Annotated in this window: 96 protein-coding genes, 4 tRNA genes and 2 pseudogenes (2 of these 102 cut by a window edge); 55 read left to right on the forward strand and 47 right to left on the reverse strand. The window is 73.6% G+C overall.

The genetic code is table 11. The annotated features are described in order from the left end of the window. From ACFZBX_RS24240 to ACFZBX_RS24260, 5 genes are all read left to right on the forward strand, one after another. Window positions 1-842, forward strand: partial view of a DUF4097 family beta strand repeat-containing protein gene (locus ACFZBX_RS24240; RefSeq protein ID WP_391535884.1) — the 3' portion only. 37 nt of this gene lie to the left of the window's left edge; the window shows 842 of its 879 coding nt (coding positions 38-879); the start codon falls outside the window, past its left edge; it ends in the stop codon at window positions 840-842. Window positions 843-1106: 264 nt separating this feature from the next. Next, a complete protein-coding gene (dusB, locus tag ACFZBX_RS24245; RefSeq protein WP_391535976.1) occupies window positions 1107-2213 on the forward strand; it encodes a tRNA dihydrouridine synthase DusB in 1107 nt (368 codons plus the stop codon). A gap of 564 nt (window positions 2214-2777) precedes the next feature. Beyond that, window positions 2778-5486 (forward strand): pyruvate, phosphate dikinase, encoded by a 2709-nt coding sequence (gene ppdK, locus ACFZBX_RS24250; protein ID WP_391535885.1) that lies wholly within the window; start codon window positions 2778-2780, stop codon window positions 5484-5486. A gap of 256 nt (window positions 5487-5742) precedes the next feature. Continuing rightward, on the forward strand, window positions 5743-6279 hold the full coding sequence (locus tag ACFZBX_RS24255) for a ribonuclease domain-containing protein (RefSeq protein WP_391535886.1): 537 nt from the start codon (window positions 5743-5745) through the stop codon (window positions 6277-6279). A gap of 84 nt (window positions 6280-6363) precedes the next feature. Then, the gene (locus ACFZBX_RS24260; protein ID WP_391535887.1) at window positions 6364-7275 is read left to right on the forward strand and encodes a hypothetical protein; all 912 of its coding nucleotides are present in this window, start codon (window positions 6364-6366) and stop codon (window positions 7273-7275) included. 24 nt (window positions 7276-7299) lie between these two features. Here the strand turns inward: ACFZBX_RS24260 and ACFZBX_RS24265 are convergent, their stop codons facing one another. Then, a complete protein-coding gene (locus tag ACFZBX_RS24265) occupies window positions 7300-8301 on the reverse strand; it encodes a hypothetical protein (RefSeq protein WP_391535888.1) in 1002 nt (333 codons plus the stop codon). Window positions 8302-8331: 30 nt separating this feature from the next. On the opposite strand from ACFZBX_RS24265, the gene ACFZBX_RS24270 reads away from it, so the two are divergent. Further along, complete coding sequence (locus ACFZBX_RS24270; RefSeq protein WP_391535889.1) at window positions 8332-8643, forward strand: ADP-ribosylglycohydrolase family protein; 312 nt, start codon at window positions 8332-8334, stop codon at window positions 8641-8643. Next, the gene (locus ACFZBX_RS24275; protein WP_391535979.1) at window positions 8595-8864 is read left to right on the forward strand and encodes a hypothetical protein; all 270 of its coding nucleotides are present in this window, start codon (window positions 8595-8597) and stop codon (window positions 8862-8864) included. Before ACFZBX_RS24270 ends, ACFZBX_RS24275 begins: the two co-directional genes overlap by 49 nt. 3 nt (window positions 8865-8867) lie before the next feature. On the opposite strand, the gene ACFZBX_RS24280 is transcribed toward ACFZBX_RS24275, so the two are convergent. Then, entirely contained in the window at window positions 8868-9596 is a 729-nt protein-coding gene (locus tag ACFZBX_RS24280; protein ID WP_391535890.1) for a GNAT family N-acetyltransferase, read from the reverse strand. A gap of 709 nt (window positions 9597-10305) precedes the next feature. Here ACFZBX_RS24280 and ACFZBX_RS24285 point away from each other — a divergent pair. The 5 genes from ACFZBX_RS24285 (at window position 10306) to ACFZBX_RS24305 (ending at window position 17172) form a co-directional block, all read left to right on the forward strand. Further along, a complete protein-coding gene (locus tag ACFZBX_RS24285) occupies window positions 10306-11250 on the forward strand; it encodes a PAC2 family protein (protein ID WP_391535891.1) in 945 nt (314 codons plus the stop codon). Between the two features lie 146 nt (window positions 11251-11396). Further along, window positions 11397-12446 carry an SGNH/GDSL hydrolase family protein gene (locus ACFZBX_RS24290; protein WP_391535892.1) on the forward strand — a complete coding sequence of 350 codons (1050 nt, stop codon included), beginning with the start codon at window positions 11397-11399 and terminating at the stop codon, window positions 12444-12446. A gap of 192 nt (window positions 12447-12638) precedes the next feature. Then, the gene (locus tag ACFZBX_RS24295) at window positions 12639-13955 is read left to right on the forward strand and encodes a deoxyguanosinetriphosphate triphosphohydrolase (protein ID WP_391535893.1); all 1317 of its coding nucleotides are present in this window, start codon (window positions 12639-12641) and stop codon (window positions 13953-13955) included. Window positions 13956-14008: 53 nt separating this feature from the next. Further along, window positions 14009-15916: a DNA primase gene (dnaG, locus tag ACFZBX_RS24300; protein WP_391535894.1), complete on the forward strand. Its 1908-nt coding sequence runs from the start codon at window positions 14009-14011 to the stop codon at window positions 15914-15916. A 110-nt stretch (window positions 15917-16026) separates the two neighbouring features. Beyond that, window positions 16027-17172: an RNA polymerase sigma factor gene (locus tag ACFZBX_RS24305; protein WP_391535895.1), complete on the forward strand. Its 1146-nt coding sequence runs from the start codon at window positions 16027-16029 to the stop codon at window positions 17170-17172. Between the two features lie 32 nt (window positions 17173-17204). Here ACFZBX_RS24305 and ACFZBX_RS24310 read toward each other — a convergent pair whose 3' ends face one another. The 4 genes from ACFZBX_RS24310 to ACFZBX_RS24325 form a co-directional block, all read right to left on the reverse strand. Next, window positions 17205-18320, reverse strand: coding sequence for a DUF2690 domain-containing protein (locus tag ACFZBX_RS24310; protein ID WP_391535896.1), 1116 nt, complete (start codon window positions 18318-18320; stop codon window positions 17205-17207). A gap of 424 nt (window positions 18321-18744) precedes the next feature. Continuing rightward, on the reverse strand, window positions 18745-20151 hold the full coding sequence (locus tag ACFZBX_RS24315; RefSeq protein ID WP_391535897.1) for a glutamate decarboxylase: 1407 nt from the start codon (window positions 20149-20151) through the stop codon (window positions 18745-18747). Window positions 20152-20254: 103 nt separating this feature from the next. Continuing rightward, window positions 20255-21685 carry an FGGY family carbohydrate kinase gene (locus ACFZBX_RS24320; RefSeq protein ID WP_391535898.1) on the reverse strand — a complete coding sequence of 477 codons (1431 nt, stop codon included), beginning with the start codon at window positions 21683-21685 and terminating at the stop codon, window positions 20255-20257. A gap of 167 nt (window positions 21686-21852) precedes the next feature. Continuing rightward, window positions 21853-22146, reverse strand: a complete 294-nt coding sequence (locus ACFZBX_RS24325; RefSeq protein WP_380763802.1) for a hypothetical protein — start codon at window positions 22144-22146, stop codon at window positions 21853-21855. Between the two features lie 248 nt (window positions 22147-22394). On the opposite strand from ACFZBX_RS24325, the gene ACFZBX_RS24330 reads away from it, so the two are divergent. Then, a tRNA-Asn gene (locus ACFZBX_RS24330) sits at window positions 22395-22467 on the forward strand. 61 nt (window positions 22468-22528) lie between these two features. Continuing rightward, window positions 22529-22601, forward strand: a tRNA-Asn gene (locus ACFZBX_RS24335). A 150-nt stretch (window positions 22602-22751) separates the two neighbouring features. Here ACFZBX_RS24335 and ACFZBX_RS24340 read toward each other — a convergent pair. Further along, the gene (locus ACFZBX_RS24340) at window positions 22752-23501 is read right to left on the reverse strand and encodes a trypsin-like serine peptidase (protein WP_391535899.1); all 750 of its coding nucleotides are present in this window, start codon (window positions 23499-23501) and stop codon (window positions 22752-22754) included. Window positions 23502-23738: 237 nt separating this feature from the next. Here ACFZBX_RS24340 and ACFZBX_RS24345 point away from each other — a divergent pair. After that, window positions 23739-23812, forward strand: a tRNA-Ile gene (locus tag ACFZBX_RS24345). Between the two features lie 137 nt (window positions 23813-23949). After that, window positions 23950-24864 carry a 1-aminocyclopropane-1-carboxylate deaminase/D-cysteine desulfhydrase gene (locus ACFZBX_RS24350; RefSeq protein ID WP_391535900.1) on the forward strand — a complete coding sequence of 305 codons (915 nt, stop codon included), beginning with the start codon at window positions 23950-23952 and terminating at the stop codon, window positions 24862-24864. A gap of 25 nt (window positions 24865-24889) precedes the next feature. Here the strand turns inward: ACFZBX_RS24350 and ACFZBX_RS24355 are convergent, their stop codons facing one another. Beyond that, window positions 24890-26431, reverse strand: coding sequence for an LCP family protein (locus tag ACFZBX_RS24355; protein WP_391535901.1), 1542 nt, complete (start codon window positions 26429-26431; stop codon window positions 24890-24892). Between the two features lie 175 nt (window positions 26432-26606). Continuing rightward, window positions 26607-27071 (reverse strand): MarR family winged helix-turn-helix transcriptional regulator, encoded by a 465-nt coding sequence (locus ACFZBX_RS24360; protein ID WP_391535902.1) that lies wholly within the window; start codon window positions 27069-27071, stop codon window positions 26607-26609. Between the two features lie 89 nt (window positions 27072-27160). Between ACFZBX_RS24360 and ACFZBX_RS24365 the strand changes: the two genes are divergently transcribed. Together ACFZBX_RS24365 and ACFZBX_RS24370 are read left to right on the forward strand one after the other, a co-directional pair. Next, window positions 27161-28201 (forward strand): NADP-dependent oxidoreductase, encoded by a 1041-nt coding sequence (locus tag ACFZBX_RS24365; RefSeq protein ID WP_391535903.1) that lies wholly within the window; start codon window positions 27161-27163, stop codon window positions 28199-28201. A 366-nt stretch (window positions 28202-28567) separates the two neighbouring features. Continuing rightward, a complete protein-coding gene (locus ACFZBX_RS24370; RefSeq protein ID WP_350566458.1) occupies window positions 28568-29062 on the forward strand; it encodes a DUF3145 domain-containing protein in 495 nt (164 codons plus the stop codon). A 64-nt stretch (window positions 29063-29126) separates the two neighbouring features. Here the strand turns inward: ACFZBX_RS24370 and fabF are convergent, their stop codons facing one another. The 5 genes from fabF to ACFZBX_RS24395 all read right to left on the reverse strand — a co-directional run bounded on the left by fabF (window position 29127) and on the right by ACFZBX_RS24395 (window position 34134). After that, window positions 29127-30392, reverse strand: a complete 1266-nt coding sequence (gene fabF, locus ACFZBX_RS24375; protein ID WP_391535904.1) for a beta-ketoacyl-ACP synthase II — start codon at window positions 30390-30392, stop codon at window positions 29127-29129. Between the two features lie 151 nt (window positions 30393-30543). Then, window positions 30544-30786: an acyl carrier protein gene (locus ACFZBX_RS24380; RefSeq protein WP_350546381.1), complete on the reverse strand. Its 243-nt coding sequence runs from the start codon at window positions 30784-30786 to the stop codon at window positions 30544-30546. A 79-nt stretch (window positions 30787-30865) separates the two neighbouring features. Beyond that, window positions 30866-31900, reverse strand: coding sequence for a beta-ketoacyl-ACP synthase III (locus ACFZBX_RS24385; RefSeq protein WP_391535905.1), 1035 nt, complete (start codon window positions 31898-31900; stop codon window positions 30866-30868). Next, window positions 31897-32847, reverse strand: coding sequence for an ACP S-malonyltransferase (locus ACFZBX_RS24390; RefSeq protein WP_391535906.1), 951 nt, complete (start codon window positions 32845-32847; stop codon window positions 31897-31899). The genes ACFZBX_RS24385 and ACFZBX_RS24390 overlap by 4 nt, the downstream gene beginning before the upstream one ends. Before the next feature lie 90 nt (window positions 32848-32937). Then, window positions 32938-34134, reverse strand: a complete 1197-nt coding sequence (locus ACFZBX_RS24395; protein ID WP_380295320.1) for a PucR family transcriptional regulator — start codon at window positions 34132-34134, stop codon at window positions 32938-32940. Between the two features lie 220 nt (window positions 34135-34354). Here ACFZBX_RS24395 and ACFZBX_RS24400 point away from each other — a divergent pair, with 220 nt between their 5' ends. Then, window positions 34355-35131, forward strand: coding sequence for a pirin family protein (locus tag ACFZBX_RS24400; RefSeq protein ID WP_391535907.1), 777 nt, complete (start codon window positions 34355-34357; stop codon window positions 35129-35131). A 178-nt stretch (window positions 35132-35309) separates the two neighbouring features. Here the strand turns inward: ACFZBX_RS24400 and ACFZBX_RS24405 are convergent, their stop codons facing one another. Further along, window positions 35310-36140: a serine hydrolase domain-containing protein gene (locus ACFZBX_RS24405; protein ID WP_391535908.1), complete on the reverse strand. Its 831-nt coding sequence runs from the start codon at window positions 36138-36140 to the stop codon at window positions 35310-35312. Between the two features lie 121 nt (window positions 36141-36261). Here ACFZBX_RS24405 and ACFZBX_RS24410 point away from each other — a divergent pair, with 121 nt between their 5' ends. After that, window positions 36262-36723, forward strand: a complete 462-nt coding sequence (locus tag ACFZBX_RS24410; RefSeq protein WP_391535909.1) for a MerR family transcriptional regulator — start codon at window positions 36262-36264, stop codon at window positions 36721-36723. 9 nt (window positions 36724-36732) lie between these two features. Here the strand turns inward: ACFZBX_RS24410 and ACFZBX_RS24415 are convergent, their stop codons facing one another. Further along, window positions 36733-37311: a TIGR03086 family metal-binding protein gene (locus ACFZBX_RS24415; RefSeq protein ID WP_391535910.1), complete on the reverse strand. Its 579-nt coding sequence runs from the start codon at window positions 37309-37311 to the stop codon at window positions 36733-36735. 101 nt (window positions 37312-37412) lie between these two features. Between ACFZBX_RS24415 and ACFZBX_RS24420 the strand changes: the two genes are divergently transcribed. After that, entirely contained in the window at window positions 37413-38390 is a 978-nt protein-coding gene (locus ACFZBX_RS24420; protein ID WP_391535911.1) for a helix-turn-helix transcriptional regulator, read from the forward strand. 8 nt (window positions 38391-38398) lie between these two features. Here ACFZBX_RS24420 and ACFZBX_RS24425 read toward each other — a convergent pair whose 3' ends face one another. From ACFZBX_RS24425 to ACFZBX_RS24460, 8 genes are all read right to left on the reverse strand, one after another. Further along, window positions 38399-39610 (reverse strand): alpha/beta hydrolase, encoded by a 1212-nt coding sequence (locus ACFZBX_RS24425; RefSeq protein WP_391535912.1) that lies wholly within the window; start codon window positions 39608-39610, stop codon window positions 38399-38401. 236 nt (window positions 39611-39846) lie between these two features. Beyond that, complete coding sequence (locus tag ACFZBX_RS24430) at window positions 39847-42204, reverse strand: Dyp-type peroxidase (protein WP_391535913.1); 2358 nt, start codon at window positions 42202-42204, stop codon at window positions 39847-39849. Between the two features lie 33 nt (window positions 42205-42237). Continuing rightward, window positions 42238-44160 (reverse strand): galactose oxidase-like domain-containing protein, encoded by a 1923-nt coding sequence (locus ACFZBX_RS24435; protein ID WP_391535914.1) that lies wholly within the window; start codon window positions 44158-44160, stop codon window positions 42238-42240. Window positions 44161-44410: 250 nt separating this feature from the next. Continuing rightward, window positions 44411-45649 carry an acyltransferase gene (locus ACFZBX_RS24440; protein WP_391535915.1) on the reverse strand — a complete coding sequence of 413 codons (1239 nt, stop codon included), beginning with the start codon at window positions 45647-45649 and terminating at the stop codon, window positions 44411-44413. Window positions 45650-45696: 47 nt separating this feature from the next. After that, a complete protein-coding gene (locus ACFZBX_RS24445; RefSeq protein ID WP_391535916.1) occupies window positions 45697-46833 on the reverse strand; it encodes an alpha/beta hydrolase in 1137 nt (378 codons plus the stop codon). A 166-nt stretch (window positions 46834-46999) separates the two neighbouring features. Next, window positions 47000-47674 (reverse strand): response regulator transcription factor, encoded by a 675-nt coding sequence (locus ACFZBX_RS24450; protein ID WP_344325368.1) that lies wholly within the window; start codon window positions 47672-47674, stop codon window positions 47000-47002. A 21-nt stretch (window positions 47675-47695) separates the two neighbouring features. Beyond that, a complete protein-coding gene (locus ACFZBX_RS24455; RefSeq protein ID WP_391535917.1) occupies window positions 47696-49075 on the reverse strand; it encodes a sensor histidine kinase in 1380 nt (459 codons plus the stop codon). A gap of 71 nt (window positions 49076-49146) precedes the next feature. Further along, window positions 49147-49809 carry a TetR/AcrR family transcriptional regulator gene (locus tag ACFZBX_RS24460; RefSeq protein ID WP_391535918.1) on the reverse strand — a complete coding sequence of 221 codons (663 nt, stop codon included), beginning with the start codon at window positions 49807-49809 and terminating at the stop codon, window positions 49147-49149. Window positions 49810-50024: 215 nt separating this feature from the next. Between ACFZBX_RS24460 and ACFZBX_RS24465 the strand changes: the two genes are divergently transcribed. Continuing rightward, window positions 50025-51629, forward strand: a complete 1605-nt coding sequence (locus ACFZBX_RS24465; protein WP_391535919.1) for an MFS transporter — start codon at window positions 50025-50027, stop codon at window positions 51627-51629. Window positions 51630-51699: 70 nt separating this feature from the next. Here the strand turns inward: ACFZBX_RS24465 and ACFZBX_RS24470 are convergent, their stop codons facing one another. Both ACFZBX_RS24470 and aceE read right to left on the reverse strand, forming a co-directional pair. After that, complete coding sequence (locus ACFZBX_RS24470) at window positions 51700-52440, reverse strand: hypothetical protein (protein WP_391535920.1); 741 nt, start codon at window positions 52438-52440, stop codon at window positions 51700-51702. 299 nt (window positions 52441-52739) lie between these two features. After that, window positions 52740-55490, reverse strand: coding sequence for a pyruvate dehydrogenase (acetyl-transferring), homodimeric type (gene aceE / locus ACFZBX_RS24475; RefSeq protein WP_391535921.1), 2751 nt, complete (start codon window positions 55488-55490; stop codon window positions 52740-52742). Window positions 55491-56007: 517 nt separating this feature from the next. On the opposite strand from aceE, the gene ACFZBX_RS24480 reads away from it, so the two are divergent. The 5 genes from ACFZBX_RS24480 to ACFZBX_RS24500 all read left to right on the forward strand — a co-directional run bounded on the left by ACFZBX_RS24480 (window position 56008) and on the right by ACFZBX_RS24500 (window position 59937). Next, on the forward strand, window positions 56008-56445 hold the full coding sequence (locus tag ACFZBX_RS24480) for a DUF3052 domain-containing protein (RefSeq protein WP_380764308.1): 438 nt from the start codon (window positions 56008-56010) through the stop codon (window positions 56443-56445). A 321-nt stretch (window positions 56446-56766) separates the two neighbouring features. Then, complete coding sequence (locus tag ACFZBX_RS24485; protein ID WP_380764307.1) at window positions 56767-57225, forward strand: peroxiredoxin; 459 nt, start codon at window positions 56767-56769, stop codon at window positions 57223-57225. A 182-nt stretch (window positions 57226-57407) separates the two neighbouring features. Then, on the forward strand, window positions 57408-57983 hold the full coding sequence (locus ACFZBX_RS24490; protein ID WP_391535922.1) for a TerD family protein: 576 nt from the start codon (window positions 57408-57410) through the stop codon (window positions 57981-57983). Between the two features lie 217 nt (window positions 57984-58200). After that, complete coding sequence (locus ACFZBX_RS24495) at window positions 58201-58776, forward strand: TerD family protein (RefSeq protein ID WP_380757073.1); 576 nt, start codon at window positions 58201-58203, stop codon at window positions 58774-58776. Window positions 58777-58830: 54 nt separating this feature from the next. Beyond that, window positions 58831-59937, forward strand: a complete 1107-nt coding sequence (locus tag ACFZBX_RS24500) for a DUF475 domain-containing protein (RefSeq protein WP_391535923.1) — start codon at window positions 58831-58833, stop codon at window positions 59935-59937. Window positions 59938-60021: 84 nt separating this feature from the next. On the opposite strand, the gene ACFZBX_RS24505 is transcribed toward ACFZBX_RS24500, so the two are convergent. Further along, window positions 60022-61134 (reverse strand): DUF2637 domain-containing protein, encoded by a 1113-nt coding sequence (locus tag ACFZBX_RS24505; protein WP_391535924.1) that lies wholly within the window; start codon window positions 61132-61134, stop codon window positions 60022-60024. A 343-nt stretch (window positions 61135-61477) separates the two neighbouring features. Here ACFZBX_RS24505 and ACFZBX_RS24510 point away from each other — a divergent pair, with 343 nt between their 5' ends. After that, window positions 61478-62206, forward strand: a complete 729-nt coding sequence (locus ACFZBX_RS24510) for a Tellurium resistance (RefSeq protein WP_391535925.1) — start codon at window positions 61478-61480, stop codon at window positions 62204-62206. 70 nt (window positions 62207-62276) lie between these two features. Here ACFZBX_RS24510 and ACFZBX_RS24515 read toward each other — a convergent pair whose 3' ends face one another. Next, the gene (locus ACFZBX_RS24515; RefSeq protein WP_391535926.1) at window positions 62277-63350 is read right to left on the reverse strand and encodes a TerD family protein; all 1074 of its coding nucleotides are present in this window, start codon (window positions 63348-63350) and stop codon (window positions 62277-62279) included. A gap of 319 nt (window positions 63351-63669) precedes the next feature. On the opposite strand from ACFZBX_RS24515, the gene ACFZBX_RS24520 reads away from it, so the two are divergent. Genes ACFZBX_RS24520 through ACFZBX_RS24530 form a run of 3 tightly spaced genes read left to right on the forward strand, consistent with a single transcriptional unit; the run spans window position 63670 to window position 68389 of the window. Continuing rightward, on the forward strand, window positions 63670-64881 hold the full coding sequence (locus ACFZBX_RS24520) for an HpcH/HpaI aldolase/citrate lyase family protein (RefSeq protein ID WP_391535927.1): 1212 nt from the start codon (window positions 63670-63672) through the stop codon (window positions 64879-64881). 59 nt (window positions 64882-64940) lie between these two features. Beyond that, the gene (locus ACFZBX_RS24525; protein WP_391535928.1) at window positions 64941-67484 is read left to right on the forward strand and encodes a phosphoribosyltransferase; all 2544 of its coding nucleotides are present in this window, start codon (window positions 64941-64943) and stop codon (window positions 67482-67484) included. A gap of 5 nt (window positions 67485-67489) precedes the next feature. Beyond that, window positions 67490-68389 carry an HAD family hydrolase gene (locus tag ACFZBX_RS24530; protein WP_391535929.1) on the forward strand — a complete coding sequence of 300 codons (900 nt, stop codon included), beginning with the start codon at window positions 67490-67492 and terminating at the stop codon, window positions 68387-68389. An 18-nt stretch (window positions 68390-68407) separates the two neighbouring features. Here ACFZBX_RS24530 and ACFZBX_RS24535 read toward each other — a convergent pair whose 3' ends face one another. Both ACFZBX_RS24535 and ACFZBX_RS24540 read right to left on the reverse strand, forming a co-directional pair. Beyond that, entirely contained in the window at window positions 68408-68635 is a 228-nt protein-coding gene (locus tag ACFZBX_RS24535; RefSeq protein WP_350546499.1) for a zinc ribbon domain-containing protein, read from the reverse strand. 54 nt (window positions 68636-68689) lie between these two features. Beyond that, window positions 68690-70012: a hypothetical protein gene (locus tag ACFZBX_RS24540; protein WP_391535930.1), complete on the reverse strand. Its 1323-nt coding sequence runs from the start codon at window positions 70010-70012 to the stop codon at window positions 68690-68692. 212 nt (window positions 70013-70224) lie between these two features. Between ACFZBX_RS24540 and ACFZBX_RS24545 the strand changes: the two genes are divergently transcribed. Next, a tRNA-Val gene (locus ACFZBX_RS24545) sits at window positions 70225-70296 on the forward strand. Between the two features lie 147 nt (window positions 70297-70443). Here the strand turns inward: ACFZBX_RS24545 and ACFZBX_RS24550 are convergent. Both ACFZBX_RS24550 and ACFZBX_RS24555 read right to left on the reverse strand, forming a co-directional pair. Then, window positions 70444-71427, reverse strand: coding sequence for a helix-turn-helix transcriptional regulator (locus tag ACFZBX_RS24550; protein ID WP_391535931.1), 984 nt, complete (start codon window positions 71425-71427; stop codon window positions 70444-70446). A 46-nt stretch (window positions 71428-71473) separates the two neighbouring features. Beyond that, window positions 71474-71746 carry a hypothetical protein gene (locus ACFZBX_RS24555; RefSeq protein WP_391535932.1) on the reverse strand — a complete coding sequence of 91 codons (273 nt, stop codon included), beginning with the start codon at window positions 71744-71746 and terminating at the stop codon, window positions 71474-71476. Window positions 71747-72316: 570 nt separating this feature from the next. Between ACFZBX_RS24555 and ACFZBX_RS24560 the strand changes: the two genes are divergently transcribed. Continuing rightward, window positions 72317-74767 (forward strand): ATP-dependent Clp protease ATP-binding subunit, encoded by a 2451-nt coding sequence (locus ACFZBX_RS24560; RefSeq protein WP_391535933.1) that lies wholly within the window; start codon window positions 72317-72319, stop codon window positions 74765-74767. Between the two features lie 118 nt (window positions 74768-74885). Here ACFZBX_RS24560 and ACFZBX_RS24565 read toward each other — a convergent pair whose 3' ends face one another. Next, window positions 74886-75758, reverse strand: a complete 873-nt coding sequence (locus tag ACFZBX_RS24565; RefSeq protein ID WP_391535934.1) for a metallophosphoesterase family protein — start codon at window positions 75756-75758, stop codon at window positions 74886-74888. Window positions 75759-75915: 157 nt separating this feature from the next. On the opposite strand from ACFZBX_RS24565, the gene ACFZBX_RS24570 reads away from it, so the two are divergent. The 7 genes and pseudogenes from ACFZBX_RS24570 (at window position 75916) to ACFZBX_RS24600 (ending at window position 83052) form a co-directional block, all read left to right on the forward strand. After that, the gene (locus ACFZBX_RS24570) at window positions 75916-76785 is read left to right on the forward strand and encodes a serine protease (protein ID WP_391535935.1); all 870 of its coding nucleotides are present in this window, start codon (window positions 75916-75918) and stop codon (window positions 76783-76785) included. Between the two features lie 155 nt (window positions 76786-76940). Then, the gene (locus ACFZBX_RS24575) at window positions 76941-78398 is read left to right on the forward strand and encodes a S28 family serine protease (RefSeq protein WP_391535936.1); all 1458 of its coding nucleotides are present in this window, start codon (window positions 76941-76943) and stop codon (window positions 78396-78398) included. A 132-nt stretch (window positions 78399-78530) separates the two neighbouring features. After that, on the forward strand, window positions 78531-79160 hold the full coding sequence (locus ACFZBX_RS24580) for a TetR/AcrR family transcriptional regulator (RefSeq protein ID WP_391535937.1): 630 nt from the start codon (window positions 78531-78533) through the stop codon (window positions 79158-79160). Then, window positions 79144-80784, forward strand: a complete 1641-nt coding sequence (locus tag ACFZBX_RS24585) for an acyl-CoA dehydrogenase family protein (protein ID WP_391535938.1) — start codon at window positions 79144-79146, stop codon at window positions 80782-80784. Before ACFZBX_RS24580 ends, ACFZBX_RS24585 begins: the two co-directional genes overlap by 17 nt. Continuing rightward, a pseudogene (locus ACFZBX_RS24590) lies at window positions 80781-81358 on the forward strand (amidohydrolase family protein). The gene ACFZBX_RS24585 and the pseudogene ACFZBX_RS24590 overlap by 4 nt, the downstream one beginning before the upstream one ends. A gap of 164 nt (window positions 81359-81522) precedes the next feature. Further along, entirely contained in the window at window positions 81523-82527 is a 1005-nt protein-coding gene (locus ACFZBX_RS24595) for an Lrp/AsnC family transcriptional regulator (RefSeq protein ID WP_391535939.1), read from the forward strand. 105 nt (window positions 82528-82632) lie between these two features. Beyond that, window positions 82633-83052, forward strand: a complete 420-nt coding sequence (locus ACFZBX_RS24600) for a hypothetical protein (RefSeq protein WP_391535940.1) — start codon at window positions 82633-82635, stop codon at window positions 83050-83052. 30 nt (window positions 83053-83082) lie between these two features. On the opposite strand, the gene ACFZBX_RS24605 is transcribed toward ACFZBX_RS24600, so the two are convergent. The 3 genes from ACFZBX_RS24605 to ACFZBX_RS24615 form a co-directional block, all read right to left on the reverse strand. After that, on the reverse strand, window positions 83083-83922 hold the full coding sequence (locus ACFZBX_RS24605; RefSeq protein WP_391535941.1) for a helix-turn-helix domain-containing protein: 840 nt from the start codon (window positions 83920-83922) through the stop codon (window positions 83083-83085). A gap of 33 nt (window positions 83923-83955) precedes the next feature. Then, a complete protein-coding gene (locus ACFZBX_RS24610) occupies window positions 83956-84438 on the reverse strand; it encodes a DUF2269 family protein (protein WP_391535942.1) in 483 nt (160 codons plus the stop codon). Window positions 84439-84575: 137 nt separating this feature from the next. Further along, a complete protein-coding gene (locus tag ACFZBX_RS24615; protein WP_391535943.1) occupies window positions 84576-85262 on the reverse strand; it encodes a 4'-phosphopantetheinyl transferase family protein in 687 nt (228 codons plus the stop codon). Between the two features lie 228 nt (window positions 85263-85490). Between ACFZBX_RS24615 and ACFZBX_RS24620 the strand changes: the two genes are divergently transcribed. Beyond that, window positions 85491-87053, forward strand: a complete 1563-nt coding sequence (locus ACFZBX_RS24620) for a choice-of-anchor A family protein (protein WP_391535944.1) — start codon at window positions 85491-85493, stop codon at window positions 87051-87053. An 85-nt stretch (window positions 87054-87138) separates the two neighbouring features. On the opposite strand, the gene ACFZBX_RS24625 is transcribed toward ACFZBX_RS24620, so the two are convergent. Continuing rightward, entirely contained in the window at window positions 87139-87774 is a 636-nt protein-coding gene (locus tag ACFZBX_RS24625) for a TetR/AcrR family transcriptional regulator (RefSeq protein ID WP_391535945.1), read from the reverse strand. 63 nt (window positions 87775-87837) lie between these two features. Between ACFZBX_RS24625 and ACFZBX_RS24630 the strand changes: the two genes are divergently transcribed. Continuing rightward, window positions 87838-88791 carry a hypothetical protein gene (locus ACFZBX_RS24630; RefSeq protein ID WP_391535946.1) on the forward strand — a complete coding sequence of 318 codons (954 nt, stop codon included), beginning with the start codon at window positions 87838-87840 and terminating at the stop codon, window positions 88789-88791. Window positions 88792-88831: 40 nt separating this feature from the next. Here ACFZBX_RS24630 and kynU read toward each other — a convergent pair whose 3' ends face one another. After that, complete coding sequence (gene kynU, locus ACFZBX_RS24635; RefSeq protein ID WP_391535947.1) at window positions 88832-90058, reverse strand: kynureninase; 1227 nt, start codon at window positions 90056-90058, stop codon at window positions 88832-88834. Between the two features lie 98 nt (window positions 90059-90156). Further along, on the reverse strand, window positions 90157-90987 hold the full coding sequence (locus ACFZBX_RS24640; protein ID WP_391535948.1) for a tryptophan 2,3-dioxygenase: 831 nt from the start codon (window positions 90985-90987) through the stop codon (window positions 90157-90159). Window positions 90988-91176: 189 nt separating this feature from the next. Between ACFZBX_RS24640 and ACFZBX_RS24645 the strand changes: the two genes are divergently transcribed. Further along, window positions 91177-91623: an Lrp/AsnC family transcriptional regulator gene (locus ACFZBX_RS24645; protein ID WP_391535949.1), complete on the forward strand. Its 447-nt coding sequence runs from the start codon at window positions 91177-91179 to the stop codon at window positions 91621-91623. 10 nt (window positions 91624-91633) lie between these two features. After that, entirely contained in the window at window positions 91634-92176 is a 543-nt protein-coding gene (locus ACFZBX_RS24650) for an NADPH-dependent FMN reductase (protein WP_391535950.1), read from the forward strand. 55 nt (window positions 92177-92231) lie between these two features. Here the strand turns inward: ACFZBX_RS24650 and ACFZBX_RS24655 are convergent, their stop codons facing one another. Beyond that, window positions 92232-92867, reverse strand: a complete 636-nt coding sequence (locus ACFZBX_RS24655) for a MarC family protein (protein WP_391535951.1) — start codon at window positions 92865-92867, stop codon at window positions 92232-92234. Window positions 92868-93049: 182 nt separating this feature from the next. Here ACFZBX_RS24655 and ACFZBX_RS24660 point away from each other — a divergent pair, with 182 nt between their 5' ends. The 3 genes from ACFZBX_RS24660 to ACFZBX_RS24670 all read left to right on the forward strand — a co-directional run bounded on the left by ACFZBX_RS24660 (window position 93050) and on the right by ACFZBX_RS24670 (window position 96547). Further along, window positions 93050-93610: a DoxX family protein gene (locus ACFZBX_RS24660; RefSeq protein ID WP_391535952.1), complete on the forward strand. Its 561-nt coding sequence runs from the start codon at window positions 93050-93052 to the stop codon at window positions 93608-93610. Window positions 93611-93768: 158 nt separating this feature from the next. Further along, window positions 93769-94398 (forward strand): FxLYD domain-containing protein, encoded by a 630-nt coding sequence (locus ACFZBX_RS24665; RefSeq protein WP_391535953.1) that lies wholly within the window; start codon window positions 93769-93771, stop codon window positions 94396-94398. Window positions 94399-94747: 349 nt separating this feature from the next. Beyond that, window positions 94748-96547 carry a glycosyl hydrolase family 18 protein gene (locus ACFZBX_RS24670; protein ID WP_391535954.1) on the forward strand — a complete coding sequence of 600 codons (1800 nt, stop codon included), beginning with the start codon at window positions 94748-94750 and terminating at the stop codon, window positions 96545-96547. Between the two features lie 112 nt (window positions 96548-96659). On the opposite strand, the gene ACFZBX_RS24675 is transcribed toward ACFZBX_RS24670, so the two are convergent. Further along, complete coding sequence (locus ACFZBX_RS24675; RefSeq protein WP_391535955.1) at window positions 96660-97220, reverse strand: MarR family winged helix-turn-helix transcriptional regulator; 561 nt, start codon at window positions 97218-97220, stop codon at window positions 96660-96662. A 170-nt stretch (window positions 97221-97390) separates the two neighbouring features. Here ACFZBX_RS24675 and ACFZBX_RS24680 point away from each other — a divergent pair, with 170 nt between their 5' ends. The 4 genes from ACFZBX_RS24680 (at window position 97391) to ACFZBX_RS24695 (ending at window position 102177) form a co-directional block, all read left to right on the forward strand. Beyond that, complete coding sequence (locus ACFZBX_RS24680; RefSeq protein ID WP_391535956.1) at window positions 97391-98731, forward strand: MFS transporter; 1341 nt, start codon at window positions 97391-97393, stop codon at window positions 98729-98731. Between the two features lie 221 nt (window positions 98732-98952). Beyond that, a complete protein-coding gene (locus ACFZBX_RS24685; protein WP_391535957.1) occupies window positions 98953-100560 on the forward strand; it encodes a dolichyl-phosphate-mannose--protein mannosyltransferase in 1608 nt (535 codons plus the stop codon). A 3-nt stretch (window positions 100561-100563) separates the two neighbouring features. Then, on the forward strand, window positions 100564-101349 hold the full coding sequence (locus tag ACFZBX_RS24690) for an ABC transporter permease (protein ID WP_391535958.1): 786 nt from the start codon (window positions 100564-100566) through the stop codon (window positions 101347-101349). A gap of 243 nt (window positions 101350-101592) precedes the next feature. Next, window positions 101593-102177 (forward strand): TMEM165/GDT1 family protein, encoded by a 585-nt coding sequence (locus ACFZBX_RS24695; protein WP_391535959.1) that lies wholly within the window; start codon window positions 101593-101595, stop codon window positions 102175-102177. A gap of 30 nt (window positions 102178-102207) precedes the next feature. On the opposite strand, the gene ACFZBX_RS24700 is transcribed toward ACFZBX_RS24695, so the two are convergent. Next, window positions 102208-103419 (reverse strand): peptidoglycan-binding protein, encoded by a 1212-nt coding sequence (locus ACFZBX_RS24700; RefSeq protein WP_391535960.1) that lies wholly within the window; start codon window positions 103417-103419, stop codon window positions 102208-102210. Window positions 103420-103741: 322 nt separating this feature from the next. On the opposite strand from ACFZBX_RS24700, the gene ACFZBX_RS24705 reads away from it, so the two are divergent. Further along, entirely contained in the window at window positions 103742-105814 is a 2073-nt protein-coding gene (locus ACFZBX_RS24705; protein ID WP_391535961.1) for a DHA2 family efflux MFS transporter permease subunit, read from the forward strand. Window positions 105815-105817: 3 nt separating this feature from the next. Here ACFZBX_RS24705 and ACFZBX_RS24710 read toward each other — a convergent pair whose 3' ends face one another. Continuing rightward, window positions 105818-106297 carry a MarR family winged helix-turn-helix transcriptional regulator gene (locus ACFZBX_RS24710; protein WP_391535962.1) on the reverse strand — a complete coding sequence of 160 codons (480 nt, stop codon included), beginning with the start codon at window positions 106295-106297 and terminating at the stop codon, window positions 105818-105820. Window positions 106298-106360: 63 nt separating this feature from the next. On the opposite strand from ACFZBX_RS24710, the gene ACFZBX_RS24715 reads away from it, so the two are divergent. Both ACFZBX_RS24715 and ACFZBX_RS24720 read left to right on the forward strand, forming a co-directional pair. Further along, window positions 106361-106732, forward strand: coding sequence for a cupin domain-containing protein (locus tag ACFZBX_RS24715; RefSeq protein WP_391535963.1), 372 nt, complete (start codon window positions 106361-106363; stop codon window positions 106730-106732). 45 nt (window positions 106733-106777) lie between these two features. Further along, complete coding sequence (locus ACFZBX_RS24720; protein ID WP_391535964.1) at window positions 106778-107104, forward strand: antibiotic biosynthesis monooxygenase family protein; 327 nt, start codon at window positions 106778-106780, stop codon at window positions 107102-107104. Window positions 107105-107251: 147 nt separating this feature from the next. Here ACFZBX_RS24720 and ACFZBX_RS24725 read toward each other — a convergent pair whose 3' ends face one another. Next, window positions 107252-109774 (reverse strand): LPXTG cell wall anchor domain-containing protein, encoded by a 2523-nt coding sequence (locus tag ACFZBX_RS24725; protein WP_391535965.1) that lies wholly within the window; start codon window positions 109772-109774, stop codon window positions 107252-107254. Window positions 109775-110315: 541 nt separating this feature from the next. Between ACFZBX_RS24725 and ACFZBX_RS24730 the strand changes: the two are divergent. Next, a pseudogene (locus tag ACFZBX_RS24730) lies at window positions 110316-110486 on the forward strand (helix-turn-helix domain-containing protein); the annotation flags it as partial. A gap of 317 nt (window positions 110487-110803) precedes the next feature. Here the strand turns inward: ACFZBX_RS24730 and ACFZBX_RS24735 are convergent. The 3 genes in view from ACFZBX_RS24735 to ACFZBX_RS24745 are tightly spaced (each overlapping or abutting the next) and all read right to left on the reverse strand, a layout consistent with a single transcriptional unit that may run on beyond the window. After that, window positions 110804-111067, reverse strand: coding sequence for a hypothetical protein (locus tag ACFZBX_RS24735; protein WP_391535980.1), 264 nt, complete (start codon window positions 111065-111067; stop codon window positions 110804-110806). Further along, a complete protein-coding gene (locus tag ACFZBX_RS24740; protein ID WP_391535966.1) occupies window positions 111043-111933 on the reverse strand; it encodes an ECF transporter S component in 891 nt (296 codons plus the stop codon). Before ACFZBX_RS24740 ends, ACFZBX_RS24735 begins: the two co-directional genes overlap by 25 nt. Then, window positions 111930-113065 carry the 3' portion of an ABC transporter ATP-binding protein gene (locus ACFZBX_RS24745; RefSeq protein ID WP_391535967.1) on the reverse strand. The gene runs 481 nt beyond the window's last position, so only the last 1136 of its 1617 coding nucleotides appear in the window; its start codon lies off the right edge, out of view; it ends in the stop codon at window positions 111930-111932. Before ACFZBX_RS24745 ends, ACFZBX_RS24740 begins: the two co-directional genes overlap by 4 nt.

The following is a 113065-nucleotide window of genomic DNA, read 5'->3' on the forward strand; positions in this document are numbered from 1 at the left end:
CGCCCGGCGCGGGCGAACGGACACCGGGGGAGCGGACACCGGCGGACGCCCGCCGCGGCCACCGGGCCTGGCGGGTGCTCGGCACGCTGGTGCTCGCCGTGACGCTGGTCGTCGGCGCCGTGCAGACCTGGGCGATCGCGGTGCACCAGCGCACGCGCTCGGAGTCGTCCTACCCGGTCGCGGTGACCAGGCTCAGGCTGGACACCGGCAGCGCCGCCGTGCGGATCAGGCCGGGGCGGGAGGGCGAGGTGGTGGTCCGCCAGCGCCTGGACTGGATGGTCCGGATGCCGGTCGTCTCGGCGCTCTTCGACCAGGACCGGCTCGACGTCCGGATGCGCTGCAACCAGGTGCTGCCGGCCACCGAACTCGGCTGCGGCGCGGAGATCGAGCTGGACGTGCCGTCCGGGGTCGCGGTGACCGGCAGGCTCTCCAGCGGGAGCGTCGACGTCTCCGGGGTGGCCGGGGAGATCGATCTGGTCTCCACCTCGGGGGAGGTCGTCCTGTCCGACGTGTCCGGCCCGGTGACCGTGCGCACCACCTCGGGCTCCGTCCGGGGCAGCCGCCTCGGCGCCCCGACCGTGACCGCCGCCGCGACCTCGGGCTCGGTGGAGCTGGGCTTCGCCGCGGTCCCGCGGGCCGTGGACATCGGGGTGACCTCGGGCTCGGTGGTGCTGGGCCTGCCCAGGGGGTCCCGCTACGACTTCGAGGGCGGGGCGTCCCCGCTGGCCCGCGGCAGCATCGACCCGGCGCTGGCCGACCGCTCCAGTCCGAACAAGATCAGGGCCTCGGTCAGCTCCGGCTCGGTGACGGTCTTCGCCAAGGACGTCCCCGCCGCCGGGTGACCCCCGGAGTGCCCCGGGCGGCTCGGCCGGGTGGGGGACAATGAAGAGTCCCCCACCCGCCGTCCCCGAGGTCAGCCGCGCATGACAGTCCCGCCCGCACCCACCGAGCCGAGCACCGCGACCGCCCTCGCGACCGCGACCGGCCCCGCCGACGGCGACGCCACCGCGACGGCGACGGCGACCGCCACCGCGACGGCGACCGCCACCGCGACGGCGACCGCCCCGGCCGCCGCTGCCGAGTTCGCGCCGCTGTCGATCGGCCCGATGCAGGTCTGGCCGCCCGTCGTGCTGGCGCCGATGGCCGGCATCACCAACGCGCCGTTCCGCACCCTGTGCCGCGAGCAGAGCGGCGGCAAGGGCCTCTACGTCTCCGAGATGATCACCACCCGGGCCCTGGTCGAGCGCAACGCCAAGACGATGCAGCTGATCAAGTTCGACCCGAGCGAGAAGCCGCGCTCGATCCAGCTCTACGGCGTGGACCCGGTGACCGTCGGCAAGGCCGCCCGGATGATCGCCGACGAGGGCCTCGCCGACCACATCGACCTCAACTTCGGCTGCCCCGTCCCCAAGGTGACCCGCAAGGGCGGCGGCTCGGCGCTGCCGTACAAGCGCAACCTGCTGCGCGAGATCCTGCGCGAGGCGGTGGCCAACGCCGGCGACCTGCCGGTCACCATGAAGATGCGCAAGGGCATCGACGACGACCACCTCACCTACCTGGACGCCGGCCGGATCGGCGCCGAGGAGGGCGTCTCCGCGATCGCCCTGCACGGCCGCACCGCCGCCCAGCACTACGGCGGCACCGCCGACTGGTCGGCGATCGCCCGGCTGCGCGAGTCCGTCCCGGCGGGGATCCCGGTGCTCGGCAACGGGGACATCTGGTCGGCGGAGGACGCGGTGCGGATGATGCGCGAGACCGGCTGCGACGGCGTGGTGGTCGGCCGCGGCTGCCTGGGCCGCCCGTGGCTGTTCAAGGACCTGGTGGCGGTCTTCGAGGGCGAGGTGGACCACGCCCGCCCGACCTTCGCCGACGTGGCGCGGGCGATGGTCCGGCACGCGCAGCTGCTCGGCGAGTGGCTCGGCGACGAGGCCCGCGGCGTGATCGACTTCCGCAAGCACGTCGCCTGGTACACCAAGGGCTTCTCGGTGGGCTCGGAGCTGCGGGTGAAGCTGGCCAACTCCTCCTCGCTGGCCGAACTGGCCGAAACCCTCGCCCTGGTGGAGCAGTCCCAGGCCTGGCCGGCCGGCGCCGACGGTCCGCGCGGACGGACCAGCGGCAACAACCGGGTCGTTCTGCCGGAAGGCTGGTTGGACGATCCGTACGACTGCGCCCGGCCGGGTGAGGACGCCGAATCGGACACCTCTGGCGGTTGATATATCCGTAGCGGCAAAAAAGGCCCTTCGGGGCCGACTGCCACCACGGCCCAGCCCTCTTTGCCAATCTGGCCAAGAGGGCTCCTTTTCGGCAGCCGACCATCACGGAACGGACTCGTTTCTGGACGCAGTGCGACGATGGACGCAGCGGTCCTACGTCCGGGCGGTGAGATGCGCTCGTGACGCTGGCCACATACCCTGGCGGTCGGAGGTGACCGACAGGACGAAATGAACAAGTCGGGGGCGGATCGCTTCCCGAAGGGGACCGGCGGCGGATCGGCCGCTGAGGGTGCAGGAAATCAAGCCGGTCCGTCAGGCCGGGGCGCAGGTGACTACCGAGCGTTCCGGTTGTGTGATCTTCAGGTTTCCCCGCCTTCAAGACTTGAACACTCGCTAGCGTCAGCCGGACGATTTCACCACCAGAGGTGAACGCCATTCAGTGCATTCGATCTAGCGGGTTACTTGCCGATCCTGACGACGTACGCCCTATTGGCGGCGCGAAAGCGCCTTCGAAATGGGTATGTTCTCCGGCGTCAGGGCAACCGTGTGCGAGGAGACCGACCCGTGGCGTCCCAGCAGAAGTTTGTTTACTCCTTCACTGAAGGAAACAAGGACCTCAAGGATCTTCTTGGCGGTAAGGGCGCGAACCTGGCCGAGATGACCAACCTGGGCCTTCCGGTCCCTCCGGGGTTCACCATCACCACCGAGGCCTGCAAGGTCTTCCTGGAGACCGGTAGCGAGCCCACCTCGCTGCACGAGGAGATCAGCGCCCACCTGGACGCCCTTGAGCAGGAGATGGGCAAGAAGCTCGGCCAGGCCGACGACCCGCTGCTCGTCTCGGTGCGTTCGGGCGCCAAGTTCTCCATGCCCGGCATGATGGACACCGTCCTGAACATCGGCCTCTCCGACACCTCGGTGGCCGGCCTGGCCGCGCAGTCCGGCAACGAGCGCTTCGCCTGGGACTCCTACCGCCGCCTGGTCCAGATGTTCGGCAAGACCGTGCTGGGCGTCGACGGCGAGCTGTTCGAGGAGGCCCTGGACGAGGCCAAGCACGCCAAGGGCACCGCCAACGACCTCGACCTGGACGCCGCGGACCTGAAGCACCTGGTCGAGGTGTTCAAGGGCATCGTCGAGCGCGAGACCGGCCGGGCGTTCCCGCAGGAGCCGCGCGAACAGATGGACCTCGCCATCCACGCCGTCTTCCACTCCTGGAACGGCGACCGGGCCCGGCTCTACCGCCGCCAGGAGCGCATCCCGAACGACCTGGGCACCGCGGTCAACGTCTGCACCATGGTCTTCGGCAACCTCGGCGAGGACTCCGGCACCGGTGTCGCCTTCACCCGCGACCCCTCCACCGGCACCCAGGGCGTCTACGGCGACTACCTGTCCAACGCCCAGGGCGAGGACGTCGTGGCCGGCATCCGCAACACGCTGCCGCTGTCCGAGCTGGAGAAGCTCGACAAGAAGTCGTACGACGAGCTGATGGCGATCATGCAGACGCTCGAGAACCACTACCGCGACCTCTGCGACATCGAGTTCACCATCGAGCGCGGCAAGCTCTGGATGCTCCAGACCCGGGTCGGCAAGCGCACCGCCGCGGCCGCCTTCCGGATCGCCGTCCAGCTGGTCGACCAGGGCCTGATCGACCTGGACGAGGCCCTGATGCGGGTCACCGGCGGCCAGCTCTCCCAGCTGATGTTCCCCCGCTTCGCCCCGAACACCGAGTCCAAGCAGATCGCCTGGGGCCTCGCCGCCTCGCCCGGCGCCGCGATCGGCAAGATCGTCTTCGACTCCTACACCGCCGTGAAGTGGTCGCGCTCCGGCGAGAAGGTCATCCTGGTCCGCCGCGAGACCAACCCGGACGACCTGGACGGCATGATCGCCGCCGAGGGCATCCTCACCTCGCGCGGCGGCAAGACCTCGCACGCCGCCGTCGTCGCCCGCGGCATGGGCAAGACCTGTGTCTGCGGCGCCGAGGAGCTGGAGGTCGACACCAAGCGCCGCCGGATGACCACCGCCGACGGCCTGGTGCTGGAGGAGGGCGACATCGTCTCGATCGACGGTGCGACCGGCAAGGTCTACCTCGGCGAGGTACCCGTGCTGCCCTCCCCGGTGGTCGAGTACTTCGAGGGCACCCTGCACGCCGGCGCCGACGTCCAGGGCGGCCTGGTCCAGGCCGTGCACCGGCTGATGTCGCACGCCGACGGCCGCCGCCGGCTCGCCGTGCGCGCCAACGCCGACAACGCCGAGGACGGCTCGCGCGCCCGCCGCTACGGCGCCCAGGGCATCGGCCTGTGCCGCACCGAGCACATGTTCCTCGGTGAGGAGCGCCGCAAGGAGGTCGAGCACCTGATCCTCGCGGACAACGACAAGGACCGCGAGCAGGCGCTCTCCACCCTGCTGCCGATGCAGAAGGGCGACTTTGTCGAGCTCTTCCAGGCGCTGGACGGCCTGCCCGTCACGGTCCGCCTGCTCGACCCGCCGCTGCACGAGTTCCTGCCGGACATCACCGAGCTGTCGGTGCGCGTCGCCCTCGCCGAGGCCCGCAAGGACCCGAACGAGAACGACCTGCGCCTGCTCCAGGCGGTGCACAAGCTGCACGAGCAGAACCCGATGCTCGGCCTGCGCGGCGTGCGCCTCGGCCTGGTCATCCCCGGCCTGTTCGGCATGCAGGTGCGCGCCATCGCCGAGGCCGCCGCCGAGCGCCGGCTGGCCGGCGGGGACCCGCGCCCCGAGGTGATGATCCCGCTGGTCGGCACCGTCCAGGAGCTGGAGCTGGTCCGCGACGAGTGCGAGCGCGTGCTCGCCGAGGTCGCCAGGTCCACCGGCGTCCAGCTGGACATCAAGCTGGGCACCATGATCGAGCTGCCGCGCGCCGCCGTGACGGCCGGCCAGATCGCCGAGGCCGCCGAGTTCTTCTCCTTCGGCACCAACGACCTCACCCAGACGGTCTGGGGCTTCTCCCGCGACGACGTCGAGGCCTCCTTCTTCACCGCCTACCTGGAGAAGGGCATCTTCGGGGTCTCGCCGTTCGAGACCATCGACCGCGACGGCGTCGGCTCGCTCGTCCGGCACGCCGTCGAGGCCGGCCGGGCCACCCGCCCCGACCTCAAGCTCGGCGTCTGCGGCGAGCACGGCGGCGACCCGGACTCCGTCCACTTCTTCCACGAGGTGGGGCTGGACTACGTCTCCTGCTCCCCCTTCCGGATCCCGGTGGCGCGCCTTGAGGCCGGCCGCGCCGCCATCGAGTCCGCGGGCAGCGACTCGCGCTGAGCGCCGGGGGCTCAGAGCCCCCGGCACGGCGCGACCGCTGACCGTTTCCCCTCCATCGGGGAGGGGCGTACACCGGAGCTCGGCGCAGGAGAACCGGCGTACGTAACGCGGCCGGGGCGGGAACGGACAACGGCGTCCGTACCCGCCCCGGCCGCTCGCACATCCGCGGCCGGGCGCGGCGCGGCCGCCCGGATGTGGCCGCGGCCACGTGTGTGGCTGACCGCGCCCGGGGCCGCGGACTGTCAAGCTGGAGCCCATGACCAGCAAGAACCGCCTGTGGACCGTCCTCGCCGTGCTGTTCTGCGCGATCGCCGCGGTGGCCGGTTACGTCGTGTCCGACGGCACCGGCGACGGCACGCCCAAGGCCGCCGCGAGCTCCACCGGCCCGGCCGCGGCGTCCGGCACCGCGTCGGCCCCGTCGGCCCCGAAGCCCAGCGCGCCCAAGCCGTCCGCCCCGGCCACCCCGCCCGCGGCCACCGCCGCCACCACCTGGGTGCCGGCCGATCCGGCGATGCCCGACGTCTGCCGCACCAGGCTGCCCGGCCAGGCCCTCGACACCCTCGGCCTGATCGCCAAGGGCGGCCCGTACCCCTACCGCTCGGACGGCATCGTCTTCGAGAACCGGGAGAACCGCCTCCCGCGCAAGGCCTCCGGCTACTACCACGAGTTCACCGTCGTCACCCCCGGCTCCGCCGACCGCGGCGCCCGCCGCGTGGTCACCGGCGACTCCGGCGAGCAGTACTGGACCGCCGACCACTACGGCACCTTCCAGGAGATCGACGCCCGCTGCTGAGCGCCGAAGGGGTGCGAACAGCCGCCCCGACGGCGGGGTCTACCGTGAAGCCTCCAGGGCGGGGACGTTCACGGGAGCGGTGGTATGGGATTACGCAGGGTGCACGGGGCGGTCGCGGCGATGGCCCTCACGGGTCTGCTGGCGGGATGCGGCGCCGACGCCGGGGGCGGGCGGGCCGAGGACACCGGGCCCGAGCCGGCGATCGGGCCGGTCATGGCGGAGCCGCTGGACGGCGCCAAGGTCGCGCTGCCGCTGGACGGCTACTCGGTCTCCGCCGAGGAGTCCGCCGCCATCTTCCGGGCGAGGGGCCAGGCCACCCGGACGTGCATGAAGGCCAAGGGGTTCGACTACCAGCCGGGCGAGCCCCCCGTGCCCCCGCCACTGACCCCCATCGATCACGACCACCTCGGGCTGCTCTCGGGCGCCGCCGCCCGGCAGACCGGCTACCACCGTCTGCCCCGGCCGGATGCCAGGAGCGGTACCTCGGCGGACGGCGCGGGGGAGCGGAGCGACGCCTACGAGCTGGCGCTGAACGGCCCCAGGAGCGGGCGGGCCGGCCTCGCGACCCCCGGGACCGACCGGGGCTGCACGGGCGAGATCGAGCAGTGGTTCCAGGCCGAGGGGGTCGGGCGCACCTCCGGCGACCTGATCGGCGAACTCCGGGCGAAGGCCTACGACCGGACCGCCGCCGACAGCCGGGTGAAGGCCGCGCTGGCCGCCTGGCGGTCCTGCATGGAGGGGCTCGGCCACCACTACTCCGGCCCGGCGCAGGCGAGTTCGCAGGCCTGGCCGGACCCGGTCTCGGACCGGGAGCGGGCGACGGCGGTGGCCGACATGGACTGCAAGGCCCGGGTGGGGCTGATCGGCACCTGGTACACCGTCCAGACCGCCTACCAGCAGCAGCTCATCGGCCGGAACGAGGCCGCCCTGAACACGGTCAAGGAGGTCTCGGCGCAGCGCGTCGCGGCGGCCAGGAAGCTGCTCGGCGGGGGCTGAGGACGGGCCGCGGCGCCGCGCCGGTCAGCGGGCGCGGCGCCAGGTGATCCGGGCGTGCGGGCCGTGCGGGCCGCCCGCGAGGAGGACGGCCAGCTCCTGGAGGACGGGTCCGGGGTCGCGGCGCAGCTGGACGGGGGTGGTGCGGACGACCGGCAGGCCGGCGGCGGTCAGCCGGTTGGCCCGGGTGAGGCTCCGCTCGTGGTCGGCCGGGCGCAGGTGCCAGGCCCGGGAGTCGATCTCCAGGGCGACGCAGGCCTGCGGCCAGTAGGCGTCCGGCACGGCCAGGAAGCGCCCGTCCAGGAAGAGCACCGGGTTCCAGAGCGGCTCGGGCAGCCCGGCGCCGCGCACCGCGTCCCGTGCCTCGCCCTCGACCACCGAGCGCACCCCGGCCGTCAGTTCCTCCACCACCCCGGCCAGCCGGGGCAGCTCGCGCACGTCCGGCCGGGCGAGCAACTGGTCGAGCAGCTCGCCGAGTTCGCAGTGGCGGCGCTGGACGGCCTCGGCGCACAGCGCGCGGAACCGCTGCCGTCCGCTCTCGCGGGGCGCGAGGTCGGCCAGCGCCCGGGCGACCGAGGTGCTCCAGAGGCCGTCGTCGCGCTCGAAGCCGCCGGGCATCGGCCCGCTCGCCCGGTGGATCCGTACGAACCCCCGGTCGGCGACCTTGCGCGGGGCGGGGATCAGGACGTCCACCTCGGTGAGGTCGGCCGGGTGCCCGGCCGAGGGGAGCCCGGCGTCGGCCAGCACCGCGACCCCGGTGAGCAGCACCTGCCCGCCGGGCGGCGCGGTCAGCCCCTTGGGCCCCGCGTAGGCGACGGCGGCCCGCAGCCGCTGGTGCGCCGTCAGCCGCCCGGTCTGCAGGCAGATCACCCGGGGCAGCACCCGCTGCCACGGCCCGCCGGGCCGCAGCCGGTGCGCGATGGTGCCGGACGGCACGCCGAGCCCGCGCAGTTGGGCGCGGGTGGCGATGTGCTGCTGGTCGGCGCCGAGCAGCAGCAGCGGGTCGACGAGGGAGCTGGCGCTGGTCATGCCCGGGTGGTTCCCGCCCGGATCGGCGGTATGCGGAACATCGCCCGCCGGGGGACTGCCCGGTCAAACGAGGTTGACGCGAAGGCGCCGGCCGCCGGGCTGTTCGACGGCCGGGGCTCGTGCGGCGACGGCGCCGCGATGCGGGTCGCCCCGCCCGGCGCGGCCTGCGCGCACGACCCGGGCGCGGTGGCCGGGCCGGCCGCCGCGCCCGGGTCGTGCGCGCACACCCACCCGCAGGTCGTGGACGGCGCGACCGCCGTCGCGAATGGCCGCGGCCGCACCCGGTGCCGGGCGTGGGGTGGACGGACGCGCGGTGGCAGGCCCTGCGGACCGGCGCGCTGACGGACCACCGCTGGTCCGTCAGGACCCGGGAGGGCGTCCTTCGGAGCTGCCGTGCCGACGGCCACCCCGTCCGGGAGCCGGCCGTCGCCCCGGGCCGCGCGGGCCGGCGCCCGGTGTCCGCCCTCGTCGAGACCTGCCCGCGCCACGCGCCCGGGGACGACGCCCGCCTGCCCGGCCTGCTGCCGCGGGCCGCCGTCACCGGGGAGCCGCGCCGGTCCTGACGGTCAGGCCGTGATCAGGTGCCCGGCGCCGCCGCCGTGTCTAAGGCACTCCTGGTTGATCGCCGGATCCGGGGCGCTCGGCGAGGTCGCGGCGGCGATCCGCAGCTCGATGATGTCCCGGACGGCCGGCCACTCGTCGTCCAGGATCGAGTAGAACGCGGTCGACCGCACCACCCCGTCCAGCCCGCGCGAGTGCGCCCGGCGGACGCCCTCGGAGGTCGCGCCGAGCCGTTCGATGGCGGTGCGCGAGCGCAGGTTGCGGGCGTCGGCGCGCAGCGAGATCCGCTGCACGCCCCACGCCTCGAAGGCGTGCCGGAGCATCAGCAGCTTGGCCTCGGTGTTGATGCCGGTGCCCTGGGCTCGCGGCGACAGCCAGGTGTTGCCGATCTCGGCGGCGTCCGGGACGGCGGTGTCCGGATCGCCGAACGGCACGCCGGGCACCGGCGGCCAGACCAGCGGCCCCCGCCAGTAGTCGAGTTCCAGGAACCGGGTGGAGCCCACCACCCGGCCATTGGCCTGGTTCACCGTGGCGAACGGCAGCGAACGGCCCGCGGCCTGGTCTGCGAGGGCGCGCGCGATGTACTCGCGGGCCGCTTCCAGGCCGTGCGGGACGGGGGTGAAGGCGTAAGTCGTACGGTCCTCGGCGCCGGCCTCGGCGATGGCCTCGGCGTGGTGCGCGGCGAGGGGCTCCAGCCGCACGGTGCGGCCGGTGAGGATGACAGGTACGGGCACGGAACCTTCGGTCCTTCATCGGTCGGAGGGCGCTGGCCCATGCCGGGGTGCGGCGCGGGCGAGCGATGACTGTTTCCGCCCCGTCCCGGAGTGCGCCCACCGGTGCCCGTGCACGCCGGAGGTCCGGTCGGGCGGGGCGGGGAGCGACGGCCCGGAGACGGGCAGCGCGGTGCCGGAACGGACACGGGTCCACGGACCGGTCCGGCGGGATGAGCGAGGGGACAGTGTGCGTCCGCGAGATGGCCGAGGAGGAAACGAGTGCGCGAAGGGAAGCAGGCGGCCAGGTGAAGGCAAGATGCGTCGTGGGTGGCTGGCCGAACACCGGTCCGGGACGTGGTCGACGGCGTTACGGACGACGTGACGACGACGCGACGATGCGAGGCAGCGAGAGGACGATACCCGTCAGAAGGCGGTGCGTCACTTCGCGGCACACGAATGGCCCCCGCGGCGGCGCCCGGACGGCCCCCGGCGGCCGTTCGCCCCCCTCTGACCAGGGGCTTTCCGGGCGAGTGCGATCATGGTCCGGCCGACCCGCCGGGGCGCGCCGGGGGCGCCCCGGGCGAAACGGGAGCGGCCCGCCGGGAATTCCGGCGGTGCCCCGCGCGCTGGACGAGGAGAGCCGGGCACGAGCCCTCGCGCGCGCCGACGCGCGGGGGAGGGCGGACACGGCGAACCGCGACGAGGAAGAGAAACGGGGTGTGGGTGAGCGGTGCGTGATCCCCAGGCGCTGTACGAGCTGGACCAGCAGGGTGTGGCCGCCGTGGCCGCGGCGAGGGCCGCGCTGGCGGACACCGGTGCCGGCCTGGTGCTGCTCCACCACTTCGAGGGCTTCATGGACGCCGGCGAGGCGGGTGCCCAGGTGGTCGCCCACCTGCTGGAGACGGGTGACCCGCAGGTGGTCGCCCGCTTCGACCACGACCGTCTGGTGGACTACCGGGCCCGCCGCCCCGCGATGGTCTTCGACCGCGAGCACTGGTCGTCCTACGAGCCCCCGGAGATCCTCCTCCAGCTGGTCCACGACACGGCCGGCTCGCCGTTCCTGCTGCTCACCGGCCCCGAGCCGGACGTCGAGTGGGAGCGCTTCACCGCCGCCGTCCGGGAGCTGGTCGAGCGCTTCGGCGTCCGGCTGAGCCTCGACTTCCACGGCATCCCGATGGGCGTGCCGCACACCCGCCCGGTCGGCCTGACGCCGCACGGCAACCGGCTGGACCTCGCGGCCGGCTACCCGCAGTGGTTCGAGCAGGCCCAGGTGCCGGGCAGCGCCCAGGCCCTGCTGGAGTTCCGGCTCGCCGAGGCCGGGCACGACGTGCTGGGCTTCGCCGCGCACGTGCCGCACTACGTGGCGCGCTCGGCGTACCCGGCGGCCGCGGTGATGATCCTGGAGGCGGTGCAGTCCGCGACCGGGCTGGTGCTGCCGGGCACCCTGCTGCGCGAGCGGGTCGACGTGGTGTACGCCGACATCGAGGAGCAGCTGGCACAGGGCGACAGCGAGTTGCGCTCGGCGATCCGCGGCATGGAGGGCCAGTACGACGCGGTGGCCGGCGCCGAGGACCGGGAGAGCCTGCTGGCCGAGCCGGTGGACCTGCCGTCGGCGGACGAGCTGGGCCGGCGCTTCGAGCAGTTCCTGGCCGAGCACGAGCGCGGCCCGGAGTAGCGGGAACGGCGGGCGGGCGCCCGCCGGAGGAAAACCGGTGCCCCCGGGCGGGAGCGATCGGGCGCGCCCGCCCGTTGGCATGGGCGGTGCCCGGGGGACGGGCCGTCGTAGGAAGAACGCCAACGGCTCCTACCCGGGGGGATCCCGTGCCACTGTCCGTACGCCCGCTGTCCGTGCGCCCGCCGTCCGTGCGTCCGCCGTCCGCCCGTCCGGCCGCCGCGCTCACCGGGGCGGTGGGCGCGGGCCTCGCCGCCGTGCTGGTCGCCGGCTGCTCGGGCTCCACCGGCGCCGAGGGCCTGGCCGCCGCGGACGGCTCCGCGCAGCCGCGGGCCGCCGCCGCGGCCAAGGCGACCCCGACGCCCACCCCGGTCGGGCCGTACGTGGCGCTCGGCGACTCCTACACCTCCGGCCTGCGGATCAGCCCGCAGCAGGCCGCGGAGCCCAAGGGCTGCTCCCGGTCGGCGGTCAACTACCCGTCGCTGGTGGCCAAGGCGCTCGGCCTGTCCGGGGAGCGGTTCCGCGACGTCAGCTGCAGCGGCGCCCGTACCGTCGACCTGACCGGCGCCCAGAGCACCGAGGGCGGCAGCAATCCGCCGCAGCTGGACGCGCTCAGCCCGGCCACCCGCCTGGTCACCGTCGGCATCGGCGGCAACGACGCCGGGTTCATGGACGTCGTCGGCCAGTGCGCCAAGGAGAACCTGGTGGACGCGTTCAAGGGCCTGGTCGGCTCGGACCGCGCCGCCGCGCCGTGCCGCGACTCCTACGCCGCGGCGGGCGGCGGCGACCAGGTGCAGCAGAAGGTGGACGCCGCGGGCGAGCGGCTCGGGCAGCAGCTGAAGGAGATCAAGCGCCGCGCCCCGCAGGCCCGGGTCTACGTGGTCGGCTACCCCTCGCTGCTGCCCGCCGACCCGGCGGGCTGCGTCCCGGTGCTGGGCTCGACGGTGGCCGGCGGGGACCTGGGCTTCCTGGTGGAGAAGGAGCAGCAGCTCAACGCCATGCTCAAGCGGCGGGCCGAGGCGGCCGGGGCGGTCTTCGTGGACCTCGCGGCGCCCTCGGCCGGCCACGACATGTGCGCCGGGGAGGACACCCGCTGGGTGGAGCCGCCGTTCCCGGCGCACGGCCTGGCGGCGATCCACCCGAACGCCAAGGGCCAGCAGGGCGCCGCCGAGGCCGTCCTCAAGGCGGTCCGGGGCTGAGACGGGGCTCAAAAGGGGCCGGGACGGGGCTCAAAAGGGCCGGGACGGGACGGGGACGGCCCGTGAGCCGGGGCCGGGCCGGGGCGTGCCCGGGGGCGCGGCGCGCGGGGCCAAGGGTTCACGCTCCGGCTCACGCGCCGTCGCGCGCGGCACACTTCCGGTGTCACAGCCGCGGCGTACCGTGAGGGTCATATGGACGACACCGCGCACCGCCTCACCGCCGCCCCGACCCCGACCCCGTACGACCGCGCCGCCGAGGCCCGCTGGGTGCCCGAACCGGACAAGCGCCCCGGCCGCACGGCGTTCCAGCGCGACCGCGCCCGCGTGCTCCACTCCGCCGCCCTGCGCCGGCTGGCCGGCACCACTCAGGTGGTCGCCCCGATGCGCAGCGACTTCCCGCGCACCCGGCTGACCCACTCGCTGGAGTGCGCCCAGGTCGGCCGCGAACTGGGCGCCGCCCTCGGCTGCGACCCGGACCTCGTCGAGACCGCCTGCCTGGCCCACGACATCGGCCACCCGCCGTTCGGCCACACCGGCGAGGAGGCGCTCGACCAGGCCGCCGAGGCCTGCGGCGGCTTCGAGGGCAACGCCCAGTCGCTGCGCATCCTGACCCGCCTGGAGCCCAAGCGCTTCGCCCCACAGGACGAGACGCCCGCCCGGCTGGCCCCCTGGCCCGGCCGCAGCGTCGGCCTCAACCTGACCCGCGCCGCCCTGGACGCCGCCACCAAGTACCCGTGGACGCACGGCGCCCACCCCGCCGACCCGGCCTCGCCCAAGTACGGCGTCTACGCCGACGACCTGCCGGTCTTCCGCTGGCTGCGGGCCGGCTCCCCGGCCGGGCGCAGGTGCTTCGAGGCCACCGTCATGGACTGGTCCGACGACGTCGCCTACTCCACCCACGACGTCGAGGACGGCCTCCAGGCCGGCCACATCGACCCGGCCGCGCTGCGCGCCCCGGGCGAGCGGGCCGAGCTGTTCAAGGTCGCCGAGCGCTACGCCCCGGACGCCGGCCCCGAGGAGCTGTCCGCCGCCCTGGACCGGCTGCTCGCCCAGGAGTGGTGGCCCGAGTCCTACGACGGCACCGCCCGCGCCCGCGCCGGGCTCAAGGACCTCACCAGCCAGCTGATCGGCCGGTTCTGCCTGGCCGCCGAGCAGGCCACCCGGGCCCGCTACGGCCCCGGCCGGCTCACCCGGTACACGGCCGAGCTGGTGGTGCCGCGCGAGGTCAGGCTGGAGTGCGCGGTGCTCAAGGCGGTCGCCGTGCGGTACGTGATGCAGCGCGACGAGCAGGCCCAGCTGCGGGCCCGGCAGCGGATCGTGATCGCCGAGCTGGCCGAGGCGCTCAGCCGGCGCGCCCCCGAGGTGCTCGACCCGGTGTTCGCCGCGATGTACCGGGAGGCGGAGGACGACCGGGCCGCCCTGCGCACGGTGGTCGACCAGATCGCCACCCTCACCGACGCCTCCGCGCTGGCCCTGCACGCCCGGCTGGTCGGCCCGGACCGCGGCTGACCCGGGCCGGTCGCCCCCGTCGTCCGGCCCGTCCGCCCCAGTAGACTTCCGGGGTGGCCGGGCGGATCAGGGACGAAGACGTACAGGCGGTGCGGAGCGCACTGCCGATCGACGCGGTGGTCGGCGACTACGTACAGCTGACCAACGGTGGCGGCGGCGAGTACAAGGGCGTCTGTCCCTTCCACGACGAGAAGTCCGCCTCCTTCTACGTCAACCCCTCCAAGGGCGTCTTCCACTGCTTCGGCTGCCAGGAGAACGGCGACACCATCGCCTTCCTGATGAAGATCGAGCACTTCACCTTCGCCGAGGCCGTCGAGCGGATGGCCGCCCAGGCCGGCATCACCCTGCGCTACGAGGAGGGCGGCTACAGCCCCCGCCACCAGCAGGGCGAGCGCACCCGGCTGGTCGAGGCGCACAAGGTGGCCGCCGCCTACTACCAGGAGCAGCTGGGCTCGCCCGAGGCTGAGATCGGCCGCCGCTTCCTGGCCGAGCGCGGCTTCGACGAGGAGGCCGCGAAGACCTTCGGCGTCGGCTACGCCCCGGCCGGCTGGGAGCACCTGGTCCGCTACCTGCGCGGCAAGGGGTTCACGGACAAGGAGATCCTGCTCGGCGGCCTGGCCTCGCAGGGCCAGCGCGGCGGTCTGATCGACCGGTTCCGGGGCCGGCTGGTCTGGCCGATCCGCGACATCGCCGGCGAGGTGATCGGCTTCGGCGCCCGGCGGCTGCGCGAGGACGACAACGGGCCGAAGTACCTCAACACCCCCGAGACGCCGATCTACAAGAAGTCGCACGTGCTCTACGGCATCGACCTGGCGAAGAAGGAGATCGCCAAGTCGGGCCGGGCGGTGGTGGTCGAGGGCTACACCGATGTGATGGCCTGCCACCTGGCCGGGGTCACCACCGCGGTGGCCACCTGCGGCACCGCCTTCGCCGAGGACCACATCAAGATCATCCGCCGGCTGCTGATGGACACCTCCCAGTACCGCGGCGAGACCGTCTTCACCTTCGACGGCGACGCCGCCGGCCAGAAGGCCGCGCTGCGCGCCTTCGAGGACGACCAGAAGTTCGCCGCCAAGACCTCCATCGCGGTCAGCCCCGGCGGCATGGACCCGTGCGAGCTGCGGCTGGCCCAGGGCGACCAGGCGGTCCGCGAGCTGATCGACAACCCCGTGCCGCTCTTCGAGTTCGCGCTGAACTCGGCGGTCGCCAAGCACCGGGTGGACACTCCGGAGGGCCGCTCGGCGGCGCTGGAGGAGGCGGCGCCGATCGTCGCCAAGATCAAGGACCGCTCGATCCAGCACGAGTACGCCGTCCGGCTGGCTGGCATGCTCGGCATCCTGGACGAGCCGTTCGTGGTCCGCCGGGTCTCCCAGCTGGCCCGCTGGGACCGCGAGCGCCAGCAGAACCCGCGTGCCAACGGCCGGCAGCACCGCCCCGAGCAGGCGCAGCCGGCCCGCCCGGCCCGGCCCGTCTTCGTGCTCAACCCGCGTGACCCGGCGCAGTTCGTCGAGCGCGAGCTGCTCAAACTGGCACTCCAGCACCCGGACCTGGTCGCCCCGGCCTTCGACAACTACGCCGAGGACGAGTTCCCGACCCCGCCGTACACCGCCGTGCGCCGTGCGATCGGCCAGGCCGGCGGCGCCGCGTACGGGGCCACCCTGGCCGACTTCACCGCCGTGGTGCGCGAGGTCTGCCCGGACGACCGGGTGCGCTCGCTGGTCACCGAGCTGACCGTGGAGCCGGTGCGCTCGCGGCGCAAGGTGGACGCCGTCTACGCGGGGGAGTTCCTGGTCAGGCTGCGGACACTGGCCGTGGAGCGGCGGGTCGACGAGGTCCGCGCCCACCTCCAGCGGCTCGGCAACCGGGCCGCCCCCGAGGAGTTGCACGCGGTGCAGACCGAGCTGTGGCAGCTCCAGCAGTACGGGCAGGCGCTGCGCAGCCGGGGCGCCGCCGCCCTGTAGAAGAAAGTCCGCGCACGAGTCTCGGCCACGGAGTGTGGCGTGCCCCACACTGGAGGACGTCCCACCTCCGTTCAGCGCGGGTCCGCCAGAGTCGCGCCCGCCCCGAGGGGATGCCCGTGGACCGAGGCCTCGCCGCGACCGCCCAGCCCGCCACCGCCCAGCCCGCCGCCGACCCGTCCGCCCCGCCCGAGGACCACGGCCGGGCGGGGGCGCCGCCGCCGGACGGTGCCCGGGTGCCCGCCCAGGGCCTGCCGGCCGGGCACCCGGACGCCGGGGAGGACGCCGGCCGGGACACCGCCGAGGAGGCCGAGGAGGCCCAGGAGCGGCCCGGTGCCGAGCCCGGCGGCCCGGCTGCCGACCTGCTTCGCCAGTACCTCCGCGAGATCGGCCGGATCCGGCTGCTCACCGCCGCCGAGGAGGTCGAACTGGCCCGCCGGATCGAGGCCGGCCTGTTCGCCGGGGAGCGGCTGGACCGCGAACCGCCGCCCGCCGCCGGGCTGGCCGCCGAACTGGACACCCTGGTCACGGTCGGCCGGCTCGCCAAGCGCAGGCTGATCGAGGCCAATCTGCGGCTGGTGGTCTCCGTCGCCAAGCGCTTCGTCGGGCGCGGGCTGACCCTGCTCGACCTGATCCAGGAGGGCAACGTCGGCCTGATCCGGGCCGTGGAGAAGTTCGACTACGCCCGCGGCTACAAGTTCTCCACCTACGCGACCTGGTGGATCCGCCAGGCGATGAGCCGCGCGCTGGCCGACCAGGCCCGCACCATCCGGGTGCCGGTGCACGTGGTCGAGCTGATCAACCGGGTGGTGCGGGTGCAGCGCTCGCTGCTCCAGGAGCGCGGGAGCGAGCCGGTCGCGGCGGACATCGCGGCCGTCCTGGACCTCACCGAGGAGCGGGTGCGCGAACTGCTCCGGCTCGCCCAGGAGCCGATCTCGCTGCACACCCCGGTCGGCGAGGAGGACGACGTCGCGCTCGGCGACCTCATCGAGGACGCCGACGCCGCGTCACCCGCCGAGTCCGCCGCCTTCCTGTTGCTGCGTCAGCACCTGGAGGCGGTGCTGGCCACCCTGGGCGAGCGCGAGCGCCAGGTGGTGCAGCTCCGCTACGGCCTGGACGACGGGCGGACGCGCACCCTGGAGGAGATCGGGGTGCTCTTCGGGGTCACCCGGGAGCGGATCCGGCAGATCGAGTCGAAGACCCTGGTCAAGCTGCGCGACCACGCCTTCGCCGCCCAACTCCGGGGCTACCTCGACTGACCCGGCCGACCCGACTGACCCGGTCGGCTCGACTAGCTCGTCGGGCTCGGCGGGTCCGAGGGCGCGGGCTGGGCCGGGTCGGTGGTGGCCGCCGCCGGCGGGGAGGCCGGGCCGGGCGGGATCGGGGTCGAGGCGACCGTCCGGGCCAGGTCGGAGACCGAGGCCGTGCAGGCGGCGCCCTCCGGGTCCTTGCGCTGCCCGCAGACCTGGAGGGTGACCGCCGGATCCGCCGCGTTCACCATCCACGAGTAGTTGTCGTACCCCCAATGGATCAGCGCCGTCTCCGTCTCGCCGGCGCTGGTGCTGATGGTCGCCTGGTCGCCGGGCTGGCCCTCGGTGATCGCGGCCCAGGCCGCCTGGCACTTCAGGCTGTACCGGAGGTAGACGACGACCTTGCCGATGTTGGTGGTCAGCAGGGTCCGGGCGTCCCCGCCGCAGCCGGTGGCCTTGGGGTCCTTGTGCGCGCAGCCGAGGGCCTGGCAGGCCGGGACCGACGGGGCGGGGTTGGCGGGTACCGCGGCCGACGGGGACACCGGGGCGGTGCCGCTCGCCGGGGCGGAGGCCGGCACGGTGGCGGCGGTCGGCGCGGCGCCGTCCTGGCCGCCGGAGGAGGAGAACAGCCGCACCCCGAGGAGCGCCAGCAGCAGGGCCACCGCCACCGAGGCGGCGACCAGCGCCACCGGGCGGCGCCGTGCGTCGCGGGCGCCCGGCTCAGGAGCCGGCTCCGGGTCCTGGCCCGCCACCGGGTCCGCCTCCTGGCCCGCCTCCGGGTCCGGCGCGGTGTCGGGCACCGGGTCCGGAACGGCCTCCGCAGCCGCCTCCGCATCCCCGGCGGCGACCCCGTCGACGAGAGGCCCGCGGTCCGCGGCCGCATCGCCCGCCGCTCCCGCGGCCGCGGTCCGCTCCCACAGCGCCCGCAGCGCCGGACCGTCGCACTCCACGGCCCCGATCAGCGCGTCCAGCGCCTGCTCGGTGATGATCCGTTTGCCGTTCAGCCAGCGCTCCCAGGAGGCCCGGCTGTAGTGGGTCCGGGCGGCCAGCTCGGAGAGCGAGAGCCCGGTCGCGTCCTTGACGGCGCGCAGTTCCTCCGTCAGGAGCTTGGCGGGGACGGAGAGGTCGTCCGGCAACTGCTTCCAGGCGGAACCCATGCGGTCTCTTCCAAACATACGAGGCGGGCGGGGCGGCGGTGCTGGAACAGGCGGTACCCGGCGGGGCACCGCTCCGGGCCCGGAGGGCGTCTTCGCGTCTCAAGCCTCGGCGACCCGGCGTCCCAAAGCCCAGGTCCTGGCGCTGAGACGGACGGAAGTGTCTCACAACACCGGGAGACGCTCGAACATTCATATGGCCGTCGGGCATTGTTCTTCCGGCCGGAGCGGTTCGCCGCCCCGGTCCTTCGTCCGGGGACCGTTTCTGACGGCCCGGCGCCTGCCGTGCCCTGGCCCCCACCGGTGCGTGACAGCCTCCACGGGGGGAGGCTGCCCCGGACCGCAGGGACGCGCGGCGGGGACGGGTCGCCCAGATGCGCCCGTCCCCGCCGCGAACACTCCCGCCGCGCGTGCGACGGCCGTTCCGTCAGTGGTGGAAGCCCGTCCTGGCCGGCACCCCGAGGTCCTTGAGCGGGACCGGCTGGCGGCGCAGCTCCGGCAGCAGCCGTCCGAGGTCGCCCAGCAGCAGGTCCGCGAGGTCCCGGGAGAAGCCGTTGCGACAGACCACCCGCAGCACCGCGAGGTCCTCCCGGTTCGCCGGGAAGGTGTACGCGGGCACCTGCCAGCCGCGCTCGCGCAGCCGGCGCGACACGTCGAAGACGTCGAACGGCACGTCGTCCGCCGTGGTGAACGCGAACACCGGCAGTTCGTCGCCCCGGGTCAGCAGCCGGAAGCCGCCGAGCGCCTCGACCCCGTCGGCCAGGTATCCGGCGACCTCCCGGCAGGCGCCCTGGACGGCCCGGAAACCGGCCCGGCCGAGCCGCAGGAAGACGTAGTACTGGGCGATCACCTCGGCGCCCGGCCGGGAGAAGTTCAGCGCGAAGGTCGGCATCTCGCCGCCCAGGTAGTTGACCTTGAACACCAGCTCCTCGGGCAGCGCCTCTGGGTCCCGCCACAGCGCCCAGCCGACGCCCGGGTAGACCAGCCCGTACTTGTGGCCGGAGGTGTTGATGGAGGCGACCCTGGGCAGCCGGAAGTCCCAGACCAGGTCCTCGTCCAGGAACGGCGCGACCATGCCGCCGGAGGCGCCGTCCACGTGCACCGGGACGTCCAGGCCGGTGCGCGCCTGGAGGCCGTCGAGCGCGGCGCAGATCTCCGCGACCGGCTCGTAGGAGCCGTCGAAGGTCGAGCCGAGCACGCCGACCACGCCGATGGTGTTCTCGTCGCAGAGCGCCACCGCCTGCTCGGGGCCGAGGTGGAAGCGTTCGCCGTCCATCGGCGCGGTGCGGGCCTCGACCTCCCAGAAGGTGCAGAACTTCTCCCAGCAGACCTGCACATTGACGCCCATCACCAGGTTGGGCCGGGCCCCGGCCGCGTAGCGGTCGGCGTTGCGGCGCATCCAGCGGCGCTTGAGCGCGAGGCCGGCCAGCATGCAGGCCTCGCTGGAGCCGGTGGTGGAGCAGCCGACGGCGGCGTCCGGGTCGGGGGCGTGCCACAGGTGGGCGAGGATGGACACGCAGCGCCGTTCCAGCTCGGCGGTCTGCGGGTACTCGTCCTTGTCGATCATGTTCTTGTCGAGGCACTCGGTCATCAGCCGGGTGGCCTGGACCTCCATCGAGGTGCTGACGAAGGTGGCCAGGTTGAGCCGCGCGTTGCCGTCCAGCAGCAGCTCGTCGTGGATCAGCTGGTACGCGGTGTCGGCCGGGACGGGACCGTCGGCGAGCCGGTGCAGCGGTGGCGCCAGCTCCATCGCGCCGAGCGGGTCGGCGGCGGTGCCGAGGAACGGGCCGACGGTCAGCCGGCGGTCGTCACCGGCTCCCTTGTGCAGTGCCATGGGAATCTGCCGCCCTTCCGTCCGGTGGCCGGGTCCGATCCCACGCTGCCACCGGTCGCCGGGGGACGCATCTTCACCGCCGGGCCGGCCCCCACCGGGCGGATCAGGCCGTCTCCGGGTGGATCTGCTCGCGGGCGGCCCGGTACTGCTGGCGGACCGCCGAGCCGACCGGCAGGTCGTGGTCGGCGTCGGGGGTGGCGGTGACGGCCTCCGGCAGGTCCCACCGCGGCGGTTCGGGCGTCCCGGCCAGCGCCCAGGCCGCCTGCCGGGCCGCGCCGCGCGCCGCGTGCGCGCCAGGCGGCGGGACGACCACCGGTACGCCGAACAGCTGCGGCGCGACGTGCCGCACCGCCTCCAGCCGGCCGGCGGCGCCCAGCAGGAAGACCCGCTTCACCTCGACGCCCCGGGCGCGCAGCACGTCCAGGGCGTCCGCGCTGTTGCAGAGCATGCCCTCGACGGCGGCCCGGGCCAGGTGCTGAGGGGTCATCGACTCCGCGCGCAGCCCGGTCAGGGTGCCGGCCGCGTGCGGCAGCGCGGGCGTCCGCTCGCCGTCCAGGTAGGGGAGCAGCACCAGCCCGTACGCGCCGGGGGAGGACTGCAGGGCGAGGTCGCTGAGGCCCTCCAGATCGCGGCCGAGCAGGGCGGCGGTGGAACGGAGCACCTGGGCGGCGTTCAGGGTGGCGACCATCGGCAAGTGGCGGCCGGTGGCGTCGGCGAAGGAGGAGACCAGGCCGGTGGCGTCCACCACGGCCTGCTCGTGCACCGCGAAGATCGTCCCGGAGCTGCCGAGCGAGACCACCGCGTCGCCGGGACCGAGGCCCAGGCCGAGCGCGGCGGCCATGTTGTCGCCGGTGCCGGCCGAGATCAGCAGGCCCTCGGGGGTGTGGCCGGCGGGTTCGGCGGGGCCGAGGACGTCCGGCAGTCTCAGCTCGTGGCCGAGTGCCAGCTCGACCAGGTCCTGCCGGTACTCGCCGGTGATCGGGGACCAGTAGCCGGTGCCGGAGGCGTCGCCCCGGTCGGTGGTGCGGCGCTTGGGGTGGCCGAGCAGCTGCCAGACCAGCCAGTCGTGCGGCAGCAGCACCTCGGCGATCCGTCGGGCACTGGCCGGTTCGAACTCGGCGAGCCAGCGAAGCTTGGCGATGGTGTACGCGGGGCTGGGGACGGCTCCGATCGCCGCCGTCCAGGCCGCCGGACCGCCCAGCTCGTCCAGCAGGGCCGCGGCGGCGCCGCTGGAGCGCGGGTCGTTCCACAGGATCGCCGGCCGGACCTGCACGCCGCCGGCGTCCAGGCCGATCATGCCGTGCTGCTGCGCGCTGACGCCGATCGCCCGGACGCCCTCCAGCAGGCCGCCGGCCGCGGCGTCGCCGAGGGAGTGCAGCCAGAGCTGCGGGTCGGCCTCGCCGGGGCGGGCGTCGGGGTCGTCGGGGGCGGGGTGCGGGGCCTTGCCGGAGCGCAGGACGGCGCCGGTGGCGGAGTCGCACGCGACGATCCTGGTGCGACCGGTCGAGCTGTCTATCCCCGCGACGATGGCCATAGTCGAGATCATGCCTCAGCGGGCGTCCGGACGCGGCCCGGCCGGGCAAGTGTTGCCCGTTCGGTACCGCGCCCGGAAGCCCGCGTCCGGCAGGCCTTCACCGCGGTGTCACCCGCCCGTCACGGACGGCCGCTACGGGGTGCCGGGGCCCGGGTGCGGGACGGCGGTCAGGGGCGGTAGGTGCCCCAGCTGTCGTCCTCGCTCCTGGCGCGGTTGAAGTACGGCACCCGGTCGGTGACCGAGTTCGGCAGCCGGTCGCCGACCTTGTCGGCGACGGCCCCGGCGGCCTTCCCGGCGACGGCGCCGGCCTGCTGCCGGGCCTTGTCCGCCGCGCCCTGGACCTTGGGGTTCCCGGCGACCTGGCGGGTCACCCTGGCGATCTGCTCGTAGCGCTGGCGCCCTGCCCGCGTGCCCAGGACGTAGCCCGTCGCGAGTCCGACACCGAACGACAGCTTCCACATGGTCGGATTCCACCCTCTCCTGGCGGCCATTGCCGCATTGCCCTACCCGTCTGCCGGGACGGTGAACCGTCGGCGCCCCCAGCATCCACGGACGGCGGCCCGGCCGCGCGGGGAACGCGCCGCGCGGGGCCGCCCGGCGGCGGCCGGGGGAAAGCGATTGGCGGACCACCCCCCCGAGTGCGCTAATGTATGTCCCGCAGCGACCGCCGAGGGGCCCGGGAGACCGGGAGCCGGAGCGGGAAGCTCGGTCCCCCATAGCTCAATTGGCAGAGCAGCCGACTGTTAATCGGCAGGTTATTGGTTCGAGTCCAATTGGGGGAGCTCGGGTGGATGCCCATCTGGTGCTGACACCCACTCGTGGTACAGGAGTTGTGTACCGCGGTCCCGCATAGCTCAATTGGCAGAGCAGCCGGCTGTTAACCGGCAGGTTTTTGGTTCGAGTCCAAATGCGGGAGCTGCGCCGGGCCCGCCCGGTGACTGCTCAGAGCGAAGGCCCCTCGGTAGACCGGGGGGCCTTCGTGTTGCCCCGACCGTTCCCGGCCGCCCCCGGTCGCCCCCGGTCGCCCCCGGTCGCCCCCGGGTCCTCCCGTCCGACGTGAGCCGTCTCACGCCACGGCCTGCTGGAAGAGCCCGGCGACCCGGTCGTCGAAGGTGACGCTGTACGAGGTGCCCGGCGTCTCGCCGCCCTCCTGGTAGCCGCCGATCACGCCGATCACCCGGCCGTTCGTGGTGAGCCAGGGGCTGCCGCTGGTGCCGTCGGTGTAGCCGGCGCAGTCGAAGCGCTCCTGGGTGGGGCTCTGCGAGGCGGTCAGGCCGGAGCAGGTGATCGGCTCGTCGCGCTCGTTGGGGTAGCCGGTGACCGAGACCGCCAGGCCGAAGCCCTGGTCGGTGCCGAGCGGGTTGCCGCCGACCGCGTCCTCGACCTGTCGCCCGCCCGCCGTGCCCACGGTGACGAACGCCACGTCGTACTCGGGGTCGGCGTCGGCGGACCAGCGCGGATCGACGGTGACCGACTTCACCGGCCAACTCCCGTACGGCGAGTAGCCGTTGCGGTAGCCGGGGGTGAACACCAGGCCGTCCAGCAGGCCGATCCGGTGGTTCTCCACGCAGTGCGCGGCGGTCACCAGCAGATTGCGCCGCGGGCTCTGCACCACGCTCGCGGTGCACGCCCGGGGCCCCTGCGCGGTGTGCACCGACAGCGTGCCGATCCGGTCCCAGGCCGGGTTCTGCGGGGCCACCGAGGCCGTCCGCCCGCCGTCCCGGCCGCCGCCGCACGCGATCGCGGCGGCCAGCAGCAGGGCCGCCACCGCGACCGTCCTGGCGGCTCGCGCGGTCGGGACCGGGCGGGAGGGCATCCAAGGCTCCGTATCGTCCTCGGGGCGGTCGCGGCCGTTCACGCGTTCCGCCGTTCGGGACCAAGATCTACCAGTCCGGTCCGCCCCGCGCCACCGTCGCCCCGCCCGCCCCCGCTCGCGCACCCGTGTGCGCCCCCGGCGCGCACCACGGGTGATCGACCGGCTATGCTGCCCGGGACGGCCTTTCGGGGCCGTCTGCTGCTGCCGCGACCGGCCTGCCGTCGCGCGCTGCGAACCGGGGCGGTAGCTCAGCCGGTTAGAGCAGGGGACTCATAATCCCTTGGTCGTGGGTTCGAGTCCCACCCGCCCCACCCTCCGTACCCGCGCGAGCGGCCCCCTGGCTGGGAAAACCCTAGGGGATCGGGCATGCTGCCACGCCGCGACGCGCCAGGATTCACCCGGACGATGACGCCCTCCGGGGCCGTGCGCGGCTCCGTATGCTGGGCGGATGCTTGCCCTCCCGCGTGTGCCGACCCCGGTCGTCGACTGTGCTGACGAGGTGTTCGAGCGGGCCGGTGTCGGCCTGCGGCTGAAGCGGGACGACCTGGTGCATCCGCTGGTGCCGGGGAACAAGTGGCGCAAGCTCGGCCCCAATCTGGAGGCGGCGGTGCGCGAGGGGCACCGGCGGCTGGTGACGTTCGGCGGGGCGTACTCGACGCACCTGCGGGCGGTGGCGCTGGCGGCGGGGGCGCTGGGGCTGGAGAGCGTGGGGCTGGTGCGGGGGGAGGAGTTGGCGGGGGCGCCGCGGAACTGGTCCCTGCGGGCGGCCGAGGAGGCCGGGATGGAGCTGGTGTTCCTGTCCCGGGCCGAGTACCGGGAGGCGGCCGGGCGGGTGGCCGGGGGCGGTGCGGGGGAGGCGGCGCTGCGGCGGCGCTGGGGACCGTGCCTGGTGCTGCCCGAGGGCGGCTCCAACGCGCTCGCGGCCCGCGGGGCGGAGGCGGTCGTGGCGGAGCTGGCGGGGCTCGGGGAAGGGGACGTGGTGTGCTGCCCGGTCGGCACCGGGGGCACGCTGGCCGGGATCGCGGCCGGGCTGCCGCCGGGGGCGCGGGCGCTGGGCGTGGCGGTGCTGCGCGGCGCGGAGGGCTACCTGGAGGGCGAGGTGACGCGGCTGCACCGGGAGGCGTACGGGCGGGAGTTCGACGGCTGGCGGATCGACCACGGGCACCACGGCGGCGGGTACGGGCGGGTGCCGGCCGCGCTGGAGGAGTTCGCGGCCGCCTTCGAGCGGCGGCACGGCATCGCCCTGGAGCGCCGCTACGTGGCGAAGACGCTGGCCGCCCTGTACGCGCTCACGGCGGCCGGCGCCTTCCCGCCCGGGACCAGGCTGACCGCCGTCGTCACCGGGCTGCCCGACCCGGTGTGAACCGGGCCGAAAGGCGCCGGCCGGCTCAGCCGATGAGGTCGGAGCAGGGGTCGGTGTCGGCGCTGCGGGCGTTCTCGGTGATCCCGCTGGGGATGCCGGTGGGCGGCGGGCCGCTGGGGGTGCCGGGGGCGTCCGGGGCGGCGGTGGGGGCGCCCTGCACCCCTGGGGCCCCCGGGGCGGGGCCGACGGCGGAGGCGGGCCGGTAGTCGCGGCCGAGGGTGACGGTGACGCCCTCGGAGCCCGGCTCCTCGGTCATCCGCGAGCCCGGGAAGAGCGGGGCGAGCTGCTCGGCGACGGCCTTGAACGGCGGGTCGTAGGCGATCTCGGTGCTCAGCCGCCCGCCGGTGGTCTGACCGAGCGCGACGTTCTGGAAGCCCTGGGCGCGGATCGCCGTGGAGCCGCGGCCGGCGAGGCCGTCGGTGCCGACGCCGTTGACCACGGTGATCGGGGTGGCCAGCTGCTCGGCGGTGAGCGGGGTGGCGGTCGGGGAGGGCGCGGCCGCGCCGGGGGCGGCGCTCGCGCTCGCGGTCCCGGGGAGCTCGCCGGTGGTCTGGCCGTCCAGGGTGCGGTCCTCGCGCAGCAGCCGCCACAGGGTGTCCACATCGGGGTGGACGAGGTCGATCCGGCCCTTCTGCACGGTGGAGAACCGCCAGGGGGCGGTGACGAAGGTGATGTCGGAGAGCTTGATCTGCTGCAGCGACTGGGCGAAGTCGACCAGCTTCATCGCGGTGCCCAGGCCCTCGTCGACGGTGAGCGAGCTGGTGGCGGCGTCGGCCAGCGGGAGCAGGGTCGGCAGCGAGAAGCCCTGGGACTGGATCTTGCGGATCATCGAGGAGAGGAAGGCCTGCTGACGCTTCATCCGGCCGATGTCGGAGTTGTCGCCGAAGCCGTAGCGGGCGCGCAGGTAGTCGACGGCGGGCTGGCCGGATATCTTCTGCGGGCCCTTCTTGAGCTTGATGTTGTGCGAGTCGACGTCATTGGGGACGCAGACGTCCACGCCGTTGATGGCCTCGGTCATCGCGGCGACGCCCTTGAAGTCGACCACGATGGTGTGGTCCATGCGCAGGCCGGTGAGGGCCTCCACGGTGTTCTGGGTGCAGGCCGGGTTGCCCTGGGGGGACTCGCCGACGGTGAACGCCTCGTTGAACATCTGGTTGGTCCGCGGCTTGGTCCAGTCGCCGCTGGGCAGCCGGCAGGACGGGACGGTGACCAGGGCGTCGCGGGGGATGGAGACGCCGACGGCGTGCTTGTGGTCGGCGTAGATGTGCAGCAGGATCGCGGTGTCGGAGTGGCCGACGCCCTCGTCGCCGCCGCCGAGGTCGGCGTTGCCGTCGTTGCGGGTGTCCGAGCCGAGCAGCAGGACGTTGACCGGCACCGAGGCGCCCGGTGCGGTCGGCACGGGCGCGGGCGGGCGCTCGGTGGCGACGCCGCCGGCGTCGAAGGTGGTGATGTTGGTGTCGAGCCGGTGGTAGAACCAGGCTCCGGCGCCGGCCACGGACAGCACCAGGACGGCGGCGAGTCCTATGACGGTCCGTATGACACGCCGACGGCGCGAGCTGCTGCTCATCCTTCCCGTCCCCCCGCCTTCCGCTCTGATTCCCCACCCGTACCGCCTGGTCGCGGGCGGGTGTCGACCTTCGAACGTTAGACGTTTCGGGGGAGTGTTCGGTTACCTCCGATCGGCGGCCAATTCGCCGGCCGGTGCTGTGACGCTTCTCACGCGCCTTCGCCCGCGCCGCTTCTCAGGCGCCCGGGCCGGAGGCCCCGGCGAGCATCCGCCGCAGCAGGTCGCGCAGTTGGGTCCGCTCGTCCGAGTCGAGTGCGGCCAGCGGCTCGCGGGCGAAGTTCAGCGAATCGCGCAGTTCCTCGGAGGCGGTGCTGCCGGTGTCGGTGGCGGCGACCAGCTTGACCCGGCGGTCCTGCCGGTCGGGCTGGCGGGTGACGAAGCCGCGGGTCTCCAGCCGGTCCACGATGCCGGTGATGTTGGAGGGTTCGCAGCTGAGCGTCTGGGCGATCTGGCGCATGGGCATCGGGCCGCGCCGCAGCAGGGCGAGGACCTTGGCCTGCGCTCCGGTGAGCGAGCGGGCGGCGGCGGCCTCCTCGTACTCGCGGTGGAAGAGCGCGACCAGGTTGGCCATGAGATCGACGACCTCGCGGGTGATCTCGTCACCCGGCGGCGTGCTGTCCCGGTTCGGCTGGGCGTTCATGGTGACCAGTCTACCTGAACATTTGACAACGTGAACTTTTCAGGCGCATGGTTACTTCACTAGCTCAACCTTTCATGTGGAGAATCACCATGGCCGCCGAGCCGACCGCGCCGCAAATGCCCGCCGCCGCCCGTGAGTGGCACCTTGCCGCCCGCCCCCGGGGCTGGCCGGTCCCGACCGACTTCGCCCTCGTCGAGGTGCCGGTCCGCACCCCGGGCCCGGGTGAGGTCCTGGTCCGCAACACCCGTCTGTCGGTCGACCCGTACATGCGCGGCCGGATGAACGACACGAAGTCCTACGTCCCGCCGTTCGCGCTCGGCGCGGCGATGGACGGCGGCGCCGTCGGGTACGTGGTCGCCTCCGGCGCCGAGGGCTTCGCCCCGGGCGACGCGGTGCTGCACGGGCTCGGCTGGCGCGAGTACGCCACCGTGCCGGCGGCGCAGGCCGTCAAGGTGCCGGAGATCGAGGGCGTGCCGCTCTCCGCCTACCTCGGCGTGCTCGGCATGCCCGGCCTGACCGCGTACGCGGGCCTGCTGGCGGTCGGCGGCCTCAAGGAGGGCGACCGGGTGTTCGTCTCCGGCGCGGCCGGCGCGGTCGGTTCGATCGTCGGTCAGATCGCCCGGCTCAAGGGCGCCTCGCTGGTGGTCGGCTCGGCCGGCTCGGCGGACAAGGTGGCCCGGCTGACCGGGGAGTACGGCTTCGACGCCGCCTTCGACTACAAGGACGGCCCGGTCGGCGAGCAGCTCGCCAAGGCCGCCCCGGAGGGCATCGACCTCTACTTCGACAACGTCGGCGGCGAGCACCTGGAGGCCGCGATCGGCGCGCTCGGCGTGCACGGCCGGGCCGTGCTGTGCGGCGCCATCGCCCAGTACAACGACACCTCCGCGGCGCCCGGCCCGCGCAACCTGTTCCAGGCCATCGGCAAGCGGCTGCGCCTGGAGGGCCTGCTGGTCCGCGACCACGACGCGCTGCGGCCGCAGTTCCTCGCCGAGGCGGGCGGCTGGCTGAAGGACGGGAGCCTGCGCTTCGAGGAGACCGTGGTGGACGGCTTCGAGCACACCCCGCAGGCCTTCCTGGACATGCTGCGCGGCGCCAACACCGGCAAGATGGTGGTCCGCCTCGACGGCTGACCCGCCGTCAACCCGGCTCCGCCCCGCACCGCCCCGCACCGGGTCCCGCCGGTGCGGGGCGGTTTGCGTACCCGGCGGAGGGGACCCGGCCGCACTACCGCATTCCGGCCGGATCCGAAAGTGCGTCATCCGTGGTGAGGGGCGGCGCGGTACGGTGGTCGGGCCCGGCGATGGGGCCGTTCGGGGGAGAGATCCGACCGAGGGGTGGACCTCGTTGCGGATTCGACTAGCATTGAGCGAAAGCCTGTCCGTTTTGCTCAATTTAGTGGCTTAATGTCGGCTAGCGTGGGTAACTGCGGATCAACTACGGGCACGAACACGAGGCAGCTGGGGAAGGCGACCCTCGTCCACAGCCTGGAGGTCCCGGTGACGACACGTGGAGTCCTGTACATCCACTCCGCGCCCCGCGCGCTGTGCCCGCACGTCGAGTGGGCCGTCGCGGGGGTGCTCGGCGTGCGGGTGAGCCTGGACTGGATCCGCCAGCCGGCCGCGCCCGGGCACTGGCGTGCCGAGCTCTCCTGGCAGGGCGAGCCCGGTACGGCCTCGAAGCTCGCCTCCGCGCTGCGCGGCTGGCAGCTGATGCGGTACGAGGTCACCAGCGAGCCCTGCGCCGCCGCCGAGGGCGAGCGGTACAGCAGCACGCCCGGGCTCGGCATCTTCCACGCCGTCACCGGCATCCACGGGGACATCCTGATCCCCGAGGACCGGCTGCGGGCCGTCCTGCTGCGCGCCCGCAGCGAGGGGGCGGACCTGGAGGCGGAGATCGCCATGCTGCTCGGCAAGCCCTGGGACGACGAGCTGGAGCCCTTCCGCTACGCCGGGGAGGGCGCGCCGGTGCGCTGGCTGCACCAGGTGGTCTGACCGGACGGGGAGACACCGAGGGGGCCGGCGCTCGCGATGAGCGCCGGCCCCCTCGTCGTGCGGGTCAGCGGGTGCGGAAGGCCAGCACCACGTTGTGGCCGCCGAAGCCGAACGAGTTGTTCAGCGCGGCGATCCGGCCCTCGGGCAGCTTGCGGGCCTCGCCGCGGACGATGTCCGCGTCCACGTCGTCGTCCAGCTCGTCGACGTTGATGGTCGGCGGGGCGACGCGGTGGTACAGCGCCTGCACGGTGGCGACCGTCTCGATGCCGCCGGCGCCGCCCAGCAGGTGACCGGTCATCGACTTGGTGGCCGAGATGGCGATGTGGTCGAGGTCCTCGCCCAGCTCCTTGCGGAGCGCCTTCAGCTCGGCGGTGTCACCCTGCGGGGTCGAGGTGGCGTGCGCGTTGACGTGCACGATCTCGGCCTTGTCCAGCTGGTTGCGGTCGAACAGGTCGGCCAGCGCGCGGGCCACGCCGGCGCCGGTCGGCTCGGGCTGGGCGATGTGGTGGGCGTCCGAGGACAGGCCCTGGCCCACCGCCTCGCAGTAGATCCGGGCGCCGCGGGCCTCGGCGTGCTCCACCGACTCCAGCACGACGACGCCGGCGCCCTCGCCCAGCACGAAGCCGTCCCGGGCCTTGTCGTACGGGCGGGAGGCGCGCTCGGGATCGTCGTTGTTCTTGGACATCGCCATCATGTTGGCGAACGCGGCGATCGGCAGCGGGTGGACCGCCGCCTCGGTGCCGCCCGCCACCACGACGTCGGCACGGCCGCTGCGGATCATCTCGATCGCGTAGCCGATCGCCTCGGCGCCGGAGGCGCAGGCGGAGACGGGGGTGTGCACACCCGCGCGGGCGCCGACCTCCAGGCCGACGTTGGCCGCCGGGGAGTTGGGCATCAGCATCGGGACGGTGTGCGGGGAGACCTTGCGGGCGCCCTTCTCCTTCAGCACGTCGTACTGGTCGAGCAGGGTGGTCACGCCGCCGATGCCGGAGGCGATCACGGCGCCCAGGCGCTCCGGGGCGAGCTTGGACGACTCGTCGGTGGCCGGGGTCTCGTAGCCGGCGTCGGCCCAGGCCTCGCGGGCGGCGATCAGGGCGAACTGGGCCGAGCGGTCCAGCTTGCGCGCCAGCGGGCGGGGCAGGATCTCGCCCGGCTCGACGGCGGTGCGCGCGGCGATCCGCACGGGCAGATCGGCGGCCCACTCCTCGGTCAGGGCAGCCACCCCGGAGCGCCCGGCGACCAGGTTCTCCCAGGTGGTGGCGGCGTCGCCGCCCAGCGGCGTGAAGGCGCCGATACCCGTGACGACCACGGTACGGTTCTCAACAGTCACTGGTTCTTCTTCTCTCACGTTGTGCGGGGGTCGGCGGCGGCCGAAGGTGAGCCCGGCCGGGCGCCCGGTGGGGCGTCCCGGCCGGCGGGCCGGCCGACTCGGAGGGAGCCGGCCGGTGTCAGGCGTCGAACGCGTAGGACGCGTCGACCGCTCAGGCGTGGGTGAGGATGTAGTCCACCGCGTCGCCGACGGTCTTCAGGTTCTTGACCTCGTCGTCCGGGATCTTGACGTCGAAGCGCTCCTCGGCGGCCACGACGACCTCGACCATGGACAGCGAGTCGACGTCCAGGTCATCGGTGAAGGACTTGTCGAGCTCGACGTCCTCGGTCGGGATGCCGGCGATCTCGTTGACGATCTCGGCGAGACCTTCCAGGACCTCGTCCTTGGTAGCCATACTGGCTGCTCCTCTTCGGTGTTGAATGCGGCCGCCCGGCGGACGGACGCAGGTTTGCGGGTGGATCGGGCGAAATCGCCTAGGGGAGCGTAACGACTGCCGCGGCGTACACGAGACCCGCCCCGAACCCGATGATCAGGGCGAGGTCTCCGCTGCGGGCCTCACCGCTCTCCAGCATGCGTTCCATCGCCAGCGGGATGGAGGCCGCCGAGGTGTTCCCGGTCTCCGTGATGTCACGGGCGACCGGCACCGAGGCGGGCAGCTTGAGGGCCTTGATCATGGCGTCGGTGATCCGCATGTTCGCCTGGTGCGGGATGAACGCGCCGAGCTGGTCCGCGGTGATCCCGGCGGCGTCGAGCGCCTGCTGGGCCACCTTGGCCATCTCCCAGACCGCCCAGCGGAAGACCGTCTGGCCCTCCATCCGCAGGGCGGGCCACTTGATCTCCTCGCCGGCGCCGTTGACGGCGTCCTCCTTGGCGAAGGCGGTGTCCCAGGCCTCGGTCTGCGAGATGACGTCCTTCTGCGAGCCGTCCGAGCCCCAGACGACCTTGCCGATGCCGGGGGTGTCGGAGGGGCCGACGATCGCGGCGCCGGCGCCGTCGCCGAAGATGAACGCGGTCGAGCGGTCCGAGGTGTCGGTCAGGTCGCTGAGCCGCTCCACGCCGATCACCAGCACGTACTCGGCGGTGCCGCCGCGGACCATGCCGTCGGCCAGGCCGAGGCCGTAGCCGAAGCCGGCGCAGGCGGCCGAGATGTCGAAGGCCGGGGCGGTGCCGCAGCCGAGCCGCTCGGCGATCTCGGTGGCGACGGCCGGGGTCTGCTTGAGGTGCGAGACGGTGGCGACGATCACGCCGCCGATCCGCGCCGGGTCGATCCCCGCCTGGGCGATCGCCTTGCCGGCGGCCTGCACCGACATCTCGGCGACCGACTCCTGCGGGCCGGCCCAACGGCGCTCGGCGATCCCGCTGCGGGTGCGGATCCACTCGTCCGAGGAGTCGATCCAGGTCAGCACCTCGGCGTTGGGGATCACCCGGATCGGGCGGTAGCCGCCCACGCCGTGGATGCGCGAGTACCGCGCACCGGTCACCGGGCGGATCTGGGGGGTGTCGCTCATGCCTGCTGCTCCTGCTGCTGACCGCCGTGCTCCGCGACGAGCTCGCGGGCCTTGTCCAGGTCGGCGGGGGTCTTGAGGGCAAGCGTCGCCACACCCTTGAGGTTGCGCTTGACCAGTCCGGTGAGGGTGCCCGCCGGGGCGAGCTCGATGACGGCGGTCGCGCCCAGCCGCCGCAGGGTCTCCATGCAGAGGTCCCAGCGGACCGGGTTGGAGACCTGCGACACCAGACGGTCCAGCACCTCGGCGCCGGAGGCGACGACCTCGCCGTCCCGGTTGGAGACGTAGGCGACCTTCGGGTCGGCGACCGGCAGGCTCGGGGCCAGCTTCGCCAGCCGCTCGACACCGGGGGTCATGTGGCTGGTGTGGAACGCACCCGCGACCTTCAGCGAGACCAGCCGGGAGGCGGCCGGCGGGTCCGCCCGCAGCGCCTCCAGCTGCGCCAGGGTGCCGGCCGCGACGATCTGGCCGCCGCCGTTGTTGTTGGCCGCGGTCAGGCCGTGCTCGGCGAGCTTCGCGGCGACCTCCTCGGCGTCGCCGCCGAGCAGGGCGAGCATGCCGGTCTCGGTGGCGGCGGCGGCCTCGGCCATGGCGAGGCTGCGCTCGCGGACGAAGGTCAGCGCGTCGCTCGCGCTCAGCACGCCGGCGCCCGCCGCGGCGGTGATCTCGCCGACGCTGTGGCCGGCGACCGCGCCGACCAGCGCACGGGCCGCGTCCTCGTCCGGGAACAGGGCGCGCGCGGTCACCAGACCGGCCGCCACCAGCAGCGGCTGGGCGACGGCGGTGTCCTTGATCTCCTCGGCGTCCGCCTCCGTTCCGGCGCGCACGAGGTCGAGCCCGGCGACCTCCGACCAGCCGCGCAGGCGGTCGGCGACACCGTCGAGCTCCAGCCAGGGGCTGAGGAAACCGGGGGTCTGGGCACCCTGTCCAGGGGCGACGATTACGAGCACGGTTCAACCCTCTCTCGCCAGGCGCCCGGGGGCGGGTAGGCGACGGTAACGAAGAAAAGCATCCGGGATTGTAAGGTCCCTACAGCCTGGTCAGCTTGACTCTCCGGCGGCCGTGAGCCGCCCCAGCGCCAGTGCGATACGCAGGGTGAACGCCGAACGTACGTCGGAGGGCGCGTAGCCCGTGACGTCGGTCACACGTCGGAGCCGGTAGCGCACCGTGTTGGGGTGGACGAAGAGCATCCTGGCGGCTCCCTCCAGTGAGGAGGCCTGTTCCAGATAGACACTCAAGGTCTCCAGGAGTGCCGAGCCCGCCTCGTCCAGCGGTGTGTAGATCTCCTCCACCAGCTGGCGTCTGGCCGCCTGGTCGCCGGCCAGCGCGCGCTCGGGCAGCAGGTCGTCCGCCAGCACCGGCCGCGGCGCGTCCGGCCAGGCCGCGCAGGCCCGCAGGCCGGCGGCGGCGGCGTGCGCCGAGCGGGTCGCCGAGAGCAGGTCGGGGACGGTCGGGCCGACCACCACCGGGCCCGGCGCGAACTGGCCGATCAGCGCCCGGGCCGCGTGCACCGGCTCCTTGTCGCCGCCCACCACGACCACGAGGCGCTTGCCCAGCACCCCGGTCAGCACGTGCAGCTTGGCGTACCGGGCGGCCCGGCGGATCGCCTCGACCACCAGTTCGCTGTCACCGTCCGGAGCCGAGCCCATCACCACCCGGACCTGGCTCGGCTGGCCCCAGCCGAGTGCGGCGGCCCTGGACAGCACGCCCTCGTCGGCGTCGCCGGAGAGCAGCGAGTTGACCACCAGCGCCTCCAGCCGGGCGTCCCAGGCGCCCCGGGCCTCGGCGGCCTGGGCGTACACCTGGGCGGTGGCGAAGGCGATCTCCCGGGCGTAGACCAGCACCGACTCGCGCATGTCGGCCTCGTCGCCGGGGGCGGCCACCTCCTCGATGGCCTCCTCCATCACCTCGATGGTGGTGCGGATCAGCTCGACCGTCTGGCGCAGGGTGATCGCCCGGGTCAGCTCGCGCGGCGCGGTGCCGAAGACGTCGGTGGAGATCGCCTGCGGGGTGTCCGGCTTGCGGTACCACTCGGTGAACGCGGCGATGCCGGCCTGGGCGACCAGGCCGATCCAGGACCGGTGCTCCGGCGGCATCCGCCGGTACCAGCCGAGCTGGTCGTCCATCCGGGCGATCGCGGCCGAGGCGAGCTTGCCCGAGGACTTCTCCAGCCGCTTGAGGGTTGCGGCCCGGCGCTCGGCGCGCTCGGCGGCGAGCCGGCGCTCCTGGGCGGTCAGGCGCGGGGCCGCCCGGCCGGGCCGGTCTCTCCCGGCGCCCGGCGTCGGGCTCTTCCCGTTCCTGTCGGGATTGGCGGTCGGATCGCTCTTGGAGTTCGCGGAAGCGGCTGGCACATGGACAAGACTGCCTCACCGGAGTGACTGCTCGTGCACAGCCCCCGGTGGACGGGCGGGGTGGCGGCGGTCACACCTGGCCGAGGGGTGCCACTACGGTGGGTCCGTGACCGATGCCGTTGCCCGTCCTCGTACCGATCTGCGCCGCACCGCCGAGCGCTACCGCTCGACGCCCGCCGAGGGCGTCGAGACCCGGCACGCGTTCTCCTTCTCCGGGCACTACGACCCGAAGAACACCCACTTCGGCGCGCTGCTCGCGTGCAACGAGGAACTCCTCGCCCCCGGCGCCGGGTTCGACGAGCACAAGCACCGGGACACCGAGATCCTCACCTGGGTGCTGGAGGGCGCGCTCGCCCACCGGGACTCCCGCGGGCACGGCGGGGTGGTGCGCCCCGGCATGGTGCAGCACCTGAGCGCCGGCTCCGGCGTCACCCACACCGAGCGGAACGTCGGGGGCGCCGACGGCCCGGTGCGCTTCGTCCAGATGTGGCTCCAGCCCGACGTCTTCGACGCGCCCCCCGCGTACGGACTGCGCGGGGTGGAGCGCGCCGCCGACGGGTTGACGCTGCTCGCCTCCGGGATGGAGCGGGACGCCGGCGGCCCGGCGCTGCGGCTGCGGCGCGGGGACGCCGCGCTGTGGCTGGTGACCGCAGGGCCGTGGCAGCCGCTGCCCGCCCTGCCTGCCGCCACCTACCGCTACGCGCACCTGACCGCCGGCTCGCTCGGCTACCGGACGGTACCGGGGCCGCAGGGCGGCGGCCGCTCGATGGTCCCCGGCGACAGCGTGCGGATCACCGGGGACGCCTTCGCGGCGCCGACGGCCGGCGAGAACGGCGCGGAGCTGCTCCTGTGGGAGATGCACTCGCCGGTCTCGTACGGCTGACGGCCTAGGGCCCGTCTTCAAACTCCCGTCGTCCGCCCGGAGGGCGGGCCGGGCGGCGTCTGGGTGCGTGCATCGCAAGGCGGAGGAGGGAGTCCATGCGGAGCATCGGCGACCGACGACAACGCGGCGAGGTGCGTGCCCAGGCGTCGCCAGGCAGGCGGGGGTTTGAAGACGGGCCTTAGGAGATCTCGGCGAGGACGGCGTCGCTCAGGACCGGCCAGACCTCGGCGGCCCACGGGCCGAAGTCCCGGTCGGTGAGCGCGATGCAGGCCGCGCCGGCCTGCGGGTCCACCCAGAGGAAGGTCCCGGACTGGCCGAAGTGGCCGAAGGTGGCCGGGGAGTTGGCGGTGCCGGTCCAGTGCGGTGCCTTGCCGTCGCGGATCTCGAAGCCGAGGCCCCAGTCGTTCGGCCGGCGGTGGCCGAAGCCGGGCAGCACGCCGCTGGTTCCCGGGAAGGCGACCTCGCCGGTGGCGGCGCGCAGCGTGCCCGGGTCGAGCAGCTTGGGCGACTGCAACTCGGCGGCGAACCGGGTGAGGTCGGCGAGGGTGGACAGGCCGCCGGCCCCGGCGGGCGAGCGGTGCGCGGTGTTGATCAGGGTGGCGTGCATGCCGAGCGGCTGGAACACGGCCTCGGCGGCGTACCGGCCGAACTCGATCCCGGCGGCCTGCTCCAGGGTCCGCGCCAGCACGTCGAAGCCGGCGTTGGAGTAGAGCCGGCGGTTGCCGGGCCCGGCCATCACCTTGTGCTCGTCGAAGGCCAGGCCCGAGGTGTGGGCCAGCAGGTGCCGGACGGTCGAGCCCGCGGGTCCGGCCGGGTCGTCCAGCTCGAAGACGCCCTCCTCGACCGCGACCAGCACGGCGTACGAGGTCAGCAGCTTGGTCACCGACGCCAGCGGGAACAGGTGGTCCTGCGGGCCGTGCGCGCCCAGCACCGCGCCGTCCGCGCCCCGTACGACGGCCGCCGCCGCGTGCGGCACCGGCCAGGTCTCGATCTTCCGCAAGCTCTCCATGGGGCCCGACTCTAATCGGGGCGGCGGGCCCGGGGGGATGGCAGGCTTGGCCGGAGCACTTGCTTCGAGTGCACTCCAAGGCGCTAGCGTCGTCGTCACGCTCATCACCGGGGGACCGACCATGACCGCACTCGCATCGATCGAGGCCGGGCTGCGCACCTGCTGCGAGGTGTTCCAGGACCCGGTCGGCGCGCCCGACCGGACGCCGCGGCACACCATCGGCGAGGTGTCGGCGGCCAGCGGGCTGACCGCGCACACCCTGCGCTGGTACGAGCGGATCGGCCTGCTCGACCCGGTGGACCGCTCGGCCTCGGGCCAGCGCCGGTACAGCGACGCCGATCTGCACCGGCTGGCCTTCCTGGGCCGGCTGCGGCTGACCGGGATGCCGGTGGCCGACATGCTGCGGTACGTGGAGCTGGCCCGCGGGGGCGAGCGGACCTCGGCGGACCGCCGCGACCTGCTGCTCGCCCACCGGGAGGCGGTGCGGCAGCAGATCGCGGACCTGCACGCGACCCTGGCCGTGCTCGACCACAAGATCGACGTGTACAACGGGCGGCTCGCGCGGTGCGCACCGAGCCATTAGGGCGGGTCGTCAGACGGTGCGTCCGGAGTGGGCGGCGAGCCGGGTGTAGGCGCCGGCGCCGGCCGGGACGGGCTGGACCGGGCCGAACGGGACGGCTCCGCCGCGCGGCTCGGCCGGCATCATGGCCAGGGCGATCGCCAGCGCCGCCTCGCCCAGCGCCTCGTCCAGCGTGTGGTCGGTGCCGAGCGCGCGGGCGACGTCCCAGGAGTGGATGACGGTCTCCAGGACGTAGCTGCCCACCGCCTCGCGGCCGGACAGCTCGCCCCAGGGCACCGAGGTCGGGCGGTCCAGCTTGGCGTCCTCCGCCCAGGCGGTGGTCACCCGGGCGCGGGCCCGGCCGAGGGCGGCCGGCCAGCCGTCGTCCGGCACCCCGCCGGTCGCGGCGGCGACGTCATTGCTGAGCCCGCCCTCGCCGGTGTAGGCGAGCCGGTGGACGCCGCCGACCACGTGGTCGAGCAGGGCCCGCAGGTCGTACTCGGTGCACGGGGTGGGCCGGTCCAGCTTCTCCGGCCCGGCCTCGGAGAACAGCTTCTCCAACTGGTCGAGGGCGAGCTGGTACAGCGGGCGCGGGTCCTGGGCGGTGTCCATGGGGTGGTTCAACTCCACTGGTGCGGATGGGATTCCGGGCGGGAGGCAATCTCCCGGTAAAACCTGACAACCGCCGTCATGATTTCTGCGATCCTCAGGGGATGAAGGCCGACCGCCTGCTCTCGATCCTGCTGCTGCTCCAGACCCGCGGCCGGGTGCCCGCCACCGAACTGGCCGAACGGCTGGAGGTGTCGGTCCGCACCATCTACCGCGACGTCGAGGCGCTCTCGGTGGCCGGCGTGCCCGTCTACACCGAACGCGGCCGGCACGGCGGCATCAGTCTGCTGCCCGGTTACCGCACCGACGTCAGCGGCCTGACCGCCGACGAGGCGCGCGCCCTGTTCGTCCTCTCCGCCCAGGGCGCGCACAGCGACCTCGGCCTGGACGGCGCGCTCGGCTCGGCGCTGCGCAAGGTGATGGCGGCACTGCCCGCCCCGCACCGGCCGGGCGCCGAGCGGATCAGCGAGCGGGTCCTGGTCGACCCGGCGCGCTGGATGCAGTCGGGCGCGCCGCCGGGGCCGGACCTGGGCGAGTTGCAGTACGCGGTGTTCGCCGACCGCCGGCTGCGGCTGCGCTACCGGCACAGCGGCACGCCCGCGCCGGCGGAGTACACCGTGGACCCGTACGGCCTGGTGAGCAAGGCCTCGGTCTGGTACCTGGTGGCCGATCTGCACGGCGAGCCGCGGCTGTTCCGGGCCGACCGGGTGCTGTGCGCGGACACCTCGGAGGAGCCGGTGCGCAGGCGGCCCGGGGTGGGGCTGGGCGAGGTCTGGGCGATGCTGCGCGAGCAGGTGGAGCGGCTGCCCAAGGAGCTGACGGTGAAGGTGCGGGTGCGGCGCGGACGGCTGGACATGTTCGTCCGGATCCACGGCGGCCGGCTGACCGCCCCGCCGCCGGAGAGTGGGGGCGGGGCGCCCGACGACTGGGTCGAACTCGCGCTGTGGATCCAGTCGTTGTCGGCCGTCCGGGCGCTGCTCGCGTTCGGCGCGGACGCCGAGGTGCTCTCCCCGCCCGCCGCCCGCCGCGAGATGGGCCGCGCCGCCGCCGACGCCGTCCGCCTGTACGGGGAGGCCCGCTAGCCCGCCGGCTACGCCTCGGGGGCCGGGCGGAGGACGTCCTGGTAGGCGCCGAGGGCGACGGCGGCGAAGTTGTGCAGGCTGTCGGTGCCGGTGGCGAAGTAGCCGTTGTGGCCGGAGGAGCGGGCCGAGGAGATCCGCTCGGCGCCGAAGTCCAGGGAGGTCGGGTCGGCGCCGTGGCCGAGCCCGCCGACCTCCAGGTACGGCACGTTGCCGATCCAGTCGGTCTCGTTGCGGGTGGCCCAGACGTGCACCCCGTCGCCGAGTTCCGAGGTGTCCTCCACGCCCATGCCGGGGGAGCCGAAGACCACCAGGTCGGTGATGCCGGTGGTGTCGGCCGGGGAGGCGGCCGCCCGGGGGATGTCCGGCGCGGCGGTGCCGCAGACCACCGAGCCGTAGGAGTGGCAGAACAGCGCGGGCGGCGCCTCGGGCCGGGTGGTCTCCTTGAGTCCCGCGAGCAGCCGGCGCAACCGGGGCGCGCCGACGTCGGCGAGCCGGGAGGTCACCGCGTCGGGGCCGAGGCCGGAGGGGGTGACGTAGCCGGTCCAGGCGACCACCGCGGTACGGGTGCCCGGGGACTGCCGGCGCTCCTCCTGGTACAGCGCCCGGGCCATGCCGGCGGGGGAGCGCAGCGGTTCGACGGCCTGGTCGAAGTGGCCGAGATCGGCGTCGGAGCCGGGGACCAGCACCGCGACCCGGTCGGCGGCGCCGAGGTCGCCCCAGACCTCGGTGAGCAGGCCGCGCCCGCGCGGGTCGAAGGCGAGGATCTGCCGGCCGGGCGCGAGCAGGCTCTGCACGTCGTTGGCCCGGGAGACGGCGAGCGCGCGCTGCTCCGGGGCGAGCGAGTGGTCGCCGGCGCGGGCCCGGGCGTGGTCGCGTTCGGCGGCCAGCGCGATCCGGTTGGCCCGGTAGCGCACGGCGAGCGGGGCGCCGTCGAAGTTGCCGACGACCAGCGGGTAGGCGTCGACCAGCCGGTCCAGTTCGCCGGGGGCGAGTTGGGCGAAGAACTCGGCGGCGGCGGCCGGGGCGGTGGTGGCCGGGTCGGGCAGGTGGTGTCCGTAGGTGTGGTCCTCGACCCAGGCGGCGCTGCCGGCCGGCGGGGTGGAGATGGCCAACTGCTCGGTGGCGGCGGCGGCCTGGGCGGCGGCCGCGCCGGCGTCGGCGAGGACGGCGGCGCCCGCGAAGGCGCCGATCAGGACGTGCTTCCACCGCCGACGGCGCATCGCCTCAACTCCCTGAGAGTCCCGTCACCGTTCCCGGACGGGGCCCGAGGGTGGTACGACTGCCAACTTCCAGCGCAAGCCTAGGGGCCAGGAGGCGCGCTGAGTCCGGCTTAAACTGTGGGATGGATCACATGAACCGGGAGTGTCCCGGACGCGTCCTGGTCGTTCGCGCGAAGACCCGGTCCGCCCCCGCGGCCGGGGGCGCGGGGGCGGCGGTGCGGGGTGCGGGGCGCGGTTCAGTTCAGCGAGTTCCAGCCCGAGCAGGAGCGCGGGCCGCCGACCAGGCGGTCCGGATGGCCGCTGCCGTCGGCCACCGAGATCTTGCGGTAGGTGTCACCGTGGAACACCCAGTACTCGCTCCTGCCGCCGGTCCGCTGGGAGTCGGGGACGGGCAGGAAGCAGTTCACCGCGGTGGTGCCGTTGAGCGAGCCCCACTGGGACAGCTCCCGGTCGGAGCGCTCCAGCACGTCGGCGTGGGCGGCGCCGTCGGCGACCGAGATCAGCCGGTAGCGCTGGCGCCCGCCGGTGGTGTGGAAGACCCAGTACCAGCTCTTGCCGCCGGTCCGCTGCTGGTCGGGCACGGGCAGGAAGCAGTCCACCCGGTCGACGCCGTCCAGCGAGCGCCAGGCGGCGAGGTCGCGGTCCGGGCGCTCCAGGACGCCGGTGTGCTCGTCGCCGCCGGTGATCGAGACCACCCGGTAGCGCTGGCGCCCGCCGGTGCTGTGGAAGACCCAGTACCAGCTCTTGCCCCCGGGGTTCTGCAGGTCGGGCATGGGCAGGACGCAGCCGATCCGGCCGATGCCCTGAAAACAGCGGAGGTCGCTCAGCGGGGCGTCGCCCCCGACCAGCCGGTCGGTGTGCGAGGCGCCGTCGGCCACCGAGATCCTGCGGTACCGGTCGCCGTGGTAGGCCCAGAACTGGCTCTGACCGCCGCGCCGCCACTGGTCCGGGACGGCGAGGAACTCGTCGCACGGGTAGGCCGGGCCGGCCGGGTACGCGCCCTGGCCGCCCTGCTGGGTCTGCGTTTGGCTCTGGCCCTGCCCGCCGCCCTGGGTGGCCTGGCCGCCCGCGGAGGTCCGGTCGGGGCCGACGAGCCGCCCGTCGGCGAGCCCCCGCAGGGTGCTGAGGGAGGGCATGAAGGCGTACACCGAGCCGGTGGTCTGCACGAACTGGGCGAAGGTCAGCGGGGTGTGCTTGATCGTGCCGTCCGAGTCCCGGCTCTCGAAGTCGACGTCGGTGGCCGCGAGGACGACCGGGTCCTTGCCGGGTACCGGGTTGCGGCCGGGCGGGAAGTCCTCCTGGTCCATCCAGTCGGCCTGGATGAACTCGAACTGCCGCTGGATGTCGGCCTGGTAGCAGACGAACAGCAGCCCGCGCGGGTCGTCGGGGCCGCCCGGGCCCTCGGAGGCCGGGTCGAACGGCGCCCCGTACGGCGTGCCGCGGCGCATGATCCGGCGGCCGTCGAGGTCCTTGGCGTCGAACGGCGGGCGGCTGGGGTCCGGCGCCTGGAGGCCGGCGCGCGGGCTGGTCTTGCGCAGATGCGACCAGAGCGGGGTGGTCAGGCCCTCCAGGTCGTCCCGGAAGTCGAAGTCGTTGTCCGCGGCGGCGACCGGGTTGTTCGGGACGTCGTGGTCCTTGAATTTGCAGACCGGGGCGCCGGAGCGCCAGCGGCCGACCAGCCGGGCGGCCAGCCACTCGGTGGTCGCGGAGTCCGGGACGGCCTTGGCGAGCCTGAGCTCCTTCAGCTTGGCCGAGACCTGCGACCACCAGCCGGGGACGTCCTGGGCGAGCCGGCGGACGACCTGGAAGGAGCCGTCGCGGGCCCAGTCGGGGAAGTCCCGGAAGCTGCCCGGGGCGGGCTCCTCGCCGCAGACGAACTCGCCGGCCGGGACGATCCGGGTGCCCGGGTGGCCCTCGACCTCCTCGGGCCGGTTCGGGTCGGGCCGGTCGAAGCCGCGCACGCCCGGCTCGCTGATGCCGTCCTTGAAGCCGAAGTGCTCCTTGCCGCGGCGGGTGCCGAGCAGGGTCTGCGCGTTCTGCTGGTAGACGATCAGCACGCGGCATTCGGCGGCGGCGATCCGCTGGGCCTCGACGGCCGCCTGGAGGTCCTTCTCGGTGTCCGCGGAGAGCTTCAGCACGGCGTGCACCGGCTGGCTCTTGCCGTTGCCGAAGAGCCAGTTCGCCGGGGAGTTGTCGCCGGTGTCGCCGAGCGCTCCGGCCCGTTTGGCGGAGCCCTCCTTGAACGCCTCCAGGCCGCTGCCGGGCGGCGGGGGCTTGGCGAAGGGGTCGGTGGTGGAGAGCATCCGCAGGCCCTCGTAGGTGAAGCTGATGCCCAGCCAGGTCGCCTTGAGGGCCTTGGGGTCGTCGCCCCCGGAGGTCCTGCGGGCCTCGCTGAACGCGTCGTTGAACGCGGCGACCTCACGGGTGGTGGCGATCTGCGGGGTGAGCTGCCGGAGCCAGTCGCGGGCCCGGGAGGCGTCCTCGAACTTGAGGAACAGGACGCTGACGTTGTCCTTCTTGAAGCCGGCCAGGATGTCGCCCTGGATCTCCTCGCTGTCGCGCAGTCGCAGATCCGTGGCCGTTGCCGTTGCCATGGGGGTGGGTGGTCCTTTCGGGCGGGGGTGGGGTCAGGCGGTGAGCTGGATCCACTTGGCGACGGAGGGCACGCCCTGGTCGTTGAGCAGGAAGAGCATGTACCACCCGGGCGGCGCGGCCTTGGCGTCCGGCGGGGTCTGGAACTCCAGCCGGTTGCCGGCCCGGCTGCTGAGCCGCAGGTCGAGGTGGCGCTGGCTGGTGTTGACCGAGTGGGTGGAGGTGGTGGGCGAGAGCAGTACCGCCTTGGAGACCAGGCCCGGGGTCTCGGAGGTGACCTGGAAGTTCTGGTTGTAGCCGAGGGGCGTGGTCGGCGCCCGGTCGAGGGCGGGACGGTCGCCCTGGTGGAGGTAGGCGGGCTCGTAGATCTCGATGGTCCCGTTCATGGTGACCGGGGCCGAGGTGCCGGGGATGTCGGCCACCGTGCCGTTGATGTCCGGGTTGTTGGCGATCTGCTGGAGTTCGTCGCCGGTGACCATGACGCGCCCGTCGGGCAGCACCACGGCGTTGGAGTGGTAGCCGCGCGGCAGCCGCTGGACCGGGCCGAGCTTCCAGTTGCCCTGGTCGTCGCGGAGTTCGACCTGGCGGTACTTGAGGTCGGCGTTCGGGTTGTACGGGCCGTTGCCGTAGTCGCGGATGTCGTAGGCACCGTTGACGGTCATCAGCCGGCCGTTGGGCAGCAGCAGGGTGTCGTCCTGGGTGCGGCCGAAGGCGCGGGACTTCTCGGCGGTCCAGCTGCCGTTGGAGAAGCGCAGGGTGCTGGGGTTGTCCCGGTCGCCGCCGAGGATCAGCGCGGAGTCCGGGCCGTTGATCCCGCCGGGCAGCGGCACGGCCGAGCCGTAGTTGCGCTTGCGGCCGTCCGGACGGGCGGCCAGGTCGCTGCGGGTCTCCGCGACCGGGTCGAACCTCCACTGCTCGGAGGCCTGCCGGCCGAAGCCGTAGATGTTGCCGTCGTTGAGCGAGAACAGGTGCGGGTAGTCCAGGGAGAACGGGGCGTCGACCCCGAACCGGTCGACGGGGGTGTTCGTCGGGGTGTCGGTCTTGAGCGAGGGCACCGGGTAGTTCTTGGCGGGGAAGCGCTCGACCACCGGGGTGGGGGTGCCCCAGCCGATCTCGGACTGGCCGGACATGATCAGCTGCCGGCCGTCCGGGCCGGTCACCACCGAGGGGTACCAGCGGCCGACGGACATGTCGGGGTTGCGGGTCCAGGTCTCGGTCCACGGGTCGAAGATCAGCGAGAGCTTGGCGCCGCTGCCGCCGTTGCCGCCGAGGTTGCCGCCGAAGACGCCGAGCATGCCGTTGGGCAGGAAGGAGTGGCCGGCGCAGAAGAACGGCGCCGGGCGGGGCTGGTCCAGGCCGTCGGGCATGTTCACCACGGGCGGGGTGACCTGCTTGTACGCGTCCTTGCCGTAGCCCTTGGCCGGGTCCCAGAGGAACGCCCGGCCGGCGTTCTCCTCGCCGGTGGTCTGGGTGGGGGCGGGCTCCTTCTCCGGGTTGGTCTCGATCCGCTCGAAGGAGAACAGCAGCACCTTGCCGGTGGGCAGCAGTGCGATGTGGTCGCCGAAGTCGGGGGAGGGGAAGTACTGGTTGAACGCCCCGAAGGTCTCGGGGGCGAAGCCCCTGTTCTGGGCGGCCTGGGAATCCGTCAGCGCCTTCAGCCGGTTGGTGCGGGTGGTCTGCGGGTAGTCGCCGATCCCGCGGACGGCTGCGCGCATCCGGGCGTGTTCCTCGGCGTGCTCCTGGCCGAGCGCGGCGACCTCGTCGTCGCGCAGTTCGGCGAGGACCCGGGGGTCGGGGACCTTGGGGGCGGTGGCGGCCGCGCCCTCGTCGTGGCCGCCGGGGCCGTGGGCGGCGGCGGGGACGACGGCGGACAGGACGGTGCCGGTGGTCAGCGCACAGACCACGGCGGTGGCGAACACGGTCGGAAGACGCCGGCCGGGCCGCGGGGACAGGGACATGGGACTCCTCGAACAGGGGGGCCGTCCGGCTCGGAACTCCGGGCGGGGGAAGGGGGAACGGCCGACGGGGGCAGTGCCGGTCGCCGACAGCCAACAGGCCATCACGGTGGGTTGCGGTTCGCATGCGGAGGCACTGCGTTCGGCGGGGGCGGGGCCCGCAAGCGGGTGAGCGGGGGAGGGCGCGGGAACGCGGAAGCGGGCGCGGACCTTCCGGTCCGCGCCCGCCCTGTGCTCCGAGTGCCCGCGCGCGTCAGACGACGCCCAGCGCGTACGCGGCGAAGAATGCCGCCCCCGCGCCGGCCACCGTCCTGGCCGGCCGGGAGAACCCCGTCCACGGACCGTCGAAGCGCCGGGTGAACCACCCGATCGCCACCAGCGCGGCGCCGAACAGCGGCAGCAGCGCCAGCCGGAGCGCGACCCAGCCGAGCGAGTCCGGCGCCACCGTCAGCCCCGGCACCTCGCCGATGACGGCCGCACCGGGCACCGCGACCGCGAGCATCGCGCTCTGGTGCCAGCAGAAGATCGTCATCGCCGAGAGGTTCACCGCCACCACCGGCAGCCAGAGCAGCGGACGGCGGGTCAGCAGCCGGCCGAGCCGCTCGCGCAGCAGCACCGCCGCGCCGCACTGCACCGCGGCCAGCGCGAGAACCAGCAGGGACGGCGGGTGCGAGTTGGTGCGCTCGGCGCCCGGCACCCCGACCATCGACGCCGGGTAGTGGAAGACCAGCAGCAGCACCGCGAACAGCGCCGCGCCGCCGGCCAGCAGCAGCCGCGCGGCCGGACGGCCCAGCCGGCCCGCGGCCCAGAGCACGCCCAGCTGGTAGCCGAACAGCCAGCCCGGAAGGATGTTCAGCAGGGCGACCCAGGACGGCACCGACTCCGCCCACGGCCCGTACCGCAGCAGGTCGACGACGGCGACGGCGGCGAGCAGCACGCCCGCCGACCAGCCGCCCAGCCGGCGGGCGGCGGCCGCGCAGAGCGGGGTGAGCGCGGTCAGGCCCAGGTAGACGGCGATGTACCAGAGCGGCTGCACCACCAGCGTCGAGCCGGTCCGCACGGTGTCGGCGGGAACGCCGAGGCGGGGCAGCAGCGGGATCAGCAACGCCCAGACGGCGGTCACCCCGAGCACCGGCCGGAGCAGCCGCACCGCCCGGCCGCGCAGCCAGCCCGCGTAACCGACACCCCTTTCCCCGGCCCGTTCCCGGGAGCGGACCGCGGAGTGGCCGCCGACCAGGAAGAACACGCCCAGCAGTTGGAGCCCCCAGCTGACCGGGGCGAAGAAACCGAGGTCGGGGGAGGAGAGCGGGCTGGCGTTGTGCAGGGCGCCGTCGGCGGAGCGGGTGAAGCCGCCGAGCATCCAGTGGCCGACCGGGACGGCGAGCAGGGCGAGGGCGCGCAGGCCGTCCAGGGCGCGGTCACGGCTCCCGGGGGTGCGGGCGTCCACCTGGCGGGCGGCCCGGTGCAGCGGGGCGAGCAGGGTGCTGGGCATGGCGGGGTCTCCGTTCGAGGGGAGGCGTGCAGGGGGAAGCGGCGGGGTCAGCGGCCGAGCGCGACGTCGGCGAAGGCGGCCAGCGAGGCGGTGCCCGGGGCGAAGTAGCCGGTGTGGCCGTGCGAGCCGGTGGACGGCAGCGGGCGGGCGCCGAAGGCCGGGCCGGTCGGGTCGGCGCCGTGGCCGAGGCCGAACAGCCGCACGTTCGGCACGTTGCCGATCCAGTCGGAGCCGTTGCGGGCGGTGGCCCAGAGCGGGACGCCCGGGTCGAGGTCGCCGGCCGAGCCGACGCCCAGGCCCGGCGAGCCGAGCACCACCACGCCGGAGGACTGCCGCGGGGTCGGCCGGGCCAGCCCGCAGACCACCGAGCCGTAGCTGTGGCAGAACACCGTGGCCGGGGCGTCCGGCCGGGTGCTGACGGCCAGTCCGTCCAGCAGCCGGGCCAGCCGCTCGGCGCCGGCCTCGGCGAGGGTCTCGGTGGCGGCGTCCGGGCCGAGGCCGACCGGGGTGGTGTAGCCCGCCCAGGCGACCACGGCGGCGCCCCCGCCGGTCGCCTCGTACAGCGCCCGGGCCATGCCGACGGGTGTGCCGTACGGGTCGCCGGCGCGGTCGAAGGTGCGCAGGTCGATGTCGGAGCCGGGGACGACGACCGCGGTGCGCCGGGCGGTGGCGAGGTCGCCGAACACCTCGGCGACCTGGCCGCGGCCGCGCGGGTCGAAGGCCAGGAAGCGGCGCGGTCCGTCCGGCGCGGCGCCGTCGAGCAGGGTGCGGTAGCGCTCGGCGCGCTCCCGGGCGGCGGCGCGGTCGCGTGCGGGGAGCGCCGGGTCGGCGGCCCGGGCCAGGGCGCGCTCGCGCTCCTCGGCGACGGCCCGGGCGTTGGCCCGGTGGCGCAGCTCGACGGGCGCGCCGTCCAGGTTGCCGACCACCAGCGGGTGACGGACGGCCAGGTCCTCCCGGGCGGCGGGCGGCAGGGCGGCGAAGAACGCGGCCACCTCGGCGGGGGTGGCGGTGGCGGGGTCGGGCAGCGGGACGCCGGGGGCGGTGTCGGCGACCCAGGCGGCGGTCCCGGGCGGCGGACCGGTCACCGGGCGCTCGCCGCCGGCGGCCCAGCCGCCCGCCCCCAGCACCGCGGCCAGCGCCAGTGCGACGGCGGCCGCCGTCCGGGCCATCCGGTTCCTCGTCATGTCCGTTCCCTCCGTGGCCTGTTCGGCTTCGACGGACAGGAAGGTAGGAACGGGACGGCCCCGCGGACGTCACACCGCGGGGCCAACTGCCGGGTGCTACCCGGGTATCAGGGGGTTTTCCCCCGGGGGACAGCCCCACCGGGGTCTCGCCGCCCCGGGGCCGGGCTCACTGGCCGGGGGTCACCAGGCCGGACTCGTAGGCGAGCACCACCGCCTGGGCGCGGTCGCGCAGGTCGAGCTTGGCCAGGATCCGGCCGATGTGGGTCTTCACGGTCTGCTCGGCGAGGACCAGGCGGGCGGCGATCTCCTGGTTGGACAGGCCCCGGGCGATGAGCTCCAGGACCTCGGTCTCGCGCGGGGTCAGCCCGTTGAGCCGCAGCCCGGGGTCGCGGCGCCTGGCCGGCCTGGTCCGGGCGAAGTCCTCGATCAGCCGCCGGGTGACCGAGGGGGCGAGCAGCGCCTCGCCGGCCGCGACCACCCGGACGGCGGCGATGAGGTCGTCCGGGGGCGCGTCCTTGAGCAGGAAGCCGCTGGCGCCGGCCCGCAGCGCGTCGTAGACGTAGTCGTCCACGTCGAAGGTGGTGAGCATCAGCACCTTGGGGCGGTGCGCGCCGGGCACGGCCGGGTCCAGCAGCCGGCGGGCCGCCTCCAGGCCGTCCATGACGGGCATCCGGACGTCCATCAGCACCACGTCCGGATGGGTGCGGCCGCTCACCTCCAGGGCCTGGGCGCCGTCCGCGGCGTCCCCCACCACGTCGATGTCGCTCTGCGCGTTCAGCAGGGCGGCGAATCCGGCCCGCACCATCGCCTGGTCGTCGACGATGATCACGCGGATGGTCATACGGTGCTCTCCCGGGGTGTTCTACGGTGCGGCCGTCATCCCGTCCGGCTCCTGCGGTACGGGGCCGCCCGGCCGGCGGTCGTCCGACCGAGTATCCGCCAGTCCGTCGAGCGGCAGGACGGCGGCCACCTTGAACCCGCCGTCGGGCAACGGCCCGGTGTCCAGCCGGCCGTCCAGCAGCCGCACCCGCTCGCGCATGCCGACCAGGCCCTGGCCGGTGCCCTCGGCCGAGGCCTCCAGCGACTCGGCCCGCACCGGCGGGGCCGCGTTGACCACGGTGACCAGCAGGGACCCGTCGGCGACGGCCAGCGAGACCCAGGCCGCGGCGCCGGGGGCGTGCCGGACCACGTTGGCCAGCGCCTCCTGGACGATCCGGTAGACCGAGAGGCCGACGGCCGGCGGCAGCGGGTCGCCGGCCAGCTCGGGGGCGACCGTGAGCTCGGCGGACACGCCCGCCCGGCGGACCGTGTCGACCAGTTGGGCGAGCTGTCCGACGCCGGGCTGCGGCGCCTTCTCGGCGCCCGACTCCTCGCTGCGCAGCACCCCCAGCAGCCGTCGCATCTCGGCCAGCGACTCGCGCGCGGTGCCCGCGATCGCGGTGAACTCCTCGGCGGCCTCGGCCGGGACGCCGGTGATCCGGTACGGCGCGCTGGCCGCCTGCACGGCGATCACCGACATGTGGTGGGCGACCACGTCGTGCAGTTCGCGGGCGATCCGGGCGCGCTCCTCCAGCAGGGTGCGCCGCTCGCGCTCGGCCTCGCTGATGTGCTCCTGCTCGGCGAGCAGCCGGCGGGCCTCGGCCCGCTCGCGCAGTGCCCCGCCGAGCACCAGGACGACGCCGGCCAGGGCGGTGGCGAGCAGGCTGTTGCCGCCGCCGGACCTTCCGGTGACGCCGATGACGGAGAGCGCCAGGCTCGCCGCGGCGGTGACCGTCCAGACCGCGACCAGGGTGCGCCGGCTCTCGCGCAGGGAGAGCGTCAGCATCAGCAGCAGGTAGCCGACGATGCCGGGCGGGGGCCACGGCCAGGGGCCGTCGACCCCGTCGGGGCCGGCGCCGTCGCCGGTGGCGAGGACCAGCAGCGAGGTCAGCAGGGCGCCGCCGCCGGTGATCCACCAGGCGGGCAGCGGCCGGGTGACGGCGAGCAGCAGCGGCACCGTCTGGACGACCGCGAGGGCGGCGGCCAGGCCCCCGTCCACCCCGTAGTCGTTGACCAGCACGAGGATGCCGGTCGGCAGCAGTGAGGCGATCGCGCCCGTGGCGAGGATGTACGGGAGGAGGCGGACCCAGGGGCGGGAGGCCTGGGCGAGCAGCGGGGTGTGGTCGGTGGACGGGCGGGTGAGCGGGGCGAGCAGCGCGCGCACCGGACCGCCCGGGGCGGGCCCGGTGAGTGGCGTGGTCATCCGGTCAGCGTAGGGCGGCCCGGCGGGCCCCGCGTCACCCCGGGGTCCGGTCCCGGTGTCATACCCGGGTATCAGGACCGCCAGTGGCCGGCCAGGGCCGGGACGAGCTGGTCGAAGTGGCGGTCGATCAGCGCGATCATGCCCTCCGGGCCGGTGTCCTCCTGGTCGGCGCTCCAGGAGAGGTGGGCGGCGCGCAGCACGCCGGCGAAGACCGCCGCGAGCACGGCGGGCCGCAGGTCCTCGGCCGGGTCGACGCCCTCGCGCTCGGCGATGATCCCGATCAGCAGCCGCTCCAGCTCGGTCACCCGGCGCAGGTGGGCGGCGAGCAGGGTGGGGGTGTCCTCGATCATCCGGATCAGCTCCAGCGCGGCCGTCACCGAGCAGGGGCCGGCGTCCCGCCCGCCGCGGTCGCGCCAGGAGTCGACGATCGCGGCGCGCAGCGCCTGGATCGGGGTCTCCTCGGCGGGCCGGGTCCGCAGCTGCTGGATGAAGTGGTCCTCGGCCTCGGCGAGGACGGCGAGGGCGACCTCGTCCTTGTTGGCGAAGTAGCGGAAGAAGGTGCGCTGCGAGACGTCGACGGCGGCGGCGATCTCGTCGACGGTGGTGCGGGCGAAGCCCTGGCCGAGGAAGAGCCGGTGGGCCGCCTCGATGAGCGCGTCCCGGGTGCGCTGCTTCTTCCGGGCGCGCAGTCCGGGCTCCTGGACGGGGGCGGGGGAGGCGGGCTGAGCGGCCATGGTGCGGGCCTTCCGGAGGGAGATCGGGCTGGTGGTGTGGAGGCTACTGTAGCGATCTGCCAAATGGCAGTCAGGCGCACAAGTCAGCGTTTGCCGTATGTCAGCGACTGACATAATCTGCACCGGGTGGCGCCCCAGGGCCGGGCACTCGTGGGGACGGGTGGGCCGGGGCGCCACCTCCACGTCCGACCGCAGCCAGCCCCCGGAGGGCCCAGATGAGTCAGTCCCTCACCAAGAGCGCGACGGCGGACACCCCGCCGCCGGGCACGTCACCGGGTGGGAGGAGCCTCCAGGGACACCCCTGGCTGACCCTGCTCACCGTCGCCGTGGGCGTGATGATGGTCGCCCTGGACGGCACGATCGTCGCGATCGCCAACCCGGTCATCCAGGCCGACCTCAACGCCGCTCCCTCCGAGATCCAGTGGGTGACCAGCGGCTACCTGCTGGCGCTGGCGGTCTTCCTGATCACCGCCGGCAAGATCGGCGACCGGTTCGGCCACAAGAACACCTTCCTGGTCGGCGCGGTCGGCTTCGCCGTCACCTCGGCGGCGATCGGCTTCGCCGGGAACATCCAGACGGTGATCGCCTTCCGCGTCCTCCAGGGCCTGTTCGGCGCACTGCTCCAGCCGGCCGCGCTCGGCCTGCTGCGCGGGGCCTTCCCGGCCGAGAAGCTCAACATGGCGATCGGCATCTGGGGCGGTGTCATCGGCGCCTCCACCGCGGCCGGCCCGATCGTCGGCGGCCTGCTGGTCGAGCACGTCAACTGGGAGTCGGTGTTCTTCATCAACATCCCGGTCGGCCTGATCGCGCTGGCCCTCGGCCTGTGGATCCTCAAGGACGTGCGGGCCGAGAACGCCGCCAAGTCCTTCGACGTCCCGGGCATCGTGCTGCTCTCGGTGGCGATGTTCGCGCTGGTCTTCGGCATCATCAAGGCCCCCGAGTGGGGCTGGGGCGACGTCTCCACGCTGCTCTTCCTGGGCGGCGCGGTCGTGCTGATGACCGCCTTCGCGTTCTGGCAGCGGGCGGCCAGGGAGCCGCTGATCCCGCTCAGCCTGTTCCGCTCGCTGCCGCTGTCGGCCGGCACCCTGCTGATGGTGCTGATGGCCTTCTCGTTCTTCGGCGCGATCTTCTTCGTCACCTTCTACCTGCAGAACGTGCACGGGATGTCGCCGGTGCAGGCGGGCGTCCACCTGCTGCCGATGACCGGCATGATGATCATCGGATCGCCGGTCGCGGGGATGGCGATCGGCAAGCTGGGCCCGCGGATCCCGATCGTGGCCGGCATGCTGATCACCACCACCGCGATGTTCGGCATGTCCACCCTGGACGCCGGGTCCGGCAACGGCGTGATGGCGCTCTGGTTCGTGCTGATGGGCCTGGGCATCAGCCCGGTCATGGTCGGCGCCACCGAGGTCATCGTCGGCAACGCGCCGCTGGAGCTCTCCGGCGTCGCCGGCGGCCTCCAGCAGTCCGCGATGCAGGTCGGCGGCAGCCTCGGCACCGCCGTGCTCGGCGCGCTGATGGCCGCCCGGGTCACCGACACGCTGCCCGGCGAGTGGGCCGACGCGGGCCTGCCGCCGGTGGACCCGGCGCAGGCCGAGGGCCTCAACCAGGCCGCCCAGCTCGGCATCGCCCCGCCGGCCCCGGCCGGCACCCCGCAGCAGGTGGTCGACGCGATGGCCGGAGCCGTGCACGACTCCTTCGTCAGCGGCATGTCGCTGGCCTTCGCGGTCGCCTCGGTGGTCGCCTTCGCCGCCGCCCTGCTCGGACTGCTGACCCGCCGCGGCACCACCGACGCCGGGCCGGCCGTCCACATCTGACGCCCCGCCGCCCCACCCGTGCGCGGGCCCCGGACCATCGCGATGGTCCGGGGCCCGCGGGCTTCCGCTCTCAGGAGGTGGGGCAGTCCAGGGTCGGGTCGGTCTCGGCGGCGGCCCAGCACTGCTCGGCCCGCTGCCAGTACTCCTGGTCGGTGAGCGTCGCCGACGGGCTCGGTGCGGGCTCCGGGAGCACCTGGGTCGGGCCGAAGTGGTCGTTGCCGCCGGACGTCGGGGCCGGCGTCGGGGCGGGCGTCGTCCAGGTGGGCCCGGGCGCCGGGGCGACCGGGGCGACCGGAGTCCCGGTGGCCGCCGTCGAGCCGCCGGCCGGTCCGGCCCCGGGCGGGGCGGTCGCCGGGGGCGGTGCGAGCGGGGCCAGTGGCGTGGTGGGGGCCGGCGGCCGGGTGGGTGCGGCGGGGCCGGCGCTCGGCGCCGCGGACGTCGGCACCTCGGCGGAGACCAGCCCCAGCGCCGGTCCCCGGCCGGGCACGGTGGCCCCGTTGCGGGGGACGGCGGGTGCCGGCGGCTCGCGGTCGGGCGCCGCCGGGGCGTCCGGGGGCGCGGACGGCCCGGCCCCCGCGTCCGGGGGCGCGGCGCCGGGGTCGGTGGCGGCGGGCGGCGCATCCGGTGCGGGTGCGGGCGCGGGTGCAGGCGCGGGCAGCAGGTCGGCCAGACCCCGGTCCGGGGCGGCCGGCAGGGCCACCGCGGGTCCGCCCAGTTCCTCCGGGGCGGGCAGCAGTTGGGACAGCAGGGCACCGGTCGTCACCCCGACCAGCAATGCCAGGGGGAAGGCCCCCGTCCTCGGTGCGCGCACGATAGCGGCCCCCTCCCTCACTCCCCTGGAAAGACACCTTAAGCGTGACTCTCGGGAAGGTTAAGAGGCAGCCGTGAGGCGTCCTGGACCAGTCCGCCGGCCGGAGCCCCGCCGATGGGACGGACCGGGTGGTTCGGGCGCGGAATTCGGCGGACCGCGGCTGCACCGCGGTCCGCCCGGCCCGGAGGGCATGCGCGCCGGTGTGACCGGAGTCACATCGGGAAAAGCCCGAGGGGCCCGGTCCGCCCGCACTCGGCGGGAGGACCGGGCCCCTCGGGGCCGTGCTAACGGCTTGCGGCTCAGGCGTCGCCGCCCGCGGCGCCCGGGTCGGCCGCCGCCACGTCGAGCAGCTGGTAGCGGTCGATCGCGTCCTTCAGCACGCTGCGCTCGACCTTGCCCTGCTTGGCCAGCTCGGTGAGCACGGCCAGCACGACGGACTGCGCGTCGATGTGGAAGAAGCGGCGGGCCGCACCACGGGTGTCGGCGAAGCCGAATCCGTCGGCGCCCAGCGACTGCCACTGGCCCGGCACCCAGCGGGCGATCTGGTCCGGCACCGCGCGCATCCAGTCGGACACCGCGACGAACGGACCCTCGGCGCCCTGGAGCTTGGCGGTCACGTACGGGACGCGCTGCTGCTCCTCGGGGTGCAGCAGGTTGAACTCCTCGGCCTCCACCGCGTCGCGGCGCAGCTCGTTCCAGGAGGTCGCGGACCAGACGTCGGCCTTGACGTTCCACTCCTCGGCCAGGATCCGCTGGGCCTCCAGGGCCCACGGCACGGCCACGCCGGAGGCGAGGATCTGCGCCGGGATCTGGCCGGCGGTGCCGGCCGCGTACTTGTACAGGCCCTTGAGGATGCCGTCGACGTCCACGTTCTCGGGCTCGGCCGGCATCTTGATCGGCTCGTTGTAGACGGTGAGGTAGTAGAACACGTCCTCGCCCGTCGGGTGCTCCTCGCTGGAGCCGTACATCCGGCGCAGACCGTCCTGGACGATGTGCGCGATCTCGAAGCCGTACGCGGGGTCGTACGCGACGACGCCCGGGTTGGTCGAGGCCAGCAGGTGCGAGTGGCCGTCGGCGTGCTGGAGGCCCTCGCCGGTCAGCGTGGTGCGGCCGGCGGTGGCGCCGAGCACGAAGCCGCGGGCCAGCTGGTCGGCCATCTGCCAGAACTGGTCGCCGGTGCGCTGGAACCCGAACATCGAGTAGAAGACGTACACCGGGATCAGCGGCTCGCCGTGGGTGGCGTAGGCCGAGCCGGCGGCGATCAGCGAGGCGGTGCAGCCGGCCTCGGAGATGCCGTCGTGCAGCATCTGACCGGTGGGCGACTCCTTGTACGCCAGCAGCAGCTCGCGGTCGACCGACTCGTAGGTCTGGCCGAGCGGGTTGTAGATCTTCGCCGACGGGAACAGCGAGTCCATGCCGAAGGTGCGGTACTCGTCGGGCGCGATCGGCACGAAGCGGTTGCCGATGCCCTTGTCCCGCATGAGGTCCTTGAGCAGCCGGACGAACGCCATGGTGGTGGCGATGGTCTGGTTGCCGGAACCCTTCTTGACCGCCTTGTAGGCGTCGTCGCCCGGCAGCTCCAGCTTGCGCGGCCGCACCTTGCGGGTCGGCACGTAGCCGCCCAGCTCCTGGCGGCGGTCGTGCATGTACTGGATTTCCTCCGAGTTGCGGCCCGGGTGGTAGTAGGGCGGGTAGCCCTCCTCCAGCTGCTTGTCGGTGATCGGCAGGTGCAGCCGGTCGCGGAAGCGCTTCAGGTCCTCGACCGTCAGCTTCTTCATCTGGTGGGTGGCGTTGCGGCCCTCGAAGTTGGGGCCCAGCGTCCAGCCCTTGACGGTCTGCGCCAGGATGACGGTCGGCTGGCCCTTGTGCTCGCGGGCGGCCTTGAACGCCGCGTAGATCTTGCGGTGGTCGTGGCCGCCGCGGCCCAGGTGCTGGACCTGCTGGTCGGTCATCGACTCGACCATCTTGCGCAGCCGCAGGTCGCCGCCGAAGAAGTTCTCGCGGATGTACGCGCCGGACTCGGTGGCGTAGGTCTGGAACTGGCCGTCCACCGTGGTGTTCAGCTTGTTCACCAGGACGCCGTCGCGGTCCTGCGCGAGCAGCGGGTCCCAGCTGCGGTCCCAGACCAGCTTGATGACGTTCCAGCCGGCGCCGCGGAACTGCGACTCCAGCTCCTGGATGATCTTGCCGTTGCCGCGGACCGGGCCGTCGAGGCGCTGGAGGTTGCAGTTGACCACGAAGGTCAGGTTGTCCAGGCCCTCGCGGGCGGCCAGGGACAGCTGGCCGAGCGACTCGGGCTCGTCCATCTCGCCGTCGCCGAGGAAGGCGTAGACGTGCGAGTCGGAGGTGTCCTTGATGCCGCGGTGCTCCAGGTAGCGGTTCATCCGGGCCTGGTAGATCGCGCCGAGCGGGCCGAGGCCCATCGAGACGGTCGGGAACTCCCAGAAGTCCGGCATCAGCCGCGGGTGCGGGTAGCTGGAGAGGCCGTACGGGGCCTTCGACTTCTCCTGGCGGAAGGCGTCGAGCTGCTGCTCGCTGAGCCGGTCCAGCAGGAAGGCGCGGGCGTAGATGCCGGGGGAGGCGTGACCCTGGAAGAAGATCTGGTCGCCGGACTCGCCCTCGGCGTCCTTGCCGCGGAAGAAGTAGTTGAAGCCGACGTCGTAGAGCGACGCGGAGGAGGCGAAGGTGGCGATGTGGCCACCCACGCCGATGCCCGGGCGCTGCGCCCGGGAGACCATCACCGCGGCGTTCCAGCGGGTCGCGTTCAGGATCTTGCGCTCGATCTCCTCGTTGCCGGGGAAGAACGGCTCGTCCTTGGTGGCGATGGTGTTGACGTAGTCCGTGCTGCGCATCTCGGGCACGGCGACACGCTTCTCGCGGGCGCGCTCGATCAGCCGCAGCATCAGGTAACGGGCACGCTCACGCCCCCGCTCGTCGATGGCCGCATCGAGCGACTCCAGCCATTCCGCGGTCTCCTCGGGATCGAAGTCCGGGACCTGACTCGGAAGGCCGCCAATGATGATCGGGTTGCGATCGGATCCGGAAGCCACGCTGTTCCTTCACTGTCGGTCGAAACTAGAGGTGTGTCGCGCCGCCTCCATCGTGCTACCGCGCTCGGAGATCCGTCATCTCTACCGATCGGTAACCGCTCTCCCTGACAGAAGGAGCGGTCTGGTGATGTGCGGTTCGGACAGCGTCGTCCGGGCCGCGCACCCCCGGGTGTTACGAACAGAGGTGGTCCGACCTGGTTTCCCGCCCGTCCGATGGCGGACGGCCGGGCTGAGGGCCATCAGGAGACTCTACGCCCGCGCACGCGCGGACCCGAATGCCGTTCGCATCTCGGGCGTGCGTACGGCCTGTGGACCAGGACCACCCGAAGCATCCTTGTCCCATGCAGAGAAGGGCAAATCGGTGTGATTCCCGACACGTCGCCCGGCGTGTCCCGGCGCGACACGTCAACCTTTGGAGGGGATCGGGGGTCGGGTACTTGCGCGAACCGCCGCGCCCGTGTGGACTACGGCCACAGCCTCGGCATGGACGCCGAGCCGAATACTGGAGGTTATTCCCGTGAGCGCGACCGCGGACCCCGCGGACAAGTCCAACCCGGCAGCTCGTCTCGGCTTCGAAGAAGGCCAGATCATCCAGGAGCTGGGGTTCGACGAAGACACTGACCAGGACCTCCGCGAGGGCATCGAGGAGATCACCGGGACGGATCTCGTCGACGAGGACTACGACGACGTCGCCGACGCCGTCCTGCTGTGGCACCGCGACGACGACGGGGACCTCACCGACGCCCTCGTCGACGCCCTGGAATACCTGGCCGAGGGCGGCCTGATCTGGCTGCTGACGCCCAAGACCGGCCGGGACGGCCACATCGAGGCCTCGGACATCGCCGACGCGTCCCGCACCGCCGGCCTCTCCCAGACCAGCTCGATCGCGATCGCCAAGGACTGGGCCGCGACCCGCCTGGCGACCAAGTCGACCGCCAAGCCGGGCAAGCGCTGAGCGCCGCCTGACAGGCCTCACCGGGCCCCGCCGGAGCACCCCTCCGGCGGGGCCCGGTCGTTTTCCGGCCCGGCCGTCCTCCGGGGCCGACGGAGGCGGGCGGGGGACGGCGCCCCGGACGGCGGCGGCGGGGACGGCGCCCCGGACGGCGGCGGCGGGGACGGCGCCCCGGACGGCCGAACTGTTCGCCCAGGGCGAAAGCGGTGGCCCCGGACGGTGCGGTGCTCACCCGTCCGGCCCAGTCGCTCCCGGCGAATGCGAGGATGACGCTCGTCGCGCCACCCGCGCGGCCCAGTCGCGTCGAGTGGGAAAGGTCCCCGCATGGCCATCGAGATCGGCACCGAGGCTCCGGACTTCGAGCTCAGGAACCAGCACGGCGAGCCGGTCAGGCTCTCCGACTTCCGGGGCGGGAAGAACGTCGTCGTGGTGTTCTACCCGTTCGCGTTCACCGGTGTCTGCACCGGCGAGGTCTGCGCGATCCAGAAGGAGCTGCCGCGGCTGCAGAACGACGAGGTGCAGGTGCTCGGCGTGTCCAACGACTCGCCCTTCAGCCAGCGGATCTTCGCCGAGCAGGAGGGCCTGGAGTTCCCGCTGCTCTCCGACTTCTGGCCGCACGGCGAGGTCTCCCGCGCCTACGGCGTCTTCGACGAGGAGAAGGGCTGCGCCGTCCGTGGCACCTTCGTGATCGACAAGGCCGGCGTGGTCCGCTGGAGCGTCGTGAACGGCCTGCCGGACGCCCGTGACGAGCAGGAGTACCTGGCGGCCGTCGGCGCCCTCTAGAGCCGGTCGCCCGGCCCCTCGCGGGCTTCGCCCCGCCCGCGTTGGGCCGGTTCCCCGGCGCGGACGGGAACCCCGCACTACGATCGGCTCGTTGGCTGGTCAGAGGCCCGGACGGTTCGCTTCGGAGTCTCGGACCGCACCACGGGGGCACCGAGGAGTGCCTCCCGAATCTTGGAGGACAAGTGGGTGTCAGCCTGAGCAAGGGCGGCAATGTCTCGCTCACCAAGGAGGCCCCGGGCCTGACCGCGGTGGTGGTCGGTCTCGGCTGGGACGTCCGCACCACCACGGGCACGGATTTCGACCTGGACGCCAGCGCCCTGCTCTGCAACGACCAGGGCAAGGTCGGCTCGGACGGCAACTTCGTCTTCTTCAACAACCTCACGAGCCCCGAGGGCTCGGTCGAGCACACCGGTGACAACCTCACCGGTGAGGGCGAGGGCGACGACGAGCAGATCAAGGTCAACCTGGCCACCGTGCCGGCCGACGTTCAGAAGATCGTCTTCCCGGTGTCCATCTACGACGCCGAGAACCGGTCGCAGAACTTCGGCCAGGTCCGCAACGCGTTCATCCGCGTGGTGAACCAGTCGGACAACAAGGAGCTGGCCCGCTACGACCTCTCCGAGGACGCCTCCACCGAGACGGCGATGGTCTTCGGCGAGCTGTACCGCAGCGGCGTCGAGTGGAAGTTCCGCGCGATCGGCCAGGGCTACGCCTCCGGTCTGCGCGGCATCGCCCAGGACTTCGGCGTCAACGTCTGAGTCGGGCGGGGCCGGTGACGGCCCGGTGCAGGGATGCGAACGGCCGGGGCGGCCGCGGACGCGATGGCGTCGGCGGCCGCCCCGGCCGTTCCGTCGTTCCCGTCGCACTGGAAGGATGGGAGTTCAGGAAAGTTCAGCCGGCTCGAAGGGGCCGGACGGGGTCGCGGGGGAATAGACCTGAGATGCGCCCCGGGAGGCAAGGGAGGAAGGACAGCCCATGAGTGTCACGCTCGCCAAGGGCGGCAACGTCTCGCTCACGAAGGCCGCGCCGAACCTGACGCAGGTGCAGGTCGGTCTCGGCTGGGACGCCCGGTCCACGACCGGCGCGCCCTTCGACCTCGACGCGAGCGCCCTGCTCTGCTCGAACAACCGGGTGCTGGGCGACGAGTACTTCGTCTTCTACAACAACCTCAAGAGCCCCGAGGGCTCGGTCGAGCACACCGGTGACAACCTCACCGGTGACGGCGACGGCGACGACGAGGTGGTCCTGGTCAACCTGGACCTGGTGCCGGCGCAGGTCGACAAGATCGCCTTCCCGGTGTCCATCTACGACGCCGAGAACCGGTCGCAGAACTTCGGCCAGGTCCGCAACGCCTACATCCGGGTGGTCAACTCGGTGGACGGCCAGGAGATCGCCCGCTACGACCTCTCCGAGGACGCGTCCAGCGAGACCGCGATGATCTTCGGCGAGCTGTACCGGTACGCGGGCGAGTGGAAGTTCCGCGCGGTGGGCCAGGGCTACGCGTCGGGCCTGCGGGGCATTGCTCTCGATTTCGGCGTAAACGTACAGTAAAGGCCGCGATCGTCATGATCGTCCCGCCATGAACCCGAAAGGTAACCAAGTCCCGTGTTCCTCCGCACATTCGGCTGGTCATTCGCGATCACCATTCTCGGACTGATCGCCGCCGGCCTGCTCTGGGGAGCCGAGGGATTCGGCGTCGTGCTGATCCTCTCCATCCTGGAGATCTCCCTCTCGTTCGACAACGCGGTGGTCAATGCCACGGTGTTGAAGCGGATGAACCCGTACTGGCAGAAGATCTTCCTGACCATCGGCGTGCTGATCGCCGTGTTCGGTATGCGGCTGATCTTCCCGCTGCTGGTCGTCGGCCTCACCGCGCACCTCAACCCGGCGACGGTCATCGACCTCGCGCTGCACAGTGACAAGACGTACGAGGGCCTGACCTACGGTCAGTACCTGGAGGAGGCCAACCCGGCCATCGCCGCCTTCGGTGGCGTCTTCCTGCTGATGATCTTCCTCGACTTCATCTTCGAGGAGAAGGACTACAACTGGCTGGCCTGGATCGAGCGCCCGCTGGAGAAGGTCGGCAAGCTGGAGGCCTTCTCCACCGTCGTCGCCCTGGTCACCCTGCTGCTCGCGTCCAACTTCTTCGCCGACGGGCACGCCGAGACGGTGCTCCTCGCCGGTGTGCTCGGCCTCGTCACCTACCTCAGCGTCAACGGCCTCGCCTCGGTCTTCGAGTCGGGCCTGGAGGCGGAGACCGAGAAGGAGGAGGCGGCCGAGAAGGCCGGCAAGTCGATCGTCCAGGTCGGCGGCAAGGCCGCGTTCTTCCTCTTCATGTACCTGGAGGTGCTGGACGCGTCGTTCTCCTTCGACGGCGTGGTCAGCGCGTTCGCCATCTCCAGCGACATCTTCCAGATCACCCTGGGCCTCGGCATCGGCGCGATGTACATCCGCTCGCTGACCGTCTTCCTGGTCCGCAAGGGCACCCTGGACGACTACGTCTACCTGGAGCACGGCGCGCACTACGCGATCGGCGCGCTCGCGGTGATCCTGATGGTCGGCATCGAGTACCACATCCCGGAGATCGTCACCGGCCTGATCGGCGTCGCCTTCATCGCGCTCGCCCTCGGCTCGTCGATCCTGCGCAACCGGCGCGAGGGCGCCGGCGGCGGGGGAGACGGGGAGAAGGAACTGGTGGGCAGCGCCCAGTAGTCCCGCGGCACCCTCCGCGACAACGCCGAACGGCCGTTCCTCCCGAGTGGGGAACGGCCGTTCGGCGTTGCACGGGGCGGATGCTCAGCCGAGCTGCTGCTCGATGGCGCGCAGCTTGCGCTCCAGCGAGTCCAGCTTGGGCATCGACAGGGTGTCGTCGTCCGGCGTCAGGTCGATGGCCGAGCTGCTGCGGTAGGACGAGGAGGACGAGGAGGACGAGGAGACCGAGGAGGAGGTTGCGGTGGTGCCGCGGGTCCGGCGGCCGGTCTCCAGGGAGCCCAGCGCGGAGGCGCCGGCGGTGGTGGAGAGAGCGTCGGTCCCGGCGGCTAGGGCAGGCTCCGTAGCGCTCGGGCCGTCTCCGGCGGCGGCGAGGGCGGGCACCTGGCGGCCACCGCGGTTGCGCGAGAGCATGCCGCCCGACTGGCGCGAGATGGCCTTCAGCTCGGCGCGCTCGCGGCGGTCGGCGCTGCGGGCCCGGATCTTGGCGTCCAGCTTGGCCTGGCGCTCCTCGCGCACCTCCTCGACCGCCTCGTCCAGGCTGCGGACGTTCTCCAGCAGCATCAGCGACCAGGCGGCGTAGGTCTCCCGGGGCGCGCGCAGCCAGCGGACGATGCGGATCTGCGGCAGCGGGCGGGGGACGAGGCCCTGCTCGCGCAGCGCGGCCTTGCGGGTCTGCTTCAGCGCGCGGTCGAAGAGGATCGCGGCCGAGATCGACATGCCGGAGAAGAACTCCGGGGCACCGTCGTGCGAGATGCCGCGCGGGGCGTGCACCCAGTTGAACCAGGCCGAGGCGATCGCGAACACCCAGACCAGCAGGCGCGAGCCGAGCGCCGCGTCACCGTGGCTGGCCTCGCGGACGGCGAGCACCGAGCAGAACATCGCCGCGCCGTCCAGGCCGAACGGCACCAGGTACTCCCAGCCGTTCGACAGGCCGAGGTTCTCCTTGCCGAAGCCGACCAGGCCGTGGAAGGAGAGCGCGGCCGCGACGCCGGCGCAGCAGAACAGCAGGACGTAGGAGGAGATCCCGTAGATCATCTCCTTGCGCCGGCGGCGCTCCTCGCTGCGCTCCCAGGAGTCGCCGGAGTCCTGCTTCCGGTTGTTGTTCTTGAAGCGCAGCGTCGCCACCAGGATGGCGGTGAACAGCAGGGCTGCGCCGCCGATGACGGTCCAGACCAGCTGTATGGAGGTCAGGTTCATTGCGGGTCGGGCCTCGGGTTTCCGCAGGGGACAGGTCACAGTGCGACACGGTGGTCAGGGCTCGTCCCCGGGACCGGGCCTGACGATGCGTCGTGGTCGGACGGGTGGCCCGGCGCACCCGGAAAGGGGCGGGCGGGACACCTGTGCGGCTAGACGATATCGCGTCCGAAGGGGCCGCATGGTACGGGAGGTGGCCTTCGCCCCGCCAATCGACCCGCCGGTGGCCGGGCGGTGTCCGCGCAGCGGCGGTGGGTAGGGGAGTTCGGGTACCCGCGGGCGGGTTGATGCCCGATCATGGAGCGGCGGACCGTCAGAGCGACTGACGGGGCTGGGGGAGGACGGCATGGCCTCGATTTGGGAGTACCTGCGCGGGGAACGGAACACCCTCGACACGGGCGGCCAGTTCAAGGTCACCCTGACCAAGTCCTCGCCGCAGCACGCGATCACCGGTGCGGCGGCGACCACCGGCTACCTCTACGTCAACCTGCACTGGACCACCCGGACGGGGCCGCCGCGGGCGTCCACCCGGGACGCCGTGCGACGGCTCCTCAACCCGCGCATCCTCAGGCCGATGGAGCCGGACTCCGGCCAGAGCGCCCAGCACAACGTCGACCTCGACCTGGCCTGCATGTACGAGTTGACGGACGGCAGGCGGGGCGTGGTGCAGCCGCTGGGCGGCCTCCTCGGGGACCTCCAGAGCCCGCCGTACGTCAAGCTCAGCGGCGACGACCAGTACGGTGCGCCGTCCGGCGAGACGATGTACATCAACCTGGAGAAGAAGGACCAGTTCAAGCGGCTGCTGGTGTTCGTGTACATCTACGACGGCACGCCCGCGTTCGAGCAGGCCAACGCGGTGGTGACGATCGTGCCGCAGTCCGGGCCGCGGATCGAGGTCAAGCTGGAGGAGCGGGCCCCGGCGGCACGGTCCTGCGCGGTGGTGCTGATCGAGAACTCCGGGGACAACACGCTCACGGTGCGGCGCGAGGTGCGCTACGTGAACGGGTTCCAGGCGGACCTCGACCGGCTGTACGGCTTCGGGATGCAGTGGCAGCGCGGGTACAAGCCGGAGTGAGCCCCGGCCCGGTGGCCCCGGGTCCTCCGGGCGAGGCTTCGGCGACGGTCCTGGTGGGGCCCGGCGCGGACTAGCGCGGCTGGAACTGCGGGCCCTGCGGGGGCAGCGCGAACTCCTCGGCGGGGGGCGCCGGCTGCGGCGCGGTGTTCGGCGGCGGGTAGCCGTAGCCGCCCTGCTGAGGGGCCTGCTGCTGAGGGGCCTGCTGCCGCGGGTGGTCGTACGCCGGGGCCGGGGGCTGGGGGTAGCCGTAGGCGGCCTGCGGCGGGTAGCCGTAGCCGCCCTGCTGCGGCGCGGGGGGCGCGGTGTTCGGCGGCGGGTAGCCGTAACCGGGCCGCCCGGCCGGCGGCGCGTTCGGGGCCGGCGGGACGTTCGGCGGCACCGTGGGCGGGTTGGGCGGCGGCGGGGGCGTGTTGGCCGGGACGCCGACCGGCGCCGGCGCGCCCTGGGCGGCGGCCTGCGGCTGCGGGACGGCCGGGGCCAGGGTGAAGGTGCCGGGCTCGGGCCGGCCGGCCGGCCGGGGGTCGGGCAGCGCGGTCCGCGGGTCCGTGGCCGGGGCGGCGGGCGGCCCGGCCTGGGTCTGGGCGGACGCGGCGCCCTCGTCCTCGACGGTGATGCCGAAGTCGGTGGCCAGGCCGATCAGCCCGGAGGCGTACCCCTGGCCGACGGCGCGGAACTTCCAGGCGCCCGCCCGGCGGTAGAGCTCGCCCGCGACCAGCGCGGTGACCTCGTCACCGTCGGCCATCGCGAACTCGGCCAGGGCCGGTGCCCCGTCGCCGGCCGCGGCGTCGAACAGTTGCAGGCGCAGCCCGCCCACCGCGCGGAACGATCCGCCCTCGGAGGACCCGGCCAGCACCACCCGGTCGACGTCGGCCGGCAGCTTGGCGAGTTCGGCCTCGACGGTGTCGGTGATCTCGCCGCCGTCGGCCGACTGTTGCTTGGGCAGGTGGCGCACCAGGCCGGACGGATGGCGCGGCTGGTTGTAGAAGACGAAGTCGGCATCCGAACGGACCTTGCCGCCCGGGCCGAGCAGCAGTGCGGAGGCGTCCACGTCCGGCGCACCGGGCGTGGCGCTCCAGCGCAGCACGGCGCGGACCGCCGCCACCGGCAGTGCGATGTTGGCGCCCTTGGCCATCACGTGCGTCATAGCCGACCATCCTGCCTGTTCGCCACCCCTTCGGACAACGTGACCGGGGGAGGCGTCGTGGTGGGACTTTGCCAACGCTTGCGGTTTGTGAAGTGGAGGGTAACCTTCCGAGAATTCGCCATTGCGGAACCGGCGCGCGCCCGGAGCCGTCCGTACGATGGGCGGACGGGGGCCTCGCGGGCCGGTCGACGGTGACCGGCGGGAACCGGGCCGGGAACCACCAGGGCCGTCGAGCCGGTTGAACCGGGTGCAGCACGGGGCTCCTCGCGCCCCTCCCCGCCTCCGCCGGACCGGCGGCCGAACTCCTGAGGAGAGCACCTTGCGCCACTTCGGCCACCTCGCGGACGACGTCCGCGACCGGCTCTTTCTCGCGGCGCCGGGCGAGTTCGCCCCGGACGGCGACCCGGCCGTGCTGGCCACCGCGCTGGGCGCCACGCTCTACAGCCCCGCCACCCGGCCGACCCTGCGCGCCGACATCCGCAAGCAGGCCGCCCAGGGCGTCGTCTCGATGGTCCTCTGCCTGGAGGACGCCATCGCCGACCACGAGGTCCCGGATGCCGAGGCCAATCTGGTGGCCCGGCTCGGCGAGCTGTGGACGGAGGTCACGGAGGGTGCTGACACGACCGGGACCTCCACTGGTTGCGCACAGGATCTTCCCCTCCTCTTCATCAGAGTGCGGACCGCCGCCCAGCTCACCGACCTCGCCGAGCGGCTCGGACCGGCGATCGGCGTGCTCACCGGCTTCGTGCTGCCCAAGTTCACCGAGGAGACCGGCGGGGACTTCCTGGAGGCGCTCGCCGCGGCCGAGACGGCCGGCGGGCACCGGCTGTTCGCCATGCCGGTCCTGGAGTCCCCCGAGCTCGCCCACCTGGAGACCCGCCGCGAGCAGCTGTTCGGGATAGCCCGGCTGCTCGACAAGCACCGCGAGCGCGTCCTCGCCGTCCGCCTCGGCGTCACCGACCTCTGCTCCGCCTACGGCCTGCGCCGCTCGCCCGACCTGACCGCGTACGACGTCGCCCTGGTCGCCTCGGTGATCGGCGACGTGGTCAACGTGCTCGGCCGTGCCGACGGCACCGGGTTCACCGTCACCGGACCGGTCTGGGAGTACTTCCCGGTCCAGGAGCGGATGTTCAAGCCGCAGCTGCGCCGCACCCCGTTCGCCGAGGCCGAGCCCTCGCGCGAGGCGGTCCGCCGGCGGATCATCGAGCACGACCTCGACGGGCTGATCCGCGAGATCGAACTCGACCGCGCCAACGGCCTGTTGGGCAAGACCTGCATCCACCCCAGCCATGTGCCCGCGGTGCACGCGCTCTCCGTCGTCACGCACGAGGAGTACAGCGACGCCCGCGACATCCTCCAGCAGGAGCGCGGCGGGGGCGGGGTGCTGCGCTCGGCTTACACCAACAAGATGAACGAGGCCAAGCCGCACCGGGCCTGGGCGGAGCGGGTGATGCTGCGCGCCGAGGTGTTCGGGGTGGCCCGCGAGGACGTCAGCTTCGCGGAGCTGCTGGCGGCCTGCCTCTGCCGCTGAGCCGGCCCACCTCCGACCGTTTGCCCACCGCACCGCACCACCGAAAGCAGGACCCCTTCGTGACAGCAGCAGAGCAGGAGCGCACCGGAGCGCAGGAGCGCGCCGACGGGCAGGAGTGGACCGGCCGTTGGGTGGCCGAGCGGGCCGGCGTCACGCTGACCGGCTCCGAGCGCCTCCCCGAACTGGTCGGCCTCGCCCTGCGGGAGAACCGCAAGCGCGCCCACCTGCTGGTCTCCACCGTGCTCGGCAAGCACGTCCCGCAGCGTCCCGCCGTGGTGCACGGCGCCGGCCTCGAACTCGGCCGCCGGGTCCGCGAGCTGCTCGGCCCGCTCGGCGGGCAGGCCCTCGACCGCGCCGTCGTGCTCGGCTACGCGGAGACCGCCACCGGCCTCGGCCACAGCGTCGCCGACGGGCTGGACGCCCCCTATCTGCACTCCACCCGCCGCCCGGTGCCCGGGATCGCCCCGCTCGGCGGGTTCGAGGAGGAGCACTCGCACGCCACCTCCCACCTGCTGCTGCCCGCCGACCCCGGGCTGCTGGCCGGCGACGGGCCGCTCGTCCTGGTGGACGACGAGTTCTCCACCGGCACCACCGTGCTCAACACCATCCGCACCCTGCACGCCCGCCACCCGCGCGAGCACTACGTGGTGGTCGCGCTGGTCGACCTGCGCGGCGCCGCGGACCGGAAGCGGCTCGCCGACACCGCCGCCGAACTCGGGGTCCGGCTGGACCTGGTGGCGCTGGCCGGCGGCGGCGTCGACCTGCCCGCGGACATCCTGGACCGGGCCGAGCGGCTGATCGCCGAGGCCGGGTCGCCGGCTGCCTCGTCCGCCCCGACTACTTTGTCTGCCTCATCTACTTTGTCCGTTCCGGTGGCCCCGGCGGCGCCGTTGGTGCGGGTCGACCTGGCCTGGCCGGCGGGGCTGCCCGACGGCGGGCGGCACGGCTTCACGCCGGAGCACCGGGCCCGGCTGGAGGAGGCGCTGCCCGCGCTGGCGGAGCAACTGGCGGAGGCCGTCGGCGAGGGTGACGGGGGCGACGGCGGGCGGGTGCTGGTGCTCGGCTTCGAGGAGCTGATGTACGCCCCGCTGCGCCTCGCCGGCGCCCTCGCCGAGCGGCTGCCCGGCGGCACCGACCGCGTCCACAGCTCGACCACCACCCGCTCGCCCGTCCTCGCCGTCGACGACCCCGGCTACGCCATCCGCACCCGGCTGGCCTTCCCCGCCCACGACGACCCGGCCGACGACTCCTCGCGCGAGCGCTACGCCTACAACGTCGCCCCCGGCGCCGACCCGGCCCGCCGCTTCGGCACCGTGGTCCTGGTCGTCGACGACGTCGCCGACACCCCCGCCCTGCACCGGGGCGAGCGCGCCCTGCTCGGCCAGCTGCGACAGGTCACCGACCGGGTGGTGCTCGCCGTGCTGCCGTCCCACCGGCCCGCCGCCGCGCTGCCGGGGCCGCTGTACGGCCCGGAGTTCTCCTCCTACCGCGCCGACGAGGTGGGCTGGCTGCTCAAGGACCTCTCCGGCGTCGCCCTGGAGGCGCCCACCGAGGAGCGCGAGGAGGCCGTGCAGAGCGGCGGCGCCCACTACGCCGAGTCGCTGCCGGTCGAGTACCAGCCGAGCCCCGAGTACCAGGAGCTGTTCCACCAGGCCCTGCGGGCCTCCGCCCGGCGGATCGCGCTCGCCGTCGGCACCGTCGCCGAGACCCTGCTGCGCGAACGCGGCCCCGGCCTGGTGCTCGCCTCGCTGGCCCGCGCCGGCACGCCGGTCGGCATCCTGATCCGCCGCTGGCTCGCCGCCGGACACGGCGTCGACGCACCGCACTACGCCGTCTCCATCGTCCGCGGCCGCGGCATCGACCCGGTCGCCCTGCGCTACCTGGACGCCCACCACCGGGCCGCCGACGTGGTGTTCGTCGACGGCTGGACCGGCAAGGGCGCGATCACCCGGGAACTCGGTGAGGCGCTCGCCGGGACCGGCTTCGACCCCGGCCTCGCCGTTCTCGCCGACCCCGGCCGCTGCGTGGCCACCTTCGGCACCCGGGACGACTTCCTGATCCCCTCCGCCTGCCTCAACTCGACCGTCTCCGGCCTGGTCTCGCGCACCGTGCTGCGCGCGGACCTGATCGGCCCGGACGACTTCCACGGCGCCAAGCACTACACCGAACTGGCCGGCGCCGACGTCTCCGGCGCCTTCCTGGACACCGTCGCCGACCACTTCGCGGACGTCCGGGCCGAGGCCGTCGCGGCCGCCGGGCGCTTCCTCGCCCCCGAGCACGCCGCCGAGCGCGCCCCCGACTGGGCCGGCTGGGCCGCCGTCGAGCGGATCAGCGCCGAGTTCGGCATCGACAACGTCAACCTGGTCAAGCCCGGCGTCGGTGAGACCACCCGGGTCATGCTGCGCCGCGTCCCCTGGCGGGTGCTGGCCCGGCGCGGCGCGGGCGCCGACCTCGACCACGTCCGGCTGCTCGCCGCCCAGCGGGGGGTCCCGGTCGAGGAGGTGGACGACCTGCCGTACTCCTGCGTCGGCCTCATCCACCCCCGCTACACCCGTGGGGCGACCGGCGCCTCCGGCACGGCCGTCCTGGTGAAGGAGTCCTGAGCCCGATGACTGGTTACCTGAGCGGTGGCATGAACGGTGGCTCCGCGGGGCGCTTCGTCGTCGCGAGCGACCTCGACCGCACCCTGATCTACTCCAACCGCGCCCTCGCCCTCGACGTGCCGGACCGGCTCGCGCCGCGGCTGCTCTCGGTCGAGGTGCACGACGGCAAGGCGCTCTCCTTCATGACCGAGGAGGCCGCCGGACTGCTCGTCGAACTCGCCCGCGAGGCGGTGCTCGTCCCCGCCACCACCCGCACGCGGGCCCAGTACGAGCGGGTCAACCTGCCGGGCCCGACGCCCGGCTGGGTCCCGCCGTACGCCATCTGCGCCAACGGCGGGCGGCTGCTCGTCGACGGCGTGCCGGACACCGACTGGCAGGACGAGATGGCCGCCCGGCTGGCCGGCGGGGCGGCGCCGCTGGCCGAGGTGGTCGAGCACCTGGCGCTCTGCGCCGACCCCGAGTGGACGCACAAGCGGAGGGTCGCCGACGAGCTGTTCGCCTACCTGGTCGTCGAGCGCGCCGAGCTGCCGCAGGGCTGGCTCGCGGAGCTCACCGGCTGGTGCGCGGAGCGCGGGTGGACCGTCTCGCTCCAGGGGCGCAAGGTGTACGCGGTGCCGGCGCCGCTCAGCAAGAGCGCCGCGCTCGCCGAGGTCGTGCGGCGGGTCGGCGGGGCCACGGTGCTCTCCGCCGGGGACTCGCTGCTCGACGCCGACCTGCTGCGCGCCGCCGACGCCGCCTGGCGGCCCGGCCACGGCGAACTGGCCGACACCGGGTGGACGGCGCCCGGCGTCACCGCGCTGGACGAGGTGGGCGTGGCGGCGGGCGAGGAGATCGCCCGCCGCTTCCTGGCCCGGGTGCGCGGCGAGGCCGTCGAGCCCGCCGCCGAGGCCGTCCCGGTGTCCTAGCGCCGTCCCGGCGCTCTCCTAGCCGCAGCAGCCGCCACCGCAGCAGCCCCCGCCGCCACCGGCCGACGGGGCCTGCTGCGGGGCGCCGCCGGCGGAGGCCGCGCCGGTGACGGCGACGGTCGACAGCAGCTTCACGGTGTCCGGGTGGCCCTGCGGGCAGACGGCGGGGTCGTTGGCCTGCGCCATCGGACGGCGCAGCTCGAAGGTGGCGCCACAGGCGCGGCAACGGAAGTCGTAACGAGGCATGCCCGCCAGCGTATCCGCGCGGCCGCCCGCTGTCCGGTGGTGCTGTCCCGCCCGCTACCTCGTCGCGCCGCCCAGCTCGCCGCGGATCAGCTCCACCACCTCGGCCGCCGTCTCCCGCACCGCCGCCAGCTCGGTCAGGAACCGCCAGTAGTCCGGGTGCCGTCCGGCCGACTCCAGCTCCGCCACCGCGCGGTCCAGCCGGGCCACCGCCGCGTCCAGCGGCCCCGCGTGCCGCGGATCCGGCGCGTGCCGCCCGGCCATCGCGAGCCGCTGGGCGTCCCGCAGGGCGAACCGGGCCCGCTCGACCTCCCTGTTGGGGTCGATCTGCACCTCGTTCAGCTGTCGCAGCCGCTCGTTCACCGCGACCACCGACCCGTCCGCCGTCTCCAGCAGCGCCCGCACCGTCCCCAGCGCGCCGGTGGCGTCCGCCCAGCGCTGCTCGTCCCGGGCCCGGGCGGCCTCGGCGAGCTTGCCCTCGGCGGCCCGCCGGGTCTCCGCGACCTGGTCCGGAACCCGCTGGAGGTCCTGCCAGCACGCGATGGTGAACCGCCGGCGCAGCTCGCTCAGCGCCGGCTCCACCGTCGCGGCCTTGGTCTCCAACGCCTGGATCCTGGTCCGCAGGCTGGCCACCCGGCGGTCGATCTCCCGGGCCCGCTCCGGCAGTTGCCCGGCCTCCGCGGCGATCGCCTCCGCGCGCTCGCGCACCCGGTCCGCGCGCTCCAGCGTCCCCGGCACACCGTGCTGCGCCACGCCCTCGTTCAGCCGCCCCAGCTCCGGCGCCAGCTCGGCCAGCCGCACCGCCAGCTCGTCCGCCCGCAGCCCGGCGCCGCGCGCGCCGTCCAGCGCGTTGCTGGCGGCCAGCAGCGCCCGCTTGGCCTGGTCGATCGCCGGGGTCACCCGCATCAGCTGCTGCTCGGCCCGCTCCAGGGTGGGCTGCAGCTTGCGCAGGAAGTCGTTCAGCTCCGCGAGCGCCGACCCGAGCTGCCCCTTCACGTCGTCCAGCTGGTGCTTGGCGCGGGCGGCCGTCCCGGACTCCAGGTCCTCCGCGTCCAGGTCGTGCGCGTCGAGGGCGGTCAGGTAGTTCACGGTCACCTGGTCGACCCGGCCGGAGATCGCCTCGAAGTCCGCCACCGCCCGCCGCGCCGTCGCGCCGTCCCCGGCGGAGCGCACCGTCTCCACCGCCAGCCGCGCCTCGCGCTGGGTGGAGTCCACGTCGTAGAACGCCTGCTGCGCCGCGTCCCGCGCCGCCCGGGCGTCCGCCCGCATGCCGTCCCCGCCGCGCCGCCCGAACCAGCCCCCGCCGGCCCCGAACGACGCCGCCCCCGCAGCCCCCAGCGCACCCGCGACGACCAGCGGCAGCACCAGCGCCTTGGCCACCCCACTCCCCGGCCACCGCCGCCCGCCTCCGCCGGCCACCCTCACTGCGCGCTCCCTGGTTCGCGACCGTTGATCCACCACCCATTCTTCCCGATCACCCCGCCCCACCGGCACCCCACCCACCCCACCCCCCGACCACCTGCACCACATCACCCCCCGGACCAGGTACCCTAAGCATTCGTCGTGCGCCCGAACCGGGCCCACACGACCGGGGGCGCGTAGCTCAGCGGTAGAGCGCTGCTCTTACAAAGCAGATGTCGGCGGTTCGAAACCGTCCGCGCCCACCGACACGAAGGGCCAGTTCGGGAGGATCGCTCCTCCCGAACTGGCCCTTGATCGTTCCCGGGGTAGTCCCAGTCCGGTCGTGTCACTTGCGTGTCAAGTGCCGGCAGTGCCGGCTCAGTGCGCAGAGCGGTGCGAAGCCGGCACTGCTACGCGGCTGCCGTCAGAACGACTCCGCGGCGTGTTGCGGTCTGCTTCGAAGAGGGCACGGCGCTGGACGCGACAAAGAGGCAGTTCGGGTGCTTCTGCATGAGAATCAGCCACTCGCGCAGAGTTGCATTGAGGCCCACGGGCACGACTTCGGTCGGTTTCTCGGGGACCGCCTGGGACATGACCATGGCAATGACCTGCGATTCGTGTTCGGTCATCAGGATGACATCGTGTTCGTGATGGCCCATTCGTTCCATGACGAGCCGTGCCGGCTCCTCGGGCGCGGCGATCACCACGACATGACGTCCGTGCTCGTCGGTGGTCGCTGTGCTCTCGACGAGGTACTGCAGCAGGCCGGGGTGGAACGCTTCGTCGCCGCGCTCGCGGATCGCTGTGCGGTGCTCCGTGAATTCGTCGTCGGGTAGATCGTCGCTGATGAGTTTGACCATGGGGGATGCGAGGAGGTGATCGATGACATTCATCTCGGCCCGGGTCGGGTAGGTGAATCCATCGTCGAGTCCGAGGTGCCGGAGCCACTCGTTCACCTCGCTCCACAACCACGCTCGTGATCGACCTGCTGTTCCCTCGGGAAGCGGGAACGACTCCGCGGTTGCCTGGCGCTCCCCGTTCGCCCACTGCGTGACGTTCTGGCGGGATCGCCCACTGCGCTCGGCGATCTCCGGAACACCCACCAGGCCTCTGTCCAGTCGCTCCAGCCGGAGTCCAGGGACGGCTTGGGCGATCTCGTTGGCAATGCGCATCGCCGCGTCCACCGCGCCGGCTCCGTCGGCCGCGACGGTCAGGAGATTGACGCCGGCGCCGAGGAACAGCATGGCGTCGAACTGGTCTTCAAGGGCGTCGACGATGTGTACGTCATCGACCGTCGCCCCTGAGACGACGAAGGTGAGCTCGTACGTGCTGAGTGGCCCCATGCCCGCCATGCTCGCACCCCTGTTGACAAGCGTCAACAGGAAAACCGGCATAAACTAGGACATTCTGGCAAAGTGGCACTTGCCGATTCAGCAGGTGTCAGTCTCGGTTCATTCCGGTCAGATTGCGCTGTGGAGAGTCTGCCGGGAGCGGGCAGCGCGATGCTTCGCGCTTGATCCGCTTGGCGGCGTTGCCGGCGTCGCGCGGAGTCCCCGGGATGGGGAGTGTCGTGCAGCGATTGTCGCAGGGGCACCGAAGTCGCGCCTTGTGTCCCTCCTTGAAGATCCGCCAGCCATCCGCGATCAGTGGCGCGATGGCGTCGCGGATCTCCTTCGACTGGATGTCGCGGAGCCCCAGTTCCTTACCCACCATTGATCGCACCTGCCCCTCCATCGACCACCAGGGGTCGACTGGAGGCCGGGGTTGCCCCTGACGTGGCGGCTCGGGGGGCCGATCCGACGTGCCCGTCGAACATGTCGACGCGAGCGATCTGCAACGCGCAAGGCCTGGAAACGATCAAGGAGTTGCTTCTCCTTCGAGGGTGTCAATCATGAGATAACTCACCCGATCAGCTTACGCCCAACTGCCTGCCCGAGTTGGCCTGTGGGGCGTTGGCCGGTGAGTGAGCGTCACTTCACGGCGCTTGATGGATGCCTGTCGCGGGGTCGACTGCCCAGGGGGGTGAATGACCCAGATCGTCAATGGGTCGGCGCCCACTCTGCGAACGATGGAACGACGGCTGCGGCCCGGGCCGGGACACAAGTCCCGGGCCGGGCCGCAGTGGTGTGTGGGGGCGGGTCCGGGTGGCGGCGCTTGGGGGGCGGGGGGTGGTGGGGTGTGTTTGTGTGGGCGCTAACCGTTTGGGAGAGGTGAGCCTCCGTGTCCGTGCCGCCGTTCGGTTCCAATGACCCTTTCTCCGATCTGCTCAGCCGGTTCTTCGGGATGAGCCCGCTGGCGTCGCCGCCCGCCGTGCAGCGGGTGCCGATCGGGCGGCTGTTGAGTGAGTCGGCGCAGGAGCTGCTCGCCACGGCCGCTCAGCGGGCCGCCGGGGACGGGAGCAGTGATCTCGACACCGCGCACCTGGCGTGGGCGGCCACCCGGGTGGAGCCGTCGCGGCGGATGCTGGAGCGGGCGGGGGTCGATCCGGACCGGTTGGCGGAGGACCTGGGGAAGGTCCTGCCGGCCGGGGGTGAGGACGGGGTGCCGGTGGTGGACGGGCGGCCCGCGTTGACGCCGGCCGCGAAGCGGGCGCTGCTGGCCGCGCACGCCCGGTCGCAGGGGGCCGGGGCCTCGTACATCGGGCCGGAGCACATCCTCGGCGCGCTGCTGGAGGAGGAGCGGTCGGGCGCGGGGGCGGCGTTGCGCAATGTCGCGCCCTCGCAGGAGGCGCTGCGCAGTGTCCTCGGCGGCGAGCGCGGCGAGCACGGCCAGCGGGGCGAGCGGGGTCAGCGGGGCCAGGGCGGGGAGCGGCAGAGCTCGACGCCGACGCTGGACGAGTACGGCCGCGACCTCACCGAGGAGGCCAGGGCGGGCCGGCTGGACCCGGTGGTCGGCCGGGCCGAGGAGATCGAGCAGACCGTCGAGATCCTCTCCCGCCGCACCAAGAACAACCCGGTGCTGATCGGCGAGCCGGGGGTCGGCAAGACGGCGATCGTGGAGGGGCTGGCGCAGCGGATCGTCTCCGGGGACGTCCCGCAGAGCCTCAAGGAGAAGCGGGTCGTCACGCTGGACCTCACCGCGCTGGTGGCCGGGTCCAAGTACCGGGGCGAGTTCGAGGAGCGGCTGAAGAGTGTGATCGACGAGGTCACGGCGGCCGAGCAGAGCGTGATCCTGTTCCTCGACGAGCTGCACACCGTGGTCGGCGCCGGCAGCGGCGGCGAGGGGTCGATGGACGCGGGCAACATCCTCAAGCCGGCGCTGGCCCGCGGTGAGCTGAGCGTGGTCGGCGCGACCACCCTGGACGAGTACCGCAGGCACATCGAGAAGGACGCCGCGCTGGAGCGCCGCTTCCAGCCGGTGCTGGTGCCGGAGCCGAGCGTGGAGGAGACGGTCGAGATCCTCCAGGGCCTGCGCGACGCCTACGAGGCGCACCACCAGGTGCGGTTCACCGACGAGGCGCTGGACGCGGCCGCCGCGCTCTCCGACCGCTACGTCAGCGACCGCTTCCTGCCGGACAAGGCGATCGACCTGCTGGACCAGGCCGGCGCCCGGGTGCGGCTGCGCAGCCTGAGCGGTTCCACGCTCGCGATGCCGGTCCAGGACCGGATCACCAAGCTGCGCCGCGAGTTGGAGGAGGCGGTGGCGGACGAGGAGTTCGTCCGGGCGGCCAATCTGAAGACCGAGCTGCGGCAGACCGAGGACGAGCTGGCCGCGATCGCCGAGTCCCGCGAGGAGGTCGTGGCGGTCACCGCGGAGGACATCGCCCAGGTGCTCTCCAGCCGCACCGGCATCCCGGTCGCCGAGCTGAACGCGACCGAGCGCGAGCGGCTGCTGCGGCTGGAGGAGCACCTGCACGAGAAGGTGATCGGCCAGGACCAGGCCGTCACGGCGGTGGCCCAGGCGGTGCGCCGCGGCCGGGCGGGGATGGGGGACCCGGACCGGCCGACCGGCTCGTTCCTCTTCCTCGGCCCGACCGGGGTCGGCAAGACCGAACTCGCCAAGGCGCTGGCCGCGCTGCTGTTCGGCGACCCGGACCGGATGATCCGCTTCGACATGAGCGAGTTCCAGGAGAAGCACACCGTCTCCCGGCTGGTCGGCTCCCCGCCCGGGTACGTCGGCTACGACGAGGCGGGCCAGCTCACCGAGGCGGTGCGCCGCAAGCCGTACAGCGTGCTGCTCTTCGACGAGGTGGAGAAGGCCCACCCGGACGTCTTCAACCTGCTGCTCCAGGTGCTGGACGACGGGCGGCTGACGGACGCGCAGGGCCGTACGGTCGACTTCCGCAACACCGTGGTGATCATGACGAGCAACATCGGCTCGCAGCGGATCCTCGACCATGCGGGCGAGGTCGAGGAGATCCGGGACGAGCTGATGCGGGACCTGCGCGGGCGGTTCCGGCCGGAGTTCCTCAACCGGATCGACGAGGTGATCGTCTTCCACGCGCTCACCCGCAAGGACCTGCTCCAGGTGGTGGACCTGCTGCTGGACCGCTCCCGGCGCCGGCTCAAGGCGCAGGACATCGGGCTCGAGGTGACGGAGGGGGCGAAAGAGTGGCTGGTGAACCGCGGTTACCAGCCGGAGTTCGGGGCCCGGCCGCTGCGGCGGACGATCCAGCAGGAGCTGGACAACCGGATCTCCAACCTGCTGCTGGACGGCACCGTGCGGGAGGGGGACACCCTCGTCGCGGAGGTGTCGGACGGGGCGCTGACGGTGGCGCCCGCCCGCCCCGCGTAGCGCCCGCCCCGAGTGGCCCCCGAGTAGCGCTCCCCGATCAGCCCCGCCCCGACCGGCGGAGAGACGGTGGGCGGCGCGCCCGGGGAGCCCCCGGCGCGCCGTCCGCGTCCGCGCCGGGTCAGGCGCCCGGGAAGACCTCGCGCAGCAGCGGGTCCGGCAGGCCGCGCTTGCCCCACTCGCGCGGGTAGCCGAGCGAGACCTCCTCGAACGGGACGCCGTCGTAGCTGGTGCGCCGGGGGATGTGCAGGTGCCCGTAGATCATCGTGGCGGTGTTGAACCGGCGGTGCCAGTCCGCGGTCAGCTCGGTGCCGCACCACTGGGCGAACTCGGGGTACCAGAGGACCTCGGTGGGCTGCCGGACCAGCGGGTAGTGGTTGACCAGCACCAGCGGCAGTCCGGGGTCGTGCTCGGTGAGCCGCTTCTCGGTCAGCCGGACGCGCTCGCGGCACCAGGAGTCGCGGTCCGGGAACGGGTCCGGGTGCAGGAAGCGCTCGTCCGCGCAGACGATGCCGGAGGCGTAGGCGGCGGCCAGCGACTCCTCCTTGGTGGTGGTGCCGGGTGCCCGGAAGGAGTAGTCGTACAGCAGGAACAGCGGGGCGACGGCGACCGGTCCGCCCGCGCCGGTCCACACCGGGTACGGGTCCTCGGGGGTCACCACGCCGAGCTCGGCGCAGATGCCCAGCAGGTGCTCGTAGCGCTCGACGCCGCGCAGCTGGACCGGGTCGTTGGGGTGGGTCCACAGCTCGTGGTTGCCGGGGGCCCAGATGACCTTGGCGAACCGTTCGGCGAGCAGGCCGAGGGCCCAGCGGATGGTGGTGGTGGACTCGGCCACGTCGCCGGCCACGATCAGCCAGTCGTCCGGCGAGCCGGGTCGCAACTGTTCGACCAGGTCGCGATTCTGCTGGTACGAGACGTGCAGGTCGCTGACGGCGAGCAGCCGCCCCCCGGCCCCGCCCCCTCGCGTGCCGTCCGTGTGGTTGTCGCCCGCCATGTCAGCCCCCCAGGTGGTCGTCCCTGCCGTTCGGGCCACAGTACCGGGGTCCGGCGGCCGGAACACGGTGTCCGGATCTCCGTTCGGCGTTCGATCCCTTGACAGGGCGTCATGTCCGCGCCAGCTTTGGGGCACCCCCCACACCGAGAGGTCTCTCATGAAGAAGCCGCTCATAGGCGCGCTGGCCGCGCTCCTCACCGCCGGGGCGACCGCCCTCGCCGGAGCCCCGGCCGCGACCGCCACCACGACCGCCACGGCCGGCGCCGCCGAATCGGCGCAGGCCGGCAAGGTCGCCGCCGTCACCTTCGCCGGCACCGTGGCCCTCAGCAACTGTTCCGGCTCGCTCGTCCGGTTCCCCGCCTCCACCGCCAACGACCCGGCGCTGGTGCTCTCCAACGGCCACTGCCTGGAGGCCGGTATGCCCGGCCCCGGCCAGGTGGTCGTCAACCAGGCCTCCAGCCGCAGCTTCACCCTGCTGAACGCGAGCGGCGGATCGCTCGGCACGCTGCGCGCCAACAAGCTGGTCTACGGCACCATGACCGACACCGACGTGTCGATCTACCAGTTGAACACCACCTACGCCGCGATCCAGTCGCGCTACGGCATCGCCCCGCTGACGGTCGCGGCCACCCACCCCGTCCAGGGCACCTCGATCAAGGTCGTCTCCGGTTACTGGAAGCGGATCTACTCCTGCTCGGCCGACGGCTTCGCCTACCGGCTCAAGGAGGCGGACTGGACCTTCAAGGACTCCCTCCGCTACACCTCCACCTGCAACGTCATCGGGGGCACCTCCGGCTCGCCGGTCGTGGACGCCACCAGCGGCCAGGTCGTCGCGGTGAACAACACGATCAACGAGAGCGGCCAGCGCTGCACCCTGAACAACCCGTGCGAGGTGGACCAGAACGGTGTGGTGACCGTCCGTCCGGGCATCGGGTACGCCCAGCAGACGTACACCATCCCCGCGTGCTTCAGCACCGGGAACAGGCTCGACCTGACGAAGGCCGGCTGCACCCTGCCGCGCCCCTGACCAGCACTTTCGTCCCTGATGGGCCATTCGCGACCGGCGGGTGGCCCATTCGGCCGTCTACCGGACGGCCGGTCCGCCCGGCGGCCGCGTGCCGGCTGCCGGAGAGTGGTACGGACCACGGTACCGCCCAGTTCCGTTGAACCGATGGAGAGTTGATGACCACCACGATCAGAAGACTGCTGGTCGCCGTTCTGCTGATACCGCTGCTCGGCCTCGGCCTCGCCCCGACGGCCCTCGCCGCCGGGACGCAGGCGCCCGCAGCCGCCTCGGCCGCCGACGACCCGTCGGCCGACATCAAGGACCGCCTGGCGGCGATCCGCGGCCTGACCGTCACCGAGGAGCAGCCCACCACCACCGGCCACCGCTTCTTCCTGCTCACCTACACCCAGCCGGTCGACCACAACCGGCCCTGGCTGGGCAGCTTCCAGCAGCGGCTGAGCGTGCTGCACCGCGGCTACGACCGGCCGACCGTCTTCTTCACCAACGGCTACACGCTGCGCACCGCGCCCACCCGCACCGAGCCGGCCCGGCTGGTCGACGGCAACCAGGTCTCCATCGAGTACCGCTTCTTCACACCGTCCCGGCCCGAGCCCGCCGACTGGTCCAAGGCCGGCATCAAGCAGGCGGCCACCGACGCGCACCGGCTGATCACCGCGCTGAAGCGGATCTACCAGCAGGAGTGGCTCTCCACCGGCGGCTCCAAGGGCGGCATGTCCTCCACCTACCACCGCCGCTTCTTCCCGGACGACGTGGACGGCACCATCGCCTACGTCGCGCCGAACGACGTCGACGACCGCGAGGACTCCGCGTACAGCCGGTTCTTCCAGAACGTCGGCACCCCCGAGTGCCGCGCCGCGCTGACCGGCACCCAGCGTGAGCTGCTGGCCCGCCGCGACCGGCTGGGGGCCCGCTACGCCGCCGACAACGCCGCCGCCGGCTCCGCGTTCACCACCATCGGCAGTGCCGACCGGGCCTACGAGCTCGCCGTGCTGGACTCGGTCTGGGCGTTCTGGCAGTACAGCCTGGAGGCCGACTGCGCGAACGTCCCGGGCGCCGCCGGCACCGACGACGCGCTGTACGCCTGGCTGGACGCGCAGGTCGGCATCACCGGCAACAGCGACCAGGCGCTCGCCGGGTACACCGCGTACTACTACCAGGCCGGCACCGAGCTGGGCTCGCCCGCGTTCGACGTCTCGCACCTCAAGGGCCTGCTGCGCTACGACTACAAGGAGCTCTACGCGCCGCGCAGCTACGTGCCGCGCAGCATCCCGATGCGGTTCGACCCGTCCGCCATGCGCGACATCGACCGCTGGGTGCGCCACTCCGCCGAGCGGATCATCTACGTCTACGGGCAGAACGACCCGTGGGGCGCCGAGCCGTTCCGCCTCGGCCGGGGCAGCGAGGACAGCTACGTCTACACCGTGCCCGGCGGCAACCACGGCGCGAACATCTCCCGGCTGCCGGCCGCCGAGTCCACGGCGGCCACCGCCAAGGTGCTGGAGTGGGCCGGCCTCGGCGACGCCGCCGCCAACGCGCTGACCGGCCGGTACCAGGTGCCGCCGATCGGTCCGCTGGACGAGGCCGGGCTGAAGCTGGACCGCGTCCGGCTGTAGTCCGCTCCACCGGTACGACCACGAGAAGGGCCGCCCGCCTGCCGGGCGGCCCTTCGCCGTGCGCGGGCCCTTCGCCGTGCGGGGGGCCGCGCACCCTTTCCCGAAGCAGTGAATCAGTGCTTCAATTCTTCCATGGCCTACCGACGCACCCCCGCCGTGCAAGCCCGCCTGGACGCCCAGCGCGAGGCGGTGCTCCAGGCCGCGGTCGGCCTGCTCGCCGAGCGCGGCTACGGCGGCTGCAGCATGGCCGCGGTCGCCGAGCGGGCCGGGATCGCCACCGGCTCGATGTACCGGCACTTCGCGAACAAGGCCGACCTCTCCGTGGAGCTTTTCCGCCGGGTGGTCACCCGGGAGGTCGCCGCCGTGCACGAGGCCGTCGCCCGCCACGACACCCCCCGGGAGCGGATCGCGGCCGTCGTCGAGACCTTCGCCGCCCGCGCCCTGCGCGCCCCCCGGCTCGCCCATGCCCTGCTGGTCGAACCGGCCGACACCGTGGTGGACGCCGAACGCCTGGTCTTCCGCCGCACCTTCCGCGACGTGCTGGCCGCCGAGATCGCCGCCGCCCTCGCCGCCGGTCAGCTGCCGCCCCAGGACTCGCAGCTGACCGCCGCCGCGATCGTCGGCGCGACCGCCGAGGCGCTCACCGGCCCGCTCGCCGCCGTCCCCCCGCCTGCCCCGCGGACCACCCCCGACGCGGTGGTCCCCGCCCTGGTCTCCTTCACCCTTCGTGCCCTTGGAGGACGCGATGACAGCGACGCATGAGGTCACCAACCAGGTCCCGCTCCCGTACGGGCACGACACCGCCGCCGACCCCGCGCTGCTCGCCGCCCTGCACCGGGCCGGCGCCGGCTGGGCCGAACCCGAACTGCGCGAGCTCGGCCGGCTGGCCGGCTCCGAGCAGGCCGCCGAGTGGGGCCGGCTGGCCAACGAGAACCCGCCGGTGCTGCGCACCCACGACCGCTTCGGCCACCGGATCGACGAGGTCGAGTTCCACCCGTACTGGCACGAGCTGATGCGCACCGCCGTCGGCCACGGCCTGCACGCCGCGCCCTGGCGGGACGACCGCCCCGGCGCGCACACCGCCCGCGCCGCCAAGTTCTTCGTCTGGGGCCAGGTCGAGGCCGGCCACACCTGCCCCGTCTCGATGACCTACGCCGCCGTCCCCGCGCTGCGCGCCACCCCCGGGCTGGCCGCCGAGTTCGAGCCGCTGCTCGCCGCCACCGAGTACGACTTCGGGCTGCGCGAGCCGCACGGCAAGCGCGGGCTGATCGCCGGCATGTCGATGACCGAGAAGCAGGGCGGCTCCGACGTCCGCACCAACACCACCACCGCCGTTCCGCGGCCGGACGGCGGCGGCTACCTGCTGACCGGGCACAAGTGGTTCACCTCGGCGCCGATGTCCGACCTCTTCCTCACCCTCGCCCAGGCGCCCGGCGGCCTCAGCTGCTTCCTGCTGCCGCGCGTCCTGCCGGACGGCACCCGCAACCGGCTCCGGCTGCAGCGGCTCAAGGACAAGCTGGGCAACAAGTCGAACGCCTCCGCCGAGATCGAGTACGACGAGGCGTACGGCCTCCTGGTCGGCGAGGAGGGCCGGGGCGTGCGGACCATCATCGAGATGGTCAACATGACCCGGCTGGACTGCACCATCGGCGCCGCCTCGGGCATGCGGCTCGGCGCCACCCGGGCCGTCCAGCACGCCCTGCACCGCCGCGCCTTCGGCAAGGCGCTGGTCGACCAGCCGCTGATGCGCAATGTGCTCGCCGACCTGGTCGTCGAGTCCGAGGCGGCCACCACGGTGGCGATGCGCCTGGCCCAGGCCACCGACGCCGCGCTCGCCGGGGACGCGCAGGAGGCCCTGGTGCGCCGGCTCGGCCTGGCCGTCGCCAAGTACTGGGTCTGCAAGCGCGGCCCGGCGCACGCCGCCGAGGCCCTGGAGTGCCTGGGCGGCAACGGCTACGTCGAGGAGTCCGGCATGCCCCGGCTCTACCGCGAGGCGCCGCTGGTCTCCATCTGGGAGGGCTCCGGCAACGTCGCCGCCCTGGACGCGCTGCGGGCGATGGCCAAGCACCCGGAGACCGTCGAGGCCTTCCTCGGGGAACTGGACGCCGCGGCGGGCGCCGACCGCCGGCTGGACGCGGCCGTCGCGGGCCTGCGCAAGCAGCTCACCGACCTCGACCAGCTGGAGTACCGCACCCGCCGGCTGGTGGAGGCGATGGCGCTGGCCTTCCAGGGCTCGCTGCTCGTCCGCCACGGCGACCCGGCGGTGGCCGACGCGTTCTGCGCCTCCCGGCTCGGCGGCGACCACGGCGCGGCCTTCGGCACCCTGCCGCCGGGCCCGGACGCCGCGGCGATCATCGACCGCGCCCGGCCGGTGCCCGCCGTGTGAGCACCCCGGGCCCGGCGGCCGAGGCGGCCGGGGTGCGGGCCTTCCGGCAGCACCTCGGCCTGCCCGGCCTGATCGACGACCACACCCTCCCTCCTTGCCCGCCATCGGGCAGGAGGGGCCCACATGCCGCGGAACGTCCTCGACAAGGTGTGGGCGTACTTCGACGCGGCCGGTCCGCTGACCGGCCGCCCCCGGCCGATCACCTGCCGCGAGGCGGAGGATCAACGCGTCGCCCGGCTGCGGGAGTTCGGCGTCCGGGCGTTCACCGCGATGCTGTACCCGCACAAGCCCGGCATGGCCGAGTGGCTCAACGCGTGGGCCGCCGGCTTCGCCGCCCGCACCCCCGGCTGCCTGCCCACCGCCACCTTCCACCCCGAGCCCGCCACCCCCGGCTGGTCCGGGGTAGTGCCCCGGCTGCGGGCGCTGGGCGAACCGGGTCCTGCTCGGCAGCGACTTCCCCAACATCCCCTACCCGTACGGGCATCAGCTGGAGGCGCTGGAACGGCTGGGGCTGGGGGAGGACTGGCTGCGCGCCGTCTTCCACGACAACGCGGCGTCGCCGTTCGGCATATGACGGTTGATCAAGTCCCTTGAAAGAAAGGGGTGTCCGCGCACATTCGGCACGTCATCGTCGCTCGTCGTCCCTCCTCCGTTCGTCCCGGTCGCATGCTCCAGGAGTACCGTCGGTGCGGCCGGACGGGGCGCCGAGCGGCGACGGAGCGACGGAGATCGGACATCATGGACGTCACAGCAGCTGATCCGGACACCGTGCTGGACACCCTGGACCGCCGGCTGGTCTGCGCGCTCCAGGTGAACGGCCGGGCCGGGGCCGGGCGGATCGCCGAGGTGCTCGGCATCTCCGCGCGCACCGTCACCCGTCGGCTCGCCCGGCTCCAGCGGGCCGGCCTGGTCCGGGTGGTCCGGATGCCCGGCACCGAGGACGCCGCGGTCGGCGCGCTGCTGCTGCGGGTCCGGGTGCTGCACGGCGAGGCCGACACCGTCGCCCGGGCCCTCGCCGACCGGCCGGACGTGCCGTTCGTCGACGTCATGCTCGGCGGCCGGGAGATCGGCGCGGTGGTGCTCGGCGACGCCGGCGCCCACGACCGCCTGTCGGACGGGCGGCCGCCCGAGACCGCCTCTGCCGCCGTCGTCGCCGAGACCGCTGTGCACGCCGTGCTGCACGCCTTCCCGGACGCCGGCCAGTGGCGCTCCGGCCACCTGGGCGAGGCCGAGGCCGCCGCGCTCGCCGAACCGCCGGCCGCCAGGCCCGCCCCGGGGAGCGTGCCGCCGGACGAGCTGGACCGGGTGCTGCTGGCCCGGCTCGGCGAGGACGCCCGGCAGTCCCACGCGGCGCTCGCGGCGGCCGTCGGCACCCCGGAGTCGACCGTCCGGCGCCGGCTGAACCGGCTGGACGGGGCCGGGCTGGTGCGCACCCACGTCACCGTCGACCCGCGGCTGCTCGGCCTCGCCGTGGACGCCAGGCTGTGGCTGGACGTGCCGCCCGGCCGGCTCGCGGCGGTCGGCGCGGCGCTGGCCCGGCACCCGCAGGTGCACGGCGTCTTCGCGACCAGCGGGCCGGCCAACCTGATGGCCGCGGTGTTCTGCGCGGACCACGGCGGGCTCTACCGGTTCGTCACCGACACCCTGGGCCCGCTCGGCGTCGGCCGCGCCGAGACCACGATCGTGGCTCGGGCCGTGAAACGGGAGGGCGCGCCGCTGCCGGGGCCGCGCGCCCGGGCATGACGTCCGAGGTAATCGACGCCCGCTCCGCACCCCGGCACAGTGGTGCCCACCCGGCGGCGCCACCGCCGACCGGGATCCCACCCCACCCCCGGAGGCCGATCCGCCGTGTCCGCGCACACCCTGACCACCGCCACCCGCACCGCCCCCGCCCCCTTCAAGGCGCTGCGCGGCCTCCTCGCCCTCGACGCCGTCGTCAGCGGCGGCAACGGCCTCGCCTACCTGGCCTTCCCCGGACCGCTCGGCGAACTGCTGGGCGTCGGCCGCTCGACGCTGCTCGAACTCGGCGCCCTACTCGCGGTGTTCGGCCTCGCGGTCGGCCTGCTGGCGGCCCGCCCGCAGCCGCCGGGGCTCGCGGTGCGGGCGGTGATCGACGTCAACCTGGCCTGGGCGGTGCTCAGCGTGGTGGCGATGGAGCTGTGGTTCGAGCCGACCACCGCCGGCTACGTCTGGATCCCGCTCCAGGCCGCCACCGTGGTCCTGTTCGCCGTCCTCCAGTTCACCGCCCTGCGCCGTCCGCGGGCGTGAGCGCTGCCGGCGGGACGGCCACGCGGGTGACTACCGCGCCGTCCCCACGGCGGCCTGGAGGAACGCGACCGTCTCCTCGTCGGCCGGGAGGAAGGTCTCCATGGCCAGCTCGGAGACGGTCACGTCCATCGGCGTGTTGAAGGTCGCGATCGTCGACAGAAACGACAGCACCCGGCCCTCGTAGGAGATCCGCAGCGGCAGCGCGAACGGGAACAGCTCGGTGATGTCCTCCTCCTCGCCGCCGTCCGCCGCCGTGCCGGGCGGCTCGGGGTAGGCCCGGACCTCCTCCAGCAGCGCCCGCAGCGGCTCCGAGCGGACCAGCCCGACCTGCAGCTCCATCCGCTCCAGCAGGTGCCGCCGCCACTGCCGCAGGTTGAGGATCCGCGGTGCGACGCCCTCCGGGTGGAGGGTGATCCGCATCGCGTTGAGCGGCGGTTCCAGCAGGTGCGGGGCGACCCCGGAGAGCAGCAGCCCCAGGGCGCGATTGGCCGCGAGGACCTGGAAGGTCCCGTCGACGACCAGCGCGGGGTAGGGGTCGTGAGAGGCCAGCAGCCGCTCCATCCCGGAGCGCAGCGCGGTCATCGCCGGGTCGTCCAGCCGCTTCTCCGGGTAGTGCGGCGCGTACCCGGCGGCCAGCAGCAGCGCGTTGCGCTCGCGGACCGGGACGTCGAGGTGCTCGGCGAGCCTGAGCACCATCTCCTGGCTGGGCCGCGAGCGGCCGTTCTCGATGAAGCTGATGTGCCGGGCCGAGGAGTCGGCCAGCAGGGCCAGCTGGAGCTGGCTGAGCCGGCGCCGCTCCCGCCAGCCGCGCAGCAGCACGCCCACGCCCGTTCCGGCCGTCTCCGGTCCCATCCCCACCATGATCGTCATGGCCGGGACAGTACTACCGCGTCCGCCGGTGCGTCAGGCGCCGGTGGTCGATCCCGGCCGGATGATCATCAGCACCACGACGACCGCCCAGAGCAGGTTGAAGACACCCGCCGTCATCGGCAGCAGCGTGAGCCCCTTGACCGCCTTGCCGTGGTCCTCCGAGCCGGACTCCGCGGCGAGCGCGTCCACCGCGGCCTGCTGCGCGGGCAGCACGAACAGCAGCAGCGCCAGGGCCGCGACCGCGGTCAGCACCATGGAGACGATCAGCCAGGACTGGCCGAGGACGTCCATCACCTGGGCCACGCCGATGCCGAGGACCGGCACGGCGACCCCCAGCAGCGCGTAGACCTGGGTGATCCGGTGCAGCAGCCGCAGCATGCCGGCGTCGGCGGCCTGCTCGGGGCCGCCCGCCAGGGCGGCCTTCGCCCGGCGCGGGAACATGCTGACGGCCACGGCCACCGGGCCGATGAACAGCACCGAGGCGAGGACGTGCAGGCTCAGCAGGAACTTGGCCATGGCGGGGCACCCTTGCGACTCAACGGGGGCGGCCCGTCGGCGGGTCGCGGCGCGGGCAGCCGGGGCGGCCGGTTCTCCCCGCCCCGCCCAGGACGCTAACACCGCTTATCCGACCGGGCCCCACCCAGGTGGGCGTCTCAGAGGTCGCCCAACTCCACCACCCGCGGGGCCAGCTCGCTGACCGCCGCGACGGCGGTGCCGTGCGCCTCGTCCGCCCAGTCGAGCAGTTGGAGGCCCTCGAAGGGGCTGAGCAGCGGCCGGCCGCCGGGCAGGTCGAGCGGGAGTCCGGAGAGGTCGACGGCGGCGAGCCCGTCCAGGGTGGTCCGGCCGATCTTGATCAGCGCCTCCTTGCGGACCCAGAGCCGCAGGAAGGCCCGCGCCGGGTCGGCGTGCTCCCGCACCTGCCGCAGTTCCGCCTCGGCGAGCACCCGGGGCGCGACGTCGAGCAGGGTGCCGCCGCGGTCGGTCAGCTCGACGTCGACGCCGATCGGCCGGTGCCCGGCCGCCGCCGCGACCACGCCCTTGGTGTGCGAGAGGCTGACCTCGATCCCGGGGTGGTCGGGCAGGTAGGGCTTGCCGTGGTCGCCCTTGCCGCAGTCGGGGCAGTGCTGGGCGAGGGTCAGCCCGGCGGCCGGGAGGCCGAGCAGGCCGGCGGCGCAGAGCCGGACCAGGAGGTGTGCGGCGATGAAGTCGGCGCGCCCGGACTCGTACCGGAACCGGGCGGCGCGCTCCCGCTCCAGGGCGGTGAGCAGGTGCTCGCCGGCCCCGGGTTGGCGCAGCACGTCGGCGCTGGTGGCGACGGTGGCGATCGCGTCGGAGGTCATGTCCCCAACCTAGCGGGGCCGGGGTCTCCCGGGGCGACATGGTCGGCTCATCAGGTCTCAGGATTTTCGGATCAACCTTGATGGTCTGTAGGGTATGGAAAGTCCGATTTAGTATCTGATATCACAAATCTCTGGATTCTCTGGGAATCGGCCGGGATGATCCAGGATCAACTGGAACGCGGCAGGCGTGCTCTCCCGCCTGCCCTCTCTGCGCGGAGGAATGTGTCGATGACTCAGGGAACCGGTACGCCCGGTCACAGAAGAACGACGGTTGAGCGGACCCCCGTCCCCCGCCGTCGTAGGAACGCCCGGATCGCGGTGGCGACCGCCGCCGCCGTCCTGCCGCTCGCGGCGGTGCTGACGGTCGGTACGGCCGCCCCGCTGGCCCCGCCGCTGGGGGCGTGCAGCGGGCCGGACTGCCCGGCCACCTGGCCTCCGGTGAACAACGGTGACTTCGCCGGCCGGGACGCCGCCGTCAACGTCTTCACCGGCGGCGACTACACCGTCAACGGCCGCGCGGCCGAGGCCGAGGGCAGGATCGTCACCCTCGGGGACTTCACCGTCGACAAGAGCCAGGGCGGCGGCGCGTTCAACGCGGGCGTGGTCGGCGTCGGTTCGCGGGTCGTCCCGCCGAACGGCAGCGACTTCCTCACCGTCGGCGGCAACGTCACCGTCCAGGCCGGGAACTCGCTGCTGATCGGCGGCAGCGACTCCCAGGGGCAGGCCTTCGGCAACCTGCGGCACGCGGGCACGGTCACCGGCACGGTCTCCATCGACCCGACCGGCCAGGCGATCCAGGACCCGGACGCCGCCGCGCCGTACCGCTCGGTGCTCACCCAGATCGAGGACGTCTCGGCCTGTGTCGGCAAGGCCGCCGCCACCGGCACCGTCGAGCTCACCGCCAGCGAGGCGACCTTCACCGGCGACGGGACCAGCATGAAGCAGGTCTTCAACGTCACCGGGAACCTCGCCTCGCCGTCCGGCGGGCAGATCGGCCTGGTGTTCGCGGGCATCCCGGCCGGTGCGACCGTCGTGGTCAACATGCTGTCGGCCGACCCGGTCATCAACACCTACACCGGCACCGGCCTGCCGGGCGACCAGATCACCGACATGCGCTCCAAGCTGCTGTGGAACTTCCCGACCTCCACCGGGGCGCAGATCAAGGGCAGCGCCCAGTTCCAGGGCGCGGTGATGGCGGGCAACCCGGGCGGCACCACGACCATCGACATGCCGGGCATGAACGGCCGGGTGTACCTGGCGGGCAACCTGATCCAGACCGGCAACGGCGGCTACGAGATCCACAGCTACCCGTTCGACGGCGACCTGCCGGACTGCGAGGTCACGCCGAGCCCGACGCCCACCGCGCCGTCGCCCACGCCGACGTCCCCGACGCCCACCCCGACGCAGACCGCCACCACCCCGGCGCCGACCAGCCCCACGGCGACGCCGACGTCCCCGACGCCCACCCCGACGCAGACCGCCACCACCCCGGCGCCGACGTCCCCGACCCCGACCGGGACCGCCACCTCGGCGGCGCCGACCAGCCCGAGCGCCACGTCGAGCTCGTCCAGCGCCGCGCCGACCAGCGGCGGCCCGACCACCGGCGGTCCGTCCACCAGCGGTCCGGCCACCGGTCATCCGGCTCCCACCGACGGCGGGGGCGGCGGCCAGCTGCCGTCCACCGGCGCGGGCAACTCCACGACGGTCCTCGGCATCGCCGGCGCCGCCCTGCTCGCCGTCGGCGGCGGTCTCGCCTTCCTGGCCGCCCGCCGTCGCGGCCGCCACGGCTAAGGAGCCTCCGCGGTAGCCGCCGCACGACAGAGGGCCGCCCGGCCACCCCACGACCGGGCGGTCCTTCGCGTTCGCCGGCCCCGGGTCACCCGGCCGCGCGCTCCGGCCACCCCGCGAGCCCGGCCGCCAGCAGGCCGAAGCCCGCCGTCACGGCCGCCGCGACCCGCTCCCGGACGGCGTCCACCGGCTCGCCGGCCACCATGCCCCGCCGGACCTCCGCCAGCGCCGCCCGGTGCGCCCCGGCCATCGCGCCCGCCAGCACCCGGGGGAGCGGGTCCTGCGCCGCGCCGCCCGCCTCGTCGGCGAGGGCCGCCGCCAGCGCCTCCTCGGCCCGCTCGCCGAGGTCGAGCAGCCGGGCCCGCAGCGCCGGGCTGTCCGTGACCGTCCGCCAGAACGCCGCGGCCTGCGGGTGCAGCCCGTACGTCGGCTCGCCCGCGTCCAGCCCGGCGAGCAGCTCCGCCCGGACGGCGTCGACGGGGGAGCTGCCGGCCGGCCGCTCCCGCACCACCAGGGCGAGCCGGTTCACCACCTCGTCCTGCCGGTCGAAGAAGAGGTCCTCCTTGGTCGGGAAGTAGTTGAACACCGTGTTGACGGCAACCCCGGCGGCCCTGGCCACCTCGGCCACCGTGACCCGCTCGAACCCGTGCTCGGCGAACAGCGCCGTCGCGGTGTCGGCCAGCAGGGTCCGGGTCTGCCGCTTCTTCTCCTCGCGAAGTCCCATGGGGAAATCCTAGCGCCGCACCAAATTTGCAGTGACACCAAAAATCTCCGCTACGGTGGGGCCATGACCTTCACCTTCGGCATCTACCCCGGCGGCCTGCTCGGCGACGAGAGCCGTGTGATCACCCCCGTCCGCCCCGACGACCCGGAGCGGATCACCGCCGCGCTGCGCGGACTCCAGGGCGCGGCGCCCACCCTGCTGGTCCGCGCCTACCGCTCGTTCCCCGGGGGCCCGGCCACCCCGCCCACCCCGGTCGCCCCCGAGCGCTACGCCCGCGAGGGGCGCCGGCTCGACCTGGTCCTCCAGTTCCGGGCGCCGGACGGGCGGCTGGACGGCTGGACGGACTTCGTGCGGCGGACCGTGCGCGCCGAAGGGGCTCGGATCGGCACGCTGCAGATCTGCGAGGAGCCCAACGCCGACTCCCCGGTGCTCGACGGCTCCGTGCCGAACGTCCGGCGGGCCCTGGTCGAGGGGGTGGTCGCGGCCAAGGAGGAGGCGCTGGCGCTCGGCCTCGACCTCGCGGTGGGGTTCAACGCGGCGTTCAGCCCGGACCCGGCGGACCCGTTCTGGCCCGCCCTCGGAGAACTCGCCGACGAGCGCTTCCACCGCGCGCTCGACTACGTCGGCCTGGACTTCTTCCCCGACGTCTTCCGCCCGATCCCGGCCGCGACGCTCGGCGCGGCGGTCGCCGCGGTGCTCACCGGCTTCCGGCGCGAGGTCGTCACCAGGGCCGGCCTCGGGCCGGCGGTGCCGGTCCGGGTCTGCGAGCACGGCTGGCCCACCGGCCCCGGGCGGTCGGAGCAGCGGCAGGCCGAGGTGGTCGAGGAGGTGGTCCGGACGGTCGCGGGTCTGGCCGGCGAGCTCAACCTCACCGGCTACGGCCACTTCGGCCTGCGCGACGCGGACAGCGCCGGCCCGGGCCCGTTCCACCGCTTCGGCCTGCTCCGGGACGACTACTCGCCCAAGCCGGCCTTCGCGGTGTACGGGAAGCTGGTCGAGGAGCTGACGGCGCTCTGAGGGCGGCGCCCCGGCGGCGCCGCCGGCCCCGGCCCGGCGCTCAGGTCACCTCGCCGCGCCGGGAGAAGCGCTCGTCCTTCCACTCGCCGCTCTCCAGGACCTGCGCCAGGTGCCGCGCCGCCTCCCACACCTCGGTGTGCGAGAGGTAGAGCGGGGTGAAGCCGAAGCGCATCAGGTCCGGTGCCCGGAAGTCCCCGATCACCCCGCGGGCGATCAGCGCCTGCACGACCGGGTAGCCGTCGGCGTGCCGCAGCGCCACCTGGCTGCCGCGCCGGGCGTGCTCGCGCGGGGTCACCACCTCGATGCCGTCCAGGTCCTCGACCAGGCCGATGAACAGATCGGTCAGCGCCAGGCTCTTGGTCCGGACGGCGGCCGGGTCGGCCCGCTCCCAGACGTCCAGCGAGGCCTCCAGCGCGGCCTGGCCGAGCAGCGAGGGCGAGCTGGTGAGGAAGCGGCCGATGCCGTCCTTCGGTGCGTACCCGGGCTCGAAGGCGAACGGCCGGGCGTGCCCGAACCAGCCGCTCAGCGGCTGCGCAGGACCAGCCGCCAGGTGCCGCTCGGCGACGTAGAGGAAGGCCGGCGAGCCGGGGCCGCCGTTGAGGTACTTGTAGGTGCAGCCGACCGCGAAGTCGGCGCCGCTCGCCGAGAGCTCCACCGGCAGCGCGCCCACCGAGTGGCAGACGTCCCAGATCATCAGCGCCCCGGCGGCCCGCACCCGGGCGGTGATCCCGGGCATGTCCAGCAGCTCGCCGGTGCGGTAGTCGACGTGCGAGAGGACGACCGCGGCGACATCGCCGTCCAGGTGCGCGTCCAGCCCGGCCGGGTCGATCAGCACGCTGCGGGCGCCCGGGACCAGTCCGGTGACGCCCTCGGCGATGTAGAGGTCGGTGGGGAAGGCCGCGCGGTCGCCCAGGACGGCGGAGCGGCCCGGGCGCAGCCGCAGTGCCGCCGCCAGCACCTTGAACAGGTTCACCGAGGTGGTGTCGCAGACCACCACCTCCTGCGGGGCGGCCCCGACCAGCGGGGCGATCCGCCGGCCGAGCCGGTACGGCTGCTCGAACCAGCCGGCGTCGTTCCAGCTGCGGATCAGCTCCCGGCCCCACTCCCGTTCGACCACCGTCCGCACCCGCTCCGGGGTGCGGACGGGCAGCGCGCCGAGCGAGTTGCCGTCCAGGTAGATCACCCCCGGCGGCAGGGCGAACTCCCCGCGGAACGCCGCCAGCGGGTCGGCGGCGTCCAGCGCCGCGCACTCCTCGCGCGTGATCATGCCCAGCCTTTCCCGTGCCTCGTCGTGCTCACTGCCCGCTGCCCACCACTCATCGGCCACTGCTCACCGCCCGCTCGTGCCCGCCGAACGCGGGATCGTCACAGCCCGTCCCGGATCGACCACAGCTCGGGGAAGACGTCCTGCTCGGCGGAGCGGCGCAGCCAGGTCAGGCCGCTGGAGCCGCCGGACCCGGGCTTGCCGCCCATCGCCCGCTTGACCGCCGCCAGGTGGCGCTGGCGCCAGCGGGTCACCCGTTCGGCGACGTCCAGCAGCGCCTCCGCCAGCGGCAGCAGTCCGGCGTGCTCCGGCTCGCCGTAGACCCGCCGCCAGGCGGCCGCGACCGCCTCGTTGGCCCGGTGCCGCTGCTCGGAGACGGTGTCCGGCACGGCCAGGCCGCGGCGGGCCAGCAGCGCGAGCGCGTCGTCGTACAGGCCGGGGGAGCGCAGCGCTTCGGTCAGCTCGGCGAGCGTCCCCGGGCTGTCCCGGTACATGTTCAGCAGCGCGGGGTTCTTGTTGCCGAGCAGGAACTCCAGGTGCAGGAAGGCCGCGGACTGGAAGCCCGAGGCCTCGCCGAACAGCGGGCGGAAGGAGTTGAACTCCTGCGGCGTGAGCGTGGCCAGCAGGTCCCAGGACTCCACCAGCACGTCCTGGACGTGGGTGCCCCGGCGCAGCGCGGCCAGCGCGCCCGGCAGGTCGTCCGCGCGCAGCGCGTGCTGGGCGAGCGTCCACTCGTGCCGCAGCAGGCCGAACAGCAGTTCCATCACCTGGGTGGTGACGATGAACGACAGTTCGGCGGGCGTCTCGCTGAGCGGGTGCTGGAGGCTGTGCAGCTCGTCGAGCCGGACGTAGCGCGCGTACGGGGTGCCCCGCTCCGGCTCGTCGGTCCGGCCGAACGACAGGTTGGGCCTCTCCACCGTGTCGTGCCCCATGCCCGATCCCTCCAGACGTCATCGGCGAGTACCGGGGCCCCATTGTGCGGCGGCCCGGCGCGCATTTGAATGGGCGGCGGGCACGGCAACCGCGGCCGTGCCTGTCGTTCGAGAGGTGTTTTCCCGATCCTCTTCACGATCGCAAAGCAGCGGTATCCAGCCAACCGGACCACACCCTCGGGAGCCGTCGTGGACGCCGTCGACCGCCGCCTGCTGGCCGAACTCCAGGCCGACGCTCGGCTCTCCTACAACGAACTCTCGCGCCGGGTGAGCCTGTCCGCACCCGCCGTGGCCGAACGGGTCCGCCGCCTGGAGGCCGACGGGGTGATCACCGGTTACCACGCCCACGTCGACCTCACCCGCTCCGGCCTGCCGATCACCGCGCTGGTGCAGCTCCAGTGCTACGGCCCGCGCTGCGTGCTGCGCGACCCCGCGGTGGCCGGCTGGCCGGAGGTGCTCCAGTTGCACCGGGTCACCGGCGGTGCCTGCTGCGTGCTGCTGGTCGCCGTTCCGGGAATGGCCGATTTCGAGGCCCTCATCGACCGCCTCGGCGGCTACGGGCAGCCGGCCAGCTCGATGATCCTCTCCAGCCCCGTTCCCTGGCGGCCGGTGGTCGCGCCCGGAGCCGGCCGATAGGTTCCTGCCCATGCCGATCGACCGTCACATCCTGTTGCTCCCGGGCAGTCTGCGCGCCGGGTCCGTCAACGAGACCGTGCTGCGCACCGCCGCCGCCGTGGCCCTGGCCACCGAGGGCGTCGCGGTGACCTACTACACCGGGCTGGCGGAGCTGCCGCACTTCAACCCGGACCTCGACACCGACCCGCTGCCGGAGCCGGCCGCCGCGCTGCGGGCGGCGGTCGAGGCCGCCGACGCCCTGCTGATCTGTACACCCGAGTACGCCGGGACCCTGCCGGGCGCCTTCAAGAACCTGCTGGACTGGACGGTCGGCGGCATGGAGATCGCGGACAAGCCGGCCGCCTGGATCAACGCCGCCGGGACCGGCCGGGGCCTGGGCGCCGAGGCGGCGCTGGGCACGGTGCTGCGCTACGCGGGGGCGGCGGTGGTCGAGGCGGCCTGCGTCCGGGTGCCGCTGGCGCGCGGGGACGTCGGCGCGGACGGGCTGGTCGCCGACCCGCTGGTGCGCGACCGGATCGGCGAGGCGCTGCTCCGGCTGGCCGCGGCCGCCTGAGCCGCACCCGGGCGTCCGCCGCCCGCCCCGCTGCGCCGCGCGCCCGCCGACCGGTTCAGTGCGCCGCGAGCAGGTCCACGCCGAGCCCGGCCAGCCCCTTCAGGAACAGCTCGACGCCGACCGCCGCGAGCAGCAGGCCGAGCAGCCGGGCGACCACCTCCAGCGAGGTCCGGTGGGTGCGCTGCATCAGCGGGGCGAGCGCGGCGACGCACACGTAGTTGACCACCACCACGGCGACGTACGCGCCGGCCACGGTGGCGTGCCAGCTCCAGTCGTCCTTGGTGAGCGAACCGACCAGGACCGCGGTGACCGCGAGCGGGCTGGCCAGGTACGGCAGCAGCAGTTCGCGGATGCCGTCCGCCAGCGGGCTGGCCAGGTGCTCGTCGGTCTCGTCGGCGCCGGCGCCGAGGTGGACGCCGAAGACCAGCGCGACCGCGTAGACGAAGAAGATCAGCCCGCCGGCCAGCTGCAGGGACTGGTCGCTGATGTGGAACAGGGAGGTGACGAAGTCGGCGCTGAAGGCGAGGGCGACGCCGATCACCGCCGAGATGAGCGAGCTCCAGGCCGCCAGGCGCCGCAGTTCCCCGGTGGTCCGGGTGGGGGCCAGCCGGGCGAAGGACAGCAGGACCTTCGGCGGGCCGACCACGGCGAAGAGGGCGATGAAGGCACTGCTCAGGTCGAAGACGAACATGCGCCAAGCATCGCCGTGACGATCACCGCCGTCCGGCTGCCACGCTTGGGTCCGGATTATTCCCGTCCGCATCGTTATTCGCCCGAACGGCCGCCCCGGGTCGATCCTTCCGGCGGTTTCGGCTGCGATGGAAGCCGGACCACCCCTCCGCGCCGCGGAGGGCTCCCGAAGGGGACTAGGACATGGCTCTGAACCGTAGTGACCTGGGCCTGCTCGCCCTGCGCGGTGCCGTCGGCGGGGTGCTGATCGCCCACGGCACCCAGAAGCTGTTCGGCTGGTTCGGCGGTGGCGGCCTGGACGGCACCGCCAAGGCGATGGAGGCGATGGGTTTCCACCCGCCGCGGCGCAGCGCCCTGGCCGCGGGCCTCGGCGAGGCGGGCGGCGGCGCGCTGCTGGTGGCCGGGCTGGCCACGCCGGTGGCGGGCGCGGTGGTGGCGGGGACGATGGCGGGCGCGGTCGCGGTGCACGCGCCGTCCGGGTTCTTCGCGATGTCCGGCGGCTACGAGTACCCGGCGTTCCTGGGTGCCACCGGTCTGGCGCTGGGCCTGGCCGGACCGGGCCGGTACTCGCTGGACCACCTGACCGGGCACGCCTTCAACCGGTCGTCGACCGGCCTGCTGGCCTTCGTGGCGAGCGCGGCCTCGGCCTACGGGGTGGTGGCCCGCCGCCGGCACGCCGTCCGGCTGGCGGAGGAGCGCGCGGCGGTGGAGGCGCAGACGCAGGAGGGCTCCGGGCTCTCCTGAGGGCGGGGGCCGGGGCGGCGCGGGGTCACCCGAACGTCCCGGCCCTGGTGGCGGACGCCTCCCCGGCCCCGGAACGTGGGCGGGGAGGCGTGCCGGGCGGACCGGCACCGGCCGGCCCCTGGAGCGGGCCGCCCCCACGGCCAGAATCGAGGACCCCGATGGACCGCCACCCGACCCGCCGCGCCGCGGCTCCGCCCCGGCCGACCGCCGCCGACCCGCACGCCCCCGCAGTCCGCCGCCCGCGCCGGGCCCTGGCCGCGGCGGTGGCCGCCGCCCTGCTCGGCGGGGCCGCGCTGGCCGGCTGCTCCGACGACGGGGACGGCGGCGTCACCGGCAGCGCGGCCTCCTCGGCCGCCGCGCAGGCGGGTTCGGCGATCGCCGGTGCCGCCTCCGCCGCGGCCTCGGCGGCGAGCGAGGCGCTGGGCACGGCGGCGGGCGGGCTCACCTCGTCGGCGGCCTCCGCGGTCGCGTCGGCGCAGGCGGCGGCCTCCTCGGCGATCGCCGGCATCAAGGGCGGCCTGGACGCGAAGGGGGACGTCGCGGCCGGCCCGGTGACCATCGTGGACGGCAAGGCCGAGACCACGCTGACGGTCACCAACCACGGGCAGAACACCAGCAAGTACGTGATCCAGGTCAATTTCACCGACGACAGCGGCAATGTGCTGGACGTGGCGGCGGTGACCGTGCCGGACCTGGCGGCGGGTCAGAGCACCGAGGTGGAGGCCCGCAGCAACCGGGATCTCACGGGTTCGGTGAAGGTCGCCGTCGCCAACGCCGTGCGGTACTGAGCGCCGCCGGCCCGCTCCGGGCGGACCGCCGAACCCCGGGCGCCCCTGCTGACCCGCAGGTCAGCGGGGGCGTCGGGGTTCCCGGGGAACCTTAACGGCGGCTCAAGCCTCAACATCACCCCTTGACGGGGTAGTTGGTCTAGTCCATTTTAGTGCCCAGGTGCAGGGAGCCCCTGAACCGGCGTCAGCGGTCCGCCGCGGGCGCCGGTTCGGCTTATCCCGGCGTCCGTCAAGGCATGTTCCGCTCGATTCCCCCATCCCGTTCTGTCATGTCCCGGTCGTGCGGCCCCACCCCGCACCTGCGTCCCGGGACGCGGCGGAATCCCCCACACCCAGGAGTCACGCACCCATGCTCCGTTCACGCATCGAAAGGGCCGGGGCGCCGGTTCAGGAGGACGGCCGTCGCAAGCGGTCCAAGAGCCTGACCGCGATCGCCGCCGGCACCACGGCCTCCCTGCTGCTCGGCGCGGGCCTCGCCCTCACCGGCGGCGCCACCGCCAACGCCGCCGTCGGCAACAGCACCGGCGCGCCCGCCACCAGCGGTGGCATCAAGGTCGCCTACTTCGACCAGTGGTCGATCTACGCCAACGCGTACTACCCCAAGACGATCCAGGACACCGGCGTCGCCGGGCAGCTGGACTACATGATCTACTCGTTCGCCAACATCCACCCCACCAACCTCACCTGTTTCCAGGCCACCAAGGCCTCGAGCCCGGACGAGAACAACCCGAACGCGGGTGACGGTGCGGGTGACGCGTTCGCGGACTACCAGAAGAGCTTCGGCCCGGACATCTCGGTCGACGGCGTCGGCGACGTCTGGGGCCAGCCGATCGCGGGCAACTTCAACCAGCTGAAGAAGCTGAAGGCGAAGAACCCGAACCTCAAGATCCTGATCTCGATGGGCGGTTGGACGTACTCCAAGTACTTCTCCGCGGCGGCCGCCACTGACGCCTCGCGCAAGAAGCTGGTCTCGTCCTGCATCGACATGTTCATCAAGGGCAACCTGCCGGTCGACGCCGGCTACGGCGGCCCGGGCTCGGCGGCCGGCGTCTTCGACGGCATCGACATCGACTGGGAGTACCCGGGCGGTGGCGGCCACACCGGCAACCTGTCGAGCCCGAACGACAAGCAGAACTTCACCCTGCTGCTGAAGGAGCTGCGTGAGCAGCTCGACGCGCAGGGCAAGGCCGACGGCAAGCAGTACTACACCGCGGCCGCGGTGGGTGCCGGTCAGGACAAGATCAAGAACGTCGAGACCGACAAGATCGGTCAGTACTTGAACTTCCTCGACCTGATGACGTACGACATGCACGGCGGCTGGGACGCGAAGGGCCCGACCAACCACCAGGCCCCGATCTACTCCGGTCCGAACGACCCGATGACCCCGATCCCCGGTGGCACCGGCAAGTACTCGATCGACGACGCCGTCAAGGCGTACACCGTGGGCGACCCGCAGTACGGCATCGCGGGCGGCTTCCCGGCCAAGAAGATCAACGTCGGCGTGCCGTTCTACTACCGCGGCTGGACCGGCGTCCAGAACAACGGCAAGAACGGCCTGTTCCAGCCCGCCACCGCCCCGGCCCCGGGCGCGGCCCTGTCGGGCAACGTCCCCGGCATCCAGATGTACAAGGAGCTGGCCGGCTTCGTCGACAACCCGGCGAAGACCTTCTGGGACGAGGACGCCAAGGCCTCCTACTTCTACGACGGCAACGTCTTCTGGTCCGGTGAGGACGCCCGCTCGATCCAGGCCAAGCTGGACTACGCGCACTGCAACGGCCTCGGCGGCTCCTTCGCCTTCTCGCTGTACGACCTGGGCAACAAGCCGGCGCTGTTCAACAAGATGGTCGAGGCGACCAACGGTTCGGCCGCGGGCTGCCCGGCCCCGCCGGTGACCCCGACGCCGACCACCACGCCCACCACGACGCCGACCACGACGCCGACCACCACCCCGACCACGACGCCCACCACCACGCCGACCACCCCGGCCGGCTGCGCGGGCGCCCCGAGCTGGGACTCGGCCGCCACCTACGCGACCCCGACCAAGGTCTCCTGGAAGGGTCACTACTACACCAACAAGTGGTGGACCAAGGGCGACGACCCGAGCGCCAGCGGCGCCTGGGGCGTGTGGACCGACAACGGCCCCTGCTGACCCGGCACTGATCGGATGAGGGCCTGACGGACCCTCGCACCGCTGCACGAAGAGTCCGGCCCGCCGGGGGAGATCCCCGGCGGGCCGGACTTTCGTCGTTCCCGCGGCCGCCTCAGGCCGGGCCGGCGGTGCGTCCGAGGGCGTCCGGCTGGCTCTCCTCGATCCGGCGCATCATCCGGGCCAGCATCCCGGACAGCACGGTGCGGTCCTCGCCGACGATGTCCTGGAGCAGCTCCTCCTCGAAGACCGCGGCCATCCGCATCGACTCCAGCCACTTGTCCCGGCCGAGCTCGGTCAGCTCGATGATCACCCGGACCCGGTTGGCCTCGTCCCGCTCCCGGGTGACCAGCTCCTCGGTGACCATCCGGTCGATCCGGTGGGTCATCGCGGCCGGGGTGAGCCCCAGACGCTTGGCCAGCTCCCCGGGCCCGAGCCGGTACGGGCTGCCGGAGACCACCAGGGCCTTGAGCACCTCCCACTCGGCGGAGGTGATTCCGAGCACAGTCAGCTGCCGGTCGTAGGCGACGGTCATCCGCCGGGCGACCCGGGAGAGCGTCTGCACGATGGTCTCCACCTGCGGGTCGACGGTGGGGAATTCCCGCTGGTAGAGGGCCACCTGCTCGGCGATGCCCAGCTCGCGGGGGGTGGCCGGCGCGGGCTTCTCTGCAGTCATGCGGACCAGTGTCCCATGTGTGATGCACTCCTTAAGCCTTTGACTCAGCACTCTTCTGGTGCTAAGACTTTAGAGTCAAACTTTAGCTCTTAAGTCTTCTTCCCTTAAGAGTACGCAACGAAAACTGACGGAGCCCTGACGCCTCCGTCCGCAATGAAGGGGTGTGCACGGTGACCGGCACGGTGAAGCAGCAGAGGCAGCAGCGACGCGGGGCGGGCGGCCCGCTGCGCCGCGTCCAGATCGGAAACGCGCTCAGCGCGTTCGGCAGCGGATTCACGATGCCGTACATGTTCGTGTACGTGGACCAGGTGCGCGGGCTGGGCCCGCTCGCCGCCGGGATGGTGTTCACCGTCTTCGCGCTGGCCGCGCTCGCCGTCCTGCCGTTCACCGGCCGCGGCATCGACCGCTACGGGCCGCGCCCGGTGCTGCTGGCCGGCGCCGCGCTGGCCGCCGCCGGCGCGTTCGCCTTCGGGCACGCCACCGGCACCCCGGCGCTGCTGGTCTCCTCGTTCCTGTTCGGCGCGGGCGTCACCACCTGCCAGCCGGCGCTCGCCACGATGATCGTCCGCTGCTCCACCGCGGCGACCCGCTCGCACGCCTTCGCGCTCCAGTTCACCCTGATCAACCTGGGCATGGGCATCGGCGCGCTGGTCGGCGGGCAGATCGTGGACGTCGCCGACCCGGCCAGCCTGACCCGGCTGTTCACCATCGAGGCCGCGACCTTCCTCGGCCTCGCCCTGGTGACCGGCACCGCCCGGATCCCGAAGGCCGCGCCGCTGCTGGTCCAGGAGAAGACCGACGGCCCGCAGGGCCTGCGCGCCCTGCTCGCCGACAAGGCCATGCTCCGGCTCAGCATCCTCGCCGGGCTGATCTTCTTCACCTGCTACGGCCAGTTCGAGTCCGGCGTCGCCGCCTTCGCCACCGACACCGTCGGCACCGCCCCGTCCACCCTGGGCATCGCCATCGGCGCCAACGCGCTGACCATCGTGGTGCTCCAGATGTTCGTGGTGCGGATCACCGCCCGCCGCCGGCGCACCACCGCGATGGCCGCAGCTGCCGTGGTCTGGCTCGGCGCCTGGACGATGGCCCTGGTGGCCGGCCTGGTCCGGACCGAGGCGGTGGCCGCCACGGTCGCGATCGTCTCGATCTACGCCCTCTTCGGCGTCGGCGAGTCCCTGCTCGCCCCCACCATGGGCCCGATGGTCGCCGAGCTCGCCCCGGCCCGGCTGCTCGGCACCTACAACGCCGGGTACGCCCTGGTGAAGCAGGTCGCGATCGCCGTCGGCCCGGCGGTGGGCGTGCTGCTGGTCGGCTCCGGCACCTGGCCGCTCTACCTGGCCGCGATGGCCGGCTGCACCGTGCTGATCGTCGTCCTGGCGCTGCGCCTGCGGCCGTACCTCACCGCGGCCCAGGACAACGCGGCCGACGGTCCGGCCGGGGACGAGGAGGCCCCCGCGGCCCCGGTCCGCGCCCCGGCCCGGCCGGTCCGCGAACTGCAGACCGCGGCGTAGCAAGGCGCCGACGGGCGCCGGACAGGTCACCTGTCCGGCGCCCGTCGCGCTTGGTTTCGCGCCCCCCGGCACATAGTGTCGGTGGCTGTCGGCCGTCCGGCCGCGGTCACACGGGCCCGTGCAGGCCGCCCCCGGCCGACGCGGGCCGGCCGCGGCCACCGGCGCAACCCGTCGGCGGCCGGCACAGGCGAGACAGGCGAACCGGCGAGGCAACCGACACCATGACCCAAGCGGCGCTTAACCACCCCCCGGCGGCAGCGGCCCCGGCCGACCCGGCACCGGAACGGCGGGGGCTGCTGCGCCGGGCGGCGGACCGCTCCGACTGGCTCGGACCGATCGCCGTGGCGCTCTTCGCCGGGCTGCTGCGGTTCTGGAACCTCGGCTACCCCAACGCCTTCGTCTTCGACGAGACCTACTACCCCAAGGACGCCTGGTCCCTGCTCCGGCAGGGATACGAGGGCAACTGGCCGGAGCACGCGAACGAGCAGGTCCTGGCCGTCCCGCAGCAGATCCCGCTCACCTCGGCGCCCGAGTTCATCGCCCACCCGCCGCTCGGCAAATGGGTGATCTCGCTCGGCGAGTGGGCCTTCGGCCTGAACCCCTTCGGCTGGCGGTTCATGACCGCGCTGCTCGGCACCCTCACCGTGCTGATGCTCGCCCGGATCGGCCGCCGGCTCTTCGGCTCCACCCTGATCGGCTGCACCGCCGCCCTGCTGATGGCCGTCGACGGCCTCCAACTGGTGATGAGCCGGGTCGGCCTGCTCGACGGCGTCCAGATGTTCTTCGTGCTGGCCGCCTTCGGCGCGCTGCTGATCGACCGCGACCGCACCCGGGCCCGGCTCGCCGCCGTGCTGCCCGACCGCGGCGGGGACACCGTCCGGCTCGGCTGGCGGCCCTGGCGGATCACCGCCGGGCTCTGCCTGGGCGCCGCCGCCGGGGTCAAGTGGAACGGCGCCATGGTGCTCGCCGCCTTCGGCCTGCTCACCGTGCTGTGGGACCGGTCCGGCCGCCGCTGGGCCGGCGCCCGCCGCCCCTGGCGCTCGATGCTGCGCCTCGACGCGCTGCCCGCCTTCCTCGCCATGGTCGGCTCCGCGTTCACCGTCTACGTCGCCGGCTGGGCCGGCTGGCTGTTCACCGGCGGCGGCTTCGACCGTCACTGGGCCGACGACCGGGCCGGGCTCTCCCCGGACAGCGTGCTCGGCGTCGGACTGCCGCAGGTGTCGATGAGCTGGGTGCCCGCGCCGCTGCGCAGCCTCTGGCACTACCACTCCCAGATGTACGACTTCAACACCGGCCTGAGCAGCCCGCACACCTACCAGTCCAACCCGTTCAGCTGGCTGGTCCAGGGCCGCCCGGTCTCCATGTACTGGGAGCAGGTGCCGGCCGGCGAGCGCGGCTGCACCGCGTCCGGCGGCTGCGCGGCGCAGATCCTCGGCCTGGGCACCCCGCTGCTCTGGTGGACCGCCTGCTTCGCCCTGCTCTACCTGCTCTGGCGCTGGTTCTTCCGCCGGGACTGGCGCTCCGGCGCGGTGCTGTGCGGCGTGGCCGGCGTCTACCTGCCCTGGTTCCAGTACCAGGAGCGGACGGTCTTCTCCTTCTACATGGTGGTGCTCGTCCCCTTCCTCTGCCTGGCCGTGGCGCAGATGCTGGGTGCGATGCTCGGGCCGGAGGGCTGTCCGCCCGAACGGCGCCGGATCGGCGCGGTCGGCGCCGGGCTGATCGTGCTGGCGATCATGGCCTGCTTCGCCTTCTTCTACCCGCTGTACACGGCGGAGGTGATCCCGATGACGTCCTGGCAGGACCGGATGTGGTTCACCGGCTGGATCTGAGCGGTGCTCCGGCTCGCCGACGGGGAGCGGCTGCTGCCGGTCACCCCGGGGCTGGGCGCGGCCACCGCCGTGCTGCTGCTGGCGGCCGTCGCGGTCGCCGGGTGGGGGCGGCTCGGCCACGGCCGCGCCGTCCTGCGGGCCGGGCTGCGAGCGGTGGTGCAGCTGGCCGTCGTCGCGCTGGTGATCACCTGGGTGGTCGGTTCGCGCTGGTGGTCCGCGCTCTTCGTGCTGCTGATGTTCTCGGTCGCGGTGCGCACCGCCGGGCGGCGGATGGTGCCGGCCCCCGGGCGCGGCTGGCCGTGGGCGGCCGTGCCGATCGGGGCCGGGGTGCTGCCGGTGCTCGTCCTGCTGCTCGGCAGCGGACTGCTGCCGCCGAAGGGCCTGTCGGTGATCCCGGTCGCCGGCATCCTGATCGGCGGTGCGCTCACCGCCACCTCGCTGTCCGGACGGCGGGCAATGGACGAGCTGCGCCAGCGGCACGGCGAGGTCGAGGCGGCGCTGGCGCTCGGCTTCGAGGAGCGGGACGCCCGGATGGAGATCTGCCGCACCGCCGCCGCCACCTCGCTCGTCCCGGCGCTCGACCAGACCCGGACGGTGGGCCTGGTCACCCTGCCGGGCGCCTTCGTCGGGATGCTGCTCGGCGGGGCCTCGCCGGTCCAGGCGGGCGCGGTGCAGCTGTTCGTCCTGGTCGGGCTGCTGGCGGTGGAGTCGGTGGCGGTCGTGGTCGTGCTGGAGCTGGTGGGGCGGGGTTTGGTCGACGCCCGGCGGCCGGGAGAGGTGATCGGGTAGGCTGACGGCGTTGAAGGGGAGTAGCCCTCCACCGGACCGTCGACATACTGGCCCCCTCGGGGCCCGGCGCCCGGGGCACCGCGATCGTGTGACGGTGCCGGCGAGACCTTCGGCCGCAGTGCTGTGTGTACGGGCGCGCGTCGTGCGCGTTCCGTGGATTGCCAACCAGCGCTGTCGGGCCGGAGCGACCCCTGACGGAGCTGCTGCGGGCCGGCAGCCCCAACCCGAGGGACACCACCCCCGATGAGTCTGACCGTCGCCGCGATCACCTTCGGCATCATCTTCCTGTCGGAACTGCCCGACAAGACCGCGCTGGCCAGCCTGATGCTCGGCGCCAAGTACCGGGCGAGCTACGTCTTCGCCGGGATCGCCGCCGCCTTCGCCCTCCAGGTGGGCATCGCCCTGGTCGCCGGAAAGCTGCTCTCGCTGCTGCCGCACCGCTGGGTGGAGGGTGTCACCGGCGTGCTGTTCCTGGCCGGCGCGGCGATGCTGCTGTTCCACGGCGGGGACGACGAGGACGGGCACGCCGCCAAGGAGCCGTCCGCCAACAGCTTCTGGAAGGTGGCCGGGGCCAGCTTCGTGGTCGTGGCGGTCGCCGAGTTCGGCGACCTGACCCAGATCATGACCGCCAACCTGGCCGCCAAGTACGCCGACCCGCTCGCCGTGGGCCTGGGCGCCTGGCTGGCGCTGTGCGCGGTGGCCGGGATCGCGATCCTGGGCGGGCAGAAGCTGCTGAAGCACGTTCCGATGAAGATGATCATCCGGGTCGCGGCGAGCGTGATGATCCTGATGGCCGGGTTCAGCATCTTCCAGGCGATCACGGGCTGACGCGGGCGGCCCCCGCACCCCGCCGTCCGTTCAGCAGCCGGTGCGGTTGTCCAGGGCGGTGCGGGTGCTGGGGCCGTAGACGCCCCGTGTGTCGCCCCGGATGCCGTTGATGTCCTGGAAGTACGTGACCATGAGCTCGGTGCGGTCGTCGTACTTGCCGGTCGGGGGCAGCTTCTGCCAGCAGATCACGATGCCGAGTTTGCGCTGGAGCGCCAGGACGTCGGGCCCCTCCATGCCGCGCTCCAGGGTGCGGACCGTCGGGGTGGGGTCCGGGGTCGGGGTGGCGGTCGGGACCGGCGGCGCGGTGGTGGGCGCCGGGGGAGCCGGGGTGGGGGCCGGGGCCGGGGGCGTGGTCACCGGGTCGGGTGCCGGGGCCGGGACCGGGGCCGGGGGAGCGGCGGCCTCCGTGGTGGCGGGTGCGGCCGGCGGCGGGGTGGCGGCGGTCGTCCGGGGCGGGGAGGGTTTGGCGCTCGTGCGGGCCGGGGTCGGCGTCGGCGCCGCGGTGGGGGTCTCCTCGGCGGGCGGCGGTGCGCTCGGGCTCGGTTCGGCCGGGGTGGTCGGGTCCACCGGTGCGAGGCCGAGCGTGGCGGTCGGCGCGGGGGCGGCCCGGTCGTCCGGCTCGGAGGAGGGCGTGATCGCGTAGGCGAGGCCCACGGTGACCGCCAGCAGGCCCGCGCCGGCCGCGATCAGCAGGCCCTTGCGGCGCGCCAGCGGGCCGCGGGCCTGCTGTTGCTCCGCCGCGCGCCGGGCGGCCCGGCCGCCGCCGGGAGCGGCGGCCGCGGGGGCGGTGGCGAACGGGAAGACGCCCAGCTCGTCCTCGGCCTCGCCGTCGGCGGGTGGGGTCTCGGCGGGGGAGCTCTCAGCCGTGGCGGGGGCGGGCGGCTGCGGCGGGAACGCCGGGGCGGAGGCGACGGGCGGCAGCACGGTGGTCGCGTAGGCGTCGGCGTCCGGGCCCAGCGGGGGAGCGGCGGGGGGCGCCACCGGCGGTCCGGCCGGCGGCGGGCCGGGTGTCGGCGGGCTGGGTGTCGGCAGCACGGTGGTGGCGAACGGGTCGGTGGCCCGCGGCCCCGGCGGCGGGTTCTCCACGATCGGGCCGACGGCCTGCGGCACGTACGGGCGGACCAGCGGCGGGCCCTCCAGGTGCGGCAGGACGGCGGTCTCGTCGAGGCTGCCGTCCGGGACGAGGCAGTGGCACCCTGCGGAGCGTGCGGTGCCGCACGTCGGGCAGTGCTGGTCCGGCATCGGCCGGCCCTCCTCGGTGTCTCGGTCGGTAGCGGTCGCGGTCTCGGACCCGGGCTGCGGTCGGACTGGGGTTCAGGCGGTGGACGGGCCTGATTATGCAGGACGTGCCTGAGAGGGGACAGGGCGGTCCGGCCCGTCGCGGGGGCCTTGTGCCGGTTGGTGGGGGTTGGGGATCGATGAACGGTCGATGCGCCGATGTGAACGTCCTGATATCGGACGGTTTTACGTTCGGCTCAACTGAAAAAGCGCAAAATGGTGCATTTCTGACAGCATGGTGAGTCGGAACTGATCACCGCCGAACCGCTACGGATACGGAGGCGCCATGACGGATCCGATCGCCGCGTCCGACCGGGTCCCGGCGGGCGAGCCGGGCCCGCCCCGGGCCGCCGGGGGCAATCTGTGGGTGCCGATCGGCGCCCTGCTCCTGGCGATGCTGCTCGCGGCGCTCGACCAGACCATCGTCTCCACCGCCCTGCCCACCATCGTCAGCGACCTCGGCGGCCTGGAGCACCTCTCCTGGGTGGTCACCGCCTATCTGCTGGCCTCCACCGCGGCCACCCCGCTCTGGGGCAAGCTCGGCGACATGTACGGCCGGAAGGTGTTCTTCCAGGCGTCCATCGTGATCTTCCTGCTGGGCTCGGTGCTCTGCGGCATCGCCCAGAACATGGGCGAGCTGATCGCCTTCCGCGCCCTCCAGGGCCTGGGTGGCGGCGGCCTGATCGTGCTCTCCCAGGCCATCGTCGGCGACCTCGTGCCACCCCGGGACCGCGGCAAGTACCAGGGCGTCTTCGGCGCCGTCTTCGGTGTCACCAGCGTGCTCGGGCCGCTGCTCGGCGGGCTGTTCGTCGACAACCTCAGCTGGCGCTGGGTGTTCTACGTCAACCTGCCGGTCGGCGTGGTCGCGCTCGCCGTGATCGCGGCCGTGCTGCACGGGTCGGAGACCCGGCACCGGCACCGGATCGACTACCCCGGCACCGTGCTGATCGCCGCCGTCGCCACCTGCCTGGTGCTGGTGACCTCGCTCGGCGGTACGACCTGGGCGTGGGACTCCTGGCAGATCATCGGCCTGGGCGTGCTCGGGCTGGTCCTGCTGCTGGCCTTCGTCCTGGTGGAGCGGACCGCCGTCGAACCCGTCCTGCCGCTGCGGCTGTTCCGCTCCCGGACGTTCAGCCTGGTGGCCGTCATCTCCTTCGTGGTCGGCTTCGCGATGTTCGGCGCGCTGACCTATCTGCCGACCTTCCTCCAGGTCGTCATGGGCGTCTCGCCGACCATGTCCGGCATCCACATGCTGCCGATGGTGATCGGCATGCTGATCACCTCGATCGGATCCGGTCAGATCGTGGCCCGCACCGGTCACTACCGAGTCTTCCCGATCGCCGGCACGGCCGTCACCGTCGTCGGCCTGCTGCTGCTCTCGCTGCTCGACGAGCACACCAGCACATTTGTGATGAGCTGCTACTTCCTGGTGTTCGGCCTCGGCCTCGGCCTGGTGATGCAGGTGCTGGTGCTGATCGTGCAGAACTCGGTCGGCTACCAGGACCTCGGCGTCGCCACCGCCGGCGCCACCTTCTTCCGCTCCATCGGCGCCTCCGTCGGCGTCTCGGTCTTCGGCACGGTCTTCGCCTCCGGCCTCAACAGCCGGCTGATGGACGTCCTGGCCGGCGTCCCGCTGCCGCCCGGGTTCGGTCTCGACGCGATCAGCTCCGACCCGCGCATCATCGACCAGTTGCCCGCCGCCGTCCAGGACGGGATCCACCACGCCTACTCCGAGTCGATCACCCGGGTCTTCCTGTACGCGATGCCGGTGGCCGCGGTCGCCTTCGTCCTCTCGCTGTTCCTGCGGGAGCAGAAGCTGCGCAGCACCGTGACCGCCCCCGACCTGAGCGAGTCGATCGGCGTCAACCCGGTGGAGCGCTCCTCGCTGGACGAGATCAGCCGGGCCCTGTCGGTGCTGAGCACCCGGGAGGCGCGGCGCGACCTCTACAAGCGGATCACCGCCGCCGCCGGACTCGACCTCAAGCCCGCCTCCAGTTGGATGCTGCTCCAGATGCACCATCACGGGTCCGTGGAGCCCGCCGAACTGGCGGAGCGTCGGATCGTCCCGTTCGCGGTGGTGGAGGAGGCGGTGCGCGAGGTCGAGGGCCGCGGCCTGGCCGCCCGCACCGGCGGACTGCCGCTGCGGCTGACCGAGCCGGGGGAGGCGGCGGCGCTGCAACTGGTCGCCGCCCGGCGCGCGCAGTTGTCGGCGCTCCTAGGCGACTGGGACGAGAAGCAGTTCGACGACCTCGCCGCGCTGCTCACCCGGCTGGCCTCCACGCTCGGCTCCGACCCCCGCGACCGCCCCGACCCGACCGGCCACGAACCCCCGTACCACGGCGAGGGCCGCTCTTTTTGACGGTCAGGCGCTGCCGAGCCACCGGGGGGTGTCCAACTGGAACGGGTCCCCGGGCGCGAGCGTCCGCAGCGCGTCCTCCAGCCCGCGCAGCCGCTCCTCGCCGCCGAACTGCCCGGCCCACTCCTCCCGGAGCTCGTCGAAGATCCGGGCCGAGCGGGCCAGGCCGTCGACCCCGTGCGCCGTCAGCCGGACCACCTTGCGCCGGGCGTCCGCCGGATCGCCGCCGCGCTCGACGTACCCGAGCCGTTCGAGCTGCTCGACGGTCTTGCCGGCCGCCTGCTTGGACACCCCGAGCCGCCGGCCCAGCTCGACGGCGGTGGTGCCGTCCGGCCCGACCGCCTGGAAGACGAACCCGTGCATCGGCCGCATGTCCGGGTGCCCCTCGCGGGCGAGCCGCTCGTGCAGCTCGTCGATGATCACCCGGAACGCGAACAGCAGCCGCAGCGGCAGCTCAAAACCCGGCCTGGCCTGCTCACTTGACACGATAGACAACCTCATTGACCATATAGACAATCAGGTTGTCCATTCTAGAGGAGTCACCCGGCCTTGTCCGTCATCCGCCTCGCCGACGCCCGCCGCACCGAGACCCCCAACGCCACCATGACCACCTGCGCCTCGCCCACCCAGGGCGGCACCGGCCTCTCGGTGTGGCGCGTCGACATGCCGCCGGCCCGTGTGGGCCCCCGGCACGCCATGGACACCGAGCAGGTGTGGACCCTCCTCACCGGCTCCGCCACCGTCGAACTGGCCGCCGGGGAACTCTCCCTCGGCGCCGGCGACACCCTCGTCCTCCCGGCCGACGCCCCCCGCCGGATCCGCACCGACGACGGCTTCACCGCCGTCGTCGCCTCCCCGGCGCCGTCCCTCGCCGTGAACCTGGAGACCGGGGACCGGGTGGCCCCGTCGTGGATCGTGTGAGGTGTAGCAGACTGCCTTCTCAGAACAACCCCGAGGAGGTACGGCGTGTCCGTCGTCAAGATCAATGTCCTGACCGTCCCCGCTGAGCAGCGGGAGGAACTGGAGAAGCGCTTCGCCGCCCGCGCCGGCGCGGTGGAGAACTCCGACGGCTTCGAGTACTTCGAGCTGCTCCGACCCGTCGAGGGCACCGACCAGTACCTGGTCTACACCCGCTGGCGCGACGAGGAGTCCTTCCAGGCCTGGCTCAACGGCCCCATGCGCGCCGCCCACCGCCCGGCCCCCAAGGACGGCGAGGCCCCCCAGCGCCCCGCCGCCACCGACTCCACCCTCTGGTCCTTCGACGTCGTCCAGGCCACCGGTCCCAAGGCCTGAGCCCGGTCCCACGCGGCCCCGGACCGTCCACGGACGGTCCGGGGCCGCGGCACGTCCGACACGGCGCGGCAAGCACGGAGCCGCGCCCACGCGGGGTGCGTGGACGCGGCCGTGGTGCGCGCCGCCGCGGTGTCGTTCCTACGGAACTCAGCGGGTGCGGCGGCTCCGGATCATCAGGAACACGCCCGTCGCGACGGCACCGAGCGCGGCGAGTCCGACGAGGGGCAGCAGCGTGGCGGCGTTGCTACCGGTCTCGGGGAGGTGGCCGCCGTGGTGCGGAGGGGTGGGCGGGGGCACGTGGGTCGGGTGCGGGCCCGGGGTGTGGCTGTGGGTCGGGTGCGGGCCCGGGGTGTGGCTCGGGCTCGGGCTCTGGGTCGGGCTCGGGCTCTGGGTCGGGCTCGGGCTCTGGGTCGGGCTCGGAGTCGGGGTGGGGCTCGGGCTCTGGGTGGGGCTCGGCGAGGACGTGGGGCTCGGGCTTGGGCTGGGGCTCGGGCTGGGGCTCGGGCTTGGGCTGGGACTCGGGCTCGGGCTCGGGCTGGGACTCGGGCTCGGGCTCGGGCTGGGACTCGGGCTGGGACTCGGGCTCGGGCTCGGGCTGGGACTCGGCACGGTGACCGGGACCTCGGTGCGGCAGCGCGGATCGGTCGAGCCCGACTGGCAGTTGTTCGTGAAGGTGCCGGAGGCGACGGTGTTGCGCAGCACCGCGTTGGCGGCCAACGGGGAGCGCACGGTGACGGAGTAGTCGATCGTCGCGCTGGCGCCGACCGGCAGGTCGCCGGTCCAGCTCAGCGTGGTGCCGGCGACCTGGACGATGCCGCGGTCCGCGGTGGCGTCGTTGTTGTACGTGGCCGAGTTCAGCACGCCGGACAGGTCGTCGGTCAGGGTGATGCCGGGGGCGTTCACCTGGCTGGTGTTGGTGACCTGGATCCGGTAGCGGACGGTGTCGCCGGGCTGGGCGGCGGCAGGGGTGGCCGTCTTGACGATGGTGTAGCCGGGGACCTCGGCGACGGTGTTGCGCACGGTGTTGCTGGTGCGCTCCTGGGGCCGCTGGGTCTGGATGCCCCGGAACTGGAGCGTGGCCGTGTCGTCGAGGTGGGTGCCGACGGCGGTCCCGTCGTCCACGGTGACCTGGAAGGCGACCGTCGCCTCGGCACCCGGGGCCAGGTCGGCGACCGTGCAGGTGACGGTCTGTCCGGCGGCCTGGCAGGCGGGGTTGGACCCGGCGACGAAGGTGGTGCCGGCCGGGATCTGGTCGGTCAGCGTGATGCCGGTGGCGGTGTCGAGGTCGGCGGTGGTGCCGTCCTGGTGCCGGTTGGCCACCGTGAAGGAGTAGGTGATGGTCTGTCCCGGGCCGACGAGTCCGGGCGGGTTGTCATCAGGGCTGCCGGGCGGGTTGTTGGCCTTGGTGATCCGGAGGTCCGGTTCGAGCGCGTCCACGGCGAGCCAGACGGCCTGGGGGTGCAGCGCGTCGCCCGCGCCGTTGATCTGCAGGACGGCCTGGGTGCTGTTGGCGGGGATCTTGCCGGTGACGTCGATCATCCGGGCGTCGTAGCCGTAGTTGTTGACCGGCGCGGGGTCGCGAGTGGTGATGTTGGTGCCGGTCCCGTCCGTCGCGACGTGGTCGATCCGGCCGGTGAAGGCGTTCTCGGTGGAGGTGCCGGTGGGGACGGGCATCGCCAGCAGCGTCAGGTTGTCGATCGCGGAGCCGACCAGCAGTTGGTCACCCTGGATCGGCACATCGCCGTCGCCGACGGTGACACCCATCAGGGCCGGCGGGGCCGTGGCGGGCGTGCGGATGCCGGAGAGGGTGAGCGTGGCCAGGTTGTCGGGGCTGCGCAGGAGCTGGTAGCCGTCCCAGACCTGGAGGTAGCGCAGCGGCTCCGCCTGGTCCTCGTAGGCGACCACCAGGGACCAGCCGCCCCAGCAGCCCACGTTGTTGCCGCCGAAGTTCTGGGCGGAGGAGCGTCCGGCGCAGGCCTGGATGTCCGCGACGGTGTAGCTGCCGGGGCCGGCGGCGCTGACCTCCGCGGTCACGTCCTTGACCGCGCCGGCGGCGAGCAGCGGCTCCGGCGGGGTGCCGCCGACCATCTGGTCGAACCAGTCGTAGGTGTCGGCGGTGATCTGCTCGTAGGAGGCGCTGCCGGGGACCTTCCAGGAGACCTGGTTGCCGGTGTTGATGTCCCCGGGCGTGCCGCTGGTGCTGGTGTTGGTCGGGTTGAACTGCCAGTACAGGCGGGCCGACAGCACCTGGGCCCCGGCCGGGATCACCAGTTGTGCGGAGGACGCGTTGTTGCCGGGCGCGTTCGGGTCGACCTTCACGTACTGGGTGCGGTTGTTGTTGGTGCCCTCGGTGTCGTTGCAGACCGAGCCGTCGCTGTCGTCACAGGTCAGGACCGAGTTCGACGCCATGGTGAGGTTGCCGTGCGCCAGCAGGTCCACCACCGGGTCCGGACCGATCGGCCGCTGCGTCCCGGCCCCTCGGTGCTTCGGCTTCGCAGCCGGGTGGACGGCCCGGTCGGCGGCGGCTCCGCCCGCCGCCGGGGCGTGCTTGGCGGGCGGTGCCGCCGCGAGCGGTGGAGCCAGGGCGGCGGCGCCGGCGCCGAGTGCCACGGCGAGCAGGGCCGAGAGCACGTGCGGCGGGCGCGGCCGCAGGTGTCGGACAGGGGACACGGGAACCTCGATGTCGGGAGGCGACGCGGACAGCAGAACCACGTACCTACGCCGACCGGCGTCCAATCGTGTCCGCCGGAACGTTCACACGGCTGGGGCACAAGATGATGACGGGCCGTCCGCCGGCGACGAGGAGCGCCGCCCCAGCCGGGCCCGGGCCGCACCACCGCCCCGGGCCCGCGGTGGCGGGGCGGGGGTCGGATCCAGTTCGGGGACGCACTGCTCGCGGCCTGCCGTGAGATCTACCCGCCTGAGAAGGAAGCGCTCGGGGTCCTTACGATCCGCCTGCATCTGCACCGAGAGGCCTGAGCCGTGGTGCGCCGTCTTGGGGCGCGCCGGGGTGTGCGTCTGCGCGCCCCCAGATCGGGTGATCCGGAGGGGTGATCCGCTGATTCGGGCTTGGGGGGTTGTTGATCGTGCTTACCGTGATGACGACATGAAAAGCCCCGGCGGTGCGCCAACACCCCGGGGACTGGCACCAGGAGAGAAGAGCTCCACGATGCGGATTCATCGTATCCCCAAGCACGTTCCCGGGTACACGATGCTGGACAACGGGCATGTCGTGCGGAAGCACTCGCTGTCGTGGGCGGCGCGGGGGTTGCTCGGGTATCTGCTCAGCCTGCCCGACGGCGCGCGTGAGGACGTGCGGACGCTGGCGGCGAAGAGTGTTGAGGGGCGGGCGACGGTCGCCCGGGCGTTGCGTGAGCTGGAGGCGGCCGGGCACTACGTGCGGCGGACGGTGCGTGACCCCGTGACCGGGCGGGTCAGGACGGTGGTCTCGGTGCACGAGGTGCCCGTCGCGGACAAGGCGGTTCACACGCTGCCGCCGGTTCCCGTGACCCCGGCCGCCGGGGCGCCCGGTGCCGGGAAGGCGGGAGGCCCCTCCTTGAGGGTAAGGACGGTGGGGTGCAAGGAACCTTCCGTCCTTCCGGTGGCGGTGGCGCCCCGGATGACGGAGGGGATGGGCCTGCTGATCGAACTCGGGCGGCGTGACCCGCGGTTGGCGTTGGCCGGCAAGCCCCTGGTGGATCAGGCGGTGCGGGTGGAGGGCCTGCTGGCGGGCGGGTGGTCGGCGGAGGCGCTGCTGGGCGTCCTGGCCGCGCCGTTGCCGGGGAGGGTGACGCACAGCGTTGCGGCGGTCCTCGGCGGGCGGTTGCTGAAGGTGCCGCCCGTTCCGGCGGGCAGGGGCGCCGAGGTGATGCCGGTGGTGGTGCCGCGTCCGAGGCGGCACGAGTGTCCGGGGCGGGAGGGGTTGTGCGGCCGTCCCGTCAGTGGGGTGGGGGAGTTGTGCACCGGCTGTCGTCCGGGCCGGACGGCGGATGGAAGGCGGCCGGGGCGGTGAAGGCGGCCCGGCGGGTGGCGCGGCGCAGGGCGCGCAGGACGGGGGTGCCGAGGGTGAGGCAGAGGACGACGGTGAGGGCGGCGCGGGGGAGGTCCCAGCCGAGGGAGGTGGTGAGGCAGTAGGCGGCGAAGCGGACCAGGTTGTCGGCGAGCGGGTCGCCGGGGATGAAGGAGATCGAGCTCGCCAGGCCCGCGATGTACGGCCAGCCCTGGAGGTTCATGATCACGCCGTAGAGGAGCGAGGCCACGGCTCCGTAGGCGGCGAGGAGGTGGAGCTCGCGGCGGCCGCGCAGCCGGGCGGGGCCGGGGAGCAGGCCGGCGCCGAGGCTGACCCAGCCCATGGCGAGCATCTGGAACGGCAGCCACGGCCCGACGCCGCCGGTCAGCAGCGCCGAGGCGAACATCGACAGCGCGCCGAGCACGAAGCCGAAGCCGGGACCGAGCACCCGGCCGGACAGCACCATCAGGAAGAACATCGGCTCCAGCCCGGCGGTGCCCGCGCCGAGCGGGCGCAGGGCGGCGCCGGCGGCGGCCAGTACGCCGAGCAGGGCCACCGACTTGGCGTCCAGCCCGGGTGCGCCGCCGCCCGCCGTACGGCCCTCGGAGATCTGGGCGACGACGACGGCGAGCAGCAGCGGGAGGAGGAGGGCGAACAGCCAGGGGGCGTCGGCGGAGTGGCCCACCAGGGCGGACCGGGTGGAGGCGAGCAGCGGCCAGCCGAAGCCCGCCACGCCGACCAGGGAGGTCAGGGCGAGGGCGGCCACCGAGCGGCGGCCGAGTGGGACGGGGCGGGCGAGCGGAGCCAGGGGCGGGTTCACTCGGCGGCCTCCGCGAGGGCGCCCGCGACCTGGTGGACGGTGAGCCACGGGCCCGGCGCCAGGATCTTGGCGACCTGCGGCGCGAACGCCGGCGAGCCGAGCACCACCTCGGGCGTCGGCCCGTCCGCGACGATCTCGCCGTCGGCCAGGACGGCCGTGCGGTGGGAGAGTTCGGCCGCCAGTTCGACGTCATGGGTGGCGAGCAGCACGGCGTGGCCCTCGGCGGCGAGGCCGCGCAGGATCTCCACCAGCCGGGCCTTGGCCGCGTAGTCGAGGCCCCGGGTGGGCTCGTCGAGCAGGATCAGCGGCGGGCGGGCGGTGAGCACCACCGCCAGGGCGAGGGTGAGGCGCTGGCCCTCGGAGAGGTCGCGCGGGTGGGCGTCGTCGTCGAGGCCGGGCAGCAGCCGTTCGACCAGGGCGCGGCAGGTGCCGGGCGCGGCGCCCGCGTCACGGTCGGCGGACGCGCACTCGGCGGCGACGCTCTCGCCGTACAGCAGGTCGCGCGGGTCCTGCGGGACGAGGCCGACCTGGCGGATCAGCTCGGCGGGCCGGGTGCGGTGCGGGGTGCGGCCGCCGACGGTGACCGAGCCGGAGGCGGGCGGGTGCAGGCCGACCAGGGTGCCGAGCAGGGTGGACTTGCCGGCGCCGTTGCGGCCCATCAGGGCGGTGACCTCGCCCGGGTGGAGGGTGAGGTCGACCCCGCGCAGGGCGGGGACGGGGCCGCGTCGCACCACCAGGCGGGAGGCGGTGGCGAGCGGCGCGCCGCGCTCCGCGGCGGCGGGCGGTACGGGCGGTCGCCGGCCGTCCAACCGGGTGCGCAGGGCGGCGGCCCGGCGGCGGGCGTCGCGGACGGTGAGCGGCAGCGGGCGCCAGCCGGCCAGCCGGCCGAGCCCGACCACCGGCGGGTGCACCGGCGAGTGCGCCATCACCTCGGCGGGCTCGCCCAGCACGGGCGGTTCGCCGGGGGTGAGCAGCAGCACCTGGTCGGCGTACTGGACCACCCGCTCCAGCCGGTGCTCCGCCATCAGCACGGTGGTGCCGAGGTCGTGGACCAGCCGCTGGAGCACGGCCAGCACCTCCTCGGCGGCGCCCGGGTCCAGCGCGGAGGTGGGCTCGTCCAGCACCAGCACGC

The organism is Kitasatospora sp. NPDC008115 (genome assembly GCF_042957205.1).
Classification (GTDB): Bacteria; Actinomycetota; Actinomycetes; order Streptomycetales; family Streptomycetaceae; genus Kitasatospora.

What these genes read in the sequence shown, in the direction of transcription:
- dusB (WP_391535976.1), top strand. Translation starts at nt 1,107, where the DNA reads ATGCAGGTCTGGCCGCCCGTCGTGCTGGCGCCGATGGCCGGCATCACC.
- ACFZBX_RS24255 (WP_391535886.1), top strand. Translation starts at nt 5,743, where the DNA reads ATGACCAGCAAGAACCGCCTGTGGACCGTCCTCGCCGTGCTGTTCTGC.
- ACFZBX_RS24260 (WP_391535887.1), top strand. Translation starts at nt 6,364, where the DNA reads ATGGGATTACGCAGGGTGCACGGGGCGGTCGCGGCGATGGCCCTCACG.
- ACFZBX_RS24265 (WP_391535888.1), bottom strand. Translation starts at nt 8,301, where the DNA reads ATGACCAGCGCCAGCTCCCTCGTCGACCCGCTGCTGCTGCTCGGCGCC.
- ACFZBX_RS24270 (WP_391535889.1), top strand. Translation starts at nt 8,332, where the DNA reads ATGCGGAACATCGCCCGCCGGGGGACTGCCCGGTCAAACGAGGTTGAC.
- ACFZBX_RS24295 (WP_391535893.1), top strand. Translation starts at nt 12,639, where the DNA reads ATGGACGACACCGCGCACCGCCTCACCGCCGCCCCGACCCCGACCCCG.
- ACFZBX_RS24305 (WP_391535895.1), top strand. Translation starts at nt 16,027, where the DNA reads ATGCCCGTGGACCGAGGCCTCGCCGCGACCGCCCAGCCCGCCACCGCC.
- ACFZBX_RS24310 (WP_391535896.1), bottom strand. Translation starts at nt 18,320, where the DNA reads ATGGGTTCCGCCTGGAAGCAGTTGCCGGACGACCTCTCCGTCCCCGCC.
- ACFZBX_RS24315 (WP_391535897.1), bottom strand. Translation starts at nt 20,151, where the DNA reads ATGGCACTGCACAAGGGAGCCGGTGACGACCGCCGGCTGACCGTCGGC.
- ACFZBX_RS24320 (WP_391535898.1), bottom strand. Translation starts at nt 21,685, where the DNA reads ATGGCCATCGTCGCGGGGATAGACAGCTCGACCGGTCGCACCAGGATC.
- ACFZBX_RS24325 (WP_380763802.1), bottom strand. Translation starts at nt 22,146, where the DNA reads ATGTGGAAGCTGTCGTTCGGTGTCGGACTCGCGACGGGCTACGTCCTG.
- ACFZBX_RS24340 (WP_391535899.1), bottom strand. Translation starts at nt 23,501, where the DNA reads ATGCCCTCCCGCCCGGTCCCGACCGCGCGAGCCGCCAGGACGGTCGCG.
- ACFZBX_RS24350 (WP_391535900.1), top strand. Translation starts at nt 23,950, where the DNA reads ATGCTTGCCCTCCCGCGTGTGCCGACCCCGGTCGTCGACTGTGCTGAC.
- ACFZBX_RS24355 (WP_391535901.1), bottom strand. Translation starts at nt 26,431, where the DNA reads ATGAGCAGCAGCTCGCGCCGTCGGCGTGTCATACGGACCGTCATAGGA.
- ACFZBX_RS24360 (WP_391535902.1), bottom strand. Translation starts at nt 27,071, where the DNA reads ATGAACGCCCAGCCGAACCGGGACAGCACGCCGCCGGGTGACGAGATC.
- ACFZBX_RS24365 (WP_391535903.1), top strand. Translation starts at nt 27,161, where the DNA reads ATGGCCGCCGAGCCGACCGCGCCGCAAATGCCCGCCGCCGCCCGTGAG.
- ACFZBX_RS24380 (WP_350546381.1), bottom strand. Translation starts at nt 30,786, where the DNA reads ATGGCTACCAAGGACGAGGTCCTGGAAGGTCTCGCCGAGATCGTCAAC.
- ACFZBX_RS24385 (WP_391535905.1), bottom strand. Translation starts at nt 31,900, where the DNA reads ATGAGCGACACCCCCCAGATCCGCCCGGTGACCGGTGCGCGGTACTCG.
- ACFZBX_RS24405 (WP_391535908.1), bottom strand. Translation starts at nt 36,140, where the DNA reads ATGGAGAGCTTGCGGAAGATCGAGACCTGGCCGGTGCCGCACGCGGCG.
- ACFZBX_RS24410 (WP_391535909.1), top strand. Translation starts at nt 36,262, where the DNA reads ATGACCGCACTCGCATCGATCGAGGCCGGGCTGCGCACCTGCTGCGAG.
- ACFZBX_RS24415 (WP_391535910.1), bottom strand. Translation starts at nt 37,311, where the DNA reads ATGGACACCGCCCAGGACCCGCGCCCGCTGTACCAGCTCGCCCTCGAC.
- ACFZBX_RS24420 (WP_391535911.1), top strand. Translation starts at nt 37,413, where the DNA reads ATGAAGGCCGACCGCCTGCTCTCGATCCTGCTGCTGCTCCAGACCCGC.
- ACFZBX_RS24425 (WP_391535912.1), bottom strand. Translation starts at nt 39,610, where the DNA reads ATGCGCCGTCGGCGGTGGAAGCACGTCCTGATCGGCGCCTTCGCGGGC.
- ACFZBX_RS24430 (WP_391535913.1), bottom strand. Translation starts at nt 42,204, where the DNA reads ATGGCAACGGCAACGGCCACGGATCTGCGACTGCGCGACAGCGAGGAG.
- ACFZBX_RS24435 (WP_391535914.1), bottom strand. Translation starts at nt 44,160, where the DNA reads ATGTCCCTGTCCCCGCGGCCCGGCCGGCGTCTTCCGACCGTGTTCGCC.
- ACFZBX_RS24440 (WP_391535915.1), bottom strand. Translation starts at nt 45,649, where the DNA reads ATGCCCAGCACCCTGCTCGCCCCGCTGCACCGGGCCGCCCGCCAGGTG.
- ACFZBX_RS24445 (WP_391535916.1), bottom strand. Translation starts at nt 46,833, where the DNA reads ATGACGAGGAACCGGATGGCCCGGACGGCGGCCGCCGTCGCACTGGCG.
- ACFZBX_RS24450 (WP_344325368.1), bottom strand. Translation starts at nt 47,674, where the DNA reads ATGACCATCCGCGTGATCATCGTCGACGACCAGGCGATGGTGCGGGCC.
- ACFZBX_RS24455 (WP_391535917.1), bottom strand. Translation starts at nt 49,075, where the DNA reads ATGACCACGCCACTCACCGGGCCCGCCCCGGGCGGTCCGGTGCGCGCG.
- ACFZBX_RS24460 (WP_391535918.1), bottom strand. Translation starts at nt 49,809, where the DNA reads ATGGCCGCTCAGCCCGCCTCCCCCGCCCCCGTCCAGGAGCCCGGACTG.
- ACFZBX_RS24465 (WP_391535919.1), top strand. Translation starts at nt 50,025, where the DNA reads ATGAGTCAGTCCCTCACCAAGAGCGCGACGGCGGACACCCCGCCGCCG.
- ACFZBX_RS24485 (WP_380764307.1), top strand. Translation starts at nt 56,767, where the DNA reads ATGGCCATCGAGATCGGCACCGAGGCTCCGGACTTCGAGCTCAGGAAC.
- ACFZBX_RS24495 (WP_380757073.1), top strand. Translation starts at nt 58,201, where the DNA reads ATGAGTGTCACGCTCGCCAAGGGCGGCAACGTCTCGCTCACGAAGGCC.
- ACFZBX_RS24505 (WP_391535924.1), bottom strand. Translation starts at nt 61,134, where the DNA reads ATGAACCTGACCTCCATACAGCTGGTCTGGACCGTCATCGGCGGCGCA.
- ACFZBX_RS24510 (WP_391535925.1), top strand. Translation starts at nt 61,478, where the DNA reads ATGGCCTCGATTTGGGAGTACCTGCGCGGGGAACGGAACACCCTCGAC.
- ACFZBX_RS24515 (WP_391535926.1), bottom strand. Translation starts at nt 63,350, where the DNA reads ATGACGCACGTGATGGCCAAGGGCGCCAACATCGCACTGCCGGTGGCG.
- ACFZBX_RS24530 (WP_391535929.1), top strand. Translation starts at nt 67,490, where the DNA reads ATGACTGGTTACCTGAGCGGTGGCATGAACGGTGGCTCCGCGGGGCGC.
- ACFZBX_RS24535 (WP_350546499.1), bottom strand. Translation starts at nt 68,635, where the DNA reads ATGCCTCGTTACGACTTCCGTTGCCGCGCCTGTGGCGCCACCTTCGAG.
- ACFZBX_RS24550 (WP_391535931.1), bottom strand. Translation starts at nt 71,427, where the DNA reads ATGCCGGTTTTCCTGTTGACGCTTGTCAACAGGGGTGCGAGCATGGCG.
- ACFZBX_RS24555 (WP_391535932.1), bottom strand. Translation starts at nt 71,746, where the DNA reads ATGGTGGGTAAGGAACTGGGGCTCCGCGACATCCAGTCGAAGGAGATC.
- ACFZBX_RS24560 (WP_391535933.1), top strand. Translation starts at nt 72,317, where the DNA reads ATGAGCCCGCTGGCGTCGCCGCCCGCCGTGCAGCGGGTGCCGATCGGG.
- ACFZBX_RS24565 (WP_391535934.1), bottom strand. Translation starts at nt 75,758, where the DNA reads ATGGCGGGCGACAACCACACGGACGGCACGCGAGGGGGCGGGGCCGGG.
- ACFZBX_RS24570 (WP_391535935.1), top strand. Translation starts at nt 75,916, where the DNA reads ATGAAGAAGCCGCTCATAGGCGCGCTGGCCGCGCTCCTCACCGCCGGG.
- ACFZBX_RS24575 (WP_391535936.1), top strand. Translation starts at nt 76,941, where the DNA reads ATGACCACCACGATCAGAAGACTGCTGGTCGCCGTTCTGCTGATACCG.
- ACFZBX_RS24580 (WP_391535937.1), top strand. Translation starts at nt 78,531, where the DNA reads ATGGCCTACCGACGCACCCCCGCCGTGCAAGCCCGCCTGGACGCCCAG.
- ACFZBX_RS24585 (WP_391535938.1), top strand. Translation starts at nt 79,144, where the DNA reads ATGACAGCGACGCATGAGGTCACCAACCAGGTCCCGCTCCCGTACGGG.
- ACFZBX_RS24595 (WP_391535939.1), top strand. Translation starts at nt 81,523, where the DNA reads ATGGACGTCACAGCAGCTGATCCGGACACCGTGCTGGACACCCTGGAC.
- ACFZBX_RS24605 (WP_391535941.1), bottom strand. Translation starts at nt 83,922, where the DNA reads ATGACGATCATGGTGGGGATGGGACCGGAGACGGCCGGAACGGGCGTG.
- ACFZBX_RS24610 (WP_391535942.1), bottom strand. Translation starts at nt 84,438, where the DNA reads ATGGCCAAGTTCCTGCTGAGCCTGCACGTCCTCGCCTCGGTGCTGTTC.
- ACFZBX_RS24615 (WP_391535943.1), bottom strand. Translation starts at nt 85,262, where the DNA reads ATGACCTCCGACGCGATCGCCACCGTCGCCACCAGCGCCGACGTGCTG.
- ACFZBX_RS24620 (WP_391535944.1), top strand. Translation starts at nt 85,491, where the DNA reads ATGACTCAGGGAACCGGTACGCCCGGTCACAGAAGAACGACGGTTGAG.
- ACFZBX_RS24625 (WP_391535945.1), bottom strand. Translation starts at nt 87,774, where the DNA reads ATGGGACTTCGCGAGGAGAAGAAGCGGCAGACCCGGACCCTGCTGGCC.
- ACFZBX_RS24630 (WP_391535946.1), top strand. Translation starts at nt 87,838, where the DNA reads ATGACCTTCACCTTCGGCATCTACCCCGGCGGCCTGCTCGGCGACGAG.
- kynU (WP_391535947.1), bottom strand. Translation starts at nt 90,058, where the DNA reads ATGATCACGCGCGAGGAGTGCGCGGCGCTGGACGCCGCCGACCCGCTG.
- ACFZBX_RS24640 (WP_391535948.1), bottom strand. Translation starts at nt 90,987, where the DNA reads ATGGGGCACGACACGGTGGAGAGGCCCAACCTGTCGTTCGGCCGGACC.
- ACFZBX_RS24650 (WP_391535950.1), top strand. Translation starts at nt 91,634, where the DNA reads ATGCCGATCGACCGTCACATCCTGTTGCTCCCGGGCAGTCTGCGCGCC.
- ACFZBX_RS24655 (WP_391535951.1), bottom strand. Translation starts at nt 92,867, where the DNA reads ATGTTCGTCTTCGACCTGAGCAGTGCCTTCATCGCCCTCTTCGCCGTG.
- ACFZBX_RS24660 (WP_391535952.1), top strand. Translation starts at nt 93,050, where the DNA reads ATGGCTCTGAACCGTAGTGACCTGGGCCTGCTCGCCCTGCGCGGTGCC.
- ACFZBX_RS24665 (WP_391535953.1), top strand. Translation starts at nt 93,769, where the DNA reads ATGGACCGCCACCCGACCCGCCGCGCCGCGGCTCCGCCCCGGCCGACC.
- ACFZBX_RS24670 (WP_391535954.1), top strand. Translation starts at nt 94,748, where the DNA reads ATGCTCCGTTCACGCATCGAAAGGGCCGGGGCGCCGGTTCAGGAGGAC.
- ACFZBX_RS24675 (WP_391535955.1), bottom strand. Translation starts at nt 97,220, where the DNA reads ATGACTGCAGAGAAGCCCGCGCCGGCCACCCCCCGCGAGCTGGGCATC.
- ACFZBX_RS24685 (WP_391535957.1), top strand. Translation starts at nt 98,953, where the DNA reads ATGACCCAAGCGGCGCTTAACCACCCCCCGGCGGCAGCGGCCCCGGCC.
- ACFZBX_RS24695 (WP_391535959.1), top strand. Translation starts at nt 101,593, where the DNA reads ATGAGTCTGACCGTCGCCGCGATCACCTTCGGCATCATCTTCCTGTCG.
- ACFZBX_RS24700 (WP_391535960.1), bottom strand. Translation starts at nt 103,419, where the DNA reads ATGCCGGACCAGCACTGCCCGACGTGCGGCACCGCACGCTCCGCAGGG.
- ACFZBX_RS24705 (WP_391535961.1), top strand. Translation starts at nt 103,742, where the DNA reads ATGACGGATCCGATCGCCGCGTCCGACCGGGTCCCGGCGGGCGAGCCG.